Below are 112,198 nucleotides of genomic sequence, written 5' to 3'. Positions count from 1 at the left end.
CTCTCGACCGCGAGGCCACAACCTTGGGCCTGCTCCTGGAGGCCATCCACCGCCCGCACCAGGATGGGACGCGCCGCCGCTCTCGCTTCCAGGCAGACATTGCCCCACGGTTCCCAGCGGGAGGGAATCGCCACAGCATCGGCCTGGCTCAGAAAGCCGGGCACATCGTCGACGCGGCCCACCAACTGGATGGCTGGATCGCCGCCGGCCCGCTGCTCGAGACTGGAGCGCAGCGGTCCCTCTCCCCCCAGCCGCAGTTGCACGCTGCCGGCCGGCAGCTGGCGCACGGCCTCGATCAACAGATCAAATCCCTTCTGTTCATTCAGGCGTCCGAAGGCCACCAGCCGCAGTGGCCTGGGGGCCGGGCCGGGCAGCGGCACCGCGAGGAAGGGGGCCACATCACGGCTGGAGCGGATCAAGCGCAGACGACTGTCGCCCACCAGCTGGGCCTCTCGCATCCATTGCCGTTGTCCCTCGGAAACGGCCACGACCCGGTCCATGGCGCCGTAGGTGAGGCGAAGCATGCTGCGGAATCGCCGCTTCGAGGGGACCTGGTGCTGCTCGAAACCCTGGCTGTAATGGTGCTCGATCAGGACGCGCCGGGGCCCAGCCAGGGCGGCCAGATCCGTCAGGCCGCGCCAGGAGCTGGCGCGATGCAGCACGATCAGGTGCGGGCGCCAGTCCCGGATTCGGCGTCGGGCGTCCTCACGGCCCACACACTCGAACGTGACCCACTCCCCCAAGCGGGATCGGGAGAGACTCTCGAGGGTGGAGGCGATGCCGCCGCTCCAGCCCATGCCCTGGCCAGCGAGGATGTGAAGGACTCTCACCAGCGACCGTCCAGGACAGGATCCAGGATCTGCCGCAGGTCGTGACGCACCTGGCGGCGGATCTCTCCATCGTTGAAGCGGCGCTGTCCGGACTCAAGAATCGTCTCCAGCTGGGTAGAGGGCTCAAAGCTCTCGAGACCACAGCCAACCACTCCCAGTCGCTCGCTGAGGTCGCGCCCCTTGTTGGAGTAATGCAGGTTGAAGGGCACCCGTCCGGCGGCCAGGGCGAGCACGGCTGTGTGATAGCGAACGGCCACAGTCAGGCTCGCCAGCTTGAGGGCACCCATCACCAGTTGCCAGCCAGCCAGACCCGAACCTTCCTGAAAGGGATTGAAGCTGGCCAGCTGGGGGACCCGCTCGGTCAGGGCTTGGGCCACGGCCAGGTCGTTGTCGGCCCCATAGGCCTTGGACTGGATCAGAACCACGGGCTGGAGGCCCCGTCCCAGCAGGAGCTGGCTGAGTTCCACCAGTTGGTCCTGAAAGGTTGCAGGGTTGTGGACATACATCCTGTCGAAGCCCCGCACCGAAAGCAGGGCTGCCCGTGACGGCTCGATCCCGGCATCACGGAACAGGCGGCTGGCCTCGGCTTCGGCGCGGGGATGAAGGGTCAGGGCAAAGGCTGCGTCGTAGGAGAGGATCGCTTTCACGCCGGCCTGGCGCAGGCGCCGGTGACTTTCGGCATCGCGGACGCACACGCCCGCCAGACGCTTCAGGCACAACACCAGGGCCTGGAAGCTCAGCCCATGGCATGACCTTGGGATGGATTGGCCGAACAGAACCGTGTGGCTCGGATCATGACGGAGCTGCTTGAGATTTTGCAGAAAAGTGCGCGTGATCAGCCACTCTCTGCCGTTGTTGAAGATGTCGCCACCGACACTGATCAGGGCATCACAGGAGCCGAGTTCGGCCGGAAAGCTGACACCAGGGACCGGCAGTGGTTCAATGTCCTGAACTTGGGCCACCACCTCTGCGGGCTCCACCATGCTGGCCAGGGCGCTGTAGATGGCTGCATCGCCGATGTTCAGGGTTGAGTAGGTGTTGATCAACCCAATGCGGTTAGCCATGATTAGAGCAAGATCAGGTAACCGTTGATTGCTTTCAGCAATCCAGCAACATGGTGTTGGCGCTGCTCATGGGCTGCTGCACGGTGGGAGTTTGAAGGACCCACCGGCATGGCAGAGTTTTGTTGTTGCCACAAAATCTAGCATCGTGCCAAGTCTTGGATGTCTCCATGTGGACGTCTCCATCGCTCCAGTTCCTTCGCCGTGGTGGAAACGCGCCTTGCGGGACAGGGCATGGACAGCGATGGACTTGTGATCATGCTTAACATGGTCAAAGCCGTTGGGTCATGACGGTGCAGGACCTGCATCATCCGAAGTGACAGATCACCTGCCGATGCTCCACAAGGATTGGTTTCAGCTGCGTCTTTGGCCTCGCTGTTCTGCTGCGGCTGCGGCGATTGTCGCTCTCCTGGCTGCCGGCATGGGCATGTGTCTGGCAGGTCCCGGCCGGGCGCTGCCCCTGTCTCCAGGGGATCGGCTCAAGTTGAGCATTCCGGATGGAGAGGAGTTCAGCGGACTTTACGAGGTGAATCAGGACGGGAATCTGGAGATTCCCTACCTGCCTCCCCTGAGTGCTGCTGGACTGGAGCCCAGCGCACTCCAGCATTCGATCACCCAGGCCCTGCTCTCGGGTGGCTACTTCCAGCCCTCGTTCCTGCGCGTCAGTGTGAACGTCATCCAGTGGGCCCCTGCCCAGGTGTTCGTGCGTGGGGCCACATTCCTGCCTGGCCGTGTCCTGATCAACGAATTGTCCGATGCTGAGCTCACCCAACCTCCGGTTCAAATCAGCGGCAACAATCCCACCAATCGCTACCTTTCTGTCGCCCTGCGCCAGGCCGGTGGTCTCAAGCCAACGGCTGACATCACGGCCATCCAGCTGATCCGGGCTGGGAAGCAGCGAACCCTAAACCTCAGCGGCATCTTCAATGGGGAACCCTTTGATGATGTCCCCCTGATCGCCGGTGATCAGGTGATCGTTCCTGATACCGGAGTTGTCAATAACCTGATTGTCAGGCCTTCACAGGTGACCCCAGTCGGTGTGAAGATCTTCCTCTCAAACCTTACGGTTCCGGCGACTGGAAACTCGATCTCGGGGATCAGTCGGGATGCCACGTCGTTTTCCTATGGATCACGGTTTTCCCAGGCTGTCGTCGCCGCCAATTGCGTCGGTGGCACCAGAGGCACGAATGCGGGTCGTCGAGCGATTCTGGTCACAACCAACGAGCTCACCGGCAAAACTTCAGTGCTGGAGCGAGGCATTCATGAACTGATGCAGGCCTCCACCAATGATGCTAACAACCCTTATCTGATGGCCAACGACTCGGTAGCGTGCTTTGACTCTACCGTGACATCCATCCGCGATGTCATGAGGACGTTGTCGGATGTGATCCTGCCAGGAACACTGATTCGCACGTTCTTCTGATGCAGGCAGCAACGCGGAAGATTGCTTCAAAGCTGCGGGCCCATCCGCTGCATGGCTACCTGAAGCGTCGCTGGAACCGCTACGCCACCCTGGGCCTCGTCGCCAATGGCTTCATCTGGATCACGTCGCTGGTGTACCTGGCTTTGGCCCGCCCGGTCTACACGACGACATGGGCCCTGCTTCTGCCTGGTGGCAGCAGTGGTGTGAGCGTCAATCTGCCAGAAATTGGCCAGGCGTCTTCCTCCAGTGGAACGGGAATGGGTAGCTCCACTTTTGATCAGCGGGCCAACTATGAATACATTTTCAGCAGCGATACGGTGCTGCGTCGGGCCGCCAAGCTGGCGGGTCTATCTCCCGATCAGTTCAAGAAGCCGAGAATCAAGCTGTTGGATAACACCACCTTGATGCAGTTCGAGGTGGGTGCCCCTTCTCCGGCTCTGGCGAAGGCAAAATCCTTTGCGCTTTATGAGGCGATCTCCGAGCGACTCAATGAGCTTCGACGCCGGGAGATCAGCCAACGCGAGGGTCCCACCCAGAAGATTCTGAGTGAGGCCCAGCTCAAGCTGGAACTCGCCCAGACCAAACTCTCCCAGTACAAGTCGCGGTCTGGGCTCACTTCAGACGATCTTGTTGGCAACCTCTCCAGCAACATCGAGGATCTCCGTAAGCAGCGGGCTGAGGCCACTGCCCAGCAGCGCCTGTTCGCTGCTCGTCTGCAACAGCTGAGGCGCGATCTCGGACTTAGTTCGTCTCAGGCGGCGGATGCCTTTCTGCTTCAGAACGATGGGGTCTTTCAGCAGAACTTGAGGGAGTACAGCGAGGCCAGCGCCTCCCTCAAGGTGTTGTCGGGGCGCTTCGGAGTCAACCATCCCCGGGTGGTCAAGGAACGCAAGAGACAGGAGTCGGCGATGGCTGCGCTCCTTCGTCGAAGCCGTTCGCTTCTGTCGCGGTCACTGTCCTCGGCTGAGCTGGCCCGCCTGGCCCTGGCCAGCTCAGGGGCCTCGGGCCGCGACACCCTGCTGCAGGGTCTGGTGACGGTGCAAGCCGACCTTCAGGGTGTTCAGGGCCGAATCCTGGGCCTGGATCGGGCCATTGCAAGCCTGGAAGCCCGTCTGGGCCGACTCTCCCAGCGCCAGTCGAACCTGGACACCCTCAAGCGTGATGTGCAGATCGCCGAGGCTGTCTTCGCCTCCACGCTCACCAAGCTGGATCTGGGTCAGGGCGAGCTGTTCTCGGCCTATCCCCTTGTCCAGATGGTCGTGGATCCGGAGTTGCCCCAGAAATCTTCCTCTCCCAAGGTGGGATTTGTGCTGGCGGGGGCTGTTCTCGGCTCCGTCTTCTCGAGCCTTGGTCTCTGGCTGTTGTGGGTGCGCAAGCCCTGGGTCAAGAAGCTGTCCAAGTTCATCTCCCCATGAAGGCTCCCTCCCTGGGCTTGGATGGCGCAGCGAGGGCTCCCAAAGCTCAGGATCGGATCACGCCCACCAATCTTCCTGAGCGCCTGGTCTGGTGGTCCATCACATGGATCTATCCCATCTGGGTCGTTGGTGGGCTCTATGTGGTGGGCTCTGTCCTCGGTTGGCTGTTGCTGTTTTGCCTGCTGATCAAGGTGTTGGCCCAGGATGAATCCACGCCTGACTCGGAGCGCTTGCGTGTGTCCTGGGTGCTCTGGTGCTGGGTCGGCGGAATGCTGCTGATGGAGGTGGCGCTGCTTGCCGGGCATCTCGACTTCAATCTAGGCATCGCCATGATCATCAAATCATCGATCGGCTGGGCCAAGGGATGGGCAGCTCTGGCCCTTTATCCCCTGGCTGGCTGCCTGAGGATCCGCGCCCCTTTGATTTATCGGGCGATCTGCATTGTTGGCTTGCACACCTTGCTGATTACCCCTATTCTCCTGCTCACGCCATATCTGCATCTTCCCCAGGTTCTCTATGTCTCACCACTGAGGTTGATTGGTGGTCCGGGCAATGAGTTCTTCGATGTACCCCTTTACGAAATCGACGGCAGCACCGGTGATCTGCGCTGGCGATTGTTCACCCCATGGGGACCAGCACTGGGTATGGTCGGCAACGTGTTCTTCATGCTTTCGCTTCAGGAGAAGAATCCACGCTGGAAAAGCGCGGGCTTGATGGGATCGGTCGTGATGTGTCTGGTCTGCAAGTCGAGGCTGGCCCAGTTGAGCCTTGTTCTCGTTCCCTTGATCACGGCTATTCTCGGCCGGCTGGCACGGCCGGCCATGCTGTTGATCCTCGGCTTCGTCAGTTATCTGGCGGGCCTGCTCTCTCCCTGGATTCTGCTCAGTCTGGAGCAGTTCTGGGATTCATTCAAATCAGCCCGGGCGGGGTCCACGCGGGTTCGCATGGCACTGAAGCGTATCGCCGTCTATCGTTGGAAGGTAGAGGCTCCCCTCTGGGGACATGGAATTGTGGAGAAGGGCCCACACCTGGTCGAGGGGATGCCGATCGGCTCCCATCACACCTGGGCTGGGTTGCTCTTTGTCAAGGGTGCCGCTGGTTTTGCGGCCTTGGCTTTGCCCATGCTGGCCAGCTTCGTTGATCTTCTGATCAGAGCGTTGGATTCGCGTCGACAGCTGGCCCGAGTTGGCCTGAGCATTGTCATCATTCTGTTTCTTTACACGTTTGGCGAGAATCTTGAGATTCTTGTCTATTTGTACTGGCCCGGTCTGGTGGTCATGGGGCTTGCGCTTCAGGAATCTGTGCCCGAGGATCAGCCACCTCCACCCTCAGGCACTCTGCTGATAGCCTGAGCCTCTGATGGTGGCTGATCCATCATTCCTGCTCCTCCCTGAAGCATTCTTAGTATCATCTCCCGATTGACATCAGACCATGGCTGACCTGGATAGCGAAAAAGTCACGATCGATCAATTGCGCGGCACCGCTCTCCCCTTCCTGCGCGCCGACCAGGAGGGCATCGTTGTGGAGATCAATGAGGCTTTTCAACAAGTCTACGGATGGCTTCCTGATGACATCCTCGGCCGCTCCCTTGGCTTGATTCTGCCCACTTTTTTCAAGGATGCTCACCACCTTGGATTCTCCCGTTTCAGGATTACCGAGGGTGTTGGCTCTGAAGTTCTCAATCACCCGCTCAAGCTGAAGACCGTCTGCAAGGATCTTCGCGAGGTTGAGTCTGAGCACTTCATCGTCGCTGAGCGTGAGGGCTCCACCTGGAGCTTTGCTGCCACCCTCACACCGCTGGAGTGAGGCATTGAGTTCAGAGGATCTTCAGGAGCAGCTTCGCAGAACATTGGGGCGTCTGGAGGCAGCTCTGAGCTCGGTCGAAGACGCGCTGGTACTGACCGATTTCAACGGACGTGTCGAATGGACCAACCGGGCCTTCAATCTCTTCGTTGGTCAGTCCAGGTTGCTAAGTCTGGGGCGTCTTCTCGATGACCTGTTGCCCCCTCACTTTATCGACGGAATCCAGGAGACACCGCGGGATCTGCTTGATGGGGCCCGCCTTGGGCCTGGCAGCTTGCTCTGGGACCTCACTCCCACGCCGCCGCGCAGGGTTGTCGAGGTCAAGTGGTCACCGGTCAATCTCAAACCCGATCCTTCTCTGGTCTTTGTGTTCCGTGACCTCACTGAGATCACCCGCGCCCAGGATCAGATCACCAAGGCCCGGGACACTCTCGAGCAGGATGTGGCGGCCCGGACTCTCGAACTTCAACTGGCCCGCGATGAAGCATTGGCAGCAACGGGTGCCATGGGGCAATTTCTGTCCACTATCAGTCATGAGATCCGAACTCCCCTCAATGCCGTGATCGGCATGTCCGACCTCCTGCTGGATACAAGCCTGGACGGCCAGCAACAGGAGCTTGTTCACACCATTAACAGCAGTGCCGAGCTGTTGCTTCGTCTCATCAATGACATCCTTGATCTTTCCAAGATCGAAGCCAGAAAGATGAAGATCAGCTCGGAGACTTTCTCTCTGCGATCACTGGTTCTGGATTGCTGCCGGATGATGGATGCGGCTGTGCGTGCGAAGCGCCTTGAGTTACGTTGCTCCTTTAGTGATGATCCACCCGATGCTCTGATTGGCGACGGTCTTCGCATTCGTCAGATTGTTCTCAATCTACTCAATAATGCAATTAAGTTTACCAGTCATGGTTCAGTTGATGTCAAGATTGGTTGGCGACCACTCACCTCATCTGCCATCGAGTTGGACCTTGTCGTAGCTGATACAGGCACCGGAATCTCCGAAGACTTTCTTTCTAAAATCTTCCAGGACTTCACCCAGGAGCACAATCAAGCCCATGCCAGCCATCACCATGGCACGGGCCTGGGGCTGGCCATCTGCGATCGGCTCTGCCGCTTGATGGGGGGAAGCATCGAGGCTGTGAGCCAGCTTGGCCAGGGCAGTCGATTCCATGTCCGCTTACCGCTGAAACGCAGTGAGCCCGAGGCTCTGTCTGCTTCGGGATTGGATCAGCCCCTTGAGCTTGACCTCAGCTCGGTCCGCCTGCTCGCTGTGGAAGACAACCGCATCAATCAGCGGGTTCTTGAACTTCTCCTGGCCAAGCTGAGTCTCCAGGCCGAATTCGCCGACTGCGGTGAGGATGCCGTGGAACGTCTTGGCCAGGGGGGATTCAATCTGGTGTTGATGGATCTGCAGATGCCCGGCATCGATGGGCTCGAGGCCACCCGCCAGCTGCGCGCCTTGCCGATCCCACAGCCTTATGTGGTGGCGCTGACGGCGTTCGCGTTCGAAGATCAGCAACAGGAGTGCCTTGCCGCAGGCATGCAGGATTTCCTGACCAAACCTGTGAGAGTTCCGGCCTTGCAGGGTTGTCTTCAGCGCTTTCTGCACTGGCAATCCCTTCATCAGGGTCGTTCTGCCTTGTCTGCAGGCACTCCACCATCAGCGGTCCTGGCACCCTTCGATTCGCCCCAATGACGGCACACTCGGTTCTCGATCAACGGATCTGGGAGGACTTGCGTGCTCTGGGTGGGTCCGAGGCTGATGCACTCATCCTTGAGCTGATCACCATGTATCTGGAGGATGCACCGCTCCAGCTGGAGGCCATTCGTGAGGCCGCCCGCCAGTCTGACCGGCGGGCTTTGGCCTTTCATGCCCATGCCCTTCGCTCCCCCAGCGCCAGCCTGGGGGCGCTGGGGCTCGCGGAGGCCTGCGCTTGCCTGGAAGCGGGGGCCTCCTCCGCCTCGGCGGTGTTTTCCCTGGAGTCCCCTCTGGTTCAGGCGGTTCTGGGCGAAGCCGAGCGGGTCGTTCAGGAGTTGACGTCAAGGTCTCGTGAACTCTGATCCCACCTCCACCATCAGCTCGGCAACCACGATCCTGCTGATCGACGATGACCGGATTCTGCAGCACATTCTCAGCGGCCTTCTCAAGGCGCAGGGATGCCAGGTGCTGACGGCCACTGATGGTTCAACCGGGCTGGAGCTGGCCCGTCGCCATAGGCCCCAGCTCGTGCTCTGCGACTGGAGCATGGCCGGCATGGATGGCCTGGAGGTCTGCCGACGGTTCAAGCAGGACACGCATCTGGCGCCGATCTATTTCATCCTGCTCACCTCACGCTCATCGCTCGTAGAGCGTGTCGAAGGCCTTGATGCAGGCGCCGATGACTTCCTCTCCAAGCCGGTGGAACCTTCCGACTTGTTGGCTCGGGTGCGCTCTGGCCTGCGCTTGTATCAGGCCAATCATGAGTTGCTGGTGTTGAGCCAGGACCTTGCCGCTCAGAAGCAAAAGCTGGAGGACGAGCTCTCCAGCGCCGCTGATTACGTCCGCTCAATCCTCCCTTCCTCCCTGGAGGGTGCCGTTGGCATCGAAAGTCTGTTCATGCCCTGCCAGCAGCTGGGCGGTGACTGCCTTGACTATTACTGGTTGGATGAGAATCAGTTGATTCTTTATTTGCTGGATGTGTCTGGCCATGGTCTGGCGGCTGCCCTGCCATCGATCTCTGTGCATAATCTTCTGCGCTCCCGCGTGCTCACCCAAGCCGATCTTGGTGATCCGGCTGCTGTGCTCGGCTACCTCAACACCTGGTTCCAGATGGACCGGCAGAACAACCAATACTTCACGCTCTGGTATGGGGTTTATGACAAGAGAAGCGCCGTGTTGCACTATGCCAGTGCCGGTCATCCGCCAGCCCTTCTGTTCACCCCGGATGCGCAGCAGGGTTATATACTTCAGGAGTTGAAAGCACCGGGCCTGCCCATTGGCCTGTTCGAGGGCATCAATTATTCGACCCACTCCTGCTCAATCGAACCTGGCGCACTTCTTTATCTCTACAGTGATGGGATCTACGAAGTCCCCACGTCTGAAGCGGCTATGTGGGAACTCGAGGATTTCCGTCGGCTGCTGCGAGAGCAGATCGGCAGAGGAAGCACGGACCTGCAGCAGTTGGTTGAGGCCATTCGTGCCTGCACTGGTTGCACCTCTTTCCCAGACGACGCCTCGGTGATAGCCGCACGGTTTTCTGCCGGCAGCACTTAGAGGCACGACTGATCAAAACTGGCTCGATCGGCATAAACTTCGAAGATCTGATCGGTCCCGGTGATCTCAAGCACCAACTTCAGCTGAGGGCAGAGTGAACACAAGGCCAAGCGCTGACCGGCCTCCCGCACTTTCTTGAGGCAGGCCACCAGAGCACTGAAGCCATTGCTGTCCATGAAGCTGATCGCTTGGGCATCAATCAGGATCATGTCCTTGCCAGCAGCGAGGGCGTTGCTCAGGTCCTGGCGCAGCTGTTTGCCGGTGTCGCTATCCAGCACTCCTACCGGCTGGATCACATGCAGGAGAGATGACGCTGGGGTATCCATGCTGGCTGACCATGCTGGCTGGTGGTGTGTTGATTATCCCCATTCTCGGTGAGGCCCGACCGTTCTGGTCTTGCTCCGCTGGGCTCAGGGCAGTTCCTGGACGGGCCAGTCGATCAACCTCTCCCGACTAGGCTGAACCCAGGATGATGGGCCTCCAGCTCCAGGCGATTTGTTCTTACGTTGGCTCCATCGCGAAGGCGAGCTCCCGACGAGCTCCCGGAGCGTTCGGCTGGAGGCTTTTTTGGCTGGAGCCACGGTGTTTCTGGCCTCGGCGACGGCTCTGGTGTTCACCGAACGCATGGCCTCACGGGCGCTCCTGCAGCAGGCACGAATCGATCTGATTGGTTTTGCAGGCATTTCGGCCGCCAGCATCGATGCTCGCCTGCATGGTCGAATCATTGACGCCCACAGGATCGGGACTCCGGAGTACCGGGTTGCCTCTGAGCCCCTGCTGGCACTTCGCGCGGCCGTGCCCGAGGCTTATTACGCCTACACCCTGGTGGCCTCAGCCAAGGGCCAGGCCCCGCGTTTTGGGCTCGATAGCTCCTACTACATCAAGAATGCCGGCGACGACACCCCCGTCGCCCAGCCCGGTCAGCCCTATCCCGATGCGTCCCCGGCTGTCCTGCGGGCCCTGAGCACGGGGTTGGCCGACGCCAGCCGTGACACCTATACCGATTCCTGGGGCACCTTTCTCAGTGCCTACGCACCCTTTCGCACGGCCGATGGTCGTGTCGCAGGGCTGGTGGGAGTTGATCTCTCCCTGGAGGCCCTCAACGCCAGGCTTCAGCCCCTGCGCCTGGCCCTTGCGCTCGGGTTCCTGGCCAGTTCGGTGCTCTCGGTGTTGGTGGGCCTTCGGCGCTTCCGGGCCGTGCGGGTACGGGTCGAGGCCCTTGCCCTGCAGGAGCGCGGCAGGATCCTGGCTGAGCAGGCCAACCGGGCCAAGAGCGTCTTTCTGGCCAGCGTGAGCCATGAGATCCGAACTCCGCTCCACGGCATCCTCGGCATGAGTGCCATGGCCCTGGACGGTGATCTATCGAAGGATCAGCGGGAATTCCTCGAGACGATCCAGTGCTCAGGAGAAAACCTGCTCCGCTTGCTCAACGACATCCTGGAGTTCACGACCATTGAGGCTGGGCGTCTCAGGGTGCAGCCGCGGCCTTTTCAGCTGTGTTCGCTGCTGGTTCGGGCGATCGAGGCCCACGCAGCTGATGCCCGTGGCAAGGGGCTCGAGCTGACGTTTCAACTTCCGCAGGCTTCGGCTCGTCCGGACCGGTTGTCGAACGACCTCTGGATCGTCTCTGATCCGGAGCGGTTGCTGCAGATCCTCTCCCACCTGCTCGGCAACGCCGTCAAATTCAGTGAACACGGCCGGGTGCAGCTCGTGGTTGCCTTGGTGCCTGTCACTGCACCCGAGTTCGTTCGACTGGAGTTCACCGTTTCAGACACCGGCATCGGCATGGAGCCGGAGGTTGTTCAGCGGCTGTTCCAACCCTTTTCCCAGGCTGATGGCTCCTCCACCCGGCTCCATGGCGGCACAGGTCTGGGTCTGGTGATCGCCCAGCGGCTTGTTGCTGCTCTGGGGGGCAACTTGGCTGTGGAAAGCCATCTCGGGCGTGGCACTCGTTTCAGCTTCGCGCTCGAGGTTCCCATCGCGCCGTCAGCAGCGCCACTGACGAATGAGGAGGCCGACCCCGAGTCTGCAGGCGACGGCATCGCCGACGCCTCCCTGACCAAGGAGTTCCGGCCTCCCCTGCGCATCCTTGTGGCCGAAGACAGTGCCGTCAACCGCCGGGTGTGCGCGCTGATGTTCGCCAAGCTGGGCCACAGCGTCAGCTTTGCCGTCGACGGTGAGGAAGCGGTGTCCCTTCACGCTTCCCTCGATCCGGACCTGATCGTGATGGATGTGCAGATGCCCCGCCTTGATGGCCTGGGTGCCACTCGCCGGATCCGCCGCAACAGCGCTGATCAGCAACGCCCATGGATCGTGGCGCTCACGGCTGGAGCCACGGTGGCTGATCGCGCTGAGGCCCTCGAAGCGGGCATGAACGACTTTCTGACCAAGCCGCTGCAGCTGACGCAGCTCAGCGAGGCGCTCGATCGGGCCAGGCGGGCCTTAAGCGCAACCAGGGTGAAGTGCTGAACCCTCGGCGGTTCGATCGAAGTGGCGGCCAGGCCAGTGGGGTCGGCGTGAAGGAGGCCTTCAGGCAACGGATCGCCGTGGGTTGCACTGGTCCATCTGGCGAACAGCGTCCCTGGCGTGGCTCCAGGGGCCACTGTGTCAGTGCCTTCCGCTGTTCAATCCCATGGCTGCCGCTCCCTATCTGATCGCCCTGGCCCTGCTGGAGCAGGGGGGGCAACGGGCGATGCCACTGCAGGGGAAATCGTTGCTTGAGCCCGTGCCGGCCGATGGTGATCCGGGTGATGTCGGCCGGCAGCAGGCGCTCGAGCTACTGGTGAGGGTGTGGCAGCGCAGTGAGGAGGGTGCGCTGCGCCGGGCGGCTGGCGAGCACAGCCTGCTGCTGCTGGAGTTGCCGATCGAGGCTCTGCAGGAGACCTTGCCCGCTCTCAAGGCCCAGTGGATCGCCACTGGCGACAGCACCCTCTTTCTGAAACGGCTGAAGGAGCTGTCGGGCGGTCTCTGGATCCTGGGCCTGGAGCGCCGTGAGCCGCTCTGCTTCCGGCGGCTTCAGTAGGTGCGCCAGCCCAGTGGCGTCAGGGCAACCAGGGGGAATCACTGAAGTCGGGATCACGCTTCTCCAGGAAGGCGTTGCGCCCCTCCTGACCCTCGGCCGTTCGGTAGAAGAGGTGGGTGGCCTGCCCCGCCAGCTCCTGAATGCCGGCCAGGCCATCGGTTTCGGCGTTGAAGGAGGCCTTGAGGCAACGGATCGCCGTGGGGCTGTGCTGCATCACCTCCCGGGCCCAGCGCACCCCCTCGGCTTCCAGCTCGTGGAGCGGCACCACCGCGTTCACCAGGCCCATGGTCAGGGCTTCCTCGGCGTTGTAACGGCGGCAGAGAAACCAGATCTCCCGGGCCTTGCGCTGGCCCACCAGGCGCGCCAGATAGCCGGCGCCGAAGCCGCCGTCGAAGCTGCCCACCCGCGGGCCCGTCTGGCCGAAGACGGCATTTTCAGCAGCCAGGCTGAGGTCACAGAGCAGGTGCAGCACCTGGCCGCCGCCGATGGCGTAGCCCGCCACCAGGGCGATCACCACCTTGGGTAGGGAGCGGATCTGGCGTTGCAGATCGAGCACGTTCAGGCGCGGCAGGCCGCTTTCATCGAGGTAGCCGCCATCGCCGCGCACGCTCTGGTCGCCGCCGGCGCAGAAGGCGTAGCCCCCGTCGGCCGCGGGGCCCACGCCGGTGAACAGCACCACCCCCACCCGCGGGTCATCGCGCACCCGGCTGAAGGCGTCGTGGAGCTCCACCACCGTGCGCGGGCGGAAGGCGTTGCGTTTGGACGGACGGTTGATGGCGATCCGGGCGATCCCCTCCCCACAGAGATCGAAGCGGATGTCCTCGTAGCTGGCGGCTGAGCGCCAGCAAACCAGGCTCTCCCCTGGCAGCACCGGGCCGGGGCTTGGGATGTCAGCCGGCGTGTGATCGACGCTCATCGCGGCGGGAGCTGGGAGGGAGCCATTCTGAGCCGCTGGCGCGGACGGTCCTGGCGCAGGCGCTGGCGCAACAGGGCATCGGCCCGGCGGTCGGTTTTGACCTCCAGCAGGGCCACCGGCCGCTCCAGGGCCCAGTCCAGGGCCTCCTCCAGCTCGGCCAATGCCGCCACCCGCCGCCAGGGCACGCCATGGCTAGCGGCCAGGGCGGTGTGATCCAGGGGCTGGCCCATGGCGAAGAGGCGCTCGAAATCCAGGCCCGCCGCCGCGCGGATCGGCAGTTGCTCGAAGATGCCGCCTCCTCCGTTCTCGATCAGCACCACGGTGAGCCGGCCCCGCATCTGGTGGTGCCAGAGCCAGCCGTTGGCGTCGTGGAGCAGGGCCAGATCGCCGCAGAGCAGCACCAGCCCACCGAGGCTCTCCGCCAGCCCGGCCGCCAGCGACAGCGTCCCGTCGATGCCTGAGGCCCCCCGGAAGCCATACATGGGCCTGGCGGGGCCGTTGGGATCGGCAAAGCTCTCCCAGTCGCGCACGGGGCTGCTGCTGGCCAGCATCACCGCAAGGCCCGGCGGCAGGAGCTGGCTCAGGGCCCTCGCCAGGCTGGGTTCATCGGGCCGGCGGCTGGCTCCCTGGCGCGTCAGCTGGGTGTTCACCCAGCCCTGGGTGCCACTCTCGGCAGCCTGCCAGCACGCCAGGAATTCTTGGTTGGCCTTGCCGCTGGGGGTCCCCCGCCAGAACGAGGCCGGCTGGGCCGCACACCAGGCCGAGAGTCCGTCGCTGCAGCTGGCCTGGACCGTGCCCAGGGGATCGAGCGGGCGTGGATCCCCTTCGCTGATCAGCACCTGCCGGCCGCCGCAGCCCGCCAGCCAGCTCTGCAGCCGCCGGCTGGCGGGCAGGGGACCCAGCCTCAGCATCTGGGGGGGAGCCAGAGCGGGGTCGGGGTCCTCGAGGAACAGGTCGTAGCTGGCCACCAACTCCAGTCCGGCCTGGCCCCGCAGGTTGGAGAGTCCATCCGCCAGCAGGGGCCAGCCACTGCGCTGCTGCCAGCGCCCCAGCGCCGCCACAAAGGCGGGCCATTGCCCGGGCCTGCCCCGCCAGGGACCCGCCACGATCACCCCGGGACGATCAGGATCAAGCCCGAGCAGATCAGCGCCTGTCGTTGTTTCGCTGGTGCCGGAACCATGGCTGAGCTCTTCCGTGGGACCAGCCATGGCGACAAGCTCATGGGCGAGGCCCTGCAGCGCCTCCACCCCGGCATGGAGTGGTTCCTCGAAGGGCAGATTCAGGTGCACCGGCCCCATCGGAGCGGCCAGGGCCATCCGATGGGCCCGCCGGGCCAGGGCCTGAAGGGCAGCGCGAGCCATCTCGGCCAGGCCCCGGCTGTCTCCCTGCGCGAACCAGCGGCAGCAGGGGGCGAGGAACTCCTCCTGGTTCACGGTCTGGTTGGCGCCGCAGTTCTTCAGACGCTGCGGACGGTCGGCGCTCAGCAGCAGCAGCGGAATGGCACCGCTGCTTGCCTCGACCACCGCCGGCAGCAGGTTGGCCACGGCGGTGCCTGAAGTGGTGATCACCACGGTTGGTTTGCCCTCCGCCCTCGCCAGGCCCAGAGCGAAGAACCCCGCCGAGCGCTCATCAATGGCTGTGTGCAGCTTCAGTCCCCGCTGCAGCAGCAATCCTGCCGCCGCCGCCAGAGGCCCCGAACGGCTGCCTGGACAGAGCACCACTCGCTCCACCCCCTGGGCCATCAGCTCCAGCAGCAGGTCCGTCGCCGCCCTGAGATTGGCCTCAGCCCGATCCCCCTGCCGTTGGGGCAACTCCTGGCTCACTGGGTCTGCCACCGCTTCAGGATGGAGCGATCATGCCCAATCCCCTTCCGTCCCCCTCGGCCACAACCCCATCCGCTGCCAGCCGCCGCCTGGGGGTGGCCCGCCAGCTGATTCCCCTGCTGCTCTGGGTGGGGGTGGCCCTGCTGCTGCGCTGGCAGGTGATGGAACCCCGCTGGATTCCTTCGGGCTCCATGCTCCCCACGCTTCAGCTGGAGGACCGGATCCTGGTGGAGAAGCTCAGGCCCCGGCTGCTTCCGGTCCTGCCGCGCGGAGCCATCGTGGTCTTCCGTCCGCCCGATCCCCTGCTTGCCGCTGGCTATGACCCCCGGGCCGCCCTGATCAAACGGGTGGTGGGAGTGCCTGGCGATGTGATCGAAGTGGCCGACGGTGAACTGCGTCGCAACGGCGCTGCGGTAAGCGAGCCCTGGCGGCGCGAGCCGATCAACTACGAGCTCCCACCCCTCACCGTGCCGGCGGGGCACCTGCTGGTGATGGGGGATAACCGCAATGCCAGCCTCGACTCCCACCTCTGGGGGGCCCTGCCGGCTGATCATGTGATCGGCACCGCCGTGTTCCGCTACTGGCCCCTACGGCATCTCGGCCCGATACGGTTCTCACCCACTGCCGGGACAGGGTGATCTGAAACCTTGCGTTAGGGTTCCTAACCAGATTCGGATCACGCCGGAGGGGCATGTTCAACCCGGAGTTCCTGACCACCGACAGCGAAGCGATCAGCGGGAATTCCCTGATTCAGTACCTGCAGGACCAGTCACCTGATGTGCTTCAGCGGGTCGCCCGCTCGGCCAGTGGTGATATCCAGGACATCATTCGCCACAACGTCCAGGGATTGCTGGGGATGATTCCCGGAGAGCAGTTCGAAGTGAAGATTCAGACCAGTCGCGACAACCTGGCTGGTCTGCTCGCCTCCGCGATGATGACCGGCTATTTCCTGCGCCAGATGGAGCAGAGGATGGAGCTGGAGACCACCCTCTTCGGCGAGGGCGGTCTGGATGCCGATCCAGGCGAACTCAAACTCTGAGCCGCGCTGTCCGCACCCATCTCGTCTGAATCAGGACCCTGGTTTGCTGGGCACGACGCCCCAGCGCAGCAGGGTTTGATCGATCTCCGCCAGGTAGGCCCAGGAGCCATCGGACACGGCCCAGGGCCGTTCTCTGATCTCCTTCGCCAGGGCCGACAGATCATCGCCTGAGCAGGCCACCGGGGCGTCGTAGTGGGCGGGCACAAGCCAGCGCAGCTGTTGCAGATCGCCGAGGTTCTTCAGCCAGCTCAGCAGGGCATCGCGGCAGCGGGGGAACACCAGCCGCTCCAGCACCGGTGCCACCTGCAGGCGTGCTTCGCCACGGGGGCTCAGCAGGGCCTTGAATTCCGCCTGCCAGCCTGGCGACCAGCGAAAGGGGTACAGACCGAAATAGGACCTGGGCTGCCTCAGGCCCGGTTGCAGTGCCTGGCTGAGCACCTCCATCAGGCCTGGAACCTCAACCGACTTGGGGCGCAGGTAGGAGGCAAACAGCACCATCCGCCACCAGCCGCGCCGCCGTTGCTCAGGGGTGTCGATCAGGGGCTCATCGCCCCGGTCGCGGCCATGAAAGAGCAGGGGCGTGGGATCGGCCTCGAACAGCTGGGGGGGCGCCGGCGGAATCGCCACCAGGGCATCGGTGACCAGCAGGGCTCCACTGGCCCGGTGCAGGCAGGCCACCTCCAGGAAGGTGCCGGTCCCCAGGTCGAGGGGGCCGAGCGGATGCCAGCTGAGCTCGTCCCCATGGGGCACCCCATCCTCAAGGAGCACCCGGGTGCGGCAGCGGGGAAATCCCAGCCAGGAGAGCGGCAGCTTCAGCGGAAAGCTCCATTGCTGCGGGCTCACCCAGACCTCGGCCTCGGGGAAGGCCCGGGCCATGGCCGGTACCGGTAACTTGTGCTCCAGGCCGGAGCTGGTGGGCAGCACGATCGTGCGCACCGGTCCGTAGCAACGCTCCAGGGCGCGCAGCTCCTCCAGCAGCTCCTCGGTGGGGGGTACCGGCGCATACAGCAGCAGCCCCTCGCGCAGGCGCAGCACCGTCATCCGGATCGGGACCGCCACATAGAAGATCCCCTGCAGCTGCTCGAAGCTCCAGACCTGAGCGGAGATGAGTGTGCGCACCAACGTGCGGCGGCGGCCGTAGGGATAGAGGGGCAGCAGGGGCCACCAGGACCAGCGCTGACTGGGCCGTCGCTGCTCCACCGGCGTCAACGGCGCTGCTGGGCCAGCAGCCCGTGGCGAGGCGCGAACAGGAAACTGAGCAGAAACAGTCCCGTCTGCACCAGCACGATGCAGCCCGCCGTGGAGGCATCCATCCAGTAGCTCCAGTAGATGCCCAGCACGCTGGAGAGCACGGCCGAGAGAATGGCGATCCAGACCATGCGATCGAAGCGATCTGTGAGCAGGTAGGCCGTGGCGCCCGGCGTCACCAGCATGGCCACCACCAGGATGATGCCCACGGTCTGCAGGCCGGCCACGGCCGCCAGGGAGAGCATCGAGAGCAGCAAATAGTGCAGAACGCCGGTGTTGATGCCGATGGAGCGGGCGTGGGTGGGATCGAAGCAGAACAGGATCAGATCCCGGCGGAACACCATCAGCACGGTGAGAACCAGCAGGCTGATCACCACCGTCTGGAGGATGTCCGAGGAGCTGATCCCCAGCACGTTGCCAAAAAGAATGTGAGAGAGGTCTATGGTGCTGCGCACCTTGGAGATCAGGGTGAGGCCGAGGGCGAAAAATCCTGTGAACACGAGGCCTATCACCGTGTCCTCCTTGATCCGGGTCATCTGCTTGATGTATCCGATCACCGCGACTGACCCCACCCCGAAGACGAAGGCCCCGACCGCAAAGGGCAGATTCAGGGCATAGGCGATCACCACTCCTGGCATCACCGCGTGGGACACCGCATCCCCCATCAACGCCCAGCCCTTGAGGGTCATGAAACAGGAGAGCAGGCCGCAAACACAGGAGACCAGGATGCTGACCAGCAGGGCACGCACCATGAAGTCCTGCTTGAGGGGTTCCATCAGCCAGGTGAGCACCGACGTCATGGGGTGTCCAGGCGCAGGCCACCGAAGGTGAGGGCGAGATTCTCGCTGGTGAACACCGAGGCGGTGTCGCCGTAGGCGAGCACGGTCTTGTTGATCAGGACCACCTGGTCACAGAAGGTCGTCACGTGGGAGAGGTCGTGAGTCGAGATCATCAGCGTCCGCCCCTCGCGGCGGAACTGCTGGAAGAGCTCGATCATCAGCTTTTCGGTGCGGATGTCCACGCCAGTGAAGGGCTCGTCGAGCAGCATCACCGAAGCCCCCTGGGCCAGGGCGCGGGCCACGAAGGCACGCTTGCGCTGACCTCCTGAGAGGGCCCCGATCTGGCGGTCGCGCAGAGGCCATAGCTCAACCCGCTCAAGCGCCTCCCGCACAGCATTGCGGTCAGCTGGGCGGGGGATGCGCAGGACGTTCATGGCGCCGTAACGGCCCATCATCACCACCTCAAAGACGTTGATAGGAAAGTTCCAGTCGACGCTTTCTGTCTGGGGGACATAGGCCACGGCCTGGGAACGGCGGGCCTGGCGCAGGGGCTGGCCGTTGATGCGGATTGTTCCGGCGGAGGGGCGCACGAAACCCATCAGTGCCTTGAACAAGGTCGATTTTCCAGCCCCGTTCATTCCCACCAGGGCACAAATGGTGCCCGCATCGAGGTGGAGACTGGCATCGTGCACGGCCACCACGCCGTGGTAGTCGACGCAGAGGTTGCGTACGGAGATGCGCTCGAGACCGGGGCCGGAAGGAAGGGATGCATGCATCAGATCAGCTCCCTGCCAGACCTGAGCGCAGAGTCCTCACGTTAAGCCGCTGCAGCTCAAGCAAGTTGGGGGCAGGACCGCCCGGCAGGGAGAGGGAATCCACATAGAACACCCCCCCGAAGCGGGCCCCAGCTTCCTTCGCCACCTGCATCTGGGATTCGGCGCTGACCGTGCTCTCACAGAACACCGCCGGCACCTTGCGGTCCTTGACCAGGGCAATGAGTTTGGACATGCGCTGGGGGGTGACCTGGGACTCGGCGTTCACTGGCCAGAGGTAGGCCTCGGTGAGCCCGTAATCCTTGGCCAGATAGGAGAAGGCCCCTTCACAGGTGGCCAGGACCCGCTGGCGGGGAGGAATCATCGCCAGGGACGCCTGCAGGTCGTTGTGAAGTTCATCCAGCTGGGCGTCGTAGCGCTGGGCGTTGCGGCGGAAGGTGTCCGCGCCGGCGGGATCGAGCTTGGTGAGAGCCCGGCGGATGTTCTCCACGTAGATCTTGGCCAGCCGCGGGGACATCCAGGCATGGGGGTTGGGCTTGCCCTCGTAGGCGTCGCTGGCGATGGGCAGGGGTGTAATCCCCTCGGTGAGGGTCACATGGGGCACGTCGGGGAGGGTTGCGTAGAAGCGCTGGGCCCAGCGCTCCAGCCCGAAGCCGTTCTCCAGCACCATCTGGGCTCCGGAGGCACGTTTGAGATCGCTGGGAGTCGGCTCGTAGCCGTGGATCTCGGCGCCGAGCTTGGTGATCGACTCCACCCGCACCCGATCACCGGCCACCTCGCGGGCCATGTCAGCCAGAATCGTGAAGGTGGTGAGCACCAGGGGCCGGGAATCCGTCGCTCCGGCTGGCGGTGCGGCCGAACCGTTCTTGTCCTGTTCAGAGCTGCATCCACCGACCAGGAGTCCGAGCAGGGGTCCGATCAGGAGAGTGGCCACCAGCAGCATCTGTCGGGGCAGGGATCGACCGAATTTCAGCTGACCCTGGCCAGTCCGACGCAAGAGGCGCATTCAAGGTGTTGAAGTTGCCAGAAAGCTTGTCATGAACATTCGTCGCTTCAAGCCTTCGCGGGAGAGGCGGAGTATTTGTGCCTAGAGGGGGACATCCAGAAGCTGACCCCATCAAAAAGCCCCCTCCCAGGAGGGGGCTGGCTGGTCTCCTTGGGACCTGCGGAAGGTCTGCAAAAAGACCTGAACGAAGGCCTGATCAGCCGATCGCAGGGGCCGTGAAGGCCACGGGCACGATCTCGCTGGTGGCCAGATCGAGCGGGAAGTTGTGGGCATTGCGCTCGTGCATCACCTCGAAACCGAGGTTGGCACGGTTGAGGATGTCGGCCCAGGTGTTCAACACACGGCCCTGGGAATCCAGGATCGACTGGTTGAAGTTGAAACCGTTCAGGTTGAAGGCCATCGTGCTCACGCCAAGGGCGGTGAACCAGATGCCGACCACGGGCCAGGCAGCCAGGAAGAAGTGCAGGCTGCGGCTGTTGTTGAACGAGGCGTATTGGAAAATCAGGCGACCGAAGTAACCGTGGGCAGCCACGATGTTGTAGGTCTCCTCTTCCTGGCCGAACTTGTAACCGTAGTTCTGGCTCTCGCTCTCGGTGGTCTCACGCACCAGCGAAGAGGTCACCAGCGAACCGTGCATGGCGGAGAACAGCGAGCCACCGAACACACCCGCCACACCCAGCATGTGGAAGGGGTGCATCAGGATGTTGTGCTCGGCCTGGAACACCAACATGAAGTTGAAGGTGCCGGAGATGCCGAGGGGCATGCCGTCGGAGAAGGAACCCTGACCGAAGGGGTAGATCAGGAACACGGCAAAGGCGGCCGAGAGGGGTGCCGAATAGGCCACGCAGATCCAGGGGCGCATGCCGAGGCGGTAGGAGAGTTCCCACTGGCGGCCCATGTAGCAGGCGATGCCGATCAGGAAGTGGAAGACCACAAGCTGATAAGGACCGCCGTTGTACAGCCACTCGTCGAGGCTGGCGGCTTCCCAGATCGGGTAGAAGTGCAGGCCGATGGCGTTGCTGGAAGGAACAACGGCGCCGGAGATGATGTTGTTGCCGTACAGGAATGATCCTGCGACCGGCTCCCGGATGCCGTCGATGTCGACGGGGGGAGCGGCGATGAAGGCAATGATGAAGCAGATGGTGGCTGACAGGAGGCAGGGAATCATCAGCACACCGAACCAACCGACATAAATGCGGTTGTCGGTGGAGGTGACCCACTGACAGAAGTTTTCCCAGTTGCCAGCGCGTCCGCTGCGAACGGCCGTGGTCATTGGAGGAATGAGGACGGGATGGACTCGCCCCAGGATTCAGATCCGGATCAGGCTCAAGAAGCCGACCCTGGACCTGGACATAGTGGGCGCCAATCGACGCTAGGCAAAGCCTTCGTTCTGACCAGTGAAAGCCTTGAATCGTTTTTTGTCTAAGGAGAACTTCATGAACAGCTTCATCAAGGCTTCATGAAGAAGTGACGGGCTGCGGGCTTCAGCCTGCGCTCCCCAGCCCCGGACTCACCTGGCTGTGCCACCAGGCCTGTCCCTGGCTGAGGAACCCCTTCCAATCGAGTCGCTCCACCTCGGCGGCCCTGGCCACCAGCAGGGGGGCCTGTTGGCGGAGGGTCTGCAGATCCAGTTCGGGCACCCCGCTGGAGAGAGCGAGCACGTCGGCCATGGCATGGGCCACCACCCGGGTGAGATAGGCGGCGCTCAGGGCCTGCAGTGCCCCCCCCACCAGCCAGGTGGTTCCCTCCAGGCGCATCGCCGCGAGCAGGGCCTGGCTGGTCCACTCGGTCACGCCCAGGGCCAGCGCCGCCTTGGCCAGCTCAGTGGCGGCTTCGCGCAGCTGGGCCAGCTGCCAGGGGCAATCCCAGAGCTCGGCCATCTCCTTGAGCATCAGGCCATTGGCCACCGCCAGCACCAGCACATCGACGCTGGGCATGGGGGCCGCGAACACCCCGGCGGCCACCAGCCACTGGGTGCGACGCACCAACCCATCGAGACGCTCCCGCCTCAGGCCTTCCAGCTTGATTTGCCACTCCGCGTGCAGGGTCTCGAGGCAGCGCAGCTCGGTCTGCAGCAGCAGGCCCCGGCCGCGGGCCCGAAGCATCCGGCTGCAGGGCTCAAGGGCAGCGCTGAGCTGCTCCTCCTCGCCGCTCCAGAGGATCACCTGATCGGCCAAAGACCCTGGCAGCTGGGCGCGCAACTCCTGCTCGAGCTCCGGCCGCGGGGCTGGAACGCAGCTCGATACCAGCAAGAACACGGCCTGACCCCTGGGCAGGGATTCGAGCCAGCGCAGATCTGCGGCCCTCAGGGGGGTCTCCAGGTGAACAAGCAGCAGGTCGCACCGTTGGAACAGCAGCGGCCAACGCCAGTCGGGGCTGTGGCTCGGCAGAGGATGGCCCCAGTGCAGGCAGAGGGGCAGGGGGGCCTTGAGTGCCCGGATCAGCTCCGGCTGCAGGCTCACTGGCGGCAGGCTGACCCCGGCCAGCCCCACGTGCAACTGCTGTCGCGACTGACGGTCGCGAAGCTGCTGAAGGTGCTGGCGCCGGCCCTCCTGCTGGGCGCTTACGGCGGGGTCGTTCTCAGTGGGCTGGAGCCGCTCGAACTGATTCAGCAGCCCGTCGCAGCGCTCGATCCAGCCGCTCCAGCTGGAGGGAAGCCTGGGTTGGATCTTGGCCTTGCCGCGGCTGAGCCACCACAGGCCCCCAGCCGCCGCGGCAACCACCACAGCACCGGAGAAGCTGCCATGCAGGCTGTCGCCCAGGAGCAGGCCGCCGGCCAGCACCAGGGCCGCTGGCATCCAGGGCATCCCCGGCCGCCAGCTCCTCGGCTTGACCCCGGCGTCGCTTGCGGAGGCGTGAGCGGCGGTGACCGGGGAGGCGGCGGGGGTGGTCAAGAGCGGTACGGCGCTGCCGAAGCAGTGCCTCTCTAGCTCACCCGACCACTCCTGCCCAGGCGGCCTGGATCACCCCCAGACTGGTCAGGTCGAGAGGCCTTGCCATGGTGAAGACGGCCGAAGCCTCCAGTCTGAAGCTCACCCCCCGTCTGGAGCTGGAGCTGGCCCGGCGGCTGCACCAGCATCAACAGGAGCGGTACTGGCACGGGGAGCTGCCGGTGCTGCTGCTGGAGCGCTGCTGGTTGAAGCTGCAGGCGATACCGGTGGAGCGCCTCGCGGCGGAGTTGCCGCCTGACTGCACGGCTGCGGCCCCTGAGCTGGAGGCCTTCCGCCACTGCTGCCGTGAAGGACTGAGCCAAGAGGCGGCAGAAGCCCACTGCTGGCGTGAGTTCGGTGAGGAGGCCTGCCGGCTGGCTCTGAAACGGCACTGGCAGGCCCAGGAGCGGGGCCATGGCGGCTGGACCCTGGAGATCTACCTCGCCTTTCTCGCCCGCTATCAGCAGTCCTTTGCCGCTTCAGGTCCTCGGCCATTGCCTTTGTTGATTCTCGCCCGCGCCGGTACGGCTGAACCCCACCGGCTGCTCTGGTTGGCAGCTCCTTGAACCGTTGATGCGGCACACTTGCCCCCTGATTGAAGGCTCCGGCGATGGCCGACGAGAACACAGCAGCAGTGCCCCAGTCTGAGCAGGACCAGCCCGCCCGCGCCCGGCGCATCGAGTCGGGGCGGGGCAGTAGTGGCGGGGGCGGCGGACGTGAGCGCGAAGCCGGAGGCTTTCGCATCCGCCTGAGCGAGAACGAACAACGGGCCGCCCAGGCCGTTCAGGACGCCTTCCAGCTCCGTTCCACCGTGGCGGCCCTGGGTTTCTCGATCCGCACCGTGGCCCAGCTTCTGGAGCAGGGGCAACTGGACGCCCTGCTGGCGGAGCACCGCGCCCAGGGCGGCGCACCCCGCAACGAGGGCACCCCCCGTGACGGGCAGCGGGCCCGGCGAGCCCCTGCTGAGGGCCGTGGGGAGCGTCGCTCCAGCCGTCCGGATCCCTTCGCACGGCCCAGCCGCCCCCAGGCCCCAGCCCCCGAGCCGGAGGCTGCCGAGGCTCCAGATCAGGCCCTTGAGGTGGTGATCTCCGAGCCGGAGGAGGTCACAAGCGGGCCTGAGGTCGTCAGCCAGGACAGCCCGGATCCGGTAGCCGCCCCTTCCGCAGACACGGCTGAGACGCAGCCGTGAGCGGCAGGCCCAGGGTCCTCTCCGGTGTTCAACCCACCGGCTCTTTGCACCTGGGCAACTGGCTCGGGGCCATTCGCAACTGGGTCAGCCTTCAAGACGATCACGACACGTTCTTCTGTGTGGTCGATCTGCATGCCATCACGGTTCCCCATGATCCGGCGCTGCTGGCTGAGAACACCCTCCGCACCGCCGCGCTTTACCTGGCCAGCGGCATTGATCCTGAGCGTTCCAGCGTCTTTGTTCAGAGCCAGGTCACGGCCCACAGCGAGCTCACCTGGCTTCTGAACTGCGTCACGCCGCTGAACTGGCTGGAGCGGATGATCCAGTTCAAGGAAAAGGCCCGCAAGCAGGGCGAGAACGTCTCAGTGGGTCTGCTGGATTACCCCGTGCTGATGGCGGCAGACATCCTCCTTTATGACGCCGATCTGGTGCCAGTGGGCGAAGACCAGAAGCAGCATCTGGAGCTGGCTCGCGACATCGCCCAGCAGCGGATCAACGCTCGCTTTGCGCCGGAAGACGAGCCGCTGCTGAAAGTGCCCGAGCCGCTGATCCTCACCGAGGGCGCCCGGGTGATGAGCCTGGTCGATGGCCGCAGCAAGATGAGCAAGAGCGACCCCAACGAAGGCTCCCGCGTCAACCTGCTCGATCCCCCCGAGCTGATCACCCGCAAGATCAAGCGGGCCAAGACCGATCCGGTGATGGGGCTGGAGTTCGGCAACCCCGAGCGACCCGAGGCCGACAATCTTTTGGGGCTCTATGCCCTGCTCAGTGGGGTGGGCCGGGAGGCTGCTGCCCGTGAGTGCGCCTCGATGGGCTGGGGTCAGTTCAAGCCGCTGTTGGCGGAGGCGGCCGTGGAAGCTCTTCGCCCCCTGCAGGAGCGCTATGAGGCCATCCGGGCCGAGGCGGGCTACCTCGATCAGGTGCTGCGCCGTGGCCGCGAGCGGGCCAGCGTCGTGGCCGAGGCCTCCCTGGAGAGGGTACGTGCGGCCATGGGATTTCTGCCGGCACGCTGATCGCTGGCTGCAGATTGATCAGCGGACCTGATCAGCCAGCCCTGGTGAGAAGGCTTGCCGATCCAGCGATCTGTGATAGTTCCAGCGCTTGGAGCCCCTGTGCTGGTGGCCGATCCGGGCCCGGTGGAGGTTGCGGGCTGCCCGGAACGCACGGCAGGGCACCTTCTGTCCAGCCCATCAGGCGGTCGACGCCGGAAGGATGTGACAACCAGCACAGTTTCACGATCTTTAAGAATTTGATTCGGCATGGTTGCCAAGGGAGCATCCCGTGGGCCCATCGAGGCTGTCGGCACCACCGTCCTGCTGCTGGCCCTGCCGGCACTGATCTCCAGCCGCTATGGCGCTGCGCTGGCTGCGGTTCCACTTCCACCCGCGCCTCCCGTTCCGCCTTCGCCAGCGCTGGCGGCGCCTGCCATTGCCGTGGCCCGGCCCACCCCTAGTGCTGTCCGCTATCCCCTCACGCGCCAACGGCGGGCCCTGCTGGCCACGATCCGCTTTGCCGAGGGCACCTGGGCCGAGGGTTCCCCCGACGGCTACCGCACCCTTTACGGCGGAGCGCTGGTCTCCTCCCTGGAGCGTCATCCAGACATCGTGGTGGTCAAGCGCTATGCCAGTGCCGCCGCCGGGGCGTACCAGATGCTGCCAGCCACCTGGAAGGCGGCCAGCCGCCGCCTGGGTCTGAGCGGTTTCGGGCCTGCCAACCAGGATCAGGCCGCCCTCTACCTGGCCGATCAGCGTGGTGCCCTCGCGTCGGTCGACCGGGGCCAGCTCTCCGATGAGGCCATGGCCCGCCTGGCTGGGGAGTGGGCGTCCTTCCCGCTGCACCATGGCGGCAGCGCCTACGGCCAGCCGGTCAAGAGAGCCGGGGAGCTGCGCCGCTTCTTCGACGCGCAGCTCCGCGGTCAGGTCCAGCCAACGGCCGCGAGCCGGCTGGGCTGATCAGGGCTCCCTGTAGACCACCCGGCCCCGCTCATCGTTGCCCACGTCCAGCAGATCGTCGTGCATCAGGCGCTGGATTTCCTCGCGCACCCGCTCCCGCGGGATGTCCCGGGGAAGCTGGCACTCCAGCAGGGCGTCGTTGTAAGTGAAGCCGGCGGCGCCGGCGCGCCGGGCCAGGGCCAGCAACTGACGGTCCAGGGGCGGCAGGGCGTCCGTAGGGTCGCCGGCCTCGAGAGCCTCCAGCGCTTCCTGGAGCAGAAGCGGCTGGTTGGCCTGATCCACCAGCTCCGGAATCAGGAACAGATCCACCAGCTGGCCGATGAAACAGAGGCCGAAGGTGAGCAGCCAGAGGGTGCCGCTCAGCGGCTTGCGGGCATAGAAGCGCTGCAGTCCGCAGACCCCGAAGAGTCCCAGGGCCCAGAGCAGATAGCCGGGCGCCACCTGGCGCCGCTGCTGCCGGATTCCAGGGGCTGCCGGACGTTTCAAGGCTTGGGCGCCGGGGGCAGTTCCGGCAGCACCACCCCGGCCTGGCGCAGCTCCGCCGAAAGGTTCCAGACGCTCAGCACCAGGCGGTGCCAGGGGGCCATGGCCTGCATGTCGAGGGCCATGCTCACCGGGGCGGCTGAGCGCAGGGTTCTGGCGGCAATCAGTTCCTTGCGGGCGGTATCCAGGCGCTCGGATAGGGCCTCCTGATCTTCGGTGGCCAGCACGCTTTCCGGGCAGTGCTGGAGCAGCAGCAGCCCCCGATCGAACCAGAAGTCGAAATCCAGCAGCAGCGAACCCAGGAGCTGATCGAGCAGCTCGCCCGCAGCCCCCGGCCTGGGGGTCGAATCCGGTGTGGAGGGAAGATCACTCACGAGGCAACCTTAGGAATCCATCGGCCGGCAGGGCCGAATCCGATGCGTAGGATCGACCCTGGCCTCGCCTGATTCCGTGTCCCCATCCCCGTCGACGCTCCCGGCCTCTGGTCCTGGCCCGAGCCCGGAGCCGGCGGTGACCCAGGGCGGCGAGGCCACCCGGATGCGCCTGCCCCGCACCAGCGAGAGTCCGGAGTTGCTGCGGATCCGCCATTCCATGAGCCATGTGCTGGCCATGGCGGTCCAGAAGCTCTTCCCCAGCTCCCAGGTCACGATCGGTCCCTGGACCGAGAATGGCTTCTACTACGACTTCGACAATCCCGAACCCTTCACCGAGGCCGATCTCAAGGCCATCAAGAAGGAGATGGGCAAGATCATCGCCCGCAAGTTGCCGCTGCAGCGCCTCGAGGTGAGCCGCGAGCAGGCCGAGGCGCGCATCAAGGCCCAGAACGAGCCCTACAAACTCGAGATCCTGGCGGGGATCCAGGAGCCCATCACCCTCTACACCCTTGGCGACGAGTGGTGGGACCTCTGCGCCGGGCCCCACGTGGCCAACACCAGCGAACTCAATCCCAAGGCCTTCGAGCTCGAGAGCGTGGCCGGTGCCTACTGGCGCGGGGATGAGACCAGGGCCCAGTTGCAGCGCATCTACGGCACTGCCTGGCAGACCCCGGAGCAGCTGGCCGAGTACAAACACCGCAAGCAGGAGGCCCTGCGCCGCGATCACCGCCGCCTCGGCACCGACCTGCAGCTCTTCTCGATCGAGGATGAAGCCGGCGCCGGTCTGGTGTTCTGGCACCCCCGCGGTGCCCGCATGCGCCTGCTGATTGAGGATTTCTGGCGGCAGGCCCACTTCGCGGCGGGCTACGACCTGCTCTACACCCCCCACGTGGCGGACCTGAGCCTCTGGAAAACCTCAGGCCACCTCGACTTCTACAGCGAGAGCATGTTCGGGCCCATGCAGGTGGATGAGCGCCAGTATCAGCTCAAGCCGATGAACTGCCCGTTCCACGTGCTCACCTATGCCAGCACCCTGCGCTCCTACCGCGAGCTGCCGATCCGCTGGGCCGAGCTGGGCACGGTCTATCGCTACGAGCGTCCCGGCGTGATGCATGGGCTGATGCGCGTGCGCGGCTTCACCCAGGACGACGCCCACATCTTCTGCCTGCCGGAGCAGATCGGTGATGAGATCCTCGGGGTTCTGAACCTCACCGAAACGATTCTCTCCAGCTTCGACTTTCACACCTATGAGGTGAATCTCTCCACCCGTCCGGAGAAGTCGATTGGCGATGATGCTGTCTGGGATCTGGCCACCACCGGCCTGATCGAGGCTCTTGATCGTAAGGGCTGGCCCTACAAAATCGATGAGGGTGGTGGAGCCTTCTATGGCCCCAAAATCGATATCAAGATCGAGGATGCCATCGGCAGGATGTGGCAATGCTCCACGATTCAGCTTGATTTCAACCTGCCCGAGCGTTTCGATCTGCACTACGTGGCCGCCGATGGCAGCCGCCAGCGGCCGATCATGATTCACCGGGCCATCTTCGGCTCGCTGGAGAGGTTCTTCGGGATCATGGTCGAGAACTACGCCGGCGATTTTCCCTTCTGGCTGGCCCCCGAGCAGGTGCGTCTGCTGCCCGTCACCGATGAGGTCATTCCCTATGCCGAGGAGGTGCTGGGCCAGCTCCGCTCAGCGGGCGTGCGTGCCGCCATCGATCGCAGCGGGGATCGCCTCGGCAAACTGATTCGCCACGGGGAGCAGCAGAAGATTCCGGTCCTGGCGGTGATCGGCGCCAAGGAGGCCGAGCAGGGCAGTGTCAGCCTCCGCTCCCGCCGCGACGGTGACCTCGGCAGCGTGGAGGCCGCTGCCCTCGTGGCAGCCGCCAGGTCTGCCAGCGAGACCCGAGCCGCAGGGCTGGGCCTGGAGCCGGCGACGACCTACGGATGACCATTCTGCTGGCCGGCGACATCGGTGGCACCAAGACCCTGCTGGCCACCTACCGGCTCGAGGCGGACGGGTTGGTGCAGCTTCGCTGTGAGCGCTTCGCTTCAGCCGCCTGGGACGACTTCTCCGCCCTGGTACGCCAGTTCCTCGCCGGGGGCAAAGCCGGATCTGAGGCGCCCAGCCATGGCTGTCTGGCGATTGCCGGGCCGGTGCAGGACGGGCGTGTACGGCTGACCAACCTGCCCTGGGAGCTCGACGAGCTGGAGCTGGCTTCCTCCTGCGGGCTCGAGCGCCTGGAGTTGGTCAACGACTTCGCCGTGCTGATCTACGGGTTGCCGCACCTGGGGCAGTCCCAGCAGGCGCTCGTGCGGGAGGGACTGCCTCAGCCTGGCCCCTTGGCGATCCTCGGGGCTGGCACCGGTCTTGGTGTGGCCATCGGGGTGCCGGGCCCCCAGGGCCTGATCGCCCTGGCCAGTGAGGCCGCCCACGGCGAATTCGCGCCGCGCCTGGAGCGGGAGTGGCGGCTGAAGCAGTGGCTGCAGCAGGATCTGTCCCTGGAGCGGGTCTCGATCGAGCGGATCGTCAGCGGCACCGGCCTTGGCCATGTCTTTCGCTGGTTCCTTCACGACGCCGGGGCCGGCGCGCCCCATGGCCTGGCGGAGGCGGCGGAAGCCTGGGCCCTGGCCGAGCTCAGCGGCGCGGCGGAACGCCCCGATCTGCCGGCCCTGGTGGCCGCTGCCGCCGCCGCCGCTGATCCCACGGCCTCAGCCGCCCTCGATCTCTGGCTGGGTGCCTACGGCTCCGTGGCGGGGGATCTGGCCCTGCAGAGCCTTTGCCGCGGTGGGCTCTGGCTGGGGGGTGGCACCGCCGCCAAGCTGCTGCCCCAGTTGCGTTCCCAGGCCTTTCTGGCCCCCTTTGCCGCCAAGGGCCGGCTGACGCCGGTGCTGGAGCAGATCCCCCTGCGGGCCCTGATCGACCCGGAGGCCGGTCTGTTCAGCGCCGCCTGCCGGGCGCGGATGCTGCTGGGCTGAGGCTGCTCGGCCGAGGGCTGAGCGGGCGGATGGGACACTGGCCCCAGCAGAACGGTTGTGATGGTGAGGCCCCGCATCGGGCAGGGTGTGCAGGTGGATGTGCCGGCGACCACCGCCAACCTGGGTCCAGGGTTCGATTGTCTGGGGGCGGCCCTCGAGTTGAACAACCGCTTCGAGCTGCGCTGCATCGAGGGGGATGGTGAACGCTTCGACCTGCTGATCGAGGGCAGCGAGGGGGCACACCTGCGCGGTGGGCCCGACAACCTGGTGTACCGCTCCGCCCAGCGAGTGTGGAAGGAGGCGGGCCAGCAGCCGGTGGCTCTCGAGGCCCGCGTGCGGCTGGCGGTGCCACCGGCCCGGGGGCTGGGCAGCAGTGCCACGGCGATCGTGGCCGGGCTGATCGGCGCCAACGCTCTGGTGGGGGAACCCCTGAGCAAGGAGAAACTGCTGGAGCTGGCCATCGACATCGAGGGCCATCCCGACAACGTCGTTCCTTCGTTACTCGGTGGCCTCTGCATGACCGCCCGAGCGGCCTCCCACCGCTGGCGGGTGGTGCGCTGCGAATGGCAGGAGAGTGTCAAGGCGGTGGTGGTGATCCCGGCCATCCGGCTCTCCACCAGCGAGGCGAGACGGGCGATGCCCAAGGTGATCCCGATTTCCGACGCTGTGGTCAACCTGGGCTCACTCACCCTGCTGCTGCAGGGTCTGCGCACCGGTAACGGCGATCTGATCGCCGACGGCATGCATGACCGGCTGCATGAGCCCTATCGCTGGGGGTTGATCCAGGGGGGACGACAGGTGCGCCAGGCGGCCCTCGACGCCGGTGCCTGGGGCTGTGTGATCAGTGGTGCCGGGCCGAGCCTGCTGGCCCTGGCCAGCGCCGACCATGCCGTGGCCGTGAGCCGGGCGATGGTGTCGGCCTGGGAGCGGGAGGGGGTCGCTTCCCGCGCCGAAGTGCTGCGGGTGCAGCTGAGCGGCAGCCGCTGGCACGACCTCCCCGACCGCCCTTGAGCAGCCGCTCCTGAGTACAACGACCTAACTGATACATTCAGAGCCCGAAAGCCGTTTCATCCGGCTACAACCGATTCTTCTGCAGTCTCGAATGGACGCCACACTGCCCCTCACGGTTGCGTCCAGCCTGCCTGCGTCCTTTCCCTGGCTCAGTCTGATCGCCCTGTTGCCGGCGGCCGGTGCCTTGCTGATGCCGTTGCTCCCGGGCGACGGCACCGATCCCCGTGCCCCCCGCACCATTGCCCTGGTGGTGCTGCTGGCCGACCTGCTTCTGATGATGTGGGTGTTCAGCCAGCGTTTCGACGGTGGACTGAGTGGCCTGCAGCTGGTGGAGCGGCTGCCCTGGGTCCCCCTGCTCGGTCTGGAGTGGTCGCTCGGAGCTGATGGCCTCTCGGCCCCCCTGGTGGTGCTCAGCGGACTGGTCACCCTGCTGGCGGTGGCGGCCAGCTGGAACATCAACCGCAAGACCCAGCTCTATTTCGGCCTGCTGCTACTTCAGGCCTCCGCTCAGTCATTGGTTTTTCTCTCCCAGGACTTTTTGCTCTTCTTCCTGGCCTGGGAACTGGAGCTGGTTCCGGTCTACCTGCTGATCGCCATCTGGGGAGGAACCCAGCGCCAGTACGCCGCCACCAAATTCATTCTCTACACCGCCACCGCCTCACTGCTGATTCTGATCAGCGGTCTGGCCCTGGCCCTCGGCGGTGATGGTTTCACCCTCAACCTGCAGGAACTCAGCCAGCGCTCCTATGGCGGCAGTTTCGGTCTGCTCTGCTATCTGGGATTCCTGGTGGGCTTCGGGGTGAAATTGCCGATGTTCCCCCTGCATACCTGGCTGCCCGATGCCCATGGTGAAGCCAATGCTCCGGTGTCGATGTTGCTGGCGGGGGTGCTGCTGAAGATGGGCGGCTATGCCCTGCTGCGTTTCAACGTGCAGATGCTCCCCGACGCCCATGTGCAGCTGGCACCGGCCCTGGTGGTTCTGGGCATCGTGAATATCATCTACGGGGCCCTGAACGCCTTCGCCCAGGACAACGTCAAGCGGCGGATCGCCTGCAGCTCGGTGAGCCACATGGGCTTTGTCTTGCTGGGAATCGGTGCCATCGACAGCCTCGGCATGAGCGGGGCGATGTTGCAGATGATCAGCCACGGTTTGATCGCCGCCTCGATGTTCTTCGTGACGGGAGTGTTCTACGAGCGCACCAAGACCCTCTCGATCCCAAACATGGGCGGCCTGGCCAAGGTGCTGCCGATCACCTTCGCCTTCTTCCTGGCCAGTTCGCTCGCCTCCCTGGCCCTTCCCGGCATGAGCGGTTTCATCAGCGAGATCACTGTGTTCCTGGGGATCACCGCCAACGATGGCTTCACCGTGCCCTTCCGGGTGGTCACCATCGTGCTGGCCGCCATCGGCCTTGTGCTCACTCCCGTGTACCTGCTCTCTCTCTGCCGCCGCGTCTTCTTCGGCCCCAGGATTCCGGCCCTAGCGGTGGTCGGCGACATGAAACCCAGGGAGCTGGTGATCGGTCTCTGTCTGCTGGTGCCGACCCTGGCGATCGGCTTCTGGCCCCGCCTGGCGATCGACTTCTACGGGGCCACCACCACGGCCCTGGCCGAAGGGCTGAGCAGCCCCAGCGTGCTGGCGATCGGGCGGCTTTCCGCTCTCGGCTGAACCCCCAGGGCGGCGCTGATCCGCTGGAATGGGCCCACTGACGCGGTTCACCGCCATGAGCGCCTCCCTGCTTGCGCCCCCTCTGCTTCGCGGTGAGGGTCTCCCCGACTTTTCCGCCATCACCCCCGAGCAGGTGCGCCAGCAGCTTCCCGCCCTGCTCGACGAGCTCAACGCCGGCCTGAGCGCTGTGGAGCAACGACTGGACCTGGCCCTGGACTGCTCAGAACCCCTGAGCTGGTCTGAGGTGATGGATCCCCTGCAGCGGCTGGGCGAGCGCCTGCGCTGGAGCTGGGGAGTGGTCAGCCATCTCAATGGCGTCTGCAACAGCCCAGAGCTGCGAGAAGCACATCAGAGCCAGCAGGCGGCTGTGGTGGCCTTCGGCAACCGCGCCGGTCAGAGCCGCACGGTGTACCAGGCCCTGGAGCGGCTTCAGGAGCAGCACAGGGCTGGCCAACTGCCCCTCGATGCCACCCAGGAGCGCATCCTCGTGGCCGAGCTGCTGGAGATGCAGCTGCGTGGCGTGGCGCTGGAGGGGGAGGCCCAGGCTGAGTTCAATGCCGCCAGTGAGGAGCTTGCCGGGCTCGCCACCCGCTTCGGCAACCACGTGCTCGATGCCACCAACGGCTGGACGCTGGCCCTCAACACCCCGGACGAGGTGGAGGGTCTGCCTGAAAGCCTGCGCCAGCTGCTGGCCCAGGCGGCTCGGGATGCCGGGCTGAGCGGCGACGATGGCCGTGAGGCCTGTGCCGAGGACGGTCCCTGGCTGCTGGGGCTGGACATCCCCCGGGCCATGCCCTTCCTGAAGTACAGCCGCCGCCGCGACCTGCGCGAGCAGCTCTACAAGGCCCAGGTGAGCCGCGCCTCCTCCGGTGATCTCGACAACCGGCCCCTGATCGAGAGAATCCTCACCCTCAAGCGCGAGCAGGCCGTGCGACTGGGTTACGCCAACTGGGCCGAGGTGAGTCTGGCCTCGAAAATGGCCGACTCCGTGGAGGCGGTGGAACGGCTTCTGGAGGATCTGCGGGCCGCGTCTTTCCCGGCCGCGGAGCGGGAGCTGCAGGCCCTTGCAGCCTGCGCCGGGCGCCAGGGTGCCCCTGAGGCCGGCGATCTCCAACCCTGGGACGTGAGCTTCTGGGCCGAGGTGCTGCGGCGCGAGAGCTTCGATCTCCATGGGGAGGCGCTGCGTCCCTGGTTCCCCCTGCCGCGGGTGCTCGATGGCCTCTTCGATCTCTGCGGCCGCCTGTTCGGCATCCGCATCGAAGCCGCCGACGGCGAGGCACCGGTGTGGCATGCCGATGTGCGCTTCTTCCGGGTCTTCGACACCGGCAGCGGTCAGGCCCTCGCCAGCTTCTATCTCGATCCCTACTCCCGCCCCGGCAGCAAGCGCGGCGGAGCCTGGATGGACACCTGCCTGGATCGCCACACCGACGCCGCCGGGCGCCCGGTGCTGCCGGTGGCCTACCTGATCTGCAACCAGAGCCCGCCGGTGGGCGACATCCCCAGCCTGATGACCTTCGAGGAGGTGGAGACCCTCTTCCACGAATTCGGACACGGGCTACAGCACATGCTCACCACCGTGGAGCGGCCCCAGGCGGCCGGAATCAACCACGTGGAGTGGGACGCGGTGGAGTTGCCCAGCCAGTTCATGGAGAACTGGTGCTACGACCGGGCCACGCTGCTGGGCATGGCCCGGCACTGGCAGACCGGTGAGCCCCTGCCCGAGGCGGAGTTCGCCAAATTGCTGGCTGCGCGCACCTTCATGGGTGGCAGTGCCACCCTGCGCCAGGTGCATTTCGCCTTGGTGGACCTGCGCCTGCACAGCTCCTGGACTCCCGCCTCGGGCCTGAGCCCAGAGGATCTGCGCCGCCAGATCGCCGCCACCACCACAGTGCTGCCCCCGATTCCGGAGGATGCCTTCCTCTGCGCCTTCAGCCACATCTTCGCGGGGGGCTACTCCGCTGGCTACTACTCCTACAAGTGGGCCGAGGTGCTCAGCGCCGATGCCTTCAGCGCCTTCGAGGAGGTGGGTCTCGAGGATGAGACGGCCGTGCAGAGTACTGGCCGCCGCTTCCGTGACACGGTCCTCAGCCTCGGCGGCAGCCGCAGCCCCGCCGAGGTGTTCGAAGCCTTCCGTGGCCGGGCGCCCTCGCCGGAGGCCCTGATCCGTCATTCCGGCCTGGTGGCGGCCTGATGGTGGGCTGATGCGAGCCCCTGGAGGTTGTTAAGGGCGCAGCAACTCCCGACGCAGCACCTCCAGCGACGCCGGCGCGCTGAGCACGTTCTGGTGCAGCCATACGGGCAGGGGCCTGGCCGGGCCGAAGGGCAGCACCGCCTTCCAGCCCGGCACCACCACCTGATCGGTGGGGGTGTAGAAGCTCAGGCACTCCACCCCTGCAAGGGCATGGGGCTCCTCGTTGAGCCGGCGCAGCAGCGGACTGCCCGGTTTCATGTCGGCGATCCCCCCCAGCAGGAATGCCGGCCAGGGCTGGGCTGTGATCGTGCCCTGCTGAGGGCTGGCCACGCTGATGAACCGGCGGGTGCGCTCCTCCCCCCCCAGCAACTGCAGCCAGCAGCGGCCGATCACCCCGCCCATCGAGAACCCGAGCAGATCGATCGGTTCCTCCGCTCCGAACCGGCGCTCGATGGCCTGTCCCAGCCGCTCGGCCAGGTCCAGCAGGGGCGTGGCGCCGAGGCGGTGGCTCAGGTGGGGAACCAGCAACGGATCGCGCGCTCCCGCCAGGAGCTGTTCCAGGCGCCGGAACAGGCGGGGCGAGTCCCAGAGCCCATGCACCAGCACCAGGGGGGGGGCAGCCATCGCTTCAGCTGGAGGGGGGCCCATGGCGCCAGCGCTCCACCTGCACCAGACCGCTGAAGCCCGGCACCGGGGCCGCGCATTTGCTCAGGATCAGGCGTTGGCTGACGGGTCCGTAGAGCTGCTCGATGCACTCCATCATCCGCTCGGCGTAATGCTCCAGGGTGAGACAGTGGATTGTGCGTGCCTGCTCCTGCAGTGCCCGGATCGCCAGGCTGTAATCGAGGCTGTGCTCGAGATCATCACTGCGGCCGGCGGGGCCCAGATCGTGCCAGAGGCTGAGGGAGAGCTCGAACCACTGGCCCAGCTCCCGCTCCCGCTCCAGCACGCCCACGTGGGCCCAGAGCCGCAGGGCGTGCAGATGGATCGCCTCACGGCCGAGCAGAGAGAGGGGCACTGGGCTGGCCGGATCCGCCATGGGCGTGTCAGAGCGGCAGGGAGCGGTGGCTGAAGCGGCGTAGGCCGCTGGCGTAGTCGGCGGCGATGTGACCTTCGCCGCGCAGGCGGTAGCGGTAGGTGACCAGCCCCTCCAGCCCCACCGGCCCGCGCGGGGGAAGGGTCTGGGTGCTGATGCCCACCTCGGCACCGAAGCCGTAGCGGAAGCCATCGGCGAAACGGGTGGAGCAGTTGAGGTACACCCCGGCGCTGTCGACGGCCGAGAGGAAACGCCCGGCCGTCTCGGGATCGGTGGTGCAGATGGCGTCCGTGTGGCGGGAGCCGTGACGGGCGATGTGCTCCAGGGCCTCCTCCAGGCTCTCCACCACCTTCACAGCCAGGATCCGGTCGGAGAATTCCCGGCCCCAGTCGTCGTCGCTGGCGGCACGGGCCACCCCGAGGGCGCAGGCGCGGGGACAGCCCCGCAGTTCCACGGCTTCGGCCTGGAAGGCGCTGATGACAGCCGGCAGGAATTGGCTGGCCACCTCCTGGTGCACCAGGAGGGTCTCGATCGCATTGCAGGCGGCTGGATACTGGGTCTTGCTGTCGATGGCGATGCGCAGGGCCTGCTCCTGATTCACCGAGCGGTCCACAAACAGATGGCAGACCCCGTCGGCGTGGCCGAGCACGGGGATGCGGGTGTTGTCCTGGATGAAGCGCACCAGCTCGTTCGAGCCCCTGGGGATGATCAGATCCACCAGGCCGTCGAGCCGCAGCATGCCCAGGCTCTCCTGGCGAGTGGTGAGCAGGGCGAGGGCCTGCCGATCAACCTCGCTCTCCGCCAGGCCCTCCTGCAGGGCCGCGAAGATCGCTGTGCAGCTGCGGCTGGCCTCGCGCCCCCCCTTGAGCAGGGCGCCGTTGCCGGAGCGGATCGCCAGCGACGCGATCTGGATCAGGGCGTCCGGGCGCGCCTCGAAGATCACCCCCACCACCCCCAGGGGGACCGTGACCCGCTCCAGCACCAGGCCCGCATCGAGTTCGGTGTGCAGCTGGCGGCGTCCGACCGGATCCGGCAGCTCCGCCAGCTGCCGCACGCCCTCGATCGCTCCTGCGAGCTTGGCGCCGTCGAGCTTCAGCCGGGCCACCAGGGCCGGCGCCAACTGATCCGCCGCCGCCGCCTCCAGATCGGCTGTGTTGGCGGCCACGATCGCCTCGGCCGAGCGCTCCAGGGACTGGGCCATCGCCAGCAGGGCCTGCTGCCGCTGGCCATCGCTGCATTGCCCCAGGGCCATGGCAGCTCGGCGCACGGCGGCGGCGCGGCTGAGCAGCTCGGGGCTGGGATCGGGGACGGCGGATGGGTTGGAAGCCATCGATCCATCATTCCAGCCGCAGCGGCAGCGTCTCAGGCCGGCAGGGCCTCGAGAGCCAGCCGCACCGCCCCCAGCCGTCCGGCGCCGTTACCCAGAGCGCAGCGGCGAATCTCCAGGCCCTGGCGGCTCACGGGCAGCACCCGCTCCTCCACCTCGCGCCACACCGCCGGCAGAAAGTGATCACTGGCGGCGCTGAGGCCACCGCCGATCAGCACCAGCTCAGGGGTGAGCACGTAGAGCAGTGAACTCAGGCCGATCCCCAGCCAACGGCCGTAACGGGTCCACACGGCCAGGGCCTCGGAGTCGCCGGCGTCGGCGCGGCGGTCAAGCTCGGCGGGATCCAGGGGGCTGAGGCGGCCCAGGCCGGTGATGCTGCAGTACTGCTCGAGCGAGCCCCGGTTGCCGCTGTGGCAGGGGGGACCATCGGGATCCACGCCGATCAGGCCGGGCTCGATCGCTGCCCCATCGCGGCCCGTGAACAGCTGGCCCCCCAGCAGCGCGGCTCCACCGACACCCGTGCCCAGGGTGAGCAGCAGCACGTCGGACCGGCCGCGGGCCGCCCCCAGCCAGGCCTCCCCCAGCAGGGCGCAGTTGGCGTCGTTGGCCAGGATCACCCGCCGGCCCAGCTGGGGCTCCAGCCAGTCGGCCAGGGGTACATCGTGCCAGCCGGGCAGGTTGATCGACACCCTCGCCACCCGGCCGCTGCGGTCCATCGGTCCTGGCAGGCCGATCCCCACCCGGCCGGCCTGGCGCCCGGGATCCACCGCCGTGATCGCCTCCACCAGCGCTGTGCACACCGCCCCGGGCAGAGCCGGCCGGGGGGTGGGGCACTCCAGTTCGGCCAGGCAGGCGCCGCTGGCGTCGAAGCGCCCGAGCTTGATGGCGGTGCCTCCCAGATCCACGCCGATCAGTTCCTTCGTCAAGCGAGCCCCTTCAGAAGCGGAAGAACAACTGCAGCTGGCCCTGCCAGCGCCCTTCGGTGTCGAAGGACCCCTGCAGGCCCACGGTGTCATTGGCCTGGTAGCGCAGAGTGAGCTGGGGGGGGATGTCGGTGCGGTTCGGTGCAGCCAGCACCGAGAAGTTGAAGCGTTCGGTGATGTCGAGGCCCAGCTCCGAACCCAGCACCAGCTGGGCCGGCGCGCGGCGCGACTCCTGCCGGGAGCCCGAGGCGTTGTTGCCCACCTCCTGGGTGGAGGGGGAGAAGAAGGTGGGAAAGATCGAGAAACTCAGACGCTGGCCGAAGGCGTTGCTCAGGGTTCCCACCAGAGGGGAGAGCAGCGACTGACCGAAGACCGTGGCCAGGGCCGCCGTGGCGTTGCCGCCGCTCAGACCGGCCAGGGAATTGCCGCCGATCAGAGCCACCAGCCGCTCCTCAGGCAGGGGAGGAGAACTGCGAATGGTGAGCGATTCGGCGATGCGGTCGGCCGGGCCGCTCACGGTCACCACCACTTTCACCAGGTTGAGCTGATCCAGCGGGGTGTAATCGCCCTGCAGGTCGAAGTCGTTGATCGCCCCCCGGCCCCGGCCCACCTTGAGCGTGTCCGAAACCCGGGTGCGCAGGGCGATGTCCACATAGGGGATCAGACCGAGGCTCGGGGTGAACACCGCCACGTTGGGGGCGTCAGGATCGAGGGTGAAATTGGTGGTGAACAGGCTCAGACGACCACCGCGCAGCCGCACCACCCCGCTGGCGCTGAGGCTGGGGTCGATGCGGCCGTTGAGGGTGAGGGTGCCGCCCGTCTTGAAGCTGGCCACGGGCGGCACCACCACTTCCAGATCGGGGCCAAGGTTGAGTCGGAGGTTGTTCAGGCGCAGCAGAGCCACCCGCGGGATCGAATCGCGCAGAGACAGAGCCGTGTCGCTCTCCACCTCCGGCCCCAGCAGCACCAGCGGCTTCTCGAAGTTCCACGACTCCTCCACCAGCCGCCGGGCTGGCTTGGGCTTGAGGACTCCGTTCTCATCCTCCTGGGCCAGGGTGCCCGGCTGGCCATTGATAGTGCCCTTGCTCAGGCTCAGCTCCCCGCTGAGCAGGGGCCGCAACAGGCTGCCGCGCAGTGACAGGGTGCCATCGGTGAGGGCGTTGAGGCGGGGCGCGCTGATTCGGGCGGTCTTGACGGTGAGGTTGAGGGGTTGGCGCTGGGGAATGTCGCGGAACAGGCCGAGGCCGCCGCTGCCATCGAGTTCCCCCGTGCTGCCCATGCGCGCCTTGAACTCCTGAACCAGCAGTTCCTCGAAATCGAAGAGCACCGTGGCCTGGAGGTCCTTGATTTCCTGACCAGCCACCACCACTTCGCCGTCGCGGAAGCGCAGGAAGCCATTGGCCAGGGGCTTGAGCAGGCTGCCCCGCATCAGCAGCTCCAGATCGGCGCTGCCCTTGCGCCATTGCAGCCCCTTGCCCACCAGGGTGCTGATGAAGCGCAGGCCGTCGCCACGGCTGGAGAGCCTCAGCTTCATTCCCTCCTGGCCGGGATCGAGGGGGACGCTGCCGCTGAGGTCGACCCGGCTGTCGGCCCCCTCGCTGCTGAGGGAGGCCGACAGCGCCAGGGCATCCCCCTCCAGGCTCACCGTGGTGTCTTCGAGGCGCAGCGGGATCCCGTTCAGGCTGGCGTCGCTCAGGCTCAGGCTGGTGCGAAAGGCGCGCTCACGGCCGGCCGATCCCAGCTGATAGGAGCCCTCCAGATTCAGCCCCCCCCGCAGGCTGTTGGGCAGCGGCGTGGCCAAGGCCAGCAGGGCCAGGGGAAGGTTCTCGAGGCTGAAGCGCCCCTGCCCGCCGCGGATCGGCCCTTCCAGGCGCACCTGGAACGGCTCCAGCCGCAGGGCCTCGTCGCGGTCGTCGGCCCTCAACCAGACGTGGCCCTTGGCGCCCACATCCAGGTTGAGGCGCTCCAGATCGGGCCCGGCCAGGCTGATGTCGAGATCCACCAGACCGCGCAGGTCCGCGAGCTGCACCCGCGATCCTGCAGTCGTTGGGGCCCGGAATTCCGCCAGCCGTGCCTGCGCTGCGCGCAGGGCCCTGAGCTGGCCGTCGATCGTCCCGCCCAGGGTGTCGATCACAAGGGTTCCCAGGTCGCTGGCCCGTCCCTTCGGCAAGGGAGTGTCCCCCCGCCAGATCGCCAGGGCCTGGGCCAGCTCCTGGAACAGCTGCAGCGGCAGTCCACGCCCTTCGATGCGGCTGCGCAGGCGCCCTTTGCGCACGCCATCGCCGGTGAGGGCCACGGTTCCGCCGGCCAGGGGCGTGAACTCCCCTTTGAAGCGGAACTGGCCTGCCGCGTAGCGACCCGAGGCGGTGAGCCGCTGGCCGCGGACCCCCAGCAGCAGGGGACGCTCCAGGGCCACGCTGCCCTCCATCGCCAGGGGCTGCAGATCGAGAATTCCCTTGCCACTGAGCAGGCCGTCAAGGGCCCTGGGCCTGGAGGCACCACCAACGGCGAGCCGCAGGCCAGCGAGGGGGAAGCGGCTCGCCTGCCAGCGGTAGCGGCGCGCATCGCCCTTGAGGCTCAGCACCCCTTGCTGGCGCCGCAGCTCCACCTCGGTGGGCAACCACGACCGGTTGAGGCGGGCCCTGAGGCTCCCCTGCTGGGCTTGTGCCAAAGCCGTCAGGGCCAGGTTGCCCCCGCCGCCCGGGCGGGCGGTGAGCCGGCCTTCCCAGGTTTCCAGCAGTTGCAGGGGGCCGCCACCGGGCTGACGCACCGACAGCCAGAGGTCAGGGCGCAGGCTGCGCAGCGGACCGCGGAGGGTTCCGCGGGCACTGAGATGCCCCTGAAGCTGGCTGCCCACCAGGGGGCCGATCCGCGCCAGGGCATAGGGCCTGAGGTTCAGGTTCAGACCCAGATCCCCCACCACCACACCTCGCCGGCGCTGCCAGCGCAGGGGCAGGCTGCCATCGGCGCTGAGCTCTGGGCTCTCGAAGCGGCGCAAGCGCAGGCGATCCTCGAACCAGACCAGATCAGCGCTGGCTGCCCCCAGCAGTTGGGTGTCCTCCAGCTGGATGCCGGAGGGCGCGCTGAGCCGAGCCTGCAGGCGTCCGAGGGGTCCGGCCCGGTTGCCGCTGGGGCCGGCGCTGGCCTGCAGGGTGAGCAGGGTGCGGCCCTGCCTTTGGACATTGGCGCTGAGAGTCGGCTTCTGCACGGTTCCAGCCAGCAGCAGGCCACCCTCCAGCCAGTCGTCACGCCCTAGCAGGGCTTGCGCTGCGTCACCGGCTGGTTTCCAGAGCGATGGATGCAGCCGCAGTTGCTGGCTGCGCACGTCGAGCCGGGGCCAGACCTGACCTCTCGCCGTGAGTTCGGAGCGACCGGAGCGCAGGCGCAGACTGTCGAGCGTCAACTGGAGGCTGCGTCGCCAGTCGGCGCGAATTCGGGCGTTGAGCTTCAGCGGCTGGGGGCTGGTGGGCGTGCCCTTGCCCAGGGGGATGTGGCCATCGAGCGCCAGCAGGGGCTGCTGCCAGGGGCCGTTGATCCCCAGGCCAAGACGGTCGCCGCGCTGGGGGTCGCTGGCCGTGAGCCGCAGGTCGAAGCGGTTGCCGGGCTCCAGGGAACCCCGGACAGTGCCGCGCCAGTTCGCCATTTGCCAGGGATCCCCCTTCAAAAGGATCTGCTGTCCGCGGCAGGCAACGGCCAGGCGTCTGGCCTGGAGCGGCGCCGGCAACAGCGGATCACGAAGCTCCAGTTCCCCCAGCCGCAGGGAACCCCTGCAGCTGGTGCTGCCGGAGCCGCGGGTGAGTTGAAGGCGGCCGTCGGCGGTTCCCTTCAGCGACTGCAGGCGCGGGGGACGGGCGCGGGGAATCAGGGACGCCAGGGGGGCCAGATCCCAGCGGCGCAGGTCGAGGCCCACCTTCACGGCGCCGCTGCTCCAGTTCGCCGAGCCACGCACCAGGGCTCGGCCATTGCTGCTGGCTGCCCCGGCAGTGGCCTGGGCCCGGGGCCTGGCGGTGGCGCGCCAGTCGATGCTGCGGCGGTGCAGCCTCACTCCCGCCCGGCCCTGCACCTTCAGGTCGAGAGCGCTGGAGCCCAGTTGCAGGCGGGCGGGCTTCTCCAGCAGCAGGTTCAGGGTGAGTCTTGGCGGCTGCTTGGCTCCCGCCGGCCCGAAGACCCAGAGTTGCCCCCTGGCGTTGGGGATCAGATTGAGCTGGGCCCCCCTGGGCCGCAGATCCAGCACCAGGGCCCTCTCCGCCAGGCTGGCCAGGGGATCCAGGTTCACCCCGACCCCGTCAAGGCGCAGGTTGGAGCGGTCGGCCGGCCCGCTCAGGACCCGGCTCGGTCCGATGGTCAGCCCCCAGGGCCTGAGCCCTTCATAGGGACCGAGCTGGACAGGGTGCCCCAGCCCACGGCCGATCAACACCTGCAGCCGGGGCCGCCAGCTCTCGTAGGCCCAGCGAGCCAGGTGATCGGACCCCCACCAGGCTCCAATCAGCCCTGCGCTTGCGCCCAGGGCGGCGGCCAGCAGCAGGCGAGGGCGGCGGCTCCGGGACCGGGTTCCCGATTCAGGCGTAGGCGGGGACCCCATCGGCTCGTCGCTGTCACCGCCTGAGGACGCCGCAATATAAAGGGGTTTCCGCTTCCCCCCTGGCCGCCATGCCCGTTGATCCGCTGTTGCTCAAAGCCGGGCTCTGGCTGGGGGCCGCCAGTGGTGTGCTGGCTGTCTTGATGGTGGTGGGCTTCGTTCGGGGCTGGGGGTTCCGTTTCCGCTTGGTCGGGGTCACGAGCTTCACGGCCCTGCTCTCGCTCTCCTGTCTGGCCTTCGCCATCAGCTACTCGCCCCGCACCCATGTGGAGGGGGCCGTGACCGTGCCGGTGGTCTTCGACAACGGCACCAACCTGGTGATCGCGGCGGCCGCTGACGATCTTTCAGCCGAGGCCTACGGCCCCACGGTGGAGCAACTGGCCCTCAACCTGCGCGGCAGCGGCCGCAGCAGCGCCGATGGGCTGGTGCACGTGCGCCTGCGGCGGGTTGAGTCGGCCGGCGCTGGCTTCAGTCGGCCGGTGGTGCTGGCTGAGGCCACCCGCAGCCTTAGTGACGGCACGGTGCAGGTGCTGCGCTGATGCTTGTTCTCCCCTCCCACTTCAGCGCTGAGCAGAGCCAGCTGAATCAGGCGGGTTTGAACGACTGGCCTTCGCTGGCCGCCCAGAGCGATCTGGCTCTGCGGCGCCTGGCCCGCTGCGGTGCTTCGGAGCAGCGCCTGATCAAACTGCGGGGCCAGGCCCGCCTGATCAGTGAGCTGGGTCTGGAGCCTGAGCAGGCTGCTCTGCTGTTGTACGCGGGCATCGCCAGCGCGGCCGGGCTGGCCGAGGCGTCGCCCCAGCAGCTCCTGCGCCAGCTGGGCCGGCTGCAGCGCTCCCTGACCGGATCCGCGGTGGCCACGCCCGACTCCACGCAGGTGCGCGCCTGGATCGCCGCGGCGCGGCGGGCCACCGGTCGCCCACCAAACTGACCAGGACTGCTCCAACTGGTCTCGCCGAGACCCTCAAATGGAGAGATCCCCCCTGCGGTGGACGGTCCTTGCCTGTTCTCTCCCTTCTCAGCCTGACGGCTCTGGCCGTGTTCATGGGTGCTGGGCTGCCCTTCACCCCTCTACAGGCGGCTTCACCGCTGCTGGAGTCGGTCAAGCAGAACCCTCAGCTGGCCAAGCGGATCTGCGCCGACCTGCGCCAGCTCAACAGCCGCGGCGTGAGTTCGAATTCCCCGGAAGCGATCGCCATGGTGGCCCAGAGCCAGGGCCTGTCCTCCACTGACGCGGAGATTCTCACCACCTATGTGGTCGGGCTTCACTGCCCTGACGTGCGCTGAGCCGCCCCGCTGGACACTGAGGTTCTTGAGGAATGGATGCCGTGTCCTGACGGGGCACGGCTGGCCACCAGGGTCTGGAGACCCGCGAGGCCGGGGCGTTGGCCCCTGCTGCTGATGCGCCAGCCCTACGGGCGCGCCATCGCCTCCACCGTCACCTATGCCCATCCGCGCTGGTATGCCAGCCAGGGCTATGCGGTAGCCGTGCAGGATGTGCGCGGCCGGGGCGACTCCACCGGAGAGTTCAGGGGCTTTGCCCAGGAGGCCGACGATGGCGCCGTGGCCCTGGCCTGGGTGCGCACTCTGCCCTACGTCAACGGCCGGGTGGGGTCCTATGGCTTCTCATATCAGGGACTCAGTCAGCTGCTGCTGAGCCCCGGCAGCCCGCTGCCCGACGCCCTCGCCCCGGCCATGGCCGGCCTGGATGAGCGGCTGCACTGGGCCAGCGAAGGGGGAGCCCACTGGTGGGCCCTGGGCCTGGGTTGGGCGCTGCAGCTGGCGGCAGAAACGGTGCGCCGCGCCGGAGATGAAACCGCCTGGCGCCGCCTGCGTCTGAGCCTGGAAGGGGGCACGTTTCTGCGCGATGGCCTGGCACTGCTGGAGCAGCACGATCCCGGCGGGATGGGGCTGGGCTGGTTGCGGCTGGATCCCGCCAACCCCATTGGCTGGAGGCGCCATGAGCCGCCTGAGGGCCTGCTGTGCCAGCCGATGCTGCTGGTGGGCGGCTGGCACGACCCCCACCTCAGCGGGGTACTCGATCTGCGGGCCCGTGCCCATGCCGCCGGCGGTGCTCCCTGGCTGCGCATCGGCGCCTGGAGTCACCTGAACTGGGCGGGGGGCCTCGATCGCCTGCAGCTGGCCTTCTTCGATCGGCACCTGCGCGATCGGGAGGGACTGGAGACCCATCCTCGCGAGGCGGTGGCTGATCTGGGCTCAGGCTCCTGGCGGGGCCTGGCCGATGGCGGCGGTGAGGGGCCGCGCTGGGCCCTGCGCAGTCAAGGACTGGCGGCGATTGATGCCGGAGAGGGCCGCCTGCTCGCCGGGGGTGAGGGTGGTGGTGTCGTTTGGCTGGTGCACGACCCCTGGCGGCCGGCCCCCGGCCGGGGCGGCCATCTGGGCCTGGATGCCGGCCTGGTGGCCCGCACGGATCTCGACGCCCGCGCCGATGTGGCCTGCTTCACCAGCGTCCCCCTGATCGGTCCGCTGCAGCTGGCGGGGCGACCGGAACTGGAGCTGGAGCTCAGCTGTGATCAGGACGGTTTCGATCTCTGTGGCGCCCTCTCGGTGATCCGCCAGGGCACCGCCTGGCAGCTGAGCACCGGGGTGCTGCGTTCCCTGGGCCCCCACTGCCGCCGACGGCAGCGGCGGCGCCTGAGCCTGCAGCCCCTGGTGACGACCCTGGCCGCCGGGGAGCAGCTGCGGCTGTCACTGGCGGTCTCGGCCTGGCCCCAGATCGCCGTCAACCCCGGCAGCGGCGACTGTCCCCTGGGCCCCGTGGGCCCGGGCCACCGGGTGATCACGCTGGAGCTGCAGCTGGCTGATGCCTGCCTGCGCCTGCTGCCGCTTGATTCTCGGGCAGACTGACGCGAGCCCAACGCCCGCACCTCCGTGAATCTGCGCGTCCCTTTGCTGGCGATGGCCCTGGCCTGTGGACTCCATGGAGGGCAGGCCCTGGCCACCTCCGCGCTGCAGCCAGCCGAGGCCAGAGCCGCCGGGCAGGTGGTGCTTGATGCCCTGAAGCGCCAGGACAGTCAGGCTGTCTTTGACCGTCTGGCCCCTGATCTGCAGAAACTGACCACGGTGGAGCGGGTGCGTCAACGCTTGCAGAGGCAGGGGCCCATCCTCGGCAGCCGCATCACCGACGTGTCAACGGGGGTGGATGACAGCACGGTGGAGGCGGAGCTGAGGGGTTCCAGCGGCAGCCGTCCCCTGGTGCTGGTGCTCGACGGCCGCGGACGTGTGCTGGGCTGGGAGCTGGATCAGAACGACACGCCGATCAAGCAGATCGCCACCAACTTCATCACTTCACTCAGCGAGGGCCGGGTGGTGGATGCCCGCAGCCTGCTGATCCGCGATCTCCAGGACGAGATCACCCCCCAGGATCTGCTCAACCGCTGGAAGGATCTCGAGAAATTCACCGGTTCATTCCAGCGCCTGCGCGGCACCGTGGTGGCCAGTGAAGGAGGCCCACAGCAGCTGGTGCTCGTCACCACCCAGTTCCAGAGGGTCACCGACAACCTGTTCGTGATCTTCGACGCTCAGGGTCACATCATCGGCGTCGACTTCCCCGAGGATCCGGCCATGCCTGGCAGCCCATTGCCCTGAGCGTGGAGGGACCTCCAGGATCGGCGGGCCTAAGCTCCCCTTCCGTCCGCTGATGCTCGATGCCCTCCACCAGCCTCGAATGGATGGTCCAAGACGGCCAGAGGCTTCAGGAGTGCCGGCACGATCATCCTTTTGCCGTGCTTGGGCCCCAGCCCAAGGGTGATGGCTGGGTGGTGAGGGCCTGGATGCCGGAAGCGAGCCAGGTTGACCTGCTGCTCGATGGCCGTGCCCTGCCGATGGCCACGCCCCACCATCCCTGGGTTTTTGAAGTCGAGCTGAGCGAAGACCCGGGCCGGCGCTACGAGTACCGGGTGCAGCGTGGGGGTATCGAGCACCAGCAGCACGACCCGTGGGCCTTCCGCGAGGAGTGGATGGGCGAACTTGACCGCCATCTCTTCGCGGAAGGCAACCACCATCACATCTGGCGCCGTCTCGGCGCTCACCCCTGCGAGCGCGACGGCATCGCCGGCGTGCAATTCGCCCTCTGGGCCCCCAATGCCCGCAGTGTGGCCCTGCTGGCTGAATGCAACGGCTGGGATGGTCGCCATCACCCGATGCAACTGCGCATGGGCGGGATCTGGGAGCTGTTCGTGCCCGGCCTGAAGCCCGGAGATCTCTATAAATACGAGGTGCGCTCCCCTGAGGGCCACTGCTATCAGAAGGCCGATCCCTACGGCTTCCAGCATGAGGTTCGCCCCCAGCAGGGCTCGGTGGTCTCCCGGCTGGGCCAGTACCGCTGGGGCGATCAGGCCTGGCTGGCCGAGCGCGACAGCCGGGATCCTCTGAATCAGCCGATCTCGGTGTACGAATTGCATCTGGGCAGCTGGATGCATGGCCCGGCTGATCAGCCCTTCCTGGAGGCTGACGGCAGCCCGCGTCCGCCCGTGGCAGCCGCCGATCTCAAGCCCGGAGCACGCCTGCTCACCTATCCCGAGCTGGCCGACCGGCTGATCCCCTACGTGAAGGCGCGTGGGTTCACCCATCTGGAGCTGATGCCGATCGCCGAGCATCCCTTCGATGGTTCCTGGGGCTATCAGGTGACCGGCTTCTACGCCCCCACCAGCCGCTTCGGTCCGCCGGATGAATTCCGGGCCTTCGTCGATCGCTGTCATGCCGAAGGTCTCGGGGTGATCCTCGACTGGGTGCCCGGCCACTTCCCCAAGGATGCTCATGGCCTGGCCTTCTTCGATGGCTGCCACCTCTATGAGCATGCCGATCCCCGCATCGGCGAGCACAAGGAGTGGGGCACGCTGATCTTCAACTACAGCCGCAATGAGGTGCGTAACTTCCTCGTGGCCAATCTGGTCTATTGGTTCGAGGAGTTTCACATCGATGGCATCCGGGTGGATGCGGTGGCCTCAATGCTCTACCGCGACTACCTGCGTCCCGATGGCGAATGGCTGGTCAACGAGCAGGGTGGCCGCGAAAACCTCGAGGCGGTGCGCTTCCTGCAGCAGGCCAATTCGGTGCTGTTTCATCATTTTCCCGGTGCTCTCTCCATTGCCGAGGAATCCACCACCTGGCCAATGGTGTCCAAGCCCACTGAAATGGGTGGCCTCGGTTTCAACCTCAAGTGGAACATGGGCTGGATGCACGACATGCTCGATTACTTCGAGCTGGATCCCTGGTTCCGGCAGTTCCACCAGAACAATGTCACATTCTCGATCATGTACCACTACACCGAGAACTTCATGCTGGCTCTCAGCCACGATGAAGTGGTGCATGGTAAGAGCAACCTGTTGCACAAGATGCCGGGCGACGACTGGCACAAGTTCGCCAATGTGCGCGCCCTGCTCGCCTACATGTGGACCCACCCGGGCAAGAAGACCATCTTCATGGGCATGGAGTTCGGCCAGCGCTCCGAATGGAATGTCTGGGGCGACCTGCAGTGGGACCTCCTGCAGTTCGAGGCCCATCAGGGTCTGCGCAACCTGGTCGACGACCTCAACCGCTACTACCGCGAGGAGCCGGCCCTCTGGAGGGAGGATTTCGACCACTACGGCTTCCAGTGGATCGACTGCAGCGACAGCCGCCATTCGGTGATCAGCTTCATGCGCCGGGAGAGCCTCACGGGCCGCTGGGTGGTGGTGGTGGCCAACTTCACGCCCCAGAGCCACTCCCATTACCGGGTCGGGGTGCCGATGGAGGGCTACTACGCCGAAGCCTTCAACACCGACAGCAGCCGCTACGGCGGCAGCAACCTCGGCAATCTGGGAGGGAAATTCACCGAGGAGTGGGCGCTCCATGGCTACAGCCAGTCGCTCGACCTCTGCCTGCCGCCCCTGAGCGTGCTGGTGCTGCAGCGCGACCCGGTACGCAGCCAGGCCCTCTGTGACGAAGCCGCCGAAACAGGTGGTGCGCTCGGGTAGGTTCGCCCCTGGCATTCCTTTCACCCATGGCCGACTCGCTCCCCCTGCTGCTGCGCGCCGCCCGAGGTGAGCAGGTGGAGCGGCCACCGGTCTGGATGATGCGCCAGGCCGGGCGCTACATGAAGGTCTACCGCGACCTGCGCGACCGCCATCCCGGCTTCCGGGAACGCTCGGAGCAGCCCGATCTCTCCTATGAGATTTCGATGCAGCCGTACCGGGCCTTTCAACCCGATGGGGTGATTCTCTTCTCCGACATCCTCACGCCCCTGCCGGGGATGGGGATCGATTTCGACATCATCGAGAGCAAGGGACCGATCATCGACCCGCCGATTCGCACCCTTGCCCAGGTGGAAGCGCTGAGGCCCCTGGAGCCGGCGGCCTCACTTCCGTTCGTCGGCGAGGTGCTGGGCCGGCTGCGACAGAGCGTGGGCAACGGGGCGGCGGTGCTGGGCTTCGTGGGGGCCCCCTGGACCCTGGCCGCCTATGCGGTGGAGGGCAGGAGCAGCAAGAACTACGCCGTGATCAAGGCCATGGCCTTCCAGGAGCCGGCGCTGCTGCACCGCCTTCTGGGCCTGTTGGCTGATTCAATCGCCGCCTACGTGAGCTATCAGATCGAGAGCGGCGCCCAGGTGGTGCAGCTGTTCGATTCCTGGGCCGGTCAGCTCAGCCCGATCGACTTCGACGTGTTCGCCGCTCCTTATCAGAAACGGGTGGTGGATCAGGTCAAGGCGAAGCACCCCGATACCCCCCTGATTCTCTACATCTCCGGCAGCGCCGGTGTGCTGGAGCGGATGGCCACCACCGGTGTCGATTTCATCTCGCTCGACTGGACCGTTGACATGGCCGATGGCTGCGCCCGCTTGCCGCAGCACCTCGGTGTGCAGGGCAATGTGGATCCAGGTCTGCTCTTCGGCACGCCGGAAGCGATCAGGGCACGCATCGTCGACACCGTGCTCAAGGCCCGAGGCCGCCGCCACATCCTCAACCTCGGCCACGGCATCCTGCCGGGCACGCCCGAAGAGAACGCCCGGGTGTTCTTCGAGGCCGGCAAGTCGGTGAACGAGCTGCTGGGGGCAGCCGTTTGAGCAGCGCCAACGGACCCGCCCGGGTTCTGATCACGGGAGCGAGCGGTTGCGTCGGCCAGGCCATCGCCGAGCAGCTGCTGGGCAACTCCGATGCCGAGCTGCTGCTCTGGCTGAGGGATCCCGCCAAGCTGACGGCCGTGCCCCGGCAGCATCCGCGCATCACCCTGCTGGTGGGGGACCTGCGCGATCAGGCACCCCATGCCGCTGCGATCGCCTCGGCCACCCGGGTGATTCACACCGCCACAGCCTGGGGCGACCCCGAGCGGGCCCATCAGGTGAATGTGGTGGCTGTGAAAGAGCTGCTGGGCCGGCTCGATCCCGAGCGTCTGGAGCAGATCATCTATTTCTCCACCGCCAGCATCCTTGACCAGCAGTTGCAGCTGCTGCCGGAAGCGGAGGCCTACGGCACCGAGTACATCCAGACCAAGGCCCTCTGCCTGCAGCAGCTGGAGCGCCATCCCCTGGCCGAGCGGATCGTCGCCGTCTTTCCCACGCTCGTGTTCGGTGGCTCGGTGGGTCCTGGCGATCCCCACCCCACCAGCTACCTCACGGCCGGCCTCAAGGAAGCGGTGCGTTGGCTGTGGCTGGCGAAGTGGCTGCGGGCCGAGGCCAGCTTCCATTTCATCCATGCCGCTGACATCGCCCTGGTCTGCTCCCATCTCGCCCTGAACCCCCACCAGCCCAATCCGGAGCCGAATCAGGGGCCGCTGCGCCGGCTCGTGCTGGGTCAGCCTGCCGTCACCGTCGACGACACCGTGAGCCGCCTCTGCCGCTGGCGCCGCAGCTGGCGGCCGCCTTTCGGGCTGGCGCTGAACGGCTGGTGGATCGAAGCCCTGATCCGGGTGCTGCCGATCGAGGTGAATGCCTGGGATCGCTTCAGCATCCGCCAGCGCCACTTCATCCACGACCCGGTGAGCCCGCCGGAGCGCTTCGATCTGGTGAGCCATGCCCCCAGCCTGGAGGCGGTGTTCGAGCTGGCGGGGCTGCCTCACCGCGGAAGGATCTGAAGACGTCATACACTGCCCTCAGTGTCAGGAATACAAGATGGTTCAGGGTCTGATGGCTTCCGCGGCTCGCCTCTTCCGGGCTGTTGCCGCTTCTGCTCTGCTCGGAGCGCTGCTGGTCCTGGTGAGCGTCAGCTCCGTGCAGCCGGCTGAGGCTGCCACCGTTGAAGTGAAGCTCGGCACCGACGCCGGCATGCTCGCCTTCGAGCCCAGCGAGATCACGATCAGCAAGGGCGATACGGTCCACTTCGTCAACAACAAGCTGGCCCCCCACAACGCCGTCTTCGATGGCCATGAGGAGCTCAGCCACACCACCCTGGCCTTCGCCCCCGGGGAAAGCTGGGATGAAACCTTCGATCAGGCCGGTACCTACGACTACTGGTGCGAGCCCCACCGCGGTGCCGGCATGGTCGGCAAGGTGATCGTCGAGTGAACCCCGCTGGGGCTCAGTAACGACATTGTTTCGATCCGCTCCCGCCGCCGGCTCTCTTCCGGTGGCGGGACTCTATTTTTGACGGGTTGCCCGCTCCATTGCTCGCCTCCCTGATGCGTCGCCTGCTTTCATTCTTCGCCGTCTGCCTGGCACTGCTGCTGGGAGCCGCTCCCAGTTTTGCCGCCGACGCTGCCCACGGCGGCCAGATCTTCTCCGCCAACTGCGCCGCTTGCCACATGGGTGGCGGCAATGTGGTGAACGCCGAGCGCACCCTCAAGGCTGATGCCCTGACGGCCTACCTGGCCAACTACAGCAGCGACCATGAGGCAGCCATCGCCGCTCAGGTCACCGTTGGCAAGAACGCCATGCCGGCCTTTCTCGGCAAGCTGACCGAAACTGACATCGCCGATGTGTCCGCCTACGTCGAGGAAATGGCTGCCAAGGGCTGGGCCTGATCCAGAGTCACCAGTACCTGCTCCTCTGGTCTCAGCTGATCGGCGTCTACGCCTTCACTTCTCCACCCCTGCCTCAGGGGTGGTTTTTTTGTCTTTGTGTCACGAGGCTGTGCTGTCCATGGCTGCGGCGCGATGGTGGGCAGGCCCGATGGAGCGGCTGAGATGTCTCTGGAGCAACTGCGACGGCTGGTGGTCGATGCCGAGCAGCAGCCGAACCTCAGGGCCTTGCTGCGGCAGGGTGCCCAGCAGTGGAGCACCGACAGGGGCCATCAGCCATGGGGGCAGCTGATCGAGCGAGCCAGGGCCCTGGGCTATGCCATCGACTGGGCCGATCTGGAGCAGGCCTGTTCCGCTGAGGAGGCCGCTCGGTTCCTGACCCGGTCCAGGATCGAGCCTGTGGCCGATCTGATGGGTTCCGTGACCGGACGAAAGCCTCAGCTGAGCTCTCGGCGCCTGGCGAGCACCTCGAGGTAAAGATCTTCGGGCACGTCGCGGATGTCGTATTCGCTGGGCAGCACCCCATGGGCATGGCGGTGCACCACCAGCCAGCAATTGCGCTCAGGATCCTTGCTGGTGCCCTCGAAGTCGCGGGATTCCTGCGCCAGTCGCCCCACCAGATCTTCCCTCTCCTCGTTGCTCATCCCTACCCTGGGCCCGTGGCCTGACGCGGCGTCATCATGGCAACTCCAGTGTTGATGCGTTCACTCCTGGCGGCGCTCCCCCTGATGCTCGGCGCTCCCGTTTCCGCCCTGGCCCAGCAGCCCCTGGCAGTACCACCCCTGTCCAGCGCGCCCTGGGTGCCTGGGGCCTCCTGCCCGCTGCTGGTCCCCCTGAAAGACTCGGTGCTGCAACCGCTGAGGATCCAGCCACGGCAGGTGCCGCGCAAAAACGCCGGCGGTTGCCTGTCGGCGGCGGATGCCCTGTACAGCGCCGATGGCTGCCCGCTCAAGCTCTGCCCACGGGCGCTGCCGAGCCTGGACCTCTGAACCTGGCCTGCTTTGCGCCCGCTTCCTCAGCGGCAGCCGAACACCGAGATCGTGTAGCTGAAACCGGTGGCGTTGGCGTTGTAGCCCGAGCCCACCTTCACGTTCACCTGGGTCACCAGCTTGCCCGCGGGTGGGTAGAAGGGGCCGAACTGGCGGAACTGGCCGGGCTGGGCGTCGAGGGTTTCGTTCACCACCTGCAGGTTGGTGCCATCACTGAACTTGAGGTAGGCCTGGATGGGGTAGGGGCCCCGCTCGGTGGAGGTGGACTTGAAGTTCACTTTGTAACTGGAGAAGGCCCGATTCACGCTGAAGTCGGTGTTGAAGTTGGTGCGGCCGAAGGGAAACACCAGGGGGCCGTTCAACTGGATCGTCTTGCTGACGCTGTTGCCTCCCCCCACGGCCGGCAGGTAGGTGCAGCTGGCGGCCGCAGCGCCGGGGGCCAGGCCCGCTGACAGCAGGACAAGGGCTGCGAGCGTCGCGAGAGAACGGGTCCTGGGCATCGGGTAACGGCGCGGCATGGGCTTGACGTTACGGACCGGTCTGAGCCGCCGTTCGGTTGATTCGCCAATTGTTTCGGCCTACCCATCCTGTGCTGGCCATCGGGTCGTTCATAGCCTTTCAGCAACGAACACCCATGAGGAGATCATCCATGCACCCCACCGCCGAAGCGTTCACGGAGAAGGCCTGGGCCGCCATCGTGGCCGCGCAGCAGCTGGCCCAGCAGCGCCGGCAGCAGCAGCTGGAGAGCGAGCATCTGTTCGCCAGCCTGATCAGCCAGCCCGGACTGGCCACCCGCATCCTCGAAAAGGCCGGCGTTGATGTGGCGGCCCTGAACCAGGCGGTGGAGTCGTACCTCGCGAGCCAGCCCAGTCTGGGCGCGGCTCCGGAGAACGTGTTCCTGGGCAAGGGTCTCAATGAGGTGCTCGATCAGGCCGAACAGCTCAAGGCGACCTACGGCGACAGCTTCATCTCGATCGAGCACCTGCTGCTGGCCCTGGCGATCGACGACCGCTGCGGCAAACGGCTGCTCTCTCAGGCCGGCACCAGCGCTGACAAACTCAAGGACGCCGTCCAGGCCGTGCGCGGCAACCAGAGCGTGACCGATCAGAACCCCGAAGGCACCTACGAATCCCTGGAGAAGTACGGACGCGATCTCACCCAGGCCGCCCGCGACGGCAAGCTGGATCCGGTGATCGGCCGCGACGAGGAGATCCGCCGCACGATCCAGATTCTCAGCCGCCGCACCAAGAACAACCCGGTGCTGATCGGTGAACCCGGCGTGGGCAAGACGGCCATCGTGGAGGGCCTGGCCCAGCGGATCGTGAATGGTGATGTGCCCCAGGCGCTGCAGAACCGTCAGCTGATCGCCCTCGACATGGGCGCCCTGATCGCCGGGGCCAAGTACCGCGGTGAGTTCGAGGAGCGGCTGAAGGCGGTGCTCAAGGAAGTGACCTCCAGTGAGGGGCAGATCGTGCTGTTCATCGACGAGATCCACACCGTGGTGGGGGCCGGCGCCGCCGGCGGCTCGATGGATGCCAGCAATCTGCTCAAGCCGATGCTGGCCCGCGGTGAACTGCGCTGCATCGGTGCCACCACCCTCGATGAGCACCGCCAGCACATCGAGAAGGATCCCGCCCTGGAGCGCCGCTTCCAGCAGGTGTTCGTGGATCAGCCCACCGTGGAGGACACGATCTCGATCCTGCGTGGCCTCAAGGAGCGCTACGAGGTGCATCACGGCGTGCGCATCGCCGACAACGCCCTGGTGGCGGCAGCGGTGCTCTCCAGCCGCTACATCGCCGATCGCTTTCTCCCAGACAAGGCGATCGATCTGATGGATGAATCAGCGGCCCGCCTGAAGATGGTGATCACCTCCAAGCCGGAGGCGATCGATGAACTCGACCGGCGCATCCTGCAGCTTGAGATGGAGAAACTGTCGCTGGGCCGCGAATCCGATGCCGCCAGCAAGGACCGCCTGGAGCGGCTGGAGAAGGAGTTGGCCGATCTGAGCGAGCAGCAGAGCACCCTCAATGCCCAGTGGCAGCAGGAGAAGGGGGCGATCGATCAGCTCAGCGCCATCAAGGAGGAGATCGAGCAGGTGCAGCTGCAGGTGGAGCAGGCCAAGCGTCAGTACGACCTCAACAAGGCGGCCGAGCTGGAGTACGGCACCCTGGCGGACCTGCACAAGAAGCTGGCCGTCAAGGAAGCCGAACTGAATGCGGGTGATGGCGAGAAGACCCTGCTGCGCGAGGAGGTCACCGAAGACGACATCGCCGAGGTGATCGCCAAGTGGACCGGCATCCCCGTTTCGCGGCTGGTGCAGAGCGAGATGGAGAAACTGCTGCATCTCGAGGATGAGCTGCACACCCGAGTGATCGGTCAGAGCCAGGCCGTGACCGCTGTGGCCGATGCGATCCAGCGCTCCCGGGCCGGCCTCTCCGACCCCAACCGCCCGATCGCCAGCTTCCTGTTCCTCGGCCCCACCGGCGTGGGCAAGACGGAGCTCTCCAAGGCCCTGGCCTCCCAGCTGTTTGACAGCGACGACGCCATGGTGCGCATTGACATGAGCGAATACATGGAGAAGCACGCCGTGTCCCGCCTGATCGGAGCGCCTCCGGGCTACGTGGGCTACGAGGAGGGTGGCCAGCTCACCGAAGCGGTGCGGCGCCGGCCATATGCCGTGATCCTCTTTGATGAGGTGGAGAAGGCCCACCCCGATGTCTTCAACGTGATGCTGCAGATCCTCGATGACGGCCGCGTCACCGATGGCCAGGGGCGCACAGTGGATTTCACCAACACGGTGCTGATTCTCACCAGCAACATCGGCAGCAGCTCGATCCTTGATCTGGCCGGTGATCCGGCCCGCCACGGCGAGATGGAGAAGCGGGTGAACGAGGCCCTGCGCGCTCACTTCCGGCCCGAGTTCCTCAACCGCCTGGATGAAACGATCATCTTCCACAGCCTGCGCGCCGAGGAACTGCGCCAGATCGTGGAGCTGCAGGTGCAACGGCTGCGCCAGCGCCTGGAGGACCGCAAGCTCGGCCTCGATCTCGATGGCGCCGCCCTCGACTGGCTCGCGGGCGTTGGTTACGACCCGGTCTACGGGGCTCGGCCGCTGAAGCGGGCGATCCAGCGGCAGCTGGAAACCCCGATCGCCAAGGCGATCCTGGCCGGTCAGTTCCCCGAGGGCAGCACGATCGCGGTGGATGTGGAGACCGGAGCGGAGCCGCCAAGGCTGCGCTTCCAGCTCGCCAGGAGCCGGGAGCTGGCGTTGGTGTAAGCCATTGGCGGATCGCAGATCCAATCAAAAAAAATTCCCCCCGGGCCAAAGGCCTGGGGGGAACTTGAGCAAACGAGCCAGGTATTAGCCTGAAGTGGTCTGAAGAAATCAGGGAGTAGAGGGCGGGAACAGATTGACCGGGGAGGATCCGATCTGAAGTTGGTTGCTGAAGGAATAGAGGGCGTTGATTTGAGAAGGAAGCGGTGAGAGAACGAGGTTGGCCAGTGCAGGGAGAGTAGTGCTCGGAGGAAGGCTGGAGCCGAAGACAACGGCATTCGAAGTGCTGGAGGCTACAAAAGTACCACCAGACCCAGTGCTCGTGAAGTTGGTGCCTAGAGATACAGAGACAAAGTCCTGGGGAGGCCCCTGGTAAGTGGTTGCTTGAAAAGTGATTTGTAGGTCGGTAAAAGTTGAACCGATTGGCGTGGTCATGGGCGGTTCTTAGGGATACCCGGCTGGATGGACAGACCATATCAGCCCAATGAAGGTTTGTCCTTAAGAATTGTTCAATGTGAACGAGCCAATGGCCGCGCGCATACGGGATGAAGTGTTAAGGACTACACTTTCACCCCCAAAACCACTGCGGCACAAGGCCTTTGCCTCCTGTCATGGATTTTGGATATCTCAAGCTTCATGGTAGTGAAACTCACATCAGCAGCCTTGAGTCTTGTGAGACTCCTGAAGTTGTCCAGTGGTAGGCCGAGTCGTGCGGTGAGGGGGAGGGTCATGCAGGATCAAGGGATGTGGAAGGTGCTGCCATGAGCCTCATGTCCCTGGTGGCTCAGGCCCATGGGTTGGAGCAAGTCCACGACTGGTTGGGTGCCGCACAGGTTTACGCCCAGGCATTGGTCCTGGAGCCGGACAACGATCGGCTGCAGATCAGCCTCGGCAATGTGCTGTGGCTGGCTGATCTCGCCGGCGCCGCCGAGGGTTGCTACCGCCAGGCGGTTCAGTTGGCCCCCGACGACTCCATGGCCTGGCGGGGGCTGGGGAATTGCCTCAAGGACCTCAACCGGTTCGAGGAGGCGGTGCTGGCCTATGACCGTGCAGCCTGCTGCGCTAGGGAGAGTGGTCCAGGGCTGGACCCCGTCATCTCCTGGGCTTGCAGCCAGGTGCGCATTGGCCTGGAAGACTACCGATCCGCCTATGCGGAGATGGAGCACCGCTCGGCTCTGCCCTCATGGAACCCATGGCTGCCATCTCCCTGCTGGGGCGATGAGGCGTTGCCGAAGCTGGATCCCCGGCTGAGTGTGTGGATCTGGAGTGAGCAGGGATTCGGGGACATTCTTCAGTACCTGCGCTGGGTGCCGGTGCTCGTGCACCAACGGCAGCGATGGGAGGGCAGTGGGGAAGTGGTTCTGGTTGTTGAGTCGTCTCTGATTCAACTGTTGCGTGAAGGGCTGGCCTGGCTGCCTCGCCCTCCGCGGGTGGTGGACAAGTCGTTGGGATCGGCCCAGGCCTCAGAACCCCTTGCCCATGGATCGCTTCTGAGCCTTCCCCACGAGCTGGGACCACCGATTCCCGAGGCTCCCTATCTGCGCTCTCCTCTCTGGAGCTATTCCACGCTGTCGTTGCTGCCTTCGCCGCCGCCTGGGGATTCCTGGCGGGTGGGATTGGTCTGGGCGGCGGGCCGCAACCACGAGGATCCCTACAAGGAGCGGGAATACCGCAAGCGCAGTCTGCCGGCGCAGGTGCTGTGGAACCTGGTGGTGGGCCTGCGGGCGCAAGGGGCCTGGGTGATCAATCTCCAGTTCGGTGAGGATCAGGGTCTGGCTGCCGCCCTCGGGCTCGATCTGGCCTCTCCGCGGTTGGAGCTGACTGATTTCAGCCGGGCGGCGCGGGTGGTGCAGGAGTTGGACCTGGTGATCAGTGTCGATACGGCCATGGCCCACCTGGTGGGCGCCATGGGAGCCCCGGGCTGGATTCTGCTGCCATGGGGTGCTGATCCCCGTTGGCAGCGGGAGCGTGACGACAGCCCCTGGTACCCCAGCCTTCGCTTGTTTCGCCAGCGGGCGAGCGCTGATTGGGGAGGGGCGATCGACGCGGTGCTGCTGGCCTTCAGCGAATGGAGCGCTGCACGAGCAAGCTGTTGATCCAGTCGCAGAACATGGCAACGCTCTGCTGGCGCTCGAAGCGGCGAAGCACGGTTTCACGGGCTGCCAGGCCGAGGTGGGCGTGGGCCGCAGGGTCGCGCAGAACGGCATCGAGGCCTGCCGTGATCGCCGCGGTGTCGTCAAGGGGGACCAGCAGGCCATTGGCTCCATGCCGGATCACATCGCGCACCGCTTCGGTGTCGGAGCCAACCACGACGGCCGCGCAGGCCATGGCCTCCAACAGGCTCCAGGAGACGGTATAGGGATAGGTGAGATAGGCGTGCACGCTGCTCACCTGAAGCAGGGCGGTGAGCTGCTGGCGTTGAAGCAGTCCGAGGAAATGGACGCGATCCCGGTCGATGGCGGCACCGAGCACTTCGAGCATGGCGCCCCGGTAGCCGCCGGGGTGGGAGCTGGGGGGGCTGTAGCTGGGATCATCCGCGCCCACGATCACCACCTGCAGGCTGGGGTGTCGATCCAGCAGCTCCGGCAGGGCGCGCATGAAGCGGCAGAATCCGCGCAGGGGCTCGAGCGAACGGCTGACGTAGGTCAGCACGAGGTCAGCAGAGCCCAGGACTCGCCCGCCCGGAAGCCTGAACACCTGCTGGTGGTTGGGCTTGATCCGCTCGGTGTCGATTCCCTCGTGGATGATCTGAAAGCGGCTGCGCCATGGCGCCGGAAAGGTGTTGCGCTGGAAGAGGGTTGGACTGAGCGCCACATCCGCGTTCGCCAGGGCGGCCAGGGAGACGAGGTTGTTGCGCTGGAGCAGCTGGCGGCGGCCGATGTCGAGGGGAGGAGCATCTGGATCGCTGGTTTCCAGCAGGGAGGGGGTGCCGTAGAGCTCCGGGTAGGTGATGAGCAGCGCCTGCGGCCAGATCTCGCGCAGATAGAGGCCTTCCCCCCAGCCGCTGTGGAACACGATCACGGCTGGATCGAAGCCCTGCTGGGCCAGTGCCCTGGCGAGGGCGGCCACCCGCTCGCCTCGGATCAGGCAGAGCTCCAGGCCGGGGTCACACAGGCCTGCCGGCAGCTGCTGCGCCTGAACCACGGCATAAGTGTGGTAGTGGCAGCCCTCGGGAACAAAGGCTGCCTCGCCGGCGCCGATCGCATGGACCTCATGGCCACGGGCCAACAGGCCTGTGATGGCATGCAGGAACTGACCCGGAAAGGCCTGATGGATGAACAGCAAGCGCATCGGTGTCGGCTATCAGCGCCACAACTTTTGACGAGATCCCAGGGGTATGCTCTGCGCCGGATTGAGCCAACGCCCGCAACCTGATGCCACTTCTTCGCCGTTTGTTCGGACGTGACCATCATGCCGCTGCCCCCTCGGGCAGCTATCGAGGTGCACCAGCGGTTGAGGTGAAGTCGTTTGAGCCCATTCGCCCCGCTGCCACCGTCAACCGTCTGGTCGATCTGCCGCCCGAGGAGGCTGGCGAGCTGCCGATGGAGGTGGTTCCCTGGACGCTGAAGCGGCTGCAGGTGATTTTCAGCCAGCTGGATGCCAAGCCAACGGCTCAGGCGCTGGAGGATGCGAGGGCCTCGCGGGAGAGGATGACGCGATTCTGGCTGTCCGCTCCGGTGGATCAGCTGGAGGTTCTCTACGCCGGGGCCTTCGGTCAGGTGTACCGGCAGATGCTGAATGGCCTCTTGCCGAGCCAGCCTCTGCAGGCGAAGGAAGAGCAGTGGAAGGATACCCTCACCCAACGATTGCTCAGTGGTTTCGGCAGTCATGAAACGATCAGTCTGCTGCTGGCCGTGATGCCGTATTACGGCCTCAACGGCATGCGCGTGGCTGAACCACTGCAGCAGGTTCCTGAGTGGCTTCTGTTTGATTATGCCCAGCACTGTGATGTCGAACTGACGCAGTTCCTGGCCAAGCGCGGCCGTGCTGCCAGCCCGGCACTGCTGGCGCCGGCGGCTCTGGCCCAGCCGGCGGCCATGGCCCAGCCGGCTGGCGTGATGCCAGCGGGGGGAGCCCCCTACACGGAATTGCCCGTGCTCTGTGAGACGAGGCGGGACGCCTGCATGCCGCTGATCAGGGACAACGAGTTTCTGGGCCGGATGAGCGGGTTGATCAATCTGTTCTCGATCGATCCCGGTGATGGTGAAGTGAAGCGCCAGCTCAGCGCTCTGCGCCGGCAGGTGGCACAGATCTGGCTGGATGTGGACACGGAACAACTGGAGGCGTTGTACCGCACGCCCTTCGGTCAGTTGACCCAGAACCTGATTGGCTGTGGCTTCGCCAACGTGCCCCTGGATGGCGAGGAGGAACTGTTGCGCGCCCAGCTGTCTCAGGTGGTGAGGGAGATGCGCCACCCGCTGGCCCTGAATGCCGTGATGGCGTCCCTGCTCTACTTCACCCCGGCCAATGTGAGTTTCAGCGGCGCCGAGTCGATGCTGCCGCCGTGGCTGATTCAGGAACTCAACAGCCTGCGCAGCCGCAGCCAGCCTGGCTGAATCAGCCCAGCTGAGCTGGGTCGGTCAACGGTGGAATTCGCTCCACACCAGCCAGTAGGCGAGGTAGCCGATCGCTGGTGCCAGGATCAGGGGGAGAAGGCCGATCATGCCCAGGCTGGCTCCTCCCCAGAGCACCAGTCCAAAGCAAATGGCCAGGTAGAGCAGCACGGCCATGAGAATGCGCGTGGAGCGGCGCAGCAGCAGAGAGCGGCTGCGCAGGACGAAGCGGCGCAGCAGGATCTGATGGCGCTGGGCAGGCGGCACGTACCGTGACCAGTCGGCCTGGCGACGTTGCCGATCCGGTGGTGCCATCAATTCAGGCGCTCCAGGCTGCGGCGTTTGTCGTTGAGGAAGGAGGCGATCACGCTGAGGAAGGTCCGCTCCCGCAGCTGGACATCGGCCACCAGGGACATGCCGGGCTTGAGGGGAACATCGCGGCTGCCGACCCTGAGGGATTGGCGCTCGAGCTGGAGGATGGCCGGAAAGAAGAGCCCTTGGGTGTTGGATTGCAGGGTCTGGGCCATCTCTTCGGTGGTGAGCGCATCGGAGCCGATGCTCAACACCTTGGCCGGGATGCGCCCGTAGTCGTTGGAGGGGTAGGTGTCGAGGGAGATGTCGGCACGCTGGCCGGGCCGCAGGTAACCGATGGCGGTGTTGGGAATGAAGACCTTGGCTTCGAGGGCATCGGCCGGCACCACTTTCAGCAGGGGGGTGGTGGTGTTGACCACGGAGCCCGGGGCTACATCGATGTCGAACACCGCGCCATCACTGGGGGCGGTGAGCACGCTGTACTGGAGCTGCACGCGGGCGACATCGATCTGTTGGGTCAGGTCGGCGATCTGGCGCAGGTTGGCTTCCACCTGGCTGCGTAAGTCGGCCCCAGGGGAGGCCACGGAGTTCGCCACACCAGCCCTGAGCTTGGCCGAGGTTTCCAGCTCAACGGCCAGGCTGGCGTTGAGGTCGTTCACCCTGCTGCGGGCTTCGAGGAGCTGGAGTTCACTGACGGCACCCGAACGGGCGAGAGAGTCGAACCGTCCCAGGATGTTCTCGGCCGTGGCGAGGCTGGTGCGCAGGCCGTCGATGCGGGCCTGGTTAGCCCTCAGCTCCTGTTCGGCGATCTGGCGGCGGGAGCTGAGATCAACGCTGCGGTTCTCGAGCTGGAGCTGCTGGTTGGCGGTGAGGCCCGTAGCGGGCCGATCGCCGAGGGAGGCCGCCAGGATCTGGTTTTCGTTGCGCAGGCGGGTGCGGATGGCCTCGGCTGCCGCCAGCTTGCTGGTGACTTCCCGCAGATCAAAGCGCACCAGACTCTGCCCTTTGCGCACAGTCTCCCCTTCCTTGACCAGCAGGGCATCGATCACGCCAGGCACTGGAGCCTGGACCAGTTTGACCTTGCTGCCGGGCTGCAATTTGCCCTGAACGGCCACCGCCACGCTGAGGGGGGCCACGGCCGCCCAGACCACGACGATCCCGATGGAGCTCACCAGGGTCCAGGCGATCAGGCCGCTGGCACGGTGGCTGCGGCCGAGCATGACCGGCTGGTTGAACTCCCAGTCGGCGGCCTTGGGGGCGAGGGTGCCGGGGTCGGGCCCTCCGCCGTTGGCCGTTAGGGCTCCATTGGTGGGCAGGAAGGGATTGGTCTCGGCAGCCTCACCCACCAGATCCACCCGCACGGGAATCACCTCATGCTTCGACTCGGCACGGCGCCGGGGTGAGCGCAGGCGAGAGAGCACCTTGTCGTAGAACTCAACCAACGAAAATGACGACTTTGGTGTTGACATTCACATGCCTCCTTCTTGAACCTGGCTCTCATACAGGGCGTAATACCAGCCTTTGCGTTGGAGCAGCTCACGGTGTGTGCCGGCTTCCATGATGGCGCCACGATCCATCAGCACGATCACATCCGCCGTTTGAACGGTGGTGAGGCGATGGGTGATGAAAAAGACCGTTCGACCGCGGAAGGCCTCGAAGAGATTGATGCAGACCTGGCGTTCGGTGCGGGCATCCAGGGCGCTGGTGGCTTCATCAAGGATCAGCAGGCGTGGGTTCTGCAACACGGCCCTGGCCAGGGCGATGCGCTGGCGCTGACCACCGGAGAGACCGGCGCCGCGCTCGCCCACGTCGGAGTTGTAACCCTTGGGCAGACCCATGATGAACTCGTGGGCGCAGGCGATCCGGCAGGCACGGATCAATTCATCGGCGCTGGCATCGGGTTTGACCAGCAGAAGATTCTGGCGGATGGTGCCATCGAAGAGGATGCTGTCCTGGGGCACGACGCCGATCTGACGGCGCAGGGAATAGAGCTCAACCTTGTTGATGTCGAGGCCGTCGATCAGCACCTTGCCTTCTAGGGGGCGGTAGAAGCGGGGCAGCATTTTGAGCACCGTGCTCTTGCCGCTGCCGGACCCACCCACCATGCCCACGAAGGAGCCCACCGGCACCTCGAGATTCACGCCGCGGAGAATCAACGGACCCTCCTCGCTGAATCGGAAGGTGAGGTCGATGAATTCCACCTTGCCGATCACGGGCGGCATCGGAATGTTCTGGGATTCCTCCACGGTCTGCTCCGTGGTGCGATCGACTACATCGGCCACGAGCTTGATCGAGGCGGTGCCCTGCTGGAACTCCTGCCAGGTCTGGGTGAGTTTCACCAGGGGGCCGGTGATGAAGCTGCTGAGAATGCGGAAGGCGAGGAAGCCACCGAAGGTGAGTTCGTTGCGCATGATCAGGAAGATGCCCACACCGGTGATCAGCAGACTGTTGAGATCATTGATGAAGCCGGCCAGGTTGCTGATCGATTCACTGGTGATCTTGAGCTTGAAATCCTCACCGATGAAGCGGGCGTAGCGGTTCTGGAATTCCCAGCGGGTCTTGAGCTCGGCGTTCTGGGACTTGATCGTTTGAATGCCAGCGATCGATTCGTTCAGGTAGGAATAGGTGTTGATCGATTCGCTGATCTTGCGCTTGATCTGGGTGCGCACCAGCGGATTGCTCACGAAGGCCAGAGCCAGCATCAGCGGCAGGGTGGAGAGGGCCGCGAGGGTGAGCGGGGGGCTGATGGCGAAGAGGATGAAGAGGTAGAAGAAGCTGAAGGCCAGATCCACCATGGTGGTGAGGCTGGAGCCGAGCAGGAAATCGCGCAGGCGATCGAGTTCACCGAAGTAGAACATGATCTGGCCCACCGGGCGGCTGTCGAAGAAGCCCTGGGGCAGGCGCACCAGCTGGTCGAGGATGGTGGCCTTGGTGGCCTGGTCCACCCGGTTGGCGGTGTCGGTGAAGATGTAGCTGCGCAGGGTCTTGAGCACGGCATTCACCAGTGCCACCACCAGCAGCACGGAGGTGATGCTGATCAGGGCATTGAGGTTCTGCTGGCGGGCCACCTGATCGATCAGAGCCTGGAGGCCGAGTGGATTGGCCACCTGGAGCAGGTTGATCACGAAGGAGAGCACCAGCACCTCGATCAACTGGCGCTTGTGGTCTTGGATGAAGGGAGTGAACCAGCTCCAGCTGAAGCGCTGCTCCTTGGCATCGGGTTTGCGTTGCAGCAGCAGCAGTTCGATCAGGCCGTCGCCATCGCCGCTGAGCTGGGAGGGAGGCAGCAGCACCGGCCCGAGTTCGGGCTCGAGCAGGCGCAGGCGCCCGTCGGGTTCCACACCTTCGAGGATGGCGAAATGGCCCTGGGCGAAGAACACCGCCGGCGTGGCAGTGCGCTGCAGGCGGTCGGCCGGCAGCTTGGTGAGCACCACCCGCAGGCCGAGGGTGTCGAGAATCTGGCCGAGGTTGATCAGGTTGAGGTGCCCCTGGCGCTGGAGGATGCTCTCCACCTGATCGCGCAGGGAATCGCGATTCACCGGCACCCCGAAGTAGTTGCCCAGGGCCATGGCGATGGCCAGCGGCACATCCCCCGGGCCGCTGGCCCGCCTCAGGCGCAGTTCAGCGCCCCGGCCCTCGGCGCGGGGCGAGGGTTCGGGCGGGGAGATGGCATAGCTCTCTGCGGAAGGAGTACTGGGAGCTGGAGCCGGCCTGGTGGCTGCCGCACCGATGTTCAGCAGGTTGTCGGCGGGAGTGGTGGCTGGGGTGGCGACCGGCGGCTGGACTGGGGGTTGCTCCTGTTGGGGGAGGGGCAGACCCACCAGCCGCAGCCAGGCGGCACCGGGCCGGGCTGGTGGGGCCTGGCTGGCCAGCGACCAGGGTTGGCCGAGGGGGCCGCCGCTGCTGGTGAACCAGCGGCAGTCGGCGTTGAGGGAGAGGGTCTGGGCCGTGCCAGGCGGCAGGCTCTCGACCCGGGCCTGCTGACGAATGGCAGGCCAGGCCTGCAGCACGGGCAGCCAGGCCTGATCCTGCTGGGCCAGGCTGCTGAGCAGCAGATGGAGCTCGGTGGCGGGCAGGTTGCCCTGGAACCAGAGGCGGAGCTCGTGGTGGCTGGCGAGCAGATCTTGGAACACCGCCGCCGGCAGCAGCAGCAGCTCCACCTCGGAGGAGGCGCGGATCTGCTCGAAGGGTTCACTGCGCAGGATCGAGCACCAGCCCGCGATGGCTCCGGCTTCGAGGCGGTCGATGGTGCGCCACTCGCCGCTGTCGGGGTCGGGAGCGAGGCAGCGCAGGCTGCCGCTGCGCAGCAGGAGCACGCCTTCGGGCATTACATCGGCCCGCAGGATGATCTGCCCGAGGCGATAGCGGCGCGGCTCGAGCTTGAGCTCCAGGGCCGCCGCCGCCTCGAGCGGCAGGCGATCGAATGGATGAAAGCTGCGCAGCAACTGGCCCGGCTGGGGGGGAGGCGTGGTGGAGACGGAGGAGGTCATGGGGTGGTGCTGCTGAGTTCGCTCGCTGGGGGCATGGCCATGGGCTCCTCGCCCGCCATCAGCAGGATCACCTGCTCGTTGAACCAGATCCCGAAGAGTTCATCGACCATCAGCTGGCGCATGCGCTCATCGAGCTCGGCCGGGAAGCGCTGCTCGAGGCGCACCACCACCCAGACGTTTTCGATCTCGAAGGGTGCCCAGATCTGGCCTGGGCTGCCCACCCGTAACTTCTCAATGAGCAGGGGATGGCCGGCGGTGGCCGAGATCGGGCCGATCAGACCGCGGGTCACGGTTTCGTTGCCTTCGGAGTAGGTCTCCGCCAGGGTGGCGAAGTCTTGCTCACCCTCGAGCACCTGGTGATAGAGCTCATCGGCCAGATCACGGTCGGAGACGCGCAGGAGGGAATAGGTGAGCTGATCGAGATCCAGTTTGCGATCGAGGAAGCGAATTTCGGCTTCGGCTCCATAACGCTGGAGGCTGTATCTGCGGACCCGCTCGCCTTTGGTGGCGAAGTAGCGGAGGTCGTCGGGGCTCCAGCCCTTGCCCTTCAGCCACACCTGAAGTTCCGCTTCACTACCGACGCCCTCCTGCTGGAGGTAGAGCCCGATCAGGTCGGCTTCTTCGCTGGGTTTGAGGCGAATGGTGTTGGCGACCCGATCCAGCAGGAAACCCTGGGCCAGGGCGAGGGCCACCCCCTGCTGACAGAGCAGGCGATTGGTTTCGTCCACGGACAGCAGAGGGTGGCCGGGACAGATGGCGATGACGGGCTGGGGCCGAACCCCCGACAGGGACTGGGTCATGGGGTGAGAGAGCGCATGGGCAGGTGGAGCTGGGCGAGGGCGTCAGCCATCAACTCGAGGCCCCGCTGGCGGGAGTAGTGGCTGCGGGCGTGCTCGAGGGCGGCCTGGCTGCAGCGGGTCCAGAGCTGGTCGTCGTGGATGAGATTGGCGATGGCCTGCTCCCACTCGGAGGATTGGCGGGCGATGAAGACCTCACCGCCATGGCGCAGTCCGGTAGCTTCCGCGGCCACGGGACTGAGCACCTGGGGAATGCCATGGGCGAGGGCAGCGATCACCTTGCCCTTGATGCCCGCGCCGGCCCGCAGGGGGGCGATGAAGACGCGATGGCGTTCGTAGACCACGGCGGCATCGGTGACCCAGCCGTGGACCCGCAGTCCGGGGGTCTGCTGCCAGGCCTGGTGCTGCTCGGCGGAGAGGCCGCTGCCGTAGAGGTGCAGTTCGAGGTCGGGGAGGCGCTGGCGCAGGCCCGGCCACACCTGCTCCAGGAAGGCTGTCACCCCGTCGCGGTTGGGGGGGTGCTGGTAGTTGCCGAGAAAGGCGATGCCGTTGCGGTCAGAGGGGTGGTGGGCTCGCCCACCACCTCCACCACCCAGGGGCAGCGGGCCGTGGCCGCCTGGCCGAGGCATTCCGCCTCGATCACCGCCTGCTCGATCTCGCTGTAGGAGAGCGTGAGATCGACGGCCCGGATGGCTTCGAGTTCCTGGCGGCGGGTTTCCTGCACGGCCTCAAGCAGGGCTTTGGTGGCCTCGGGTTCGTGGTTGGCGGCCCTGGCCTGGCGCAGCTCGCGCAGGTAGTGGAGATCGGCGTTGCAGAAGATCAGCCGGGCCTGGGGGGCATAGAGATGGAGCAGGTGCAGGCTGTCGCGGACGGTGGTGTAGCGGGTGATGTAGATGAAATCGAACTCGCCGCCCCGCTCCTGCATGAACTGCTCGAGGGAGAGGGTGAAGGGGGCGTGCAGCACCTCGATGCCCTGGCGCTGGAGGGCCTCGGTGTAGGACCCGAGCCAGGCGAGGTTGGTGGGCAGGAACGACACCTTGTAGCCGAGGGCCTGCACCAGCTCCATCTCCACCAGGGCGGCATGGCTGCCGGCATCGCGGTCGGGGCGCGGGGTGCCGTGGTCGAGGAAGAGGGCGCGGCCGAGGATGCCGCGGTCTTTGATCAGCTCGGCGGCCTCGAAGCTCGGCTGGCGCTCGCCTTCGAAGGCGTCGGCCCATTTGCGCTGGAACTGGGGGCCATGCAGGGTCTGGAAACGCTTGAGACCTTCACTGGTGCTGGGATCCGCATCGGTGCCGCAGCTGAGCCCTTCGTGGTGGATCACCCGGGAGAGGGCGGCGTAGCGCACGCAGAGACCGGCCTGGCGCACCTTGAAGGCCAGGTCGGTGTCTTCGTAGTAAGCGGGAGAGAATTCAGGGCTGAAGCCACCGAGCTGGTTCCAGAGCTGGCGGCGGATGGCCAGGGCGGCCCCGCTGACGTAATCCACCTGGCGGGTGTAACCCACCCCGGGATGGTGGGGATTGCGGCCCCGCCCGTAATTCCAGGGCTCACCGTTGCCCCAGACGATGCCGCCCGCCTCCTGGAGGCGACCATCGGGATAGATCAGCTGGGAGCCGGTCATGCCGGTGTCGGACCAGCGCTGGAACGGTTCGAGCAGCTCCTCCAGCCAGCGGCAGCAGGGTTCGGTGTCGTTGTTGAGCAGAACGATGAAGTCGCCGCGGGAGGCGGCCACGCCGCTGTGGCAGGCCTGGTTGAAGCCGCGGGAATAGTCGTGGCGGATCACCTGAACGCCCGGGGCCTCTTCGGCCAGGGCCGAGGCGGTGCCGTCGCTGGAGCCGTCATCGACGACGATCAGCTCGTAGGGAATCCGGGTGGGGGCGTAGGCGAGGGCCGCCAGGCAGCGTCTGGTGACGGCGTACTTGTTGTGGACGGGCACCACCACCGAGACGAGGGGCTCGGCGCTGAGGTTGAGCTGGATCGGCAGGCGCGGGGTGGGCGCACCATCGGGTCCGGCCTCCTGGCCGGGAGCGGAGTTGTGGGGTGGATCGATCGGGCTGCTGAGCAGACGCTGCAGCAGGGGAAGATTGGGAGGCAGGGGGATGCCGTCGGCATCGGCCCACTGCAGCCAGGTGGTGAGGCTGCGGTGGTGCTCGCGGGCCAGGGGGCTGAGCTGATCGGGGAAGGGGGCGGGGCTGTGCTCCTGCAGGGCCGACCAGGGGGTGAGCTGGAAGGGGGTGAACTCGATGCGCTCGCAGACGAGCTCGCCATCGGCGTTGTGCAGGGCGATGTGGTGATGGCGCCCGTCGCAGCCGGCGGGGGGAATGGGCAGGCGGAACTGGCCGTCGGCGCCCGGGCTGACGGGATCGAGAACCTGGCCATCGAGACGCAGCTCGTGCTCGGCGGCCGGGGGAGCCCAGCCACTGAGGAACGGGCCCTGGACCGGATCCAGGCGGGGCTGGCTGGACTGGTGGCTGCGGCAGAGCCGCTCCAACCTTTGGTAGGTGCTCGGATCGAGGCGGAGTGGGCTGCCGGGCAATTCCACAGCGGGCTCCACGTCGACCAGGGCGCGCAACACCAGGCCGGTGCTGAGGGGAGGCAGGCTGGTGCTGGCCTTGCCGGGAAAGAGAAAGCCGCAAGGGCTGGCGATGCCCAGGTCTTGAAGGTCGGGCCGGGGCTGGCTGGCACGGAGCACGGCGATGGACCAGGCCATGCCGGGATTGAGCAGATCTTCGAGCTGAAGCCTGACGCGCAGGGGTTGCTGATCGCTCTCGCTGTTGTGCAGGGGGCAGACCCAGCCGGAGAGTGCACCTGATTCCAGAAACGATTCAAAGGCGCCGACATAGGCACCCCTGGTCAAGTCTTGAAGTGTCGAGGGTAACGGAATCGGCACAACGGTGCTGGATAGGGGGACGGATGGGTTCAACCGAGGACTATCCGTTTCACAAAGGCTGGCAGGGGCTTAGACCATGCCTGGTTGTCAGTGGAGAGTCAAGGTTTGTCAGCGACAACAGCCCCGACGGAGAGTTCCCCCAGCACCGGGGATCGCCTGGAGTACTGCCGCCAGGCCTGCTTTGAGGCCCTGGAGCGCGGGGACTGGCTCATGGCGGTTCAGCAACAGGCTCAACTGAGACAGATGGTGGAGGATGTGGTCAGCTTCCGAAGTGATCTTTCCAACGAACTCTGGAGTTTGTATGCCGGTGTGATGAACACCACACTGGCGCGTCTCCACCCGGTATTGATCACGACAGCGGAGCCGGCACTCCAGGCTTTGCCGCGGGCGGAGATCTGCTGGCAGTTGCTTCAGCTTCTGGGGGAGCATCGGGCGCTGCCGGTGGTGGCCCCCGAGTGGCTGGCGGTGCTGGAGCAACAGCTGGTGCAGGACGGGGCCCAGTACTGGCTGGAGCTGGTGGACGAGCGGGCCGAAGCCGCGGGCCGAGCCCTGGCCCTCTATGAGCGGCTGGCGGCTCTGCATGATCCCTGCCCCGACTGGGTCCGTCTGCGCTGCGAGCAGCTGAGAGCGATCAAGCCTGCCGAACAGGCGCCGCTGCCGGATCCCCTCCCTGTGGAGCCCCCCTCGATCGCCGAGCAGGTGCACGGCTGGCTCGACTGCCATGGCGGTGAGCAGGGGGTGATGCGCCTCGGGCTGATCTTCGTGCCCGACCAGTCGCCGGTGAGCCGCGATCCCCGCCGCCTTGACCTCAACCTGGCGCCGCTGTTGCGGACGGATGAGGATCCGGAGACGGCCATGGCCGCCTTCCTGGAACCCCTGCAAGAGCTTGAGCACGGAACTCCCCTGGAGGTGCGCGAGCCCTGCAGCCATCTCTACGAATCCCTGGGGTACCTGTGGCGCCTGGGCCAGGACCTCGATCTGGAGCAGTACGCGCTGCTCAACAAGGCGGCTGCCAGCTGGAGCCGGATGACCGGGCCAGGCTGCCTGGGCGGCAAGCTGCTGCCCTCGAGCTTGCCAGCTCTGAAGCTGGCCCAGCAACCGCTGCTGGTGCAGCTGGATGCCACGGAGCTGGCGTTGATGCAGAGCGTGGTGTACGACCCGGCCTCTCTGGAGCCGGCGCTGGCGGTGCTGCGCCGGGAGCATCTCAACGAGGCCTTCTGGCGCGAGCAGAGCCCCGACTGGTGGTTCCGCCCCACCCAGGCGGTGGAAAGCCTGCGCCGCTTCCAACGCGACCAGGGGTTCTATGCCGGCAGCGCCGCTCCGATGGAGAGCCTGGAGTGCTGGAGCCGTGGAGCCCTGGCCTGCCTCAGCGAGGGAACGCTCTGGAGCGAGACCCCGGGGTGGCCCAGCGATCCCAGTGCCGGCTGGTTCATGCTGCCGATTTCCCAAGCGATCACCCGGGCCGGCGGCCGGGTGCCCGAGCTGTTCCGAGGGCCGGATCCGCTGGAGTTCTATCCCCTGATGGCCGGCCAGGAAGTGGTGTATGTGGGCCCGCTGGCGGAGGCGGTGGAGCGGCACCACCACAGCGGCAGCAGCTTCCAGCTGTTCCACGACCGGCACATCGACCCCTTCGGCCTGCGCTGCCTGCCGATGCCACGGTCGCTGCATCCGCAGCGGCCGCACGGCAGCTTCGAGGAAAGCCTGGAGGTGATGCTGGAGGAGGTGGAGCGGCTGCACCAGAAGCGCCCGTTCGCGCTGGTGCTGGTGGCCGCCGGCGCCTACCGCCTGCCCCTGTGCCAGGAGATCCGCCGCCGTTATGGGGTCACCTGCCTGGCGCTGGGCGCGCAGGTGCACCAGTTGTTCGGTGTGGAGCGTGCCGGCGAGCCCTCCTGGCGGGCTCTGCAGCGGCGGCCTGAGCACTGGCGTTCGATCGATCCGAGCGGTTAAGTTTGAAGCCTAATCGAATCGGTCGTTTGTCTTCGGAACCTTCATCTTCTGAACCTTTATCTTCGGAACTTTCGTCCACGCAGTTGTCCGTGGAGCCGACGGAAGGGATGCTGTGTTCGGTGGTGGTGCAATTCTTCGAAGACTTCGACTTCATTGAAGAGGTGCTGCGTCAGTTCAGCTGGGTGGATGAAATTCTGATCAACGACGGGCCTTTTGCCTATGCGGTTGAGCTGTTGGGCCCGGTGATCGGCCGTGATCTGGGCGAGCCTTCAAGGCGTGCCCGGGATGTCTTCAGCCGCCTGTCGGCTGAGATGGGGGTTCCGATTCACTATTTTTATCATCAGTTCGAGGATGAACGGGAGAAGCGGCTGTTCGGCTATGGCAAGGCCCGGGGTGAGGTTGTGTTGTCGGTGGATGCGGATGAGCTGCTGCTGCTCAACCGCGAGATGGTGGAAGCCTTCGCAGCATCCAGCGCCCTCGCCGCCTCGTTCAACTGCTACAACTTCACCTATCTGAATCTGCTGCTGATCAGCCATCCGGGGGCGGCGCTGTCTTCGCCGAAGCCCTTCGCCTTCCGCAGGGAAGCGATCAGCCCTGAGGAGCACATCAACTATCTCTGGCTGGTGGGTGTGGAGCAGCAGGCGGCCTCGGCGGAGCATTTCCTGGCCGGCACGCTCTGCGATGGCATTCACCTCACCACGATTCGCAGCTCCTATGGGGCCAGCATCAAGTATGGATTTTATAACTGCCTCTATTTCAAAACGGCGGGGAAGCCGCTTGAGGGGGTGTATGCCGAGGCGCTGAACTTCTTCCGGCAGTCGTTGTATCCAATCGAGCTGCGCACGGAGGTGCTGGCTCGGGCGATGCCGGATGCGATCGGCTTCCCGATGGGCCATGTGCTGCACCGGCCGCAACCCGGTGAGCTGCCGGCCGCCGTGGCCAGCCGCCAGGAGGACCTGAGCCGAGCGTTCAACCGCAACAGGGTGAAGCGGCGGATCAGCGGCAGCCTGCTGCCCTCGGTTCCCACCTATCTGCTCTGTGAACCCGGCACGGACCTTCAGGTGGCCCTCTCGGTTTCGGGCAGTGCGCGGCTGAAGGTGGTGCCGCTGCGGTTGGATGCTGCTCCGTTCAGCCTGGAGCAGGGGGCTGCGGAGCACACCTGGGTGGGTGAGGCGCTGACGGTGAAGGAGCTGAACCTCGAGGCCCCTGACGAGGAGCCGAGCGGTGATGTGGTCGCTTACCTGTTGGAGCTCACCCTCTGGATCGCACCCGAGGAGAAGGAGCGGTTTCGTGCCTCCTCACTGGCCCCCACTTTCAGTCTGAGTGTGAGCTGAGATCGAGAAGGTCAGAGGCCAGCTGGAATTTGGCGAGGGTCCGGTTGTCGTGCGTGATCCAGGGGTGGCGGTTGTAGAAATCAATGGAGTCGTGGAGCTGATCCCGGAGGCTCCAGGGATAGGTCCACTCCCGGCGTCCACCTTCCGCGGCCCAGGGGCCGAGCTCCAACGCCTGCCACACCCATGGGAACACTCCGTGGTGGTGCTGGCCGAGGTATTCGAAGTCCCCCAGGCTGGGGGTGGAAGGGGGCTGTTCCGGCTGGATCCAGGCCAGCACGGCCGCCAGCAGCTGCTCCAGCAGACGGTTGCTGGGGTGATTGAAGGTGTGAAACAGGGGTTCGCTGCGCCAGTGCTGCTCGATCCAGGGGGAGAGGGCCAGGCCGCACTCCGCCTCACGCTGACGCAGCTGGTCGAGGGACGCGGCATGCCACTGGCGCAGCCGCTCGGCCATGGATGGCCGAAGCCGCAGCTCCAGCAACTGGGTGGCGTCGAGGCCCCGGTGGGCGGCGGCCATCGCCAGGAAATCGTGATAGTCGCCCAGGGGCGATTCGGCGGCGAGGCCAGCCAGGCGGGCGGGGTCGAGGTTGGCGTAGCCGATCAGGGGGTGATAGCCCTCGTAGTGCAGGTTGGGGAGCACCAGCTGGCGCCCCTTGGGGGGGAGCCTGGCCCGCAGGGTGGGGCCATCGAGGCCGATGTCATCGCGGTAGCCCGGGAGGATCCGGTGCATCACCAGCAGATCGGTGTCGCCCAGCACCTGGTGCAGCTGGGCCACATCGGCGGGTGTGGCCATGTGCACCGGGGTGCAGAAGTGGATGGCGTGGTGGGGCAGGGCCTCCTGGAGGCCCAGAAAGAGGGGATGGGTCTGGCAATTGCCCACCACAGCGATCTGGAGCCGGCTGCTCGGGGCCGGCGGCGGAGGCGGTGCGAGGCGCTCCAGCGACTGGCGCATCACCGGCAACCAATAGGGGGGCTCGCCGTGGAGGGTGGTGAGGCGATCGAGCAGGGCGATTCCCAGCTGGCGCCGCTGCTCATGCCGCTCCGGGTCGAGCCCGCAGGACCCGGCGCTGAGCTGGTCATGAATCCAGATGGCCCCGTAGCGGCAGAATTGCTCGTCGTGGACGGCCACCCAGTCAGGCTGATCGGGGACTTGCTCCTGGAGGTGGCGGTAGAGCTTCTCGCCGGTCAGGGCCAGCTCGATGGCGGCGTCGGGGTCGGTGCCATGAATCTCGAGCATGCGGCGGTGACAGGCCACGCCCAGATCAAGGATCAGCTGCTGTTCGGCGGCCTCAATGGGGGTCTGACGTCCCTTCAGGTTCTGCCAGACCGCACTGGCGGCCACCTCGATCCCCTCTTGCATCAAGCGGCGTCCCGGATGAAGTCTCATGCTTCAACTCGATGAGAATCTTACAAATCCGCTGGGGCGGCGGCCCCGGGGGGGGAACTGAAAAAGCGCAGAATGGTGATGTGTCCCGATGACGGCAGAGTTGGGCGACCCAGCCAGGGGCGTTGAGCAGGACAACTGGGACCTGACCTTCGAGCGCTTCGCGGTGGAGCGCCTGGAGGGAGGCAGCGACACGGCTGAGCGGCTGGCTCTGGCGATCGCCCAGCTGCACGGGGCGGTGGTGGAGCCGCCCGAGCCGGTACTGCCCCCGTTGCGGCGGGCCGAGCTGTGCTGGCGTGCCCACCGGCTGCTGCTGGATTGGCGCGAGCGGAACCTTTCCTTTCCCGACTGGCTGGACGTGCTGGAGCAGCAGCTGGTGCTCAGCGGTGCCCAGCTCTGGAGGGAGAGGGTGGGCCTGGAGGAGGAGGCCGGGGCCCGGGCCCTGGAGTTGTTCGAGCGCCTGGGGGTGCTGTTCGATCCCTGTCCGGCCTGGATCCGACTGGCCTGCCTGGAGCTGCGGCAACTCAGTTCGGAGCAGCTGTGTCAGGAGCTGGAAACCGCGTTGGAGGATGAGGAGGGCGACCAGGTTCTGCTGGAGAAATTGGCGCTCTGTTGCGATCGCTGTTGCCGCGAGGCGCTTGAACGTGGCGACTGGGGGCTGGCCATGGAGCGACAGACGGTGGCCGAGCGGACCCTGCATCGCCTCGATGAGGGCCACCCCCACGGATCGCAGGCGCGCTGGGAGGGGTACGCGGCGTTGGTGATCGCGATCGTGGACCGGCTGAAGCCGGTGCTGATCGGCGAGGCCGGCCACTCCCTCCCGGACGCCGTGCGGGCGCGGCTGTACGACCGAGTGGAGCGGATGTTGAAGCGGTACCACGCCCTGCCGATCGAGCCGCCGGAGTGGCTGGCGGTGGTGGAGCTGCAGCTGCTGCAGGAGGGTGCGCAGCTGTGGTGCGCTCAGGCGGGTCACATCCCTGGGGCGAGCGAGCGTGCGCTGGCTCTGTTCCAGCAGCTGGCGGAGCAGCTGCATCACTGTCCACCTTGGGTGATTCAGGAGCTGGCCTGGCTGGGGGTGCAGCTCACGCCTGGCGTCCCCAAACTTGGCCTGATCGCTCGGGAGCAGCAGCCGCCCGTGGTGTTGCGCGAGGGCTGGCTGGAGCTGAACCTCTTGGGTTGGCTGGATGATCAGCAGGCGGAGGAGATGGAGCCGCTCGTCGCTGGGTTCATTGCAGGCGTTGAGCTGGCCTGCGAGCTTCGCCCTGGCGGAATGACGTCTGAGCCCGAGATGGCCTTGGCAGGAGCCATGCGCTCGCTGAGCAGGTTGTGGGAGAAGGAACAAACCCTGCCGAATGAGCAGCTGGAGCGGCTGAGGCAGGCCGGCCAGGCATGGCGCACCCAATGGGCCGAACGGGGCAGGCAGACCTGGAGCGAGCTGCCAGAGCTGCAACCAGAGGGAATGACCTTTCTGATCAGCCTGGAGGCGGCTGAACTGCTGGCGGTGCAGCAAACGATCTGGCCCGCCCATGGACAGCCGGTTGACCCCCAGCGCCAGGCTTGGGCCGAGGCCGTGCTGGGGCCGCTTACGGTGGCAGCTCTCTGGGGTGAAGCGGTGCTTTGGGCCCCCGACGAGGAGGCGGGGTGGGTGGCGCTGCCGCTGTTGCAGGCCCTGAGCGAGGGGGCCTGTCGCGGACCGGATCTGGTGCAGCCGCCATCGACGCAGCAGCTCAGGCAGGTGTTGGGCGGCCAACAGGTGGTGCTGGTGGCACCAGGTGCGGCGGCACTGTCGGCAAAGTTGAGCCAAGAGGGCCTCAGGGGGGTGGATCCTCCTGAATCGCTGGGGGTTCAGGCTTCACTGGCCGCTCTGGTGGAGACGCTCATCGGCCTGCACGCCGTCAATCCCATCGACTGGCTTGTGGCCGATTGTGGTGTGCTGAGGTTGCCGTTGCTGCTGGAGCTGCATCGGCGCAAGGGGGTCAAGGGAATGGCGATCGACCAAACTGCTGCCTTGTTCGACAACGGGGTCGTGTGAGCGTCCTCGCATGTGCGGCGGTACCACGGGAGTCACCAGCCCAGAAGGCAGCCCAGGATACATTCAGAATTCCACTGCGATGGAAAGCTTGAGGCAATTGTCAAACCCGTCAATTGTTTTGGAACCATGTTCGCGATTGCCGATTCAGATCCTTGCAGTAAGGTCACAGACACGCCAGAAAGCTCTGCCTTGATTGCGGTATCGACCAAGAATGTGATGCCATCCCCGGGATGCCTGGCCCTGCATCATCACCATCAGGTGTACACAGCATTTCAGGATTTTCAGGCAGATCTTCCTACTCTGTTTGCTCAGGCGCTCTATCTCGAAGAGGCTGAACGTGCCATTCGGACTCTGGGCATTCTGGAACCTCTCACGGGCAGGCACCTACCTCCGGAAGAACTGCTGATCAATGGTTCGAACTATCGAGAAAGCATTGTTGGCAGGGGGTGCCTGAGCCGCCATCGAGCTCTGATCATGGTGTTGCAGCAGGTTTATGGCAACCAGGAGGCTCTTGGCCACCAAGCGATCTATCTTTCGGAAGCCCTCACAGGTTTTTCGAGGATTTTGCAGGAATGGTCTCCTCAAGTGATTTTAAGTGAGTATCTGGAAGGGGTCGAGGATTCGGCCCATGATGGAATTCGGCATGAAGACCTTTGCCGGCTGAACTTTGATGACCGATCGTTCAATCTGGTGATCACCAACGATGTGTTCGAGCATGTGCGATCCCTTCCGATGGCCCTGAGTGAGATTCATCGGGTGTTGTCGTCGGGGGGGCGGTTGATCTGCACCTTCCCCTTTGCCTACGGCCAGACCGAAACGATCCGGAAGGCGATCCACCATCCTGAGGATGGCCACGTGGAGCTGCTCACCGATGTGGAGCTGCACGGCGACCCGGTGCGTCCAACCGTTGGGTCGATGGTGTATCAGATCCCTGGCTGGGATGTGCTTGACCTCGCCCGATCAGCCGGGTTTGGCCGATGTGTCATCCATTACATCTCCGCCTGGAAGCATGGTGTGCTCGGTGGTGAAATCCCGGGTGTGTTCGTGATGGAGGCCCAGCGGCTATGAGCACAGCGGAAGTCTGCGCGCTTCAGCGCCAGTTGCTTGAGCATCCGGCGAATCCAACTGCCTGGGAGCAGCTGGAACGGGCACTGGCCGTCGCCAGCCCACGCGGGTCTCACCCCATCCACGTGGAGGCAAGCTTCAAGCCAGCTGTGGAGACTCTTCCGCGGGGAGTGTTCGAGCAGCCGGCCCCGCGGCAGCTGACGGCGGAGGCAATTCTCCGCCGGGCTAAGGAGCAAGTGGATGAGGGCCAGATGGAGGCGGCGATTGGCACGGTGGAGCGCTGGCTGGAGGCCGTGGGGGAGGAGCAGGAAACCCCGATGCTGGCCTTCATCCGCGCCCATGCCTACCGGCTCACAGATCGGGCGGACACTGCCATGGAGGTGCTGGAACGGTTCGGCAGCAGCGAAGAGAACGCCTGGATTCCGTTTGAGCTGGGCCTGATCCTCAAGGCCTTGGACCGGCCGGAGGAGGCCTATCTCTGCTTCCGCCGCGCCAAGGGGATCCAGCCGGATTTCACTTGGGCGGCGATCGAGGCGGCCAACACCACGGCGGAAGCCGATGTGCCCCTCGGGCGCCTGGATGGAATCACCAGCGCCGGTGCGGAAACGGGCGACGTGCTCAACGTGCACATCGATCGGATGCTGCGCTGCGGCCCCCTGCTGCTGCTGATCGGTTGGAGTTCGCTGCCGTTCGAGAACGGGAGCCTGTTCAGCCTGGCTGATCCACTGGCCCCTGGAAAACGGGCGGTGGGCGGAAGCACATTCTATGTGCGTCCGGACGTGTGCCAGGCGTTGGGACGACCTGACCATGAAAGCCTGGGCTTCGCCGCATTGCTCGATGTCTCCAGCTTCCATCGCTGGTCGGAACTGGGGCAACTGCGGCTCGTGGTGCAGGCGGAGGGAGCTGAAGACACCCGCGCCACATCCGCCGAGATCTGCCTGGCGGACATCGCGGAGGAAACCGATCTCTCCAAGGTGTTCGAGGCTGTTTTGGGCGTGTTTCATGTGTCGATCGACAGCTGCAACCGCTGGCATGAAGCCCTTCGGCTGTTCCTCCCCTCCACGATCCTGAAACTCTCGGCGCTGTTCGAGCGCCATGTGAGCGAAGAAGCCGGGAATGTGGAGGTGCACTGGCTGTCGCCGCCGCTGCAAACGGGGCTGCCGGTGGCCTCGGTGATCTTCGTGCAATTGGGCAGCTTCATCAGTGCTAAGCCGGCGATCCTGCAGCTGGCTAAAACCAACCTGCCCCTTGAGATCATCGTGGTGAACAACTCACCCGAGCTGTTCTCCGAAACGTTTCACCTGCTTGATCGTTTCTCAGGGATTCGGCCTGATTTCAGGATCGGCATTCTCAACCGGGCCAGTAATTTGGGATTCTCGGCAGGGTGCAACCTTGGTGCCCGCCATGCCTCAGGGGAGTGCCTGGTTTTCCACAACAATGATCTGTTCGCCGATTCGGTGGTGGATTACAAGCTGCTGATCCAGCATGCCTTGAACGAGCCGAATGTGATTCACAGCACCTTTCAGTATTTCACCGATGGCACGCTGATGCAGGAAGGGCTCACGGCCACCAGGCTCACCACAGCCCGCACCCAGCCGTTCCAGCTCTACAACGGCTATTCGATCGGGCGTAATCAAACGCGGGGGAAGGTGTTGGCCTGTTCGGGATCGTTGATGGCCATGAGCCAGCCGCTGTTTGCCCATCTGGGGGGCTTCAGTGAAGAGATTGTGTATGCCCACTTCGAGGATTTCGATCTGTGCCTCAGGGCACAACAGGAGGGGATCGGCATCAAGGTATGGAACGATATCACCTTCTTCCATGCCGAGGGCACCGGATCGGTGGCGCCCTATCACCTGAGCGGCACCACGAGCCACATCAACCGCATGCTGTTTTCGCTCCGCTGGGGAAAGGTGCTGGACGCCATGGACCTGTCGGTGGAGTACTCCCTGTGAACAACGGACGCGCGATGACCACAGACAGCTATGACCTGGTGATCCTGAGCCTGTTCCATCCCAAGGTGGTGAGCGGAGGGGCGCAGCAGTGTGCCTACGATCTCTTCCTTAATCTGAAGAAGTACAGCGATCTTCGCGTGTGCTTCATCGGCGCCACCTCTCCGGAAACGAGCCTGAATACCAAAGCTTCCGCCTTCATCCGCAAGGTGCCTGGCGCTGAAGACGAGTTCTATTTCTTCACCGGCTCCTACGATTACTTTTGGCATAACTGCGTGGACTCACGGGGGATCAAGGACCTCACCCTCTTCATCCAGAACCTCCAGCCTCGCTCGGTGTTCCTGTCCCATTACATGCACATCGGCATGGATCTGATCGCCCTGTTGCGTTTCGCGCTGCCGGAGGTGTTCATCGCGGTGGGGTTGCACGAAATGCTGTTTGCCTGCCTGGCCGATGGCCAGATGGTGAAGAAAACCAATGGAGGCCTCTGTAGCAGCGCCGAACCGGAGTTGTGCGCCATGTGTTTCCCTCACCTCTCTGCAGACACATTCATGGCCCGCAAAAAACACAACCTGGAGCTGATGGACATGGCCGACAGCTTCATCGTGCCAGCCCGGCATCTGGGCTCCGTGTTGCAAAAAGAAATGGGGATCGACGGCCAAAGGATCCATGTAATCAACCACCCGATCGATTTGGAGCGCTATCCGGCAGAACCACCCACCCCAATGCCATTCTCCGTAGGGGAACAGGAGAAGATGCATACCCCCATGCGTTTCGGTTACTTCGGCCAGTTTCTGGACAACAAGGGGATCCACATCCTGCTGAAGGCGGGCGAGCTGCTGAACCGCAGCAAGCCGGAGCGTCCTTTCCAGATTGTGATCAACGGGGGCAACAAAAATTTCGCCTCCGGCCCGTTCCAGGAGATGGTGCAGGAACTGATCGACAACAGCCGCCAGTGGGAGCATGGGGAGGTGATCGAGCTGGGCGGCTACAGCCACGACGAGATCGTGCGACGCATGGTCGGTGTGGATGTGGTGGTTGTGCCCTCCACCTGGCCGGAAGTGTTCGGGCTGGTGGTGACCGAAGCCTTTGCCTGTTACAAGCCGGTGATCGCAGCCTTGATCGGTGGGCTGGCGGAGCGGGTGCAGCATGGCGTGGATGGATACAACTTCATCGCCCGTGACCCTTCCGATCTGACTGCGAAGATGGCCTTGTTTCTGGAGATGGGGCAGGGGCGTTACAACCAGATGGCAGAGGCCGCCCATGCAACGGCCGAAGGGCTCAATCCAAAACGGGCCCTGGCGGAATACGGAGTGGCTTTAGCGCTAGGAGGTCAGGCATGATCCACCTCACAGTGGCCGCACCGCTGGGACTCGATTCGGTATTCTTTAGTTTTATTGAGCGGATGGCAATACAGAATGGACATATTTGTGTGGATCCTCCAGCTGAGCTAATGGACGAGGCGGAACCGGAGAGTTGGATTGAGGAGATGAGTAACAGCAGCCAACATCACTTCGTTATCGGCTACCGCTATCCACCTGTCTATTGGAAATACTTGGCGATAAAATCAAGCACAGTATGCCTACTGGCAGATCCCGATGGAATTGCTCGACAAGTGTCACGGATCCATGAAGACAGATTAGATTCCGGATGTCCAGATGACATTCGTAGCACCGTTCATTCGGTTCGTGACGCATTAGATGCCACAATTGGCCTAGCAGAATGGATTCTTGCAGACGGAGTATCCAGAAAGCGTGTTATTCTGCCTGCAGTCTCCATTCTTCTACAACCAAAAGATGCATTTACCCGACTTGAGACGTTTTACCGCTACGCCGGAGTCATGATAACGTATTCGTGCAGCGAAGGTTTCAGCGAAGAGGCACTTCCTTTGATATATCAACTCTCTTCTATAGGCGAAGAGGTGACGAGAGAAGTCCATAGAATGCTCACATTGGATGACGTCACTCCGCAAAGGCTGAATGCCGTAATAGCGGTTATTGGGGAAACTGGATGACCAAGACCATCCAGTTAAGTCACACTACAGCTGCTTCATAGTTCATCTAATCAATAATCGCTCAGAGTAAGTCTCGAATCTAACTGCTTATGAATGCGTGATCTACCTCGCCTAGGCCACCAAGATCTTTATAATGAAGCCACCTTTTTATGATTTTCATGCTCAATTATTTCTAATAGGCAAATCTGTATTAGAAGCTATTCTAATGTTCTGAGAAGTCATGTTTTTGAAATCAGCTTCTGTACTTCCCGTCCATCATTATCTATCCACCACATGCTTGTCTCCAAGGCAAATGCAAGCAATAACAAGCTGCTAGAAATAGTAGCTGCTTCATCATTGCTACTTGGCTTTCTTGAAACTTCCAGAATAGTCGGCCTAAATGTGCTAAATTCAAAGTTGCGAATCCACTGCCAAGCTAAATGCCCTATTGATTCACTTTAATAAAAGTGAACATATCCTGGCCATTCAAGATAATGAGTCAACTGCAGTTCAAACTCATTCCTAGCCCATCAAGTCTCTGAGATGCACCATGCTAATTCCAAGTGGTCTAAAGGGCACCTCGAAAAATCTACGTCGCTCCCTGACAGCCTATGAAATATGCAATAGAATTGGTTCAGTTCAACACAGCTGAATGGGACAGCGTGGATTCTGGGATGAGGAGAAGCGCATCCACAGGCTTCAGCAGAAGAAGCCCACGTTAGCGACCCTGTCCGAGACGATTCCCTGGGATGCCTTCAGGCCACTGCTGGAGCAGGGTTACAGCCATGAACGCAAGAGCAATGCTGGCCGTAAGCGGATTGATCCGATCATCCTCTTCAAGATGCTGGTGCTGCAGCAGCTGTTCAACCTCAGTGATGAGGAGCTGGAATTTCAGGTCAACGACAGACGCTCATTCGAGGAGTTTGTCGGACTGGGAGTGATGAACACCATTCCCGATGCCACCACTATTGCCTTCTTCCGCGAGCGGCTCCGCAAGGCGGGTGTTGTCGATGAGCTTTTTGAACGTTTTGAGGAGCACCTGCGGACCCATGGGCTGGAGGCCCGTGGTGGGCAGATCATCGATGCAACACTTGTCCCAGTTCCCAAACAGCGAAACTCAAGGGAGGAGAACAAGACCATCAAGGATGGAGCCATTCCAGAGAAGTGGTTGGACAAGCCAAACCGCTTGCGCCAGAAGGACACTGACGCTCGCTGGGTCAAGAAGAATGGCGTCAACCACTACGGCTACAAGAACAGCATCTGCATTGATGCCACTCACGGCTTCATTCGCAGATTTGCCATTACCCCAGCTAATATTCACGACAGCCAGATGCTTACGCAGGTGCTAGACCCTGAAAATAGGGATGACTTTGTCTGGGCTGATTCTGGCTATGCAGGTGCTCAGTTTGAGGATCTCCTGGACCTGGGTGGTTTTGAGAGCCGAATTCATGAAAAGGGCTCACGCTGCCATCCCTTGAGCGAGGAGGCCAAGGAACGGAACAAGGTCCGATCAACTGTACGGGCCAGGGTTGAGCATGTCTTTGGTGCAATCACAACCTGCATGCGCGGCAAGCTGACAAGGCGGATTGGACTGGCCAGAACGAAAGCTTGGTGGGGACTGCGTAATCTGACTTACAACTTTCTTCGATACCTGCATTGCAACTCAAAGGCAATGCTGGCTGTCTGATCATTCGGCAACGGGATAATTATCCCGCATTTAAGTCATGAATGTCAGTCATCAGGCGGATCTGCACGTGCAGAGGATGAGCATTTTGCTTCTCAAGGCAGCCTGGGTAGTGGCAATATTTCGAGGTGCCCTAAAGATTGTCCCTCTGGTTTCCTATGGACGGAGTGGTTCTACGGTTTTCATGAAAGCACTGAAAGCACTAGGTTGCATGGTTCATAATGGCCCTCCGTATGAAGATAGAACATGTCAAATGGCATTCCTTAGCCATCTTGCAAGTCTTGGTGGATTGAATTCGATAGTCAACTCAAATGTCAACATTCAAGATGTTATTGCCAAAGTTCCATTCTTCAATTCACACTTAATTGCCTCTGGCCAGCAGCAGCTAACGGATTTATTCCCACATTTTCTTGAATACACTAAGCAGCTTTGTATGCAAGGCGAGAGTTCGCTTGCTGAAAAATTTATTGGAATAGATTTACTTCAAAGTATTTCAGGTTTTATCCCTAGGAATCAGCTACGTCCAATTCTGCTTCTGCGAGATCCAAGAGACGTATTTCTTTCGGTGAAGCAGTTTAACCATAAGCGAGGCTTTAGAACATTTAATGATACTGGAGATGATGAGATGCTATATCGCATTATCTGCGCATTTTCAAGGCAGCTGCAGGAAGTTTCCTCCCAGTTAAACTCTTGCCTTGTTCACTACGAAGATTTAGTTGAAAACCCGAGTGGTGTCATCTTATCACTTTGCACTTTCTTGGAATTAGAGCTTTCAGATTCATTGATAAACAATACTTTAACTGCCATTCAGCCAAGGTCTGTTAGTGATAAGCAGCACATGACTAGTGGGAGCCTGTCATCCACCGTAAAGAAATGGGAGGCTCAATTGACGCCAGAATTCAGTAGGATATTTGAATTGCATCACGACAAGCTTGCTGGCCTTCAACGCTATGAATAAACGTATCGAAGCCTGGACATCAGGGCAATTCAAAGGCTTAACCCGTGCTTGATTCTGGCTTTCTCGTCGCCATCGCCAGTATCGTCGTGATGTCGCGAGTTACGGCCTGCATGCCAGCTCGGATCGGCTGAAATCCAGCCAGCCTCAGCAGGTTCAAAGCCGCTGTCCGTAATGCCGCCATCGCGTCCGCGCCATTCCCGCGATACAGATGTACGCCGCCGTTCACAGCCGTGATCACTGACCTGACTGTCAACTTAGCAGCGTCCCAGCAAGTGGTGTAACTCGGGGTTCTCTGAGCAGTGGATCACCTGCCGCCGGGTTCTCTCGGATAACGGCCTCCTACCGCTCCGGTGACTGGCGAAAGGCCTGTCGGGCATTTGATCTCAAACCCATTCGCACCAAGCCCTACACACTGCAGATCAACGGAAAAGTGGAACGGTTCATCAAGACTCTCCTGGCGGAATGGGCCTACGTCATCGCCTACCAGACATCGGCTGAACTCCACCACTGGCTACCCCGCTATCTGGGGATCTATAATGGCCACAAGTGCCACATGGCTCTCGGTGTACTACGCCTCAGCAGTCCCTCCAGCGGCTGCTGATCGCTGATTGACTTGGTAAGAAAACACAGCTAGAAATCATCTTGATGAGGCACTAGTCTATGTTAAGATCCTTAATGATGTCAGATCGTGGTTCATCAATTGCTTTCTGGGAAGAGCAATGTCGTTGTTAGGCCAAATCGAGGAATGATTGGGTGGGCTTCCCACGTTTACAGCAATATGGTTTGCCGCCAAAGGCCAAAAAACCTGAAGGCAAGCTTTGACGATCTTTTTATCCGCAGAATCGGACCGACGCGGCTGCTGCGATCAGGAAGGGGCCCTTCGGTCATGCTTGATCCAAGCCAATGCTCCACTTTTCGCCCATTCGTTGGTCGTCGCCCTAAGGCACAATTCTGAGGCCTCTCAGATTCATGTTCTCAAGCTGGCAGGCGACGCCGTTGCAGAACCGATTGAGGCAGAAATTCGCGTCGAAGGACCTGCCTTTTCAATCTGCAATGAAGGTGCTGGCACCTGGGGGCATTTTATAGGTCACAATCTTCCGCGTGCCATGCTGTTTCTTCAACACGTTCCGCATGGTCGCATCATCGTTCCTGAGGCCTATCTTACAAAAAACAAAACATTTTTAGAATTGCTCTTCCGAGCCGGAATTGCATTATCCCAGATCGTTCCTGCTCCACATCGCTGTATCTTGCATCTAGACGCCGATGGAGCCACGCGATTTGTCACCCAGGTCACGCTCTGCGCACGTGAGCTTGGCGTGGCGATCGCGCAGACCTCGTTTGACACCGGAGAATCCCAAGAGCGCGCAGCGCAGAAAGCTTTGCTGAGCACGCTGGAGCTCGAGGGCGTGCTGATCCAGGCGGTAGGCCCAGCCTTCTCCGAAGGAGTTGCGCTGCACACCTCGCCAGCGTTTTTCAGCTCGCCGCCGAGCAGGGCGCCGACTTGCTCCTGACGGTCAAAAACAACCAGCGCCGGCTGTATCAGCAGATCGTCTCCCAGTTCCGCGGCCACCGGCACTTTCCTGTAGTGATATGCGATGTCGAGGCCAGCCATGGCCGCCGGGTGCGCTGGACTCTCCGAGCCCGCAACGCCATTGAGGCCATTCGTGAGCGCTGGGTGGGCGCCAGCTGGATCATCGAGCTGGTGAGCACCGGCCGGCGCGATGGCAAGCCTTTTCACCACGTCCACTACTACGGCCTCCGGCCGACTGCGTCTACATCACCACCCGGCGCACCAGCCCAAAAGTATTGCTGCGCCTGGTGCGGCAACGCTGGGCGATCGATTTCCTGGCGGAGAGGGACGCGAGGTCGGCGAGCACGGACAGGCACGGGCAGTTGCCGACCAGCAGCGCGCTGGAGCGAAGGATCTCGGCATGCAGTCAATAAGCCGAGAAGGACATGCCCATCGAGCTGTCGTCCTGCAGTCGGGCATGAATCTGCGGTTTATCAGACAGCCACATCATCCCCACCGATACGATCCACACTCCCCTGTGAGGCCATTCGTTCGGACTCGGTTCCGATGCTTCCGGATGATGCCACGCTGATCGGCGCACCAGAACCCGGTCACCCTGAGAGAGGATTGAGAGCCTCATCTCCTCAATCGGTTGGCTGAAATCGCGACTGGTTGAAATTGCCGATCATAGGCGACATCAACGCCATCAAATCTCTTCACCCTATTGGTTTGTCTCCGGAGACCCTTCCGTTCCTGTTCGCTTGCCCTAATCTATTTGCGCGCTTCAATACCCTTGCCATTGCCCTCTCCAGCGTCCAGACGCTGAGCGCATTGTTCGCTCACGCGGCCTCCGCCCGCGCCGCCGGACAGCTCAGTGAAGCAATCGATACCTACCGCACCGTGTTGGCGTTAGCGCCTGATCACCTGGGTGCCCGCTCTGCCATCGCCCTGCTGGAGCGGCGCCGGGTGTCGAAGCCCATCGATCTGAGTTCTCTGATCCAGATCGCTGAAGAGGCTTACTCTCAGGGCGACATCCGCACCGCACTGGCCAGCTTCGAGCGCGCCCTGGAGCAGTCCCCCGGCCAGCGCGACCTCAGAGCCGCCACCGCCCGCTGTCACCGGGAACTCCGCCAGCACAAGAAAGCCGAAGCCATCCTGGCGGCCTTGCTCGAGGAGGAACCCACCCACTTCTCCTCCCTGCTGGGCATGGCGGAACTGGAAGACCATCGCCAACAGCCCGCCGCCGCGATTCGCTGGTACCGCCTTGCCCTCGATCAGCGGCCCGACCACCAGGCCCTGCGCGCCACCCTGGCCCTCTGCCTGCTCCGCTCAGGCGAGTGGGCCGCTGCCCAGGAGCTGCTGGAGCACGCCCTGCGCGACAGTCCGCACGAGCCCACCCTGCTTGTGGCCCGTCGGGATCTCCATGCCGCTTCCGGCGAACTGGAGCAGGCCCTGGCCCTTTCCCAGCAGCTGCTCGCGGTGGACCCCGCCACCCCCTGGCATCACCTCAGTCATGTGCATCTGCTGCGTCAGTTACAGCGCTTCGAGGAGGCTCTGATCGCTCTGGAGGCCTTCGATCCTGGAGACGATGCTGCCCTTCAGGCTCAGGGTTTCCATGCCAGGGGTTTGCTGCTGCGGGAGTGGGGCCGGCTGCCCGAAGGCCTCAACGCCCTGCGCAGCGCCGTGGAGGTTGATCCCACCTGCCCCGATTACCCCGCGGCGCTCGCCAGCCTGCTGGCGGAAATCGGCGCCTTCGATGAGGGGCTTTCCATGCTCCATGAGTGCGAACGCAGCATTGGAGCTGCGCAGGGTCTGGGCCACCAGCCCTGGCTGCAGTTCGCCAAGGTGACCTTCTACCGCGGCGCGGGCGATCTCGAGGCGGCTCTGGCCATCAGCGATGGGCTGGCAGCCGATGACCGCGTAGGTTTCCACGCCCGGGTGCAGCGGGCCCAGCTGCTGATGCAGCTCGGCGATCCCCGCGCCGAGCAGGCCGTGGGGGCGATCGATCCGGAGGGACCCGAGCAGGAGCGTGTGCAGTCCTTCTGCCGCGCCGAGTGGCTGCGGAACGTCTACCGCTTCGATCAGGCCGCAGCCGAACTGGCACCGTTGCTGGAGGCCGAGCCGATCGACTTTGCCGCCGCCGAGCTGGCCTGCCTGCTCCACACCATGCTGATGGACCTCGATCAGGCCCTGGCTCTCTTTGCCCGCATCCGCAACGCCAAGGCGGCCAGCGGCAACCCCCGCCTGGTGGAAACGGCCCGCCATGGCCTTCATCGCTGTCTGATCGAGGAGTTCAACACCAACCTGGCCGTGACCTCCACGATCCGGGGCCTCTGGAGCCAGCCGCCCGCCCAGCGCCTGGCGCCCCTGGCGGCCTTGGTGGCCAGCGAACCCGGCTCCAGTGCCGCCGCCATCTCTCTCCTGATCGCCGCCCGCCATGCCGGCGGGCTCGACGCCTGGGAGGGCTCAATGGTGGAGATCCCTGCCAGCACGGCCCCCGTGGAGGGTCCGATCCCGCGCGTCGTCGTCCAGTTCTGGAACAGCTCGCCGCCACCGGATGGGGTGCGCGCGCTGATGCAGAGCTGGCCCCAGACCAATCCTGCTTTCACGCATCGGGTGTTCGGCACCGAGACGGCCGCCGCCTACCTCGCCACCCATGGCTCCCGCGATGTGCAGGACGCCTTCGCTGCCGCCCTCAGCCCCGTGCTCCAGGCGGATCTGTTCCGCCTCGCCTACCTGGTCCATCACGGCGGCATCTACGCCGATGCCGACGACCGCTGCCGCAAATCCCTGGTTCCTCTCCTGGGCGAGGGCATCGATCTGGTGCTTCAGCAGGAGGACATCGGCTCGATCGGAAACAACTTCATCGCCTCAGCCCCTGGCCACCCCCTGATCGAGCGGGCCCTGGCCATGGCCTGCAAGAACGTGCTCGAGGCCCAGGGTGACACGTCCTGGTTCCTCACCGGACCCGGTGTGATGAGCCTCAGTTTCGTGGAGCTCTACGGCGAAGCCCTGGCCAACCCCGCGGCCCCACCGCCCCCGGGATTGCGTCTGCTGACCCAGCACCAACTCAGCCGCCGCATCAGCTTCCACCTCCAGACCCCAGTGAAGGTGAGCGAAGGCAGTTGGAGTGCGCCAAGGGGTCAGGCCGGTCACCAGCGGCTGATGCGGCGGCGGCGATGAGGATCTGCCCCACACTCTCATCAGTGACACCCTCACGTGGACCCCAGAAACTGAACCAGTACATATGAGAGCTTCCCTACCGGCCAGACTTGGTCAGGAGAAGCTCCTCAATCAGGGCCAGACCGGCGCTGACGTCTGCCGGACCCTGGAGGTCTCCGCACCCGTTTAACACCGTTGGCAGCAGCTGTATGGAGGGATGAAGGCGACAGAGACATGCACGGACTGCGTGGCTGCCCAACCGCCGCGCCAGGCAACGGCTGTAGGAGTCTCAACGTCTTGAGCACAGCCCAGGCTTCCGGTTTGTCCAGTGACAGCAGATTGGCCTGAAATTCGGGATTGTTCAGATCAAGCTGAATCACCGTTTGCCCAGGTGGCGCTCCAAGGCCTCGAGATCCGCCGCCACGGGGGAGGCTGTGATCGCCTTCAGGGCGCGATCGAGGCGTGCAGAAGCCGCCGGCTGATGCAGCCAGAGTTCGGAATCCGGGATGGTCTGGGCGGTCTTGATCACCCACACCCCTGGCTCGCTGCTGTCGATCAGAACGGTGCGCCCGGCAAACTCCTTGCCCAGGGAGATCTGCCCGCTTGCTCCCACTTTCTTGGCGACCGGTCGAGGGGTGTTCATGCGTGCACTGGTTTCATGCGCTCAGTTTATGGGCGAGGTGGTTTGTCGCCTCAGATGCCAGCCTCCCGGCTCCATGGGTCCAGGGTCTGAACCCCAGTGGGCGTGAAGTGGCGCAGGTTGCGCGTCACGACCGTGAGGCCGCGCTCCAGCGCCGTGGCAGCAATCAGCAGATCGGCTCCGTCATGGCCGAGCTCGGCCGAGAGTTGTCCCCAGCGACGCGCCACCCCCACATCCACCGGCAGCAGCCGATCGCCATAGAGCCGCAGCAGCTGATCCAGCCATCCGGCCAACTGCTGCGCAAATCTGGAATCGGTCGTGCGCTTGCGGGCAATGCCGCGTTCGATTTCGCCGATGCTCACCACACTCAGAAAACAATCCTCCTGCCGCTGGCTGCCGATCCAGGCCACCACGCCTGGATCTCTTTGGCGCCTGCGCAGCTCGGAGAGCACCACGGTGTCAATCAGGAACACGGGAAATCCCGCGCCGCCAGGGGCAGACGCTCAAAGGTCTCGTCGTCCTGCGGCATCTGCAGGAGCAGCTCCGCCAGTGATGGGGCGTTGGCCTGGTCGAGGCGCCGCAGCCGCTCGTACTCCTCGGCCGAGAGCACCACACTCACCCACGTGCCGCGCCGCGTCACCTTCTGCGGTTCCCCCCGGGCGGCCGCATCCACCACTGCACTGAAGCGATTCTTGGCGTCCTGCAGCGTCCACACGGCGTCCATGACAAGGCTAGCTGATCTGGCTAGCTTAGTAACCTCTGCTGCAGGCCCGGCCGTGAGTGTCACGGATCGCATCCTCTCGGCGCTCACCACCGTCAGTGAGGGTCTCGCTCAGGACGGGCAGGATAAAGGGCGCAGGCCAGCCTCACCCGCCCCGCCGTTCCCACAGCATGAACGGCTCGTAGCTCACGCTGATCCCGAATTCCTCGGCGAATTCCAGCACCCGGCACCAGGCCCGGTTCTCACGCACGATGCCCCGCAGGATCAGCGGCGCATCCCCCCGCTGCAGGCCCATCTCGAACAGCGGCCAGCCCACCGAGGGCTGCACCTGATCGTCCTGAAACGTGGGCGCCACATCGAGGCTGCCGATCAGGATGCGCCGGCGGCTCGCCTCCCATTCGTAGGGGATCTCGTAGAGCTCCAGCAGCTCGGCCGCCAGGGCCCAGGAGGTGCCGTTGGCATCAATCTCCACCACCAGCTCCCGGCCGCAGGCCTTCATGGTGCTGGCGCGGCGGAACTCCAGCCGGCTTGAGGCGGTCGCCTCCGGTTCGCTCAGATAGCGGCGGATGCGCTGGCGCAGTTCATCGCCGCCGGTGGGTGGACCGTTCCTGCTGAGCTGCAGGAAATCCCAGCGCTCGCCGCTGCCGCCCCAGATCACCGGGCCGTAGTTGTCGTGCATCCAGTGGCCATCACGGTTGGAGGCGGCCTCGGCGTGGGTCATCACCGTCTGAAGCGAGATGTCGCCCGCACTCCAGCCCCAGCTGGCGGCGATCCGCGCTGCCTCCTGGCACATCGCCTCCAGCTGCGCCTCGGTGGGTGGAATCGTCCAGGGGTCGGGCTGGCCGCCCATGCAGGCGCAGGAGAGGGCCACGGAATTGCTGTTGCGCCGGTAGGTGTGGGCCGGCAGATCCACGCTGTAGGCGTGCAGGCGGTTGAGGCGGCCGTCGCCGCTGATGATCGTGTGGTAGTGCCCGGAGCGCACCCAGGTGTAGGGCGTGGCGGCCCAGTGCAGGTAGATCGTGGCGGGCATGGTGAGGGGGCAGGCGGCCGCCAGCGAATTACTGGGTAGGCTAAATGGTAATTCAAGTCGACGATCATGAGAAGCACGATCACGTCCCGCGGTCAGACCGTGATCCCGGCAGCCATCCGTGAGCGCTTCGCGCTCGGCCCCTCTCAGCGGTTGGAGTGGGTCGTGGAGGCTGATGGCTCGATTCGGGTCATTCCGGTTGCCATCTCTCCCGTGAAGGCCTTCCGGGGGCAGGGGAAGCTCGGGGGCTCCACCCAGCGCCAGCTGGCCGATCGACTGGCTGATGCTGCCCTGGAGGCGCGATGACCCGGTTCTGCCTCGACACGTCGGCTTTGCTCACCCTGCGAGATGACGAGCCCGGTGCCGACCAAGTCGAGCAGGCCCTGGAGTCTCCTGTGCGTTGCACGGCCTGTTTCATCACCCGGATGGAGGTGCTCTACCGCGTCTGGACAGACGAGGGTGAACGGGCCGGCCGTCTGGCCTACGAGCAGCTGCAGGCGCTACCGATCGACTGGCTGGAAGCCAGTGAGCCCCTGCTGATCTCTGCCGCGCAGATCAAGGCCACCCATGCCCTGTCCCTGGCGGAAGCCTGGATCGCCGCGGCTGCTCTCCACTGCGGCGCCACCCTGCTGCACAAAGACCCGGAGTTTCAGGCCATCGACACTCTCGCTCAGGAGTGGCTGGCCTGAGGGATCAGGTCCCGGTGGGCAGCAGATGGCCACAGCCTCGCTGCTTCTGGGCCTGCCGATCCGTGAATGGGAACGGCACCCGGACCACCGTGTACGGCACGAAGGCGCTCACAGATCGCGGAACGCGTTCTCATCCGCCGGGCTGCTCCATTCGCTCAGGCCTCTCTCCAGCCCCTGCAGATAGGCCAGCTCCCAACTGAGCAGGTCGCCCTGCCGCAATCCCAGGGCTTCACGCACGGCCTTCGGCACCGTGACCTGCCCCTTGACGGTGAGTGTGGCGACGTCCATCGGTGGCCAACCGAGCGTTTCGGCCATCGGACAGCTCACCCGTCAATGGGCCGCCCACCCCGATCTGCTCGCCGCCAAGCGCGCCGGCCTGCGCCGACTCTGGCAGCGCTATTTCCCCGACACCTTCATCACCGACATCCTCGAATTGCTGGACGGAATCCGCGAATGATCCTCAATGGCAGGCCACGGCTCATCTGGCTCTGGGCACTCCTGATCGGCCTGTCTGTGTTCAGGGGTGCCAGCACGATCTGGCTGCCCCCCTCATCACCGCTGCACGAACCCCTCTGCAACCTGATGAGCGGTCTGCCCGCTTGCCGCAGGTAGCGCGTCCTTCGCTCTCCGCATTTTGCAGACGCCTGGGGCCACTCTGAGAAACTACGGATGCTTGCGCTCATGGTACTGAAGTACTATTCATGGATCGGTTTAGGATTTTTATGGCTACGGTCATGGCAGAGAACGAAGCGCCGGTTTCCTCGGCTCAGCCCGATCCGTTTCCCTTCCTTGATCGCGCCGGCTGCGCCTCACTCGTCGGCGGCTGCCTGGTCGTTCTGATCACGTTCTTTACCTCCTACAGCCATGTCGATCTCCTCGGGATCCGCTTCAGCGTCAATCAGCAAATCGGAATTCCTGTCCTCGTTGCCGCCATGGCGGCGCTTCTTGGCGAAGTTAAACTGGCATCCAACGATCGATGCGCAGATCAGAGCGCTCGAGAGTGAGAGGCGAACGAAGCTGCTCGAGAAAGAGATCAATCAGCTCGATCAAGAGAACAAGCGGCTCGCCGATCTCGAATCCAGGCTCGATGCCTTGTTGCTCAGTGCCGATTCCTCCTCGCCGACACCGCCCGCAACCGGCTCCAGCTGAGCGAAGCCTTGGCTTTGTTGATGGAAGAGATCAAGCCGTCTTGTTCCTGAGCCCGATCAGGTGATGCGCCAGGTCAAAGCCTGGACGGGCGTGCAGGCTGCCCGTGTTCCTTCCCTGGAGAGAGTGACGGTGTTCGGGAGTGTTGCTGGCGGCCGGATCACGCTTCGCCACCGAGCTGCGGCGCGATGCCCGCTGGGTTTGGTCACGCCCGGTCACCCACCCCGCCCATCCAGAAGGGTGAACCACTTGAAGCGCACCAGACAGGGTTGGGGAAGGCCCCTCGACAGGCCCCTCTCCAGCCCCTGGAGATAGGCCAGATCCAACTGGGCCACAGCTCGCACACGCACCGAGCCATCCTTACACCACATCTGGTGTGGTGCCCCGTCAGCCTGTTCTCACGCTAGTGACCACGGACACGGCTTCCCCATGGCGTGCTGACATCCTGGTGGCGCCCATGCCGGAGCTGGTTTTGATCACTCCCTCCGGCTGGATCACCCTGGCGGTGCTGCTCGCGGCGATCGTGGTATTCGTGGGCGGCTGGCTCGCTCCCGAGATCGTGGCCCTGGTCGCCGCCGGGCTGCTGATCGCCACCGGCGTGCTCAAGGCCGGCGATGCCCTGGCCGGGTTCGGCAGCCCTGCCCTGATCACCCTGCTGGGCATGTTCGTGCTCTCCGAAGGCCTGCTGCACAGCGGCGCCCTCGATCGCCTGCGTGAACTGCTCGGCTCGCCGCGCATCCGCTCCCCCCAGCGGCTCGTGGCCCTGCTGGCCGGCGTGGTGGCCCCCCTCTCGGGGGTCATCCCCAACACGCCGATCGTGGCCATCCTGCTGCCGGTGATCGAAGGCTGGTGCCGCCGCCGCGGCGTCAGCCCCTCGAAGGTGCTGATCCCTCTCTCGATCGCCACGATCACCGGCGGCACCCTCACCCTGATCGGCACCTCCACCAACCTGCTGGCCAGCGACGTGGCGGCCAAACTCGGCTACGGCGAATTCCAGCTGTTCTCCTTCACGGCAATCGGCATCCCCGTGTGGCTGATCGGCAGCCTCTACCTGCTGCTGGCTGCCCGCTTCCTGCCCGATCGCGGCCACGAAGGGAGCACCACCCTCACCGAACTCACCCGCCAGGGCTACCTCACCGAGGTGGTGTTGCCCTCCCGCTCGCCTCTTTGTAACCGCACGCTCCACGCCAGCCGCCTGCAGCGCCGTTTCGACGTGGACGTACTGGCGGTGCACCGCGGCGGCCAGAAGCTGCAGCCGCCCCTGGCCGAGCTGCGTCTCCAGGCCCACGACCGCCTGCTGCTGCGCTGCAGCCGTGGTGAACTGCTGCGCCTGCAGCAGGATCAGATGGTGGCCCTGGCCGGCACCCTGCTGGAAGCCCCCGACGGAGAGATCGACTCCAGCGTGGCCTCAGGCATCCGTCTCACCGAGGTGCTGCTACCTGCCGGGTCCCAGCTGGCCGGCACCAACCTGCGCGATCTGCGCTTCCGCCAGCGCTTCAACGCCACTGTGCTGGCCGTGAAACGGGCCAACACCACCCTGCAGGACCGTCTTGGGCGCCTCACGCTCAAGGAAGGCGACCTGCTGCTCGTGCAGGCGCCGCTCGACTCCATCCGCGGCCTCCAGGAGAACAGCGAGCTGGTGGTGCTTGATGAACTCGAGAGCGATCTGCCCACCACCCACCGCAAGGGCCTGGCGGTGCTCACCATGCTGGCGGTGCTGCTGCTCTCAGGCCTGAAGATCATGCCCCTGGTATCAGCGGTGCTGCTGGGGGTGGGCGTGCTGGTGATCAGCGGCTGCCTCGATGCCAGCAGCGCCCTGCGGGCCATCCGCTGGGATGTGTACCTGCTGCTGGGGGGGCTGTTCAGCTTCAGCGCCGCTCTGCAGCAGAGCGGCCTGGCCCAGCTGGCGGCCGACGTCCTGCTCTCACGCCTGGAGCATTGGCCGGTGTATGGCGCACTGGTGGCAGTGTATTTCGTCACCCTTGTGGGCACCGAACTGCTCAGCAATGGCGCCACCGTGGTCCTGCTCCTGCCCGTGGTGGCCAAGTTGGCCGAGGGTCTGCATCAGCCCCCGCTGATGTTCATCTATGTGGTCGTGTTCGCCGCCAGCCAGAGCTTCCTCTCGCCGATCGGCTACCAGACCAACCTGATGGTGTTCGCGCCCGGCAACTATCGCTTCCTTGATTTCCTGCGGTTCGGCTGGCCGCTCTCTGTCCTCTATGCCGTGTTCATCCCTTTGGTTATCCTGCACACAACCCAGCTCCCATGACACCGTCCACAGCCCGGTTGACCCACTGGGGCTTCTTCAGATCAAGGGCTTCTCAAAGCTGAAAGGACGATCCAATCTCCTGAGGCACACCACATCAAGGGGAAGCGAACCAGCGATTACTGCGAAGCCGAGATCAACCTGCCCCGCTCCCACTGAGGGTATTGCTGTGTGTGGCCCCTCACCAGGCCCTATCATCAGTTTAATCCTGTTATTCTGTCCGGAGTTAATGATGTTAGTGGCTACATTCATCCAATCTTAGCCATCCTTCTCAATTCATCTTCAGTTCGTTCAATCCCTCACTGCATTGGTCCAAGTCGTGGAGTCGTATCCCGCCAATCACACCTTGGTGGCCCACTCCGCCCGCCATCACCGGCAGGCAGGGCACCTTGAGCAGGCGGCAAAAATTCTGCAGGAGCACCTCCAGGCCTTTCCCGTCTCCTTGCCCGGCTGGATGGCCTGGCCGAGCCACTGGCCATGACCCCTCTCAGGCCTCAGCCCCGCACCACAGAGCAATCCCTCCTTCGCCCACCGCTTGCTCTGCAGTGAAACGGCGGCCACCTTCATCGACCTGCATCTGTTCACCCAGCATCAGCTCAGCCGTCGGATCAGTTTTCATCTTCAGACGCCAGTGAAGATCCAGGATGGAACCTGGGCTGCACCGATGTGTAATAATTCAGCGAACCGTCTCTTGATTCGACGCAAGATCTGACGATGGACTGATATCTGCACCACCCAGAGCCCATGGCACGCAACTCCTCCCTGAACTTCGTCCTGGTACTGATCGGAGGGACCTTGCTATCGGCTGGCGTCTACCTATCCATTCTTGAGCTGCTCATGTTCTACAACAGAGTCGTTGGATGTGGACGCTTGGGCAACGGCCCCGCCGCCGAAAGTTCCTGCTTCTGGTTTGCCATCCCGTTTGCAACGAACCCCAGTCAGGGTCTCTGGCTGCTGACCATCTCTTTCACGATCGGCCTTGCCTTGCTGTTGTCGAAGACCACCAGGGGCCTGGGCTGGTTGCTGTTGGTGGGCACCATGGCGGTGGCGATGGCGGTGTCTGCGGTGGTGCTCCCGAGCCTGATCTTCGGCATTCGCCCGGACCCATTCCTGGGCTTCATCACCATCATGTTGATGGTGGGCGTAGGCATCGGTCTGATGTCAAGATCCCTGCGCAGCTGAGACTAGTCTCCACTCCAGCAGTTGATACGAGATACTGGTGCGAGCAACTCGCGCTCCACCGCCATGCGTAGGGCATCGCGGGAGCCAATGATCCGGCTCACCTGCTTACCCGCTCACCTCCTGATTCTTTGTGATCTTGATCGGCGGCTGGGGCATGAACTACGCCCCCTTACGTTGGAATACTCACGGCGGCACCGACCATCCGGATGAATCGTGGTACAAGGACGGGTGAAAGGTTCACCACGTATGCCCTCTGAGCCCAAATCACCCCTCACCAGCAGCCGGAAGGGCATCATTCTCGCCGGAGGCTCGGGCACCCGCCTCCATCCCATCACCCAGGCGGTGAGCAAGCAGTTGCTGCCGGTGTACGACAAGCCGATGATCTACTACCCCCTCAGCACCCTGATGCTGGCGGGGCTGAATGAGATCCTGATCATCTCTACCCCCCGCGATCTGCCCCAGTTCCGCTCCTTGCTGGGCGACGGCCATCACTGGGGCATTGAGCTGTCCTACGCCGAGCAGCCGAGCCCGGATGGGTTAGCACAGGCTTTCCTGATCGGTGCAAACTTCCTTGCTGGACATCCAGCGGCCCTGATCCTCGGAGACAACCTCTTCTACGGCGACGATCTCTCCCGCAATCTCCAGGCCGCCAGTGCCAGGCCCTCCGGTGCCTCCGTCTTCGCCTATCGCGTCGCTGATCCCGAGCGTTATGGGGTGGTGGGCTTCGACGGCGATCAACGGGTGGTGTCGCTGGAGGAAAAGCCCCTCCAGCCAGTCTCCAACTACGCCGTCACCGGCCTCTATTTCTACGATCCCGATGTGGTGGAGCTGGCCCGCCAGGTGAGGCCCTCGGCCCGCGGCGAACTGGAGATCACCACCCTCAACCAGCTCTACCTCGACCGCGGCGACCTGCGCGTGGAATTGCTCGGCCGTGGCATGGCCTGGCTCGACACCGGCACCTGCGATTCCCTCCACGAAGCCGGCAGCTACATCCGCACCCTCGAGCACCGTCAGGGCCTCAAGATCGGCTGCCCGGAGGAGGTGGCCTGGCGGCAGGGCTGGATCAGCTCCGAGCAGCTTGCAGCCCTGGCAGCACCCCTGCGTAAGTCGGGCTACGGGGCCTACCTCGAAGCTCTCCTCCAGGAGGGGCTCTGAGGCTATGTCCAGCCTCTCCCCCGTGCTTGTGATCGGCCGCTCCGGCCAGGTAGCTTCCGCCTTGCGGCGGTTAGCACCAACACTGCTGACCCAGCGTCCGTTGCTGCTGGCCGCCAGGCCCGAGCTGGATCTGGCCGCCCCCGCCCCTGAGCTGGACGCCACCGTCGAGCAGCTCCTGGAGCAACACCAGCCCGCCCTGGTGCTCAATGCCGCTGCCTACACCGCCGTCGACAAGGCCGAGAGCGAACCCGAGTTGGCGGCGGCCATCAACAACGCCGCCGTGGGCGTGCTCGCCCGCGCCTGTGCCGCCCGCTCCCTGCCCCTGTTCCACCTCTCCACCGACTACGTCTTCGCCGGTGGCGGGGAGCGCCCCTGGCGGGAGGACGATCCCACCGGCCCCCTCGGCGTCTATGGCGCCAGCAAGCTGGGGGGCGAGGGGGCCCTGCGTGCCGCCGGAGGTCCCCATCTGTTGCTGCGGGTGAGCTGGGTGTTCGGCGTGGAAGGCGCCAACTTCGTGCGCACCATGCTGCGTCTGGGAGCCGAGCGTCCGGCCCTTTCGGTGGTGGCCGATCAGATCGGCGGCCCCACCAGCGCCGAGGCCATCGCCACCACCTGGCTCAGCCTGGCCGAAGCAGCCATTGCCAACCGCTCGCAACTGGATCCCGATCTGCCCTTCCCCTGGGGCACCTACCACTACGCCGGCGAACCGGCCGTCAGCTGGTATGGCTTCGCCGAAGCGATCTTTGCCGAAGCGGTGGCGCTGGGTCTGCTGGCCCGTGCCCCGGACCTCACCCCGATCCCCACCAGCGCCTACCCCACCCCGGCGCAGCGCCCTGCCAATTCCCGAATGGAGACCAGCCGATTCCGTGCTGCCTTTGACATCCCTCCTCCCGATTGGCGCGAGGATCTCCGCACCTGCCTGCGCGCATGGGCCTGATCTGCCTTGGGTCATGACTGCTCAACGAACCACCCTGTCCTTTGTTCTGGCCCAATGACCCGTCATCTGCTGATCACCGGCGGCGCCGGCTTCATCGCCGGCAACCTCACCCACCACTGGGCCGCTGACCATCCAGGCGACCGGATCGTGGTGCTCGATGCCCTCACCTACGCCGGCAACCGCGCCACGATCCAACCACTGATCGAGTCCGGCCGCATCCGCTTCGTGCACGGCGACATCGGCGATCGTCCGCTGGTGGACGCCCTGCTGGCGGAGCACGCCATCACCCATGTGGCCCATCTGGCGGCCGAATCCCACGTGGACCGCTCGATTACGGGCCCCGGAGCCTTCCTGGCCACCAACGTGAACGGCACCTTCACGTTGTTGGAGGCCTTCCGTGATCACTGGCTCTCGGCTGGTTCTCCCACCGACTGGCGCTTTCTGCACGTGAGCACCGACGAAGTGTTCGGCAGCCTCGAGCCCAGCGATCCGCCCTTCTGTGAAACCACCGCCTACAGCCCCCGCTCCCCCTACGCCGCCAGCAAGGCCGCCAGCGACCATCTCGCCCGCGCCTGGCAACACACCTACGGCCTGCCGGTGCTGGTGAGCAACTGCTCGAACAACTACGGGCCTTTTCACTTTCCGGAAAAGCTGATTCCACTCACCCTGATCAACATCCTGCTGGGTCGGCCCATCCCGGTGTATGGCGATGGCTCCAACGTGCGCGACTGGCTGTATGTGGAAGACCACTGCCGAGCTCTCGATCGCATCCTGCTGGCCGGCGAGCCCGGCCGCACGTATTGCATCGGCGGCTGCAACGAGGTCGCCAATCTCGATCTGGTGGGCATGCTCTGCGCACTGATGGATGAACTCGCCCCGGATCTGCCGGTGCGCCCCAGCCGGGAGCTGATCCGCTTCGTGACCGATCGCCCCGGCCACGACCGCCGCTATGCCATCGATGCCACGCGCATCCGCGAGGAGCTGGGCTGGCAGCCCCAGGTGACCGTTCAGGAGGGGCTGCGCCGCACTGTGCAGTGGTACCTCGCCAACCGCGAGTGGTGGCAACCGCTGCTGTCGGCGGAATACGCCAGCTATCTCGAGTCTCAGTACGCCGCTCGCCTCGCCTGAGATGCAGATCATTCCCCAGTCGATCCCTGAAGTTCTGCTCTTCCAACCGAAGGTGTTCGGCGATGAACGTGGCTTCTTCGTGGAAACCGCCCGCCAGAGCGTGCTCGACGAGGCCGGCATCCCGCCGCTGGTGCAGCACAACCAGTCGCGCTCCCGCTGCGGTGTGCTGCGTGGCCTGCACTACCAGCTGGTGCAGACCCAGGGCAAACTCGTGCGCTGCTCCCGCGGCGCGGTGTTCGATGTGGCGGTGGATGTACGCCGCGGGTCAGCCACATTCGGTCAGTGGGTGGGCGCCATCCTTGATGACGTGAGTCACCATCAGCTCTGGGTGCCACCGGGATTTGCCCATGGCTTCCTGGTGCTCAGTGAGGTGGCGGATTTCTGTTATCTCTGCTCAGACTATTACCACCCGCCCTCCGAGCAGGGGATCGCCTGGGATGATCCCGAGTTGGGCATCGCCTGGCCGGATCTCCCTGATGGGGTGGAGGCCCAGCTCTCAGCCAAGGATCTGGTCAACCCCAGGTTGGCCCAGCAGCCTGCTGAGCATCTGCCCGCTGCTGGAGCTCTTTTGATCTGAGCTCAGAACTCCGGGTCAACAAAAAGCCAGCCCTTGGAGGGGCCGGCTTGTGTTGAGTGCAGAAATGTCCGCAGGGATCACACGGCAGCCAGTTCTCGCTCCTTTTTCGGCAGGCCCCTAGTCAAGGCGTTGTGTCTGAGGGTAAGGCGCAGGCTCGAGCCCAGTTGACGGGCGAACTTGACTCTGGGGAGTGACATCTCCTGAATCGAACGCTCCTCACCGTACAGAGCCTGGTACTCCTCGTAGTTGTCCCAGGTCTTGCGAGGTGCGTTGTCGATGAAGGATTCCGCCTTGAGGCCGTTGGCCTCGATGATCATGTGCTCATCCAGCTCGATGTTGTAGTAAACGATCGAGTGGGAGGGTTCCCAGTCATCGATGCTTGTGCGGGAGATCGTCGCTCCGTTGACCAGCGCCGAGGCGTGCACCAGATGCTCCTCCACCAGAATGGCGTGGTCACCGCTGACGTAAAGATCCTCGCAAGGAAGGCCTTCGCCAAGGGCACAGGCCTGAATGCGAATCGGCAAGGACTCGCAGAGATCAAGCATGTAGGGCTGGTAGGCCGAGCGGCTTACAAAGCGCACAGGCTTGGGGCCGTTGTTGGTGTGAATCAATTGGCCCACCTCAAGATCCTGGATCGGCACAGAGCCATGGGGAGTGGATATGCTGGTTCCGGAGAGGAAGCAGAACACGAACGGCGTGAGGAGGCTTGCAGCCGCCGTATACACCCCTGTACCGTTGCCGGGACTGGAATTTGCTGTATTAGCCACATAACGAACACCTCCAGTAGAAGTGCTACTGAAAACAGGAACAATCGTGTTTCCGAACTTCATCGTCCCCTGGAAGTACAGAGTATTACCTACTTCTTGTATGAGCTGAAATGTGACCGCTTCTCCCGGACTCAGCTGAGAATTGTTGCTGGTCTCCGTGAATACCACAGAGCCACTAGTAATCAGATCACTTCCGGTAACTTTATCATTTCCAGATGGTCCGTCTAGGCGATAAAGAGCCTGGTAAGTTACCGTTGCCATTGATGTAACAATAAAGACTTTACCATCCTAAGCGAAAGACGAACAATCTGCACATGGCTTGGTAGCAAGGATCACCATTTTTCAAGGTTCTCAGCACGTGCGGATTACGGCAAGTCACCATCAGTCTGATGCCTGCTCAAAAAAAACCCGACCGTTGGGTCGGGTTAGAGAAACGCTAAAAGAACCGTTTGCTGATGCCGCTCAGAGAGCAATCGCCTCGGGTTTGGCTGCGGCCAGTTTGGCCTGGATGCTGGTAGGCATCTGCCGCTTGAACTTGATCCGGGGAAGCGGGAGTTCCTGGATGGGCTGTTCGTCTTTGCCGTAAAGGGAGAGATAGGCCACGTAGTTGTCCCAGTCGGAACGGGGGCGGTTGTCGATGTACGACTCGACGTCCAACCCCTCAGCCTTGATCACTGCATGGACCTCCAGCTCCACGTTCAGGTAGGTCAGCAGGTCACGGTCACGCCAATCTTTGTTTGTCGTCTGAACGATGCTGTGACCGTTCACCAGCACGGAGGCGTGCAGGAGATGACCATCCACTAGAACGGCATGATCGGGGCTCACGTACAGGTCACGGCACGGCAGACCGTTCCCAAGTGCATCCTGCTTGATGAGGATCGGCATGGAATCGATCTCTTCGAGGGATTCAGGCGTGTGGCAGGTGCGGCTGATGAAGCGCACGGCCATGACCCCATCGGCAGTGATGATCTGGTCGCCAGGCTTGAGGCTTTCGATCGCCCGATCGCCTGAGGGGGTGGCCAGGAGGGTGCCGGCCAGGATGCAAACAGGGGTCGAAGCAAAGGACGGGGTACCGATTACTTGGCCGTCTAAGTTAGGCGTGTTGGTGGCCAGGAAGAAGTTTGTGCCTCGCTGAAGCAGGATACCTCCGGCAACACTGCCGGCATAGCGGGCATTCTGATTGACAGTGGTGTTGTTGGAGCGTTGAAAGTTGACGGCTGCGCGTTCACCGTTGGATAGGATTCCATCGTCGACCACAGGTGTGATCGTAACGTCGCCGTTGGAACGGTCGTTGCTGATTACTGTTAAAACACCCAGACTGTCGAATTCGACGCGGTAGTAATTGGAGTAGGTGAGTGATGCCACTGGAATTCGGCCATTCAACTGTAATCATAGAGGCGATGTTCAGCATCGATTGTGCCTTAAGATACATTTGCATTCAGTTGCTGCCTTCGATCTGGTATCGCTCAATGCATCAGGCCGGTTGCCATGAAGTCGAAGACAAGGCTGGCGGTCTATTGGACTTCTGCTGAGGACTCATCAAATAGCAAACGTGGCTGCGCCATCCGATCCAATGCTGACGATTCCCTCACGGATGGACGCCAGGTTGCTGCCAATGGCTTCAAAGCCGGAGATCGCCATGATCGAGCCGATGATGAAGCCATCACCGCTGCTCAGGATCGAGTAGCTGCCGGGATTGAACTGGAGCTGATCAAAACCTGCCCCCCCATGGAATTGCCCACTCCCGAACCCCTTCAGTGTGTCGTTGCCCCACCCAAGGTTAACAAGGCCACTGCCGAGGAAGCCTCCATTCAAGGCATCCACTACGTCGTTACCCAAGCCCGTATTGATCTCCCCTCCGGAGAGGAGGATTCCCGCAACTCCGCCGATACCTGTGATGGTGTCATTGCCGGGGCCTGTATTGATGGTGCCGTCGTTAAGGATGCCGAAGAGTGAGCCGCTTCCAGTGATGGTGTCGCGGCCAAATCCGGTGTTGATCACCCCAAAGTTGACGACTCCAGAGTCAGAACCCACGCCTGAGATCAAGTCATTCCCGAGACCCGTTTGAATATTGCCATTAAAGTTAAAAATCCCATTGGTGCTGTTGAATCCAGAGATGGTGTCTGAATTCCAGCCGGTATCAATGGTTGCATTGAAAACCAGGATACCATTCCCAACCCCGCTGCCGTTGACCGTATCTCTGCCTAAGCCTGTGCGAAGGGTGGTTTCAAACACAATGATTCCATAGTCCCCGCCAGTCCCGATGATTTGGTCAGCGCCCCATCTAGTTTGTGTCGCTGAATCAATCAGGATCGGCTCGCCGGGATTAAAGATGTCCGATGCTATCGTGAACTGAAAGTCTTGGGGAAGATTGGCCATGCCGAATGGAGAACTGGATGAAAATCAGATACTGCAGTTACGATCCCTTCCGAGGGATTGATCTCAGCGCCAGTGGTTCAGCCAGCGGCGCCGCCAGCGACCTTTGTCGCCCAGCTGATGCCTGCGACGGTTGAGATACCAGAGTCGATTCAGTTGATAGCTGCGGCTGTTGGTCTTCGCCAAGTTGGGATCACTGGCCACAGTAGCACTGGTGACCTGATTGATGCTTGCCATGGATTCATGGACAAAAGAGCCGTCGAGCAAGTCAATGTCAGTACAGGCCAGTAAGCGATCACGATAATCCATATCCTCGCAGTAGGCGGGATGGAAGTTGTCGTCAAACAGACCGATTCTGTCCCAGGTCTGGGCCGTGATCAGGAAGGCAGAAAAGGCCTGCCCATCAGGTAGCAACGGCATGAACTGGGCCCGGCTGGAATCGATTGTCTCGAGTGCCTTGCCGAGTACCCCAGGTGGGAATGCTACATCGTTGTTCACGATCAGGGCCAGGCTGGCATCAGGAAATCCCAGGAGAATCTGATTCCAGGCAGAAGCCACCCCAGCATTCCCAAACGCACGGGCGATGCGCACGTGCTGTACGCCAGGCCATCCGTCTTGATCCAATCGATCCAACAGGTTGCGCATTGCCTTGGCATCGTCTCCCACGCGTCCGGAACTGTTGTCAACAATCGCCAGGGTCTGCACTGGCACATCCAGGCTGGCCAATAACCGTTCCAGTAAATCGGGTCGGTTCAGCACCGGAACGCCTACCAGCGGCAGCAATCCTTGGTCTGGTGGTGGTGGCGAGAAGCGCTCCAGACCTCGCCAGAATTGTTCCAGCAGTGGCTGATCACTGGTGGTCTCCACCACATCAGCCAGACAGCGCAGCAAATCCGCCGATAGCAGAGTTTCTGGGTCGGTCTGCATGGGCACCATCGCCAATTCCTGATGCAGCCAAGCCAGCACCAGATCCCTTGCTCCACGGCGATCGCCAAGGCGGAGCAACTGGTCCACGCTCACAGCACGGATCGGGCTTGCGGCATCGCAAGTCAAGCCGATCGCCTTGACCTGATCCCCATAGCGACGTCCCAGTTCCTGCCAGGTCGTGACCGCTGCGGCCAGCGAGGTCAGGTCTCCCTCACCCTGTTCCAACCTGATTCCATCGCTCGTGAATGGGACGTCAGGCTAAAGGCTTTCGTCGCGTCGACCCCTGCCCATGGTCCTGCCCACCAAGTAGCCCACCAAGCTACCGGCCATGGCCCCTTGCAATTGCCAGAACTGGCGCCGGTACCGCCAGGGAATCGCCCCCAATTGAACTCCAACCACCAAGGCCAGGATAAGAGCAAGGCTGCCACCTCCCACCAACCTGGCCATGCCCCCACGCTGTTCAGGGCTGTGCTCCGCCAGCTTGTTGCCCTCGGGACGCGACGGTGCGACGGAATCGGGCAATTTGCCGGGATCTTCGTTTGATGCTACCAATTTTATCCAGCTCCATCCAGCCACTGCTCTTCCCAATCCAGGTCCTCGTTCTTTTCACTCTCCGGCGGCCATTGCAGCTGCACCACCACCGGCGCATGGTCGCTGGGTTTGTCGTTGCCGCGTACTGCTTTTTGGATCCGGCAGCCGGTGGCCCGCTCCTGCAGCTCCTCTGAGAGATAGATGTGGTCGATGCGCCAGCCGCTGTCGCGATCCCAGGCGCCGCTGCGGTAATCCCACCAGCTCCAGTGGCCGCTGTCGGGCTCGAACAGGCGGAACACATCGGCCTGCCGTTCATCCAGCGCCAGGCGCAGCGCGTCCCGCTCGGGGTCGCTGGGGGTCGTGGATGTCGCGGTCATCGAGGGCGATGTTGAAATCACCAACCATGCAGAGGGGTTCAGCGTCGGCGTCCTGGGCGTCGAGGTAGCGGCGCAGCAGTGCCCTCGACAACGCCACTCAGCCCGGAGATGCCGTCGATCAGGCCATCAGGTCCCTGGAGGCCCAGGGTTCCTTAGGGGCGTTCTGAGGAGTGGTCTGAGGAGCTTTGATCTCCTGGCTGCGCCGCAGCGGTTCAAGGCCCCAGGCCGCTTTGCGGGCTAGAGCGATCAACAGCTTCACGCGGCGACCAGTTCTTCCAGCCAAGCTTGAAAGCGCTCAAGGTCCTCCTCGATCCCCGGCCACATGGCGATGGCCCGCTCAAGCAGCAGGCGCACCCGATCCGCATCCAGTTCGTAGGCGTAGAGGTGGCGCACCACATGGCGGAAAGCCAGCAGTTCCGCCAATCCCAACCTCACCGCCGGGCTCAGCACGGCAGGCCTCGAATCGGTGACGACGGCCATACGATCCAGCAACCGTCGATGCCAGTCGCTGTCCTCAGGTGTTCCCCCGTTGAGCACCCTCACGATCAACAGCAGACACCGCTCCACGCCGGTGTAGAGACTCTGGAGCCGCAGGGCAGCCGAGTCGACCGTTTCACTGCTGCCTTTGCCTGCCTCCATGAAGCCCTCGAGCCTCTTGAGGCTGCCCACCAGTTCTGAGAGTCTGTCGCGCTCGATGCGCAAATCGAGCTGCAGATCGCTCAGCCGCCGCTGCCAGGGATCAAGGGAGGCCATCAAAGCTTGAGCATCACAACACGATGGCCCGCTCCCGGATGCGCTGCTGCCAGTGGGGCGGCAGGCTTTCCAGACACACCAGATCGATCGGGATGAACGGAGCCTGGCGGGCTGCCGCCAGGTTGTCGAGTTCTGCCCTGGCGGTGAGCAGCGCCTCCGGTGGCAGACCCGCCACCGCCAGGTCCATGTCGGAGCTGCTCTGGGTGCGGCCCTCGGCCACCGAGCCGAACAGCCAGACGCCCTCAATGCCCGGCCAGCCCTGGCGCAGTCTCGACGCTGCCTGAGCGGCCAGGCGGCGGGCCGCCCGCTCCCGGGCCTGGGCCAAGGCGATCGCCTCATGCCGGCGCTGGCGCCAGATCCGGCGTTGGGCTGGGCTCACCAACATGGATTAAGCCTACGATCAGCAGCCAGCTCTCACACCGCCCTTAGCTGGCCGTTCGTCAGCCGCTCGCGGAAATTGGCCACGGTGGCGGCCAGCCCCACGGCCAGGGGGATGCGCGCCCGCCAACCCAGGGCCGCCAGACGGCTCACGTCGAGTTGTTTCTTCGGCGTGCCGTCGGGCTTGCTGGTGTCCCACTCGATCGTGCCGGCAAAGCCCGTGGCCGCCGCCACCGCTTCCGCCAGCTCACGGATGCTGAGGTCCACTCCGGTGCCCACGTTCAGGTAGCTCAGCGCGCCGGGAGCCTCGGGGCTCCAGTGCTCCAGGGCGAACACGCAGGCCTCGCCCAGGTCGTCCACATGCAGGAACTCGCGCAGGGCCGTGCCCGTGCCCCAGCAGGTCACGCTGGTGCCGCGGCCGTGATCAGGGCGCCCGGCCGCCTCGTGGAAGCGACGGATCAACGCCGGCAGCACATGGCTGTACGGTAGTTCACCATGATCCAGTAGGCATAGAGCTTGGTCACCCCACAGGGGCTGCGCGGATAGAACGGCGTGGTTTCCTTCTGGGGGATCTCCTTTACCAGCCCGTAGAGCTCTGACGTGCTGGCCTGGTAAATGCGCGTCTTTTGGGTGAGGCCGAGGATGCGCATCGCCTCCAGGATCCGCAGCGTCCCCAGGGCGTCGGAGTTGGCGGTGTACTCAGGGCTCTCGAAGCTCACCGCCACGTGGCTCTGGGCACCGAGGTTGTAGATCTCATCGGGCTGCACCTGCTGCACGATGCGGATCAGATTGGTGCTGTCGGTGAGATCCCCGTAGTGCAGCATCAGGCGTGGATCGCTTTCGTGGGGATCCTGATACAGATGATCGATCCGCTGCGTGTTCAGGCTGCTTGCCCGCCGCTTGATGCCGTGCACCACATAGTCCTTCTCGAGCAGCAGCTCAGCCAGATAAGAGCCGTCCTACCCTGAGATGCCCGTGATCAGAGTGGTTTTCGGCATTGGCGCCATGTCTTGTTGGTCTGCGGACCATCGCAGAAGGCCGTGGTTTCCGCAAGTGCATCAGTAACAGGAGCGGCGCTGGAGATGTTGCTGGCTGGGCAACTTCAGAGGGCATTGGCGAGGCCGCTGCCAGGCTCTGAAGGCTGATCCCTGAGGTGTTGCTGCTGCAGCCGAAGGTGTTTGGCGATGAGCGTGGCTTCTTCGTGGAAACCGCCCGCCAGGAGTCCTCATCGACGCCGGGATCCCACCGCTGCTGCAGCACAACCAGTCGCGCTCCTGCTGTGGTGTGCTGCGCGGGCTGCACTATCAGCTGGTGCAACCCCAGGGCAAATTGGTGCGCTGCTCCCAGGGTTCCGTCTTCGATGTGGCGGTGGATGTGCGGCAGGGCTCCCCCAGCTTCGGCCGGTGGGTGGGCACCATCCTCGACGACGTGACCCATCACCAGCTCTGGGTGCCGCCGGGCTTCGCCCATGGCTTTCTGGTGCTCTCCGATCTGGCTGATTTCTGTTATCTCTGCTCCGATTACTACCACCCCCTCTCGGAGCAGGGCATCGCCTGGAATGATCCAGCTGTGGGTATCACCTGGCCCCAGCTGCCCGCTGGCGTGGAGCCTCAGCTCTCAGCCAAGGACCTCGCCAATCCAGCACTGGCCCAGCCGAGCGCGGAGCAGCTGCCGCGTCTGGGCTGATTCACAGCCTTCTGGGCTCACCACCGCCCGGTGGCCTGCGGCTGCGTCCCACGCCCCAGCCCACCACAAAACCCACCAGCCCACCGGCCAGCGCCCCCTGCAGCTGGAACATCTGGCGGCGAAAGCGCCAGGGCATCGCTCCCAGTTGCAGCCCGATCAGCACCGCCAGCGTCAGGCCCACCACCAGCCCGCCGCCGCCCATCCCCCACAGCCCGCCGCGCTGGCCGGCCGTTGCTGGCTTGTGTGCTTCCCCCAGCTGGTGGCGCTCCAGCTGCTTCTGATTCAGCTGCTTGTTGTCCATACCCTGCAGCGGTTTGACCCATTGTTGGGGTTCCCAGCTGTGGATTCGGTTTACTCCAGTCCTTCCGCGTTGTCGTCGTTGTCGTCCTCGTCTTCAGCCTCCGCCGGCCACTGCAGTTGCACCACCACCGGGGCATGGTCGCTGGGTTTGTCGTTGCCGGCGCACCGCTTTGTGGATCAGGCAGCCGGTGGCGCGCTCCTGCAGGTCTTCGGTCAGGCCGTTCAGCAGCTGCAACCAATCACTGGTGGCATGAAAGGAACCTCCCTCCAGGACATCCTCCAGGCAGGGCCAATCGTCGAGAGTGGTGTTCACGTCGGGCAATAGCCGTGCGCGGATTCCACCTCCAACAGGCCACTCTCCAAACAGCAATTGCTCAAGGCCCAGCGCATCCCAGTGGGACGTGGCCACAAGCCTGGGAGCCGTACCACAGGTGGCGCAGAACGTGATTGCCATGTCACGTCCCCATTATTTCAACAGTCTCAGACCTACGTTCCAGAGTGCTAATCCACCACTCCATGCCCCAGAACGGACTCGTTGGGGCTGAGGCTCGTGGCGCGGGGATGACAAGGCAAGGACCCGGATGCGGCATTCTGACGTGATTCGCCGTGAACTGTGCCGCGATGGACCACGATCCCCCCAGCATCATGATTTCCGTTGCCATGGGCGAAGTGATCGACAGGATCACCATCCTGTCCATCAAGGAGGATAGGATCACCGACTCCCTTAAGCGGCCCCACATCCTCGCTGAGAAAGACGACCTATCCGCGACCCTCGATTCTGCAATCGCGAACCTCCCGGAGGGCGTCCAGAGCACTATTGAGGCCTTGATGATCGCGATTCTTACCGTCAATGCCAGTCTCTGGGAGGTGGAGGAAAGCCTGCGGAGGAGTGAACATAGGCGTGTTTTTGATGCACGATTCGTTTGGATGGCGCGATGCGTCTATCTGCTCAACGATTCACGGGCAGCCTTGAAGCGATCGATCAGTCTGGCCGCTGGATCGTTGATTATTGAAGAAAAATCCTATGGCTGATCCCTTGCCCTACGCAGCGGCCCCGGCTGAGCGGCTTGGTCGGAAGAGTATTGATCTTGCCAACGAGCATCATGTCCACAGATGATCAGATCCTTCAGCAGATCGGGACGGTTCAGCACCGGCACTCCCACCCGGGGCAATACCCCAGGTGCTGGCAGGGGCGGAAAAAGCTATTCCAACTCCTGCCAGAAGAACTGCAAAAGTCCCTGATCACTGCTGAGCTCAGCCCCATCGGCCAGACAACGCAACAGATGGTTCTGGAGTACCTCCTGGCGACTTCACCGTTGGGGCATGGCCCTCAACCAATCCATAAGCCAGTTCAGGACAGCCCCTTGAGCGCCTGCTAGGTCCCCCAGCTGGAGGAACAGTTCAATCGCTGCCGCCCGCTCCTCAGCCGTGGCCACCTCTGTTGATCATTGAATCGACTTGATCCGCTGGTCGTAGCAGCTTCCAAGCTCCGGCCATAACGCCACTGAAGACGCCGGAATCTTGAGATCGTCGACCTGTTGCCTTACCTCTGGTTTGGCTCCTTCCTGCAACGAATCAAGCGCCAGCTTTGTTTTGAGCTTAGGCAGTCCAGCCTTCAGCTTCCAGTTCTTCATCCCGCTCATCGTCTTCAGCCTCCGGCGGCCACTGCACTTGCACCACCACCGGCGCATGGTCGCTGGGTTTGTCGTTGCCGCGTACTGCTTTGTGGATCAGGCAGCCGGTGGCCCGCTCCTGCAGCTCCTGTGAGAGATAGATGTGATCGATGCGCCAGCCGCTGTCGCGGTCCCAGGCGCCACTGCGGTAGTCCCACCAGCTCCAGTGGCCGCGCTCGGGCTCGAACAGGCGGAACACATCGGCCAGCCGCTCATCCAGCGCCAGGCGCAGCGCGTCCCGCTCGGGATCGCTGGCCATGATGCCGCCGCTGAGCCGCTTGGGATCGTGGATGTCGCGGTCGTCGAGGGCGATGTTGAAATCCCCCACCATGCAGACGGGATCGCCGTCGGCGTCCTGGACCTTCAGGTAGCGCTCAAGGCAGGCCAGCCACGCCAGCTTGTAGGCGTACTTCTCCGATCGCAGCGCCGAGCCGTTGGGCACGTAGAGGTTGAGCACGCGCACTCCCTCGATGCGGGCGCTGATCACCCGCTTCTGCTCCGCCAGCGCCACGGCCGGCTCATCGGGCAGCAGGGCGTCGAAGCCGATGCGCACATCCTCCAGCGGCAGCCGGCTGAGGATGGCCACTCCGTTGTAGGCCTTCTGGCCACTGATCACGGCGCTGTAGCCCAGGTCGCTGAACGCCCCGACGGGGAAGGCCGCATCCTCCACTTTTGTTTCCTGTAGGCAGAGCACCTCGGGGCGTTCCAGCTCCAGCCAGGCCACCACCTGCTCCAGCCGGCTGCGCACGGAGTTCACGTTCCAGGTGGCGATCTGCATGCCGCAAATATCAGCCACCCCCGGTGGCCCTTAGCATCAAGGCACCATCCTGTCCCGTCGCACGCCTGCCATGGCCCGTCACCTGGCCCTTGCGGCCCTCACCCTGCTCGCGGCTCCCCTGCTCGCCCCGCCGGCCCAGGCCCAGTTGCCCTCCTACGGGCAGTCGATCCAGGAGCAGCAGATCTACGACAACAGCCCCACCGGCCGCCCCAGCGGCGGGATTCTCGAATCGGGAAATCCGATGGAGCTGATGAACAAGCTCCGGCGCAACAGCGCCCTCGACAACGCCACCCAGCCCGGGGATGCGATCGATCAGGCCCTCAAGGATCTCGACGCCCAGGCGGCTCCTTAATGGCGTCCTGAGGCGTTTTCGCTCCCTTGGCGCGGCGCAGGGGTTCCAGTCCCCAGGCCGCCGCCACGTCATCGAGGCGGGTATCGGGCTGATTGGGCTTCAGCCGGCGGGCGCGCTCGAGGAGCTCCAGCGCCTCACGGGTCTTGCCTTGCTGCTGGCGCAGCATCGCTTGTCCCAGCAGCGGCCGGGGATCCTCCGGGTGTGCGGCGGTGAGCTGCTTGTAGAGGTTGTCGGCGGCTGGAATCTGGCCCCTGCGCTGCTGGAGATCGGCCAGCAGCAGCCCGATCGCCAGGGACTTGGCGCCTGCTTTCTCCCGACTGGCCTGCTGATAGGCCTTGGTGAGCAGCGCTTCCGCTTCCGGGCCCCGGCCCTGCTCCAGCTGCAGCAGAGCCATCAGCTGCAGGGCCTCGATCCGGTCAGGCTTGAGGTTGAGCAGTTGGCGCACCTCCCGCTCCGCCCCGCTGGGGTCCTTCTGGTCGCGGCGTAGCTCCGCCAGCATCAGGCGCAGGCTCCAGCGCTCGGGCTGCTGGTCGGCCATGCGTTCCAGCAGTGCCGTGGCTTCAGCCTTGTCGTCGAGGGCCAGCAACAGTTGCAGCAGCCGTTGCTGCTGGCCCTCGCTGGCCTGACCCCGGCTCACGTCCGCTCGCAGGCGGATTGCCTGTTTCTCCAGCTCCAGCCGCGAGCGGTCCACCGGGCGGCTGCCCAGTCTGAGTTGCCCCAGCCACCAGCCCGCCATCAAAGAAACGACCGTGAGCAACGCCGCCCCCAGCACCAGCCAGACGCGTGGGCGGGAGCCCACGGCAGCGGTGGAGGGGCGCGGTGGCATCGACCTTGTTCCGGATCCTGCAAGTCTGACCCCTGGAGCCCTGGCTAGATTGCGCTCCGGGCCTCTGGTTGCCCCCACCACGATGCGTCAACACCCCATTTCCCCGGTCACCGAACCGCTTCAGTACCGGGCCATCGGCGTGGTGCGAGGTCAGTACGTGCCCTCCGACCCCGAGCAGCTCACTCGTGGGCTGATCCGCACCGACGACGGCACCGAGATCGATGCCGTCGTACTCGGCCGGGTGCTCAGCCTGGTGCGCCGCCACCTCGATCTGGAGCGCTCCCACCTCTGGGTGGTGTATCCCCGCTGCCGGGAAGCCGGCGCCTTGCACCTGCAGATGGTGGGGGTCTGGGAACCCAGCACCCTCAGCGAGCCCGACCCTGAAGCGGTGCCCGGTGCTGAAGAAGTGCCTCCCGCCGATGGTCTCCCCGAAGGCGATGACTACTTCTCGGTGCGGGGCGAGCTCATCTACACCCGCCCCGAGTCCAAAGAGCTGGTGGTGAAGGTGCGCCAGCGCCCCAGACCCGATGGCAGCCGCCCCCAGCCGTTCAAGTTGCCCCTCAGCGGCGAGGTACCCCTCGAGCATCTGCGCCACTTCGTCTCCCTCGATCTGCGCCGGATCGGCCACCACCTCCAGGTGGAGCACTTCGAGGTGATCGGTCCGGTGGCCCAGCGCGGCAACCGCGGCGGCAAGGGTCGCTCCGACCGGCGC

General features: G+C 64.4%; 108 protein-coding genes and 2 pseudogenes (1 of these 110 only partly in view). 61 read left to right on the top strand and 49 right to left on the bottom strand.

Going from position 1 to position 112,198, the window contains the following annotated elements:
* Both WH5701_RS06885 and WH5701_RS06880 read right to left on the bottom strand, forming a co-directional pair.
* Window positions 1-830, bottom strand: the 5' portion of a protein-coding gene (locus tag WH5701_RS06885) for a glycosyltransferase family 4 protein (RefSeq protein WP_037979740.1). It extends 157 nt beyond the left edge of the window; 830 of the gene's 987 nt are visible here — the first part of the coding sequence; the start codon lies at window positions 828-830; the stop codon falls past the left edge of the window.
* Entirely contained in the window at window positions 827-1,894 is a 1,068-nt protein-coding gene (locus WH5701_RS06880) for a polysaccharide pyruvyl transferase family protein (protein WP_037979737.1), read from the bottom strand. The genes WH5701_RS06885 and WH5701_RS06880 overlap by 4 nt, the downstream gene beginning before the upstream one ends.
* 331 nt (window positions 1,895-2,225) lie before the next feature.
* Here WH5701_RS06880 and WH5701_RS06875 point away from each other — a divergent pair, with 331 nt between their 5' ends.
* The 7 genes from WH5701_RS06875 (at window position 2,226) to WH5701_RS06845 (ending at window position 9,785) form a co-directional block, all read left to right on the top strand.
* Window positions 2,226-3,314, top strand: coding sequence for a polysaccharide biosynthesis/export family protein (locus WH5701_RS06875; RefSeq protein WP_006171402.1), 1,089 nt, complete (start codon window positions 2,226-2,228; stop codon window positions 3,312-3,314).
* Window positions 3,314-4,729, top strand: coding sequence for a hypothetical protein (locus tag WH5701_RS06870; protein WP_006171401.1), 1,416 nt, complete (start codon window positions 3,314-3,316; stop codon window positions 4,727-4,729). Before WH5701_RS06875 ends, WH5701_RS06870 begins: the two co-directional genes overlap by 1 nt.
* Window positions 4,726-6,081, top strand: coding sequence for a hypothetical protein (locus tag WH5701_RS06865; protein ID WP_006171400.1), 1,356 nt, complete (start codon window positions 4,726-4,728; stop codon window positions 6,079-6,081). Before WH5701_RS06870 ends, WH5701_RS06865 begins: the two co-directional genes overlap by 4 nt.
* 79 nt (window positions 6,082-6,160) lie before the next feature.
* On the top strand, window positions 6,161-6,535 hold the full coding sequence (locus WH5701_RS06860) for a PAS domain-containing protein (protein ID WP_006171399.1): 375 nt from the start codon (window positions 6,161-6,163) through the stop codon (window positions 6,533-6,535).
* Window positions 6,536-6,539: 4 nt separating this feature from the next.
* Window positions 6,540-8,228: an ATP-binding protein gene (locus WH5701_RS06855; RefSeq protein ID WP_156776587.1), complete on the top strand. Its 1,689-nt coding sequence runs from the start codon at window positions 6,540-6,542 to the stop codon at window positions 8,226-8,228.
* Window positions 8,225-8,593: an Hpt domain-containing protein gene (locus WH5701_RS06850; RefSeq protein ID WP_006171397.1), complete on the top strand. Its 369-nt coding sequence runs from the start codon at window positions 8,225-8,227 to the stop codon at window positions 8,591-8,593. Before WH5701_RS06855 ends, WH5701_RS06850 begins: the two co-directional genes overlap by 4 nt.
* Window positions 8,583-9,785, top strand: a complete 1,203-nt coding sequence (locus tag WH5701_RS06845) for a SpoIIE family protein phosphatase (RefSeq protein WP_006171396.1) — start codon at window positions 8,583-8,585, stop codon at window positions 9,783-9,785. Before WH5701_RS06850 ends, WH5701_RS06845 begins: the two co-directional genes overlap by 11 nt.
* On the opposite strand, the gene WH5701_RS06840 is transcribed toward WH5701_RS06845, so the two are convergent.
* Window positions 9,782-10,111 (bottom strand): STAS domain-containing protein, encoded by a 330-nt coding sequence (locus WH5701_RS06840; RefSeq protein WP_037979734.1) that lies wholly within the window; start codon window positions 10,109-10,111, stop codon window positions 9,782-9,784. The two genes, WH5701_RS06845 and WH5701_RS06840, sit on opposite strands and share 4 nt — an antisense overlap.
* A gap of 241 nt (window positions 10,112-10,352) precedes the next feature.
* Between WH5701_RS06840 and WH5701_RS15710 the strand changes: the two genes are divergently transcribed.
* Together WH5701_RS15710 and WH5701_RS06830 are read left to right on the top strand one after the other, a co-directional pair.
* Window positions 10,353-12,254 (top strand): ATP-binding protein, encoded by a 1,902-nt coding sequence (locus WH5701_RS15710; RefSeq protein WP_006171394.1) that lies wholly within the window; start codon window positions 10,353-10,355, stop codon window positions 12,252-12,254.
* Window positions 12,255-12,417: 163 nt separating this feature from the next.
* Complete coding sequence (locus tag WH5701_RS06830) at window positions 12,418-12,807, top strand: hypothetical protein (RefSeq protein WP_006171393.1); 390 nt, start codon at window positions 12,418-12,420, stop codon at window positions 12,805-12,807.
* Window positions 12,808-12,826: 19 nt separating this feature from the next.
* Here the strand turns inward: WH5701_RS06830 and menB are convergent, their stop codons facing one another.
* On the bottom strand, window positions 12,827-13,723 hold the full coding sequence (menB, locus tag WH5701_RS06825) for a 1,4-dihydroxy-2-naphthoyl-CoA synthase (RefSeq protein WP_006171392.1): 897 nt from the start codon (window positions 13,721-13,723) through the stop codon (window positions 12,827-12,829).
* Window positions 13,720-15,546 carry a 2-succinyl-5-enolpyruvyl-6-hydroxy-3-cyclohexene-1-carboxylic-acid synthase gene (gene menD, locus WH5701_RS06820; protein ID WP_006171391.1) on the bottom strand — a complete coding sequence of 609 codons (1,827 nt, stop codon included), beginning with the start codon at window positions 15,544-15,546 and terminating at the stop codon, window positions 13,720-13,722. The genes menB and menD overlap by 4 nt, the downstream gene beginning before the upstream one ends.
* Window positions 15,547-15,578: 32 nt before the next feature.
* On the opposite strand from menD, the gene lepB reads away from it, so the two are divergent.
* Both lepB and WH5701_RS06810 read left to right on the top strand, forming a co-directional pair.
* A complete protein-coding gene (lepB, locus tag WH5701_RS06815) occupies window positions 15,579-16,184 on the top strand; it encodes a signal peptidase I (RefSeq protein ID WP_006171390.1) in 606 nt (201 codons plus the stop codon).
* Between the two features lie 53 nt (window positions 16,185-16,237).
* A complete protein-coding gene (locus WH5701_RS06810) occupies window positions 16,238-16,585 on the top strand; it encodes a DUF760 domain-containing protein (RefSeq protein WP_006171389.1) in 348 nt (115 codons plus the stop codon).
* A gap of 30 nt (window positions 16,586-16,615) precedes the next feature.
* Here the strand turns inward: WH5701_RS06810 and WH5701_RS06805 are convergent, their stop codons facing one another.
* From WH5701_RS06805 to WH5701_RS06780, 6 genes are all read right to left on the bottom strand, one after another.
* A complete protein-coding gene (locus tag WH5701_RS06805) occupies window positions 16,616-17,794 on the bottom strand; it encodes a DUF4336 domain-containing protein (RefSeq protein ID WP_006171388.1) in 1,179 nt (392 codons plus the stop codon).
* Window positions 17,791-18,633, bottom strand: coding sequence for a metal ABC transporter permease (locus WH5701_RS06800; protein WP_006171387.1), 843 nt, complete (start codon window positions 18,631-18,633; stop codon window positions 17,791-17,793). Before WH5701_RS06800 ends, WH5701_RS06805 begins: the two co-directional genes overlap by 4 nt.
* The gene (locus WH5701_RS06795; RefSeq protein ID WP_006171386.1) at window positions 18,630-19,388 is read right to left on the bottom strand and encodes a metal ABC transporter ATP-binding protein; all 759 of its coding nucleotides are present in this window, start codon (window positions 19,386-19,388) and stop codon (window positions 18,630-18,632) included. The genes WH5701_RS06800 and WH5701_RS06795 overlap by 4 nt, the downstream gene beginning before the upstream one ends.
* 4 nt (window positions 19,389-19,392) lie before the next feature.
* Window positions 19,393-20,328: a metal ABC transporter substrate-binding protein gene (locus tag WH5701_RS06790; protein WP_006171385.1), complete on the bottom strand. Its 936-nt coding sequence runs from the start codon at window positions 20,326-20,328 to the stop codon at window positions 19,393-19,395.
* 259 nt (window positions 20,329-20,587) lie between these two features.
* Complete coding sequence (gene psbA / locus WH5701_RS06785) at window positions 20,588-21,664, bottom strand: photosystem II q(b) protein (RefSeq protein ID WP_006171384.1); 1,077 nt, start codon at window positions 21,662-21,664, stop codon at window positions 20,588-20,590.
* 211 nt (window positions 21,665-21,875) lie between these two features.
* The gene (locus WH5701_RS06780; protein WP_232201800.1) at window positions 21,876-23,285 is read right to left on the bottom strand and encodes a YcjF family protein; all 1,410 of its coding nucleotides are present in this window, start codon (window positions 23,283-23,285) and stop codon (window positions 21,876-21,878) included.
* Between the two features lie 104 nt (window positions 23,286-23,389).
* Here WH5701_RS06780 and WH5701_RS06775 point away from each other — a divergent pair, with 104 nt between their 5' ends.
* The 4 genes from WH5701_RS06775 (at window position 23,390) to WH5701_RS06760 (ending at window position 26,462) form a co-directional block, all read left to right on the top strand.
* Window positions 23,390-23,887: a hypothetical protein gene (locus tag WH5701_RS06775; RefSeq protein ID WP_006171382.1), complete on the top strand. Its 498-nt coding sequence runs from the start codon at window positions 23,390-23,392 to the stop codon at window positions 23,885-23,887.
* A gap of 44 nt (window positions 23,888-23,931) precedes the next feature.
* Window positions 23,932-24,510 (top strand): hypothetical protein, encoded by a 579-nt coding sequence (locus WH5701_RS06770; protein WP_006171381.1) that lies wholly within the window; start codon window positions 23,932-23,934, stop codon window positions 24,508-24,510.
* Window positions 24,507-25,523 carry a tryptophan--tRNA ligase gene (gene trpS, locus WH5701_RS06765; RefSeq protein WP_037979731.1) on the top strand — a complete coding sequence of 339 codons (1,017 nt, stop codon included), beginning with the start codon at window positions 24,507-24,509 and terminating at the stop codon, window positions 25,521-25,523. Before WH5701_RS06770 ends, trpS begins: the two co-directional genes overlap by 4 nt.
* 246 nt (window positions 25,524-25,769) lie before the next feature.
* Entirely contained in the window at window positions 25,770-26,462 is a 693-nt protein-coding gene (locus tag WH5701_RS06760; protein ID WP_006171379.1) for a glycoside hydrolase family 104 protein, read from the top strand.
* On the opposite strand, the gene WH5701_RS06755 is transcribed toward WH5701_RS06760, so the two are convergent.
* Together WH5701_RS06755 and WH5701_RS06750 are read right to left on the bottom strand one after the other, a co-directional pair.
* Entirely contained in the window at window positions 26,463-26,948 is a 486-nt protein-coding gene (locus WH5701_RS06755; protein ID WP_006171377.1) for a TM2 domain-containing protein, read from the bottom strand. It abuts the gene before it with no gap.
* Window positions 26,945-27,319, bottom strand: a complete 375-nt coding sequence (locus WH5701_RS06750) for a DUF2605 family protein (protein WP_006171375.1) — start codon at window positions 27,317-27,319, stop codon at window positions 26,945-26,947. The genes WH5701_RS06755 and WH5701_RS06750 overlap by 4 nt, the downstream gene beginning before the upstream one ends.
* Before the next feature lie 163 nt (window positions 27,320-27,482).
* Between WH5701_RS06750 and thrS the strand changes: the two genes are divergently transcribed.
* The 5 genes from thrS to WH5701_RS06725 all read left to right on the top strand — a co-directional run bounded on the left by thrS (window position 27,483) and on the right by WH5701_RS06725 (window position 35,163).
* Window positions 27,483-29,267 (top strand): threonine--tRNA ligase, encoded by a 1,785-nt coding sequence (thrS, locus tag WH5701_RS06745; protein WP_037980593.1) that lies wholly within the window; start codon window positions 27,483-27,485, stop codon window positions 29,265-29,267.
* Window positions 29,264-30,295, top strand: coding sequence for a glucokinase (locus WH5701_RS06740; RefSeq protein ID WP_006171372.1), 1,032 nt, complete (start codon window positions 29,264-29,266; stop codon window positions 30,293-30,295). Before thrS ends, WH5701_RS06740 begins: the two co-directional genes overlap by 4 nt.
* 60 nt (window positions 30,296-30,355) lie before the next feature.
* Window positions 30,356-31,306: a homoserine kinase gene (gene thrB / locus WH5701_RS06735; RefSeq protein ID WP_006171370.1), complete on the top strand. Its 951-nt coding sequence runs from the start codon at window positions 30,356-30,358 to the stop codon at window positions 31,304-31,306.
* 91 nt (window positions 31,307-31,397) lie between these two features.
* On the top strand, window positions 31,398-32,972 hold the full coding sequence (locus WH5701_RS06730; protein ID WP_006171368.1) for an NAD(P)H-quinone oxidoreductase subunit 4: 1,575 nt from the start codon (window positions 31,398-31,400) through the stop codon (window positions 32,970-32,972).
* A 55-nt stretch (window positions 32,973-33,027) separates the two neighbouring features.
* Window positions 33,028-35,163, top strand: coding sequence for a M3 family metallopeptidase (locus tag WH5701_RS06725; RefSeq protein WP_037980589.1), 2,136 nt, complete (start codon window positions 33,028-33,030; stop codon window positions 35,161-35,163).
* 30 nt (window positions 35,164-35,193) lie between these two features.
* On the opposite strand, the gene WH5701_RS06720 is transcribed toward WH5701_RS06725, so the two are convergent.
* Genes WH5701_RS06720 through WH5701_RS06700 form a run of 5 tightly spaced genes read right to left on the bottom strand, consistent with a single transcriptional unit; the run spans window position 35,194 to window position 43,031 of the window.
* On the bottom strand, window positions 35,194-35,787 hold the full coding sequence (locus tag WH5701_RS06720) for a triacylglycerol lipase (RefSeq protein WP_037980586.1): 594 nt from the start codon (window positions 35,785-35,787) through the stop codon (window positions 35,194-35,196).
* Window positions 35,788-35,791: 4 nt separating this feature from the next.
* Window positions 35,792-36,202: a dihydroneopterin aldolase gene (locus WH5701_RS06715; protein ID WP_006171364.1), complete on the bottom strand. Its 411-nt coding sequence runs from the start codon at window positions 36,200-36,202 to the stop codon at window positions 35,792-35,794.
* Between the two features lie 7 nt (window positions 36,203-36,209).
* On the bottom strand, window positions 36,210-37,529 hold the full coding sequence (locus WH5701_RS06710; protein WP_006171363.1) for a glutamate-5-semialdehyde dehydrogenase: 1,320 nt from the start codon (window positions 37,527-37,529) through the stop codon (window positions 36,210-36,212).
* Window positions 37,530-37,561: 32 nt separating this feature from the next.
* Window positions 37,562-38,452: an ROK family protein gene (locus WH5701_RS06705; RefSeq protein WP_006171362.1), complete on the bottom strand. Its 891-nt coding sequence runs from the start codon at window positions 38,450-38,452 to the stop codon at window positions 37,562-37,564.
* A 10-nt stretch (window positions 38,453-38,462) separates the two neighbouring features.
* Window positions 38,463-43,031 carry a translocation/assembly module TamB domain-containing protein gene (locus WH5701_RS06700; RefSeq protein ID WP_006171361.1) on the bottom strand — a complete coding sequence of 1,523 codons (4,569 nt, stop codon included), beginning with the start codon at window positions 43,029-43,031 and terminating at the stop codon, window positions 38,463-38,465.
* 68 nt (window positions 43,032-43,099) lie between these two features.
* Here WH5701_RS06700 and WH5701_RS06695 point away from each other — a divergent pair, with 68 nt between their 5' ends.
* From WH5701_RS06695 to WH5701_RS18015, 11 genes are all read left to right on the top strand, one after another.
* Window positions 43,100-43,567 carry a Ycf51 family protein gene (locus WH5701_RS06695; RefSeq protein ID WP_006171360.1) on the top strand — a complete coding sequence of 156 codons (468 nt, stop codon included), beginning with the start codon at window positions 43,100-43,102 and terminating at the stop codon, window positions 43,565-43,567.
* Window positions 43,567-43,956 carry a DUF4332 domain-containing protein gene (locus tag WH5701_RS06690; protein WP_006171359.1) on the top strand — a complete coding sequence of 130 codons (390 nt, stop codon included), beginning with the start codon at window positions 43,567-43,569 and terminating at the stop codon, window positions 43,954-43,956. The genes WH5701_RS06695 and WH5701_RS06690 overlap by 1 nt, the downstream gene beginning before the upstream one ends.
* Window positions 43,957-44,024: 68 nt before the next feature.
* The gene (locus WH5701_RS06685) at window positions 44,025-44,312 is read left to right on the top strand and encodes a hypothetical protein (RefSeq protein ID WP_006171358.1); all 288 of its coding nucleotides are present in this window, start codon (window positions 44,025-44,027) and stop codon (window positions 44,310-44,312) included.
* A 36-nt stretch (window positions 44,313-44,348) separates the two neighbouring features.
* A complete protein-coding gene (locus WH5701_RS06680) occupies window positions 44,349-45,893 on the top strand; it encodes a CocE/NonD family hydrolase (RefSeq protein WP_050751392.1) in 1,545 nt (514 codons plus the stop codon).
* A 24-nt stretch (window positions 45,894-45,917) separates the two neighbouring features.
* On the top strand, window positions 45,918-46,634 hold the full coding sequence (locus tag WH5701_RS06675; RefSeq protein WP_156776586.1) for a DUF3887 domain-containing protein: 717 nt from the start codon (window positions 45,918-45,920) through the stop codon (window positions 46,632-46,634).
* Between the two features lie 59 nt (window positions 46,635-46,693).
* Window positions 46,694-49,003, top strand: a complete 2,310-nt coding sequence (gene glgB, locus WH5701_RS06670; protein WP_006171355.1) for a 1,4-alpha-glucan branching protein GlgB — start codon at window positions 46,694-46,696, stop codon at window positions 49,001-49,003.
* Window positions 49,004-49,029: 26 nt separating this feature from the next.
* Window positions 49,030-50,088, top strand: coding sequence for a uroporphyrinogen decarboxylase (gene hemE, locus WH5701_RS06665; RefSeq protein ID WP_006171354.1), 1,059 nt, complete (start codon window positions 49,030-49,032; stop codon window positions 50,086-50,088).
* A complete protein-coding gene (locus WH5701_RS06660) occupies window positions 50,085-51,095 on the top strand; it encodes an NAD(P)-dependent oxidoreductase (RefSeq protein ID WP_006171353.1) in 1,011 nt (336 codons plus the stop codon). Before hemE ends, WH5701_RS06660 begins: the two co-directional genes overlap by 4 nt.
* 52 nt (window positions 51,096-51,147) lie before the next feature.
* Window positions 51,148-51,525 (top strand): plastocyanin, encoded by a 378-nt coding sequence (gene petE, locus WH5701_RS06655; protein WP_050751477.1) that lies wholly within the window; start codon window positions 51,148-51,150, stop codon window positions 51,523-51,525.
* 113 nt (window positions 51,526-51,638) lie between these two features.
* Entirely contained in the window at window positions 51,639-51,980 is a 342-nt protein-coding gene (locus tag WH5701_RS06650) for a c-type cytochrome (protein WP_037980570.1), read from the top strand.
* A gap of 132 nt (window positions 51,981-52,112) precedes the next feature.
* Complete coding sequence (locus WH5701_RS18015) at window positions 52,113-52,454, top strand: hypothetical protein (protein WP_006171350.1); 342 nt, start codon at window positions 52,113-52,115, stop codon at window positions 52,452-52,454.
* Here the strand turns inward: WH5701_RS18015 and WH5701_RS06640 are convergent.
* Entirely contained in the window at window positions 52,415-52,621 is a 207-nt protein-coding gene (locus WH5701_RS06640; protein ID WP_006171349.1) for a hypothetical protein, read from the bottom strand. The two genes, WH5701_RS18015 and WH5701_RS06640, sit on opposite strands and share 40 nt — an antisense overlap.
* Window positions 52,622-52,675: 54 nt before the next feature.
* On the opposite strand from WH5701_RS06640, the gene WH5701_RS06635 reads away from it, so the two are divergent.
* Complete coding sequence (locus tag WH5701_RS06635) at window positions 52,676-52,966, top strand: hypothetical protein (protein WP_006171348.1); 291 nt, start codon at window positions 52,676-52,678, stop codon at window positions 52,964-52,966.
* Between the two features lie 26 nt (window positions 52,967-52,992).
* Here the strand turns inward: WH5701_RS06635 and WH5701_RS06630 are convergent, their stop codons facing one another.
* Entirely contained in the window at window positions 52,993-53,484 is a 492-nt protein-coding gene (locus WH5701_RS06630; protein ID WP_006171347.1) for a hypothetical protein, read from the bottom strand.
* 131 nt (window positions 53,485-53,615) lie between these two features.
* Here WH5701_RS06630 and clpB point away from each other — a divergent pair, with 131 nt between their 5' ends.
* Together clpB and WH5701_RS06620 are read left to right on the top strand one after the other, a co-directional pair.
* Complete coding sequence (gene clpB / locus WH5701_RS06625) at window positions 53,616-56,243, top strand: ATP-dependent chaperone ClpB (protein ID WP_006171346.1); 2,628 nt, start codon at window positions 53,616-53,618, stop codon at window positions 56,241-56,243.
* A 758-nt stretch (window positions 56,244-57,001) separates the two neighbouring features.
* On the top strand, window positions 57,002-58,336 hold the full coding sequence (locus WH5701_RS06620; RefSeq protein WP_006171345.1) for a tetratricopeptide repeat protein: 1,335 nt from the start codon (window positions 57,002-57,004) through the stop codon (window positions 58,334-58,336).
* Here WH5701_RS06620 and WH5701_RS06615 read toward each other — a convergent pair.
* Window positions 58,302-59,531: a glycosyltransferase gene (locus tag WH5701_RS06615; RefSeq protein WP_006171344.1), complete on the bottom strand. Its 1,230-nt coding sequence runs from the start codon at window positions 59,529-59,531 to the stop codon at window positions 58,302-58,304. The genes WH5701_RS06620 and WH5701_RS06615 overlap by 35 nt on opposite strands.
* A gap of 83 nt (window positions 59,532-59,614) precedes the next feature.
* On the opposite strand from WH5701_RS06615, the gene WH5701_RS06610 reads away from it, so the two are divergent.
* The gene (locus WH5701_RS06610; protein ID WP_156776585.1) at window positions 59,615-60,796 is read left to right on the top strand and encodes a hypothetical protein; all 1,182 of its coding nucleotides are present in this window, start codon (window positions 59,615-59,617) and stop codon (window positions 60,794-60,796) included.
* 24 nt (window positions 60,797-60,820) lie between these two features.
* Here the strand turns inward: WH5701_RS06610 and WH5701_RS06605 are convergent, their stop codons facing one another.
* From WH5701_RS06605 to WH5701_RS06580, 6 genes are read right to left on the bottom strand one after another with little or no spacing between them, the layout of a single operon-like run.
* Entirely contained in the window at window positions 60,821-61,108 is a 288-nt protein-coding gene (locus WH5701_RS06605; RefSeq protein WP_006171342.1) for a hypothetical protein, read from the bottom strand.
* The gene (locus WH5701_RS06600; protein WP_083781842.1) at window positions 61,108-62,574 is read right to left on the bottom strand and encodes an HlyD family efflux transporter periplasmic adaptor subunit; all 1,467 of its coding nucleotides are present in this window, start codon (window positions 62,572-62,574) and stop codon (window positions 61,108-61,110) included. Before WH5701_RS06600 ends, WH5701_RS06605 begins: the two co-directional genes overlap by 1 nt.
* Window positions 62,575-65,595 (bottom strand): ABC transporter transmembrane domain-containing protein, encoded by a 3,021-nt coding sequence (locus WH5701_RS06595; RefSeq protein WP_006171340.1) that lies wholly within the window; start codon window positions 65,593-65,595, stop codon window positions 62,575-62,577.
* Window positions 65,592-66,395: a peptidylprolyl isomerase gene (locus WH5701_RS15705; protein ID WP_006171339.1), complete on the bottom strand. Its 804-nt coding sequence runs from the start codon at window positions 66,393-66,395 to the stop codon at window positions 65,592-65,594. Before WH5701_RS15705 ends, WH5701_RS06595 begins: the two co-directional genes overlap by 4 nt.
* Window positions 66,392-66,892, bottom strand: a complete 501-nt coding sequence (locus tag WH5701_RS06585; RefSeq protein ID WP_006171338.1) for a glycosyltransferase family 4 protein — start codon at window positions 66,890-66,892, stop codon at window positions 66,392-66,394. The genes WH5701_RS15705 and WH5701_RS06585 overlap by 4 nt, the downstream gene beginning before the upstream one ends.
* Window positions 66,889-69,246, bottom strand: a complete 2,358-nt coding sequence (locus tag WH5701_RS06580; protein ID WP_006171337.1) for a glycosyltransferase family 2 protein — start codon at window positions 69,244-69,246, stop codon at window positions 66,889-66,891. Before WH5701_RS06580 ends, WH5701_RS06585 begins: the two co-directional genes overlap by 4 nt.
* 138 nt (window positions 69,247-69,384) lie before the next feature.
* On the opposite strand from WH5701_RS06580, the gene WH5701_RS06575 reads away from it, so the two are divergent.
* Entirely contained in the window at window positions 69,385-71,226 is a 1,842-nt protein-coding gene (locus WH5701_RS06575; protein WP_006171336.1) for a hypothetical protein, read from the top strand.
* 89 nt (window positions 71,227-71,315) lie between these two features.
* Window positions 71,316-72,560, top strand: a complete 1,245-nt coding sequence (locus WH5701_RS06570; protein WP_006171335.1) for a hypothetical protein — start codon at window positions 71,316-71,318, stop codon at window positions 72,558-72,560.
* On the opposite strand, the gene WH5701_RS06565 is transcribed toward WH5701_RS06570, so the two are convergent.
* Entirely contained in the window at window positions 72,541-73,944 is a 1,404-nt protein-coding gene (locus tag WH5701_RS06565; RefSeq protein WP_198005147.1) for a WcbI family polysaccharide biosynthesis putative acetyltransferase, read from the bottom strand. The genes WH5701_RS06570 and WH5701_RS06565 overlap by 20 nt on opposite strands.
* Before the next feature lie 88 nt (window positions 73,945-74,032).
* Here WH5701_RS06565 and WH5701_RS06560 point away from each other — a divergent pair, with 88 nt between their 5' ends.
* The 10 genes from WH5701_RS06560 to WH5701_RS06530 all read left to right on the top strand — a co-directional run bounded on the left by WH5701_RS06560 (window position 74,033) and on the right by WH5701_RS06530 (window position 88,315).
* Window positions 74,033-75,973 (top strand): hypothetical protein, encoded by a 1,941-nt coding sequence (locus WH5701_RS06560; protein ID WP_037979719.1) that lies wholly within the window; start codon window positions 74,033-74,035, stop codon window positions 75,971-75,973.
* Between the two features lie 126 nt (window positions 75,974-76,099).
* On the top strand, window positions 76,100-77,041 hold the full coding sequence (locus WH5701_RS15700) for a class I SAM-dependent methyltransferase (RefSeq protein ID WP_083781841.1): 942 nt from the start codon (window positions 76,100-76,102) through the stop codon (window positions 77,039-77,041).
* Window positions 77,038-78,990 carry a glycosyltransferase gene (locus tag WH5701_RS06550; RefSeq protein ID WP_006171331.1) on the top strand — a complete coding sequence of 651 codons (1,953 nt, stop codon included), beginning with the start codon at window positions 77,038-77,040 and terminating at the stop codon, window positions 78,988-78,990. Before WH5701_RS15700 ends, WH5701_RS06550 begins: the two co-directional genes overlap by 4 nt.
* Window positions 78,987-80,330, top strand: a complete 1,344-nt coding sequence (locus tag WH5701_RS06545) for a glycosyltransferase (protein ID WP_037979715.1) — start codon at window positions 78,987-78,989, stop codon at window positions 80,328-80,330. Before WH5701_RS06550 ends, WH5701_RS06545 begins: the two co-directional genes overlap by 4 nt.
* The gene (locus WH5701_RS17615) at window positions 80,327-81,001 is read left to right on the top strand and encodes a hypothetical protein (RefSeq protein WP_156776584.1); all 675 of its coding nucleotides are present in this window, start codon (window positions 80,327-80,329) and stop codon (window positions 80,999-81,001) included. Before WH5701_RS06545 ends, WH5701_RS17615 begins: the two co-directional genes overlap by 4 nt.
* A 631-nt stretch (window positions 81,002-81,632) precedes the next feature.
* Entirely contained in the window at window positions 81,633-82,667 is a 1,035-nt protein-coding gene (locus WH5701_RS06540; protein ID WP_006170455.1) for an IS5 family transposase, read from the top strand.
* 76 nt (window positions 82,668-82,743) lie between these two features.
* Window positions 82,744-83,622, top strand: coding sequence for a sulfotransferase domain-containing protein (locus WH5701_RS16770; protein WP_198005144.1), 879 nt, complete (start codon window positions 82,744-82,746; stop codon window positions 83,620-83,622).
* A gap of 430 nt (window positions 83,623-84,052) precedes the next feature.
* Entirely contained in the window at window positions 84,053-84,223 is a 171-nt protein-coding gene (locus WH5701_RS18400) for an integrase core domain-containing protein (RefSeq protein WP_006171329.1), read from the top strand.
* Between the two features lie 325 nt (window positions 84,224-84,548).
* Window positions 84,549-85,133: a hypothetical protein gene (locus tag WH5701_RS17610; protein ID WP_198005143.1), complete on the top strand. Its 585-nt coding sequence runs from the start codon at window positions 84,549-84,551 to the stop codon at window positions 85,131-85,133.
* Window positions 85,134-85,963: 830 nt separating this feature from the next.
* Entirely contained in the window at window positions 85,964-88,315 is a 2,352-nt protein-coding gene (locus WH5701_RS06530; protein ID WP_006171326.1) for a tetratricopeptide repeat protein, read from the top strand.
* Window positions 88,316-88,670: 355 nt separating this feature from the next.
* On the opposite strand, the gene WH5701_RS06525 is transcribed toward WH5701_RS06530, so the two are convergent.
* The 4 genes from WH5701_RS06525 to WH5701_RS06510 all read right to left on the bottom strand — a co-directional run bounded on the left by WH5701_RS06525 (window position 88,671) and on the right by WH5701_RS06510 (window position 90,685).
* Window positions 88,671-88,937 carry a hypothetical protein gene (locus WH5701_RS06525; protein WP_006171325.1) on the bottom strand — a complete coding sequence of 89 codons (267 nt, stop codon included), beginning with the start codon at window positions 88,935-88,937 and terminating at the stop codon, window positions 88,671-88,673.
* Between the two features lie 50 nt (window positions 88,938-88,987).
* The gene (locus tag WH5701_RS06520) at window positions 88,988-89,407 is read right to left on the bottom strand and encodes a type II toxin-antitoxin system VapC family toxin (RefSeq protein ID WP_006171324.1); all 420 of its coding nucleotides are present in this window, start codon (window positions 89,405-89,407) and stop codon (window positions 88,988-88,990) included.
* Complete coding sequence (locus WH5701_RS06515; RefSeq protein ID WP_006171322.1) at window positions 89,398-89,658, bottom strand: type II toxin-antitoxin system Phd/YefM family antitoxin; 261 nt, start codon at window positions 89,656-89,658, stop codon at window positions 89,398-89,400. The genes WH5701_RS06520 and WH5701_RS06515 overlap by 10 nt, the downstream gene beginning before the upstream one ends.
* 142 nt (window positions 89,659-89,800) lie before the next feature.
* Window positions 89,801-90,685 carry an N-acetylmuramoyl-L-alanine amidase gene (locus WH5701_RS06510; protein WP_006171320.1) on the bottom strand — a complete coding sequence of 295 codons (885 nt, stop codon included), beginning with the start codon at window positions 90,683-90,685 and terminating at the stop codon, window positions 89,801-89,803.
* 66 nt (window positions 90,686-90,751) lie between these two features.
* Here WH5701_RS06510 and WH5701_RS06505 point away from each other — a divergent pair, with 66 nt between their 5' ends.
* Together WH5701_RS06505 and WH5701_RS06500 are read left to right on the top strand one after the other, a co-directional pair.
* Window positions 90,752-90,988, top strand: coding sequence for an AbrB/MazE/SpoVT family DNA-binding domain-containing protein (locus tag WH5701_RS06505; RefSeq protein WP_037979713.1), 237 nt, complete (start codon window positions 90,752-90,754; stop codon window positions 90,986-90,988).
* A complete protein-coding gene (locus WH5701_RS06500) occupies window positions 90,985-91,371 on the top strand; it encodes a PIN domain-containing protein (protein WP_006171317.1) in 387 nt (128 codons plus the stop codon). The genes WH5701_RS06505 and WH5701_RS06500 overlap by 4 nt, the downstream gene beginning before the upstream one ends.
* A gap of 108 nt (window positions 91,372-91,479) precedes the next feature.
* Here WH5701_RS06500 and WH5701_RS16760 read toward each other — a convergent pair whose 3' ends face one another.
* The gene (locus tag WH5701_RS16760; RefSeq protein ID WP_037980559.1) at window positions 91,480-91,659 is read right to left on the bottom strand and encodes an AbrB/MazE/SpoVT family DNA-binding domain-containing protein; all 180 of its coding nucleotides are present in this window, start codon (window positions 91,657-91,659) and stop codon (window positions 91,480-91,482) included.
* On the opposite strand from WH5701_RS16760, the gene WH5701_RS17605 reads away from it, so the two are divergent.
* On the top strand, window positions 91,646-91,828 hold the full coding sequence (locus tag WH5701_RS17605) for a hypothetical protein (protein WP_156776582.1): 183 nt from the start codon (window positions 91,646-91,648) through the stop codon (window positions 91,826-91,828). The two genes, WH5701_RS16760 and WH5701_RS17605, sit on opposite strands and share 14 nt — an antisense overlap.
* A 277-nt stretch (window positions 91,829-92,105) precedes the next feature.
* A complete protein-coding gene (locus WH5701_RS18005) occupies window positions 92,106-92,375 on the top strand; it encodes a hypothetical protein (protein ID WP_232201799.1) in 270 nt (89 codons plus the stop codon).
* Between the two features lie 357 nt (window positions 92,376-92,732).
* Here the strand turns inward: WH5701_RS18005 and WH5701_RS18600 are convergent, their stop codons facing one another.
* Window positions 92,733-92,867, bottom strand: a complete 135-nt coding sequence (locus WH5701_RS18600; RefSeq protein ID WP_255346382.1) for a hypothetical protein — start codon at window positions 92,865-92,867, stop codon at window positions 92,733-92,735.
* A 107-nt stretch (window positions 92,868-92,974) separates the two neighbouring features.
* On the opposite strand from WH5701_RS18600, the gene WH5701_RS06480 reads away from it, so the two are divergent.
* Window positions 92,975-94,786 carry an SLC13 family permease gene (locus WH5701_RS06480; protein ID WP_006171308.1) on the top strand — a complete coding sequence of 604 codons (1,812 nt, stop codon included), beginning with the start codon at window positions 92,975-92,977 and terminating at the stop codon, window positions 94,784-94,786.
* 484 nt (window positions 94,787-95,270) lie between these two features.
* Here WH5701_RS06480 and WH5701_RS18595 read toward each other — a convergent pair whose 3' ends face one another.
* A complete protein-coding gene (locus WH5701_RS18595; RefSeq protein WP_255346381.1) occupies window positions 95,271-95,402 on the bottom strand; it encodes a hypothetical protein in 132 nt (43 codons plus the stop codon).
* Between the two features lie 125 nt (window positions 95,403-95,527).
* On the opposite strand from WH5701_RS18595, the gene WH5701_RS06475 reads away from it, so the two are divergent.
* From WH5701_RS06475 to rfbC (WH5701_RS06455), 5 genes are all read left to right on the top strand, one after another.
* Complete coding sequence (locus WH5701_RS06475; RefSeq protein WP_006171305.1) at window positions 95,528-95,965, top strand: hypothetical protein; 438 nt, start codon at window positions 95,528-95,530, stop codon at window positions 95,963-95,965.
* A 246-nt stretch (window positions 95,966-96,211) separates the two neighbouring features.
* The gene (gene rfbA / locus WH5701_RS06470; protein WP_006171304.1) at window positions 96,212-97,120 is read left to right on the top strand and encodes a glucose-1-phosphate thymidylyltransferase RfbA; all 909 of its coding nucleotides are present in this window, start codon (window positions 96,212-96,214) and stop codon (window positions 97,118-97,120) included.
* A gap of 4 nt (window positions 97,121-97,124) precedes the next feature.
* A complete protein-coding gene (gene rfbD / locus WH5701_RS06465; RefSeq protein ID WP_006171303.1) occupies window positions 97,125-98,057 on the top strand; it encodes a dTDP-4-dehydrorhamnose reductase in 933 nt (310 codons plus the stop codon).
* A gap of 54 nt (window positions 98,058-98,111) precedes the next feature.
* Entirely contained in the window at window positions 98,112-99,185 is a 1,074-nt protein-coding gene (gene rfbB / locus WH5701_RS06460) for a dTDP-glucose 4,6-dehydratase (protein ID WP_006171302.1), read from the top strand.
* Between the two features lies 1 nt (window position 99,186).
* A complete protein-coding gene (gene rfbC, locus WH5701_RS06455) occupies window positions 99,187-99,762 on the top strand; it encodes a dTDP-4-dehydrorhamnose 3,5-epimerase (RefSeq protein WP_006171301.1) in 576 nt (191 codons plus the stop codon).
* A gap of 77 nt (window positions 99,763-99,839) precedes the next feature.
* Here rfbC (WH5701_RS06455) and WH5701_RS17170 read toward each other — a convergent pair whose 3' ends face one another.
* The 9 genes and pseudogenes from WH5701_RS17170 to WH5701_RS18395 all read right to left on the bottom strand — a co-directional run bounded on the left by WH5701_RS17170 (window position 99,840) and on the right by WH5701_RS18395 (window position 106,785).
* Complete coding sequence (locus tag WH5701_RS17170) at window positions 99,840-100,592, bottom strand: Hint domain-containing protein (RefSeq protein WP_198005142.1); 753 nt, start codon at window positions 100,590-100,592, stop codon at window positions 99,840-99,842.
* 399 nt (window positions 100,593-100,991) lie between these two features.
* Window positions 100,992-101,894, bottom strand: a complete 903-nt coding sequence (locus WH5701_RS06445; RefSeq protein ID WP_198005141.1) for a Hint domain-containing protein — start codon at window positions 101,892-101,894, stop codon at window positions 100,992-100,994.
* Window positions 101,895-102,068: 174 nt separating this feature from the next.
* Entirely contained in the window at window positions 102,069-102,908 is an 840-nt protein-coding gene (locus WH5701_RS06440) for a calcium-binding protein (protein ID WP_006171298.1), read from the bottom strand.
* Between the two features lie 63 nt (window positions 102,909-102,971).
* Window positions 102,972-104,057: a glycosyltransferase family 2 protein gene (locus tag WH5701_RS06435; protein ID WP_006171297.1), complete on the bottom strand. Its 1,086-nt coding sequence runs from the start codon at window positions 104,055-104,057 to the stop codon at window positions 102,972-102,974.
* A 329-nt stretch (window positions 104,058-104,386) separates the two neighbouring features.
* Window positions 104,387-104,816 (bottom strand): annotated as a pseudogene (locus WH5701_RS06425) (exodeoxyribonuclease III); the annotation flags it as partial.
* Window positions 104,817-104,858: 42 nt separating this feature from the next.
* The gene (locus WH5701_RS17595) at window positions 104,859-104,999 is read right to left on the bottom strand and encodes a hypothetical protein (protein ID WP_006171294.1); all 141 of its coding nucleotides are present in this window, start codon (window positions 104,997-104,999) and stop codon (window positions 104,859-104,861) included.
* Window positions 104,996-105,493: a hypothetical protein gene (locus tag WH5701_RS06420; protein ID WP_006171293.1), complete on the bottom strand. Its 498-nt coding sequence runs from the start codon at window positions 105,491-105,493 to the stop codon at window positions 104,996-104,998. The genes WH5701_RS17595 and WH5701_RS06420 overlap by 4 nt, the downstream gene beginning before the upstream one ends.
* 13 nt (window positions 105,494-105,506) lie before the next feature.
* Window positions 105,507-105,872, bottom strand: a complete 366-nt coding sequence (locus tag WH5701_RS06415; protein WP_232201798.1) for a nucleotidyltransferase family protein — start codon at window positions 105,870-105,872, stop codon at window positions 105,507-105,509.
* 35 nt (window positions 105,873-105,907) lie between these two features.
* A pseudogene (locus WH5701_RS18395) lies at window positions 105,908-106,785 on the bottom strand (GDP-mannose 4,6-dehydratase).
* A 370-nt stretch (window positions 106,786-107,155) separates the two neighbouring features.
* Between WH5701_RS18395 and rfbC (WH5701_RS06400) the strand changes: the two are divergent.
* Window positions 107,156-107,557, top strand: a complete 402-nt coding sequence (gene rfbC / locus WH5701_RS06400) for a dTDP-4-dehydrorhamnose 3,5-epimerase (protein WP_006171288.1) — start codon at window positions 107,156-107,158, stop codon at window positions 107,555-107,557.
* 1 nt (window position 107,558) lies between these two features.
* Here rfbC (WH5701_RS06400) and WH5701_RS06395 read toward each other — a convergent pair whose 3' ends face one another.
* Together WH5701_RS06395 and WH5701_RS18390 are read right to left on the bottom strand one after the other, a co-directional pair.
* Window positions 107,559-107,858 carry a hypothetical protein gene (locus WH5701_RS06395; protein ID WP_006171286.1) on the bottom strand — a complete coding sequence of 100 codons (300 nt, stop codon included), beginning with the start codon at window positions 107,856-107,858 and terminating at the stop codon, window positions 107,559-107,561.
* A 93-nt stretch (window positions 107,859-107,951) separates the two neighbouring features.
* Window positions 107,952-108,170, bottom strand: a complete 219-nt coding sequence (locus WH5701_RS18390; RefSeq protein ID WP_037979708.1) for a hypothetical protein — start codon at window positions 108,168-108,170, stop codon at window positions 107,952-107,954.
* A 308-nt stretch (window positions 108,171-108,478) separates the two neighbouring features.
* On the opposite strand from WH5701_RS18390, the gene WH5701_RS06385 reads away from it, so the two are divergent.
* Window positions 108,479-108,889, top strand: a complete 411-nt coding sequence (locus WH5701_RS06385) for a hypothetical protein (protein WP_006171283.1) — start codon at window positions 108,479-108,481, stop codon at window positions 108,887-108,889.
* A 413-nt stretch (window positions 108,890-109,302) separates the two neighbouring features.
* On the opposite strand, the gene WH5701_RS17585 is transcribed toward WH5701_RS06385, so the two are convergent.
* Both WH5701_RS17585 and xth read right to left on the bottom strand, forming a co-directional pair.
* Window positions 109,303-109,491, bottom strand: a complete 189-nt coding sequence (locus WH5701_RS17585; protein WP_156776579.1) for a hypothetical protein — start codon at window positions 109,489-109,491, stop codon at window positions 109,303-109,305.
* Window positions 109,457-110,308 carry an exodeoxyribonuclease III gene (xth, locus tag WH5701_RS06375; RefSeq protein ID WP_006171281.1) on the bottom strand — a complete coding sequence of 284 codons (852 nt, stop codon included), beginning with the start codon at window positions 110,306-110,308 and terminating at the stop codon, window positions 109,457-109,459. Before xth ends, WH5701_RS17585 begins: the two co-directional genes overlap by 35 nt.
* 70 nt (window positions 110,309-110,378) lie before the next feature.
* On the opposite strand from xth, the gene WH5701_RS06370 reads away from it, so the two are divergent.
* Window positions 110,379-110,660 (top strand): hypothetical protein, encoded by a 282-nt coding sequence (locus WH5701_RS06370; protein WP_006171280.1) that lies wholly within the window; start codon window positions 110,379-110,381, stop codon window positions 110,658-110,660.
* Here WH5701_RS06370 and WH5701_RS06365 read toward each other — a convergent pair.
* The gene (locus WH5701_RS06365; protein WP_006171279.1) at window positions 110,629-111,486 is read right to left on the bottom strand and encodes a lipopolysaccharide assembly protein LapB; all 858 of its coding nucleotides are present in this window, start codon (window positions 111,484-111,486) and stop codon (window positions 110,629-110,631) included. The genes WH5701_RS06370 and WH5701_RS06365 overlap by 32 nt on opposite strands.
* 82 nt (window positions 111,487-111,568) lie before the next feature.
* On the opposite strand from WH5701_RS06365, the gene WH5701_RS06360 reads away from it, so the two are divergent.
* The coding region (locus WH5701_RS06360) for a hypothetical protein (RefSeq protein WP_071934218.1) at window positions 111,569-112,198 on the top strand (630 nt) is incomplete at its 3' end.

Source organism: Synechococcus sp. WH 5701 (assembly GCF_000153045.1).
GTDB classification, from domain to species: domain Bacteria; phylum Cyanobacteriota; class Cyanobacteriia; order PCC-6307; family Cyanobiaceae; genus Regnicoccus_A; species Regnicoccus_A antarcticus.
Note: the sequence above shows the minus strand (reverse complement) of the source record. Positions and strands in the feature narration are given on the sequence as shown.

What these genes read in the sequence shown, in the direction of transcription:
- WH5701_RS06880 (WP_037979737.1), bottom strand. Translation starts at nt 1,894, where the DNA reads ATGGCTAACCGCATTGGGTTGATCAACACCTACTCAACCCTGAACATC.
- WH5701_RS06875 (WP_006171402.1), top strand. Translation starts at nt 2,226, where the DNA reads ATGCTCCACAAGGATTGGTTTCAGCTGCGTCTTTGGCCTCGCTGTTCT.
- WH5701_RS06870 (WP_006171401.1), top strand. Translation starts at nt 3,314, where the DNA reads ATGCAGGCAGCAACGCGGAAGATTGCTTCAAAGCTGCGGGCCCATCCG.
- WH5701_RS06865 (WP_006171400.1), top strand. Translation starts at nt 4,726, where the DNA reads ATGAAGGCTCCCTCCCTGGGCTTGGATGGCGCAGCGAGGGCTCCCAAA.
- WH5701_RS06860 (WP_006171399.1), top strand. Translation starts at nt 6,161, where the DNA reads ATGGCTGACCTGGATAGCGAAAAAGTCACGATCGATCAATTGCGCGGC.
- WH5701_RS06850 (WP_006171397.1), top strand. Translation starts at nt 8,225, where the DNA reads ATGACGGCACACTCGGTTCTCGATCAACGGATCTGGGAGGACTTGCGT.
- WH5701_RS06840 (WP_037979734.1), bottom strand. Translation starts at nt 10,111, where the DNA reads ATGGATACCCCAGCGTCATCTCTCCTGCATGTGATCCAGCCGGTAGGA.
- WH5701_RS06830 (WP_006171393.1), top strand. Translation starts at nt 12,418, where the DNA reads ATGGCTGCCGCTCCCTATCTGATCGCCCTGGCCCTGCTGGAGCAGGGG.
- menB (WP_006171392.1), bottom strand. Translation starts at nt 13,723, where the DNA reads ATGAGCGTCGATCACACGCCGGCTGACATCCCAAGCCCCGGCCCGGTG.
- lepB (WP_006171390.1), top strand. Translation starts at nt 15,579, where the DNA reads ATGCCCAATCCCCTTCCGTCCCCCTCGGCCACAACCCCATCCGCTGCC.
- WH5701_RS06810 (WP_006171389.1), top strand. Translation starts at nt 16,238, where the DNA reads ATGTTCAACCCGGAGTTCCTGACCACCGACAGCGAAGCGATCAGCGGG.
- WH5701_RS06800 (WP_006171387.1), bottom strand. Translation starts at nt 18,633, where the DNA reads ATGACGTCGGTGCTCACCTGGCTGATGGAACCCCTCAAGCAGGACTTC.
- WH5701_RS06795 (WP_006171386.1), bottom strand. Translation starts at nt 19,388, where the DNA reads ATGCATGCATCCCTTCCTTCCGGCCCCGGTCTCGAGCGCATCTCCGTA.
- WH5701_RS06790 (WP_006171385.1), bottom strand. Translation starts at nt 20,328, where the DNA reads ATGCTGCTGGTGGCCACTCTCCTGATCGGACCCCTGCTCGGACTCCTG.
- psbA (WP_006171384.1), bottom strand. Translation starts at nt 21,664, where the DNA reads ATGACCACGGCCGTTCGCAGCGGACGCGCTGGCAACTGGGAAAACTTC.
- WH5701_RS06775 (WP_006171382.1), top strand. Translation starts at nt 23,390, where the DNA reads ATGGTGAAGACGGCCGAAGCCTCCAGTCTGAAGCTCACCCCCCGTCTG.
- WH5701_RS06770 (WP_006171381.1), top strand. Translation starts at nt 23,932, where the DNA reads ATGGCCGACGAGAACACAGCAGCAGTGCCCCAGTCTGAGCAGGACCAG.
- WH5701_RS06760 (WP_006171379.1), top strand. Translation starts at nt 25,770, where the DNA reads ATGGTTGCCAAGGGAGCATCCCGTGGGCCCATCGAGGCTGTCGGCACC.
- thrS (WP_037980593.1), top strand. Translation starts at nt 27,483, where the DNA reads ATGCGCCTGCCCCGCACCAGCGAGAGTCCGGAGTTGCTGCGGATCCGC.
- WH5701_RS06740 (WP_006171372.1), top strand. Translation starts at nt 29,264, where the DNA reads ATGACCATTCTGCTGGCCGGCGACATCGGTGGCACCAAGACCCTGCTG.
- thrB (WP_006171370.1), top strand. Translation starts at nt 30,356, where the DNA reads ATGGTGAGGCCCCGCATCGGGCAGGGTGTGCAGGTGGATGTGCCGGCG.
- WH5701_RS06730 (WP_006171368.1), top strand. Translation starts at nt 31,398, where the DNA reads ATGGACGCCACACTGCCCCTCACGGTTGCGTCCAGCCTGCCTGCGTCC.
- WH5701_RS06725 (WP_037980589.1), top strand. Translation starts at nt 33,028, where the DNA reads ATGAGCGCCTCCCTGCTTGCGCCCCCTCTGCTTCGCGGTGAGGGTCTC.
- WH5701_RS06720 (WP_037980586.1), bottom strand. Translation starts at nt 35,787, where the DNA reads ATGGCTGCCCCCCCCCTGGTGCTGGTGCATGGGCTCTGGGACTCGCCC.
- WH5701_RS06715 (WP_006171364.1), bottom strand. Translation starts at nt 36,202, where the DNA reads ATGGCGGATCCGGCCAGCCCAGTGCCCCTCTCTCTGCTCGGCCGTGAG.
- WH5701_RS06710 (WP_006171363.1), bottom strand. Translation starts at nt 37,529, where the DNA reads ATGGCTTCCAACCCATCCGCCGTCCCCGATCCCAGCCCCGAGCTGCTC.
- WH5701_RS06700 (WP_006171361.1), bottom strand. Translation starts at nt 43,031, where the DNA reads ATGGGGTCCCCGCCTACGCCTGAATCGGGAACCCGGTCCCGGAGCCGC.
- WH5701_RS06695 (WP_006171360.1), top strand. Translation starts at nt 43,100, where the DNA reads ATGCCCGTTGATCCGCTGTTGCTCAAAGCCGGGCTCTGGCTGGGGGCC.
- WH5701_RS06690 (WP_006171359.1), top strand. Translation starts at nt 43,567, where the DNA reads ATGCTTGTTCTCCCCTCCCACTTCAGCGCTGAGCAGAGCCAGCTGAAT.
- WH5701_RS06680 (WP_050751392.1), top strand. Translation starts at nt 44,349, where the DNA reads ATGCCGTGTCCTGACGGGGCACGGCTGGCCACCAGGGTCTGGAGACCC.
- glgB (WP_006171355.1), top strand. Translation starts at nt 46,694, where the DNA reads ATGCCCTCCACCAGCCTCGAATGGATGGTCCAAGACGGCCAGAGGCTT.
- hemE (WP_006171354.1), top strand. Translation starts at nt 49,030, where the DNA reads ATGGCCGACTCGCTCCCCCTGCTGCTGCGCGCCGCCCGAGGTGAGCAG.
- petE (WP_050751477.1), top strand. Translation starts at nt 51,148, where the DNA reads ATGGCTTCCGCGGCTCGCCTCTTCCGGGCTGTTGCCGCTTCTGCTCTG.
- WH5701_RS06650 (WP_037980570.1), top strand. Translation starts at nt 51,639, where the DNA reads ATGCGTCGCCTGCTTTCATTCTTCGCCGTCTGCCTGGCACTGCTGCTG.
- WH5701_RS18015 (WP_006171350.1), top strand. Translation starts at nt 52,113, where the DNA reads ATGGTGGGCAGGCCCGATGGAGCGGCTGAGATGTCTCTGGAGCAACTG.
- WH5701_RS06640 (WP_006171349.1), bottom strand. Translation starts at nt 52,621, where the DNA reads ATGAGCAACGAGGAGAGGGAAGATCTGGTGGGGCGACTGGCGCAGGAA.
- WH5701_RS06635 (WP_006171348.1), top strand. Translation starts at nt 52,676, where the DNA reads ATGCGTTCACTCCTGGCGGCGCTCCCCCTGATGCTCGGCGCTCCCGTT.
- WH5701_RS06630 (WP_006171347.1), bottom strand. Translation starts at nt 53,484, where the DNA reads ATGCCGCGCCGTTACCCGATGCCCAGGACCCGTTCTCTCGCGACGCTC.
- clpB (WP_006171346.1), top strand. Translation starts at nt 53,616, where the DNA reads ATGCACCCCACCGCCGAAGCGTTCACGGAGAAGGCCTGGGCCGCCATC.
- WH5701_RS06620 (WP_006171345.1), top strand. Translation starts at nt 57,002, where the DNA reads ATGAGCCTCATGTCCCTGGTGGCTCAGGCCCATGGGTTGGAGCAAGTC.
- WH5701_RS06615 (WP_006171344.1), bottom strand. Translation starts at nt 59,531, where the DNA reads ATGCGCTTGCTGTTCATCCATCAGGCCTTTCCGGGTCAGTTCCTGCAT.
- WH5701_RS06610 (WP_156776585.1), top strand. Translation starts at nt 59,615, where the DNA reads ATGCCACTTCTTCGCCGTTTGTTCGGACGTGACCATCATGCCGCTGCC.
- WH5701_RS06605 (WP_006171342.1), bottom strand. Translation starts at nt 61,108, where the DNA reads ATGGCACCACCGGATCGGCAACGTCGCCAGGCCGACTGGTCACGGTAC.
- WH5701_RS06600 (WP_083781842.1), bottom strand. Translation starts at nt 62,574, where the DNA reads ATGTCAACACCAAAGTCGTCATTTTCGTTGGTTGAGTTCTACGACAAG.
- WH5701_RS06595 (WP_006171340.1), bottom strand. Translation starts at nt 65,595, where the DNA reads ATGACCTCCTCCGTCTCCACCACGCCTCCCCCCCAGCCGGGCCAGTTG.
- WH5701_RS15705 (WP_006171339.1), bottom strand. Translation starts at nt 66,395, where the DNA reads ATGACCCAGTCCCTGTCGGGGGTTCGGCCCCAGCCCGTCATCGCCATC.
- WH5701_RS06565 (WP_198005147.1), bottom strand. Translation starts at nt 73,944, where the DNA reads ATGAGACTTCATCCGGGACGCCGCTTGATGCAAGAGGGGATCGAGGTG.
- WH5701_RS06560 (WP_037979719.1), top strand. Translation starts at nt 74,033, where the DNA reads ATGACGGCAGAGTTGGGCGACCCAGCCAGGGGCGTTGAGCAGGACAAC.
- WH5701_RS15700 (WP_083781841.1), top strand. Translation starts at nt 76,100, where the DNA reads ATGTTCGCGATTGCCGATTCAGATCCTTGCAGTAAGGTCACAGACACG.
- WH5701_RS06550 (WP_006171331.1), top strand. Translation starts at nt 77,038, where the DNA reads ATGAGCACAGCGGAAGTCTGCGCGCTTCAGCGCCAGTTGCTTGAGCAT.
- WH5701_RS17615 (WP_156776584.1), top strand. Translation starts at nt 80,327, where the DNA reads ATGATCCACCTCACAGTGGCCGCACCGCTGGGACTCGATTCGGTATTC.
- WH5701_RS06540 (WP_006170455.1), top strand. Translation starts at nt 81,633, where the DNA reads ATGGGACAGCGTGGATTCTGGGATGAGGAGAAGCGCATCCACAGGCTT.
- WH5701_RS16770 (WP_198005144.1), top strand. Translation starts at nt 82,744, where the DNA reads ATGAGCATTTTGCTTCTCAAGGCAGCCTGGGTAGTGGCAATATTTCGA.
- WH5701_RS06525 (WP_006171325.1), bottom strand. Translation starts at nt 88,937, where the DNA reads ATGAACACCCCTCGACCGGTCGCCAAGAAAGTGGGAGCAAGCGGGCAG.
- WH5701_RS06515 (WP_006171322.1), bottom strand. Translation starts at nt 89,658, where the DNA reads ATGGACGCCGTGTGGACGCTGCAGGACGCCAAGAATCGCTTCAGTGCA.
- WH5701_RS06510 (WP_006171320.1), bottom strand. Translation starts at nt 90,685, where the DNA reads ATGCCCGCCACGATCTACCTGCACTGGGCCGCCACGCCCTACACCTGG.
- WH5701_RS06505 (WP_037979713.1), top strand. Translation starts at nt 90,752, where the DNA reads ATGAGAAGCACGATCACGTCCCGCGGTCAGACCGTGATCCCGGCAGCC.
- WH5701_RS06500 (WP_006171317.1), top strand. Translation starts at nt 90,985, where the DNA reads ATGACCCGGTTCTGCCTCGACACGTCGGCTTTGCTCACCCTGCGAGAT.
- WH5701_RS16760 (WP_037980559.1), bottom strand. Translation starts at nt 91,659, where the DNA reads ATGGACGTCGCCACACTCACCGTCAAGGGGCAGGTCACGGTGCCGAAG.
- WH5701_RS18005 (WP_232201799.1), top strand. Translation starts at nt 92,106, where the DNA reads ATGGCAGAGAACGAAGCGCCGGTTTCCTCGGCTCAGCCCGATCCGTTT.
- WH5701_RS06480 (WP_006171308.1), top strand. Translation starts at nt 92,975, where the DNA reads ATGCCGGAGCTGGTTTTGATCACTCCCTCCGGCTGGATCACCCTGGCG.
- WH5701_RS18595 (WP_255346381.1), bottom strand. Translation starts at nt 95,402, where the DNA reads ATGAAAACTGATCCGACGGCTGAGCTGATGCTGGGTGAACAGATGCAG.
- WH5701_RS06475 (WP_006171305.1), top strand. Translation starts at nt 95,528, where the DNA reads ATGGCACGCAACTCCTCCCTGAACTTCGTCCTGGTACTGATCGGAGGG.
- rfbA (WP_006171304.1), top strand. Translation starts at nt 96,212, where the DNA reads ATGCCCTCTGAGCCCAAATCACCCCTCACCAGCAGCCGGAAGGGCATC.
- rfbD (WP_006171303.1), top strand. Translation starts at nt 97,125, where the DNA reads ATGTCCAGCCTCTCCCCCGTGCTTGTGATCGGCCGCTCCGGCCAGGTA.
- rfbB (WP_006171302.1), top strand. Translation starts at nt 98,112, where the DNA reads ATGACCCGTCATCTGCTGATCACCGGCGGCGCCGGCTTCATCGCCGGC.
- rfbC (WP_006171301.1), top strand. Translation starts at nt 99,187, where the DNA reads ATGCAGATCATTCCCCAGTCGATCCCTGAAGTTCTGCTCTTCCAACCG.
- WH5701_RS17170 (WP_198005142.1), bottom strand. Translation starts at nt 100,592, where the DNA reads ATGAAGTTCGGAAACACGATTGTTCCTGTTTTCAGTAGCACTTCTACT.
- WH5701_RS06440 (WP_006171298.1), bottom strand. Translation starts at nt 102,908, where the DNA reads ATGGCCAATCTTCCCCAAGACTTTCAGTTCACGATAGCATCGGACATC.
- WH5701_RS06420 (WP_006171293.1), bottom strand. Translation starts at nt 105,493, where the DNA reads ATGGCCTCCCTTGATCCCTGGCAGCGGCGGCTGAGCGATCTGCAGCTC.
- WH5701_RS06395 (WP_006171286.1), bottom strand. Translation starts at nt 107,858, where the DNA reads ATGGACAACAAGCAGCTGAATCAGAAGCAGCTGGAGCGCCACCAGCTG.
- WH5701_RS06385 (WP_006171283.1), top strand. Translation starts at nt 108,479, where the DNA reads ATGGACCACGATCCCCCCAGCATCATGATTTCCGTTGCCATGGGCGAA.
- WH5701_RS17585 (WP_156776579.1), bottom strand. Translation starts at nt 109,491, where the DNA reads ATGAAGAACTGGAAGCTGAAGGCTGGACTGCCTAAGCTCAAAACAAAG.
- xth (WP_006171281.1), bottom strand. Translation starts at nt 110,308, where the DNA reads ATGCAGATCGCCACCTGGAACGTGAACTCCGTGCGCAGCCGGCTGGAG.
- WH5701_RS06370 (WP_006171280.1), top strand. Translation starts at nt 110,379, where the DNA reads ATGGCCCGTCACCTGGCCCTTGCGGCCCTCACCCTGCTCGCGGCTCCC.
- WH5701_RS06365 (WP_006171279.1), bottom strand. Translation starts at nt 111,486, where the DNA reads ATGCCACCGCGCCCCTCCACCGCTGCCGTGGGCTCCCGCCCACGCGTC.